General features: G+C 64.5%; 102 protein-coding genes (1 of these 102 running past the window's edge). 44 read left to right on the forward strand and 58 right to left on the reverse strand.

Annotation, left to right across the window (positions count from 1 at the left end; all coding sequences use genetic code 11):
* The first annotated feature begins 153 nt into the window (after positions 1-153).
* Complete coding sequence (locus KF886_13985; GenBank protein ID MBX3178466.1) at positions 154-402, forward strand: type II toxin-antitoxin system Phd/YefM family antitoxin; 249 nt, start codon at positions 154-156, stop codon at positions 400-402.
* Positions 403-415: 13 nt separating this feature from the next.
* Here KF886_13985 and KF886_13990 read toward each other — a convergent pair whose 3' ends face one another.
* The 4 genes from KF886_13990 to KF886_14005 all read right to left on the reverse strand — a co-directional run bounded on the left by KF886_13990 (position 416) and on the right by KF886_14005 (position 6,297).
* Positions 416-1,234, reverse strand: coding sequence for a hypothetical protein (locus KF886_13990; GenBank protein ID MBX3178467.1), 819 nt, complete (start codon positions 1,232-1,234; stop codon positions 416-418).
* A 13-nt stretch (positions 1,235-1,247) separates the two neighbouring features.
* A complete protein-coding gene (locus tag KF886_13995) occupies positions 1,248-2,672 on the reverse strand; it encodes a sulfatase-like hydrolase/transferase (protein ID MBX3178468.1) in 1,425 nt (474 codons plus the stop codon).
* Between the two features lie 395 nt (positions 2,673-3,067).
* Positions 3,068-5,506, reverse strand: coding sequence for a CehA/McbA family metallohydrolase (locus KF886_14000; protein MBX3178469.1), 2,439 nt, complete (start codon positions 5,504-5,506; stop codon positions 3,068-3,070).
* Positions 5,507-5,835: 329 nt separating this feature from the next.
* The gene (locus tag KF886_14005; GenBank protein MBX3178470.1) at positions 5,836-6,297 is read right to left on the reverse strand and encodes a YbaK/EbsC family protein; all 462 of its coding nucleotides are present in this window, start codon (positions 6,295-6,297) and stop codon (positions 5,836-5,838) included.
* Between the two features lie 250 nt (positions 6,298-6,547).
* On the opposite strand from KF886_14005, the gene KF886_14010 reads away from it, so the two are divergent.
* From KF886_14010 to KF886_14075, 14 genes are all read left to right on the forward strand, one after another.
* Positions 6,548-7,798, forward strand: a complete 1,251-nt coding sequence (locus KF886_14010; GenBank protein ID MBX3178471.1) for a Gfo/Idh/MocA family oxidoreductase — start codon at positions 6,548-6,550, stop codon at positions 7,796-7,798.
* A 118-nt stretch (positions 7,799-7,916) separates the two neighbouring features.
* The gene (locus KF886_14015) at positions 7,917-8,798 is read left to right on the forward strand and encodes a sugar phosphate isomerase/epimerase (protein ID MBX3178472.1); all 882 of its coding nucleotides are present in this window, start codon (positions 7,917-7,919) and stop codon (positions 8,796-8,798) included.
* Positions 8,799-8,898: 100 nt separating this feature from the next.
* Complete coding sequence (locus KF886_14020) at positions 8,899-10,233, forward strand: DegT/DnrJ/EryC1/StrS family aminotransferase (GenBank protein MBX3178473.1); 1,335 nt, start codon at positions 8,899-8,901, stop codon at positions 10,231-10,233.
* A gap of 183 nt (positions 10,234-10,416) precedes the next feature.
* Entirely contained in the window at positions 10,417-11,670 is a 1,254-nt protein-coding gene (locus tag KF886_14025) for a hypothetical protein (GenBank protein MBX3178474.1), read from the forward strand.
* Between the two features lie 82 nt (positions 11,671-11,752).
* The gene (locus KF886_14030) at positions 11,753-12,937 is read left to right on the forward strand and encodes an NAD(P)/FAD-dependent oxidoreductase (protein MBX3178475.1); all 1,185 of its coding nucleotides are present in this window, start codon (positions 11,753-11,755) and stop codon (positions 12,935-12,937) included.
* Positions 12,938-13,044: 107 nt separating this feature from the next.
* Entirely contained in the window at positions 13,045-14,442 is a 1,398-nt protein-coding gene (locus KF886_14035; GenBank protein ID MBX3178476.1) for an AAA family ATPase, read from the forward strand.
* Positions 14,443-14,455: 13 nt separating this feature from the next.
* Positions 14,456-14,998 carry a hypothetical protein gene (locus KF886_14040; protein ID MBX3178477.1) on the forward strand — a complete coding sequence of 181 codons (543 nt, stop codon included), beginning with the start codon at positions 14,456-14,458 and terminating at the stop codon, positions 14,996-14,998.
* 46 nt (positions 14,999-15,044) lie between these two features.
* Positions 15,045-16,820 (forward strand): vanadium-dependent haloperoxidase, encoded by a 1,776-nt coding sequence (locus tag KF886_14045; protein MBX3178478.1) that lies wholly within the window; start codon positions 15,045-15,047, stop codon positions 16,818-16,820.
* A gap of 362 nt (positions 16,821-17,182) precedes the next feature.
* Entirely contained in the window at positions 17,183-18,517 is a 1,335-nt protein-coding gene (locus tag KF886_14050; GenBank protein ID MBX3178479.1) for a Gfo/Idh/MocA family oxidoreductase, read from the forward strand.
* A gap of 164 nt (positions 18,518-18,681) precedes the next feature.
* A complete protein-coding gene (locus tag KF886_14055; GenBank protein ID MBX3178480.1) occupies positions 18,682-22,095 on the forward strand; it encodes a PQQ-like beta-propeller repeat protein in 3,414 nt (1,137 codons plus the stop codon).
* Positions 22,096-22,192: 97 nt separating this feature from the next.
* Complete coding sequence (locus tag KF886_14060) at positions 22,193-23,464, forward strand: Gfo/Idh/MocA family oxidoreductase (protein MBX3178481.1); 1,272 nt, start codon at positions 22,193-22,195, stop codon at positions 23,462-23,464.
* Positions 23,465-23,567: 103 nt separating this feature from the next.
* Positions 23,568-24,605 carry an NAD(P)-dependent oxidoreductase gene (locus KF886_14065; GenBank protein MBX3178482.1) on the forward strand — a complete coding sequence of 346 codons (1,038 nt, stop codon included), beginning with the start codon at positions 23,568-23,570 and terminating at the stop codon, positions 24,603-24,605.
* 5 nt (positions 24,606-24,610) lie between these two features.
* Positions 24,611-25,669, forward strand: coding sequence for a dihydrodipicolinate synthase family protein (locus KF886_14070; protein ID MBX3178483.1), 1,059 nt, complete (start codon positions 24,611-24,613; stop codon positions 25,667-25,669).
* A 14-nt stretch (positions 25,670-25,683) separates the two neighbouring features.
* Positions 25,684-26,931, forward strand: coding sequence for a divalent metal cation transporter (locus KF886_14075; GenBank protein ID MBX3178484.1), 1,248 nt, complete (start codon positions 25,684-25,686; stop codon positions 26,929-26,931).
* A gap of 556 nt (positions 26,932-27,487) precedes the next feature.
* On the opposite strand, the gene KF886_14080 is transcribed toward KF886_14075, so the two are convergent.
* Positions 27,488-28,885, reverse strand: coding sequence for an aldehyde dehydrogenase family protein (locus tag KF886_14080; protein ID MBX3178485.1), 1,398 nt, complete (start codon positions 28,883-28,885; stop codon positions 27,488-27,490).
* A gap of 996 nt (positions 28,886-29,881) precedes the next feature.
* On the opposite strand from KF886_14080, the gene KF886_14085 reads away from it, so the two are divergent.
* Complete coding sequence (locus KF886_14085) at positions 29,882-30,583, forward strand: methyltransferase domain-containing protein (protein MBX3178486.1); 702 nt, start codon at positions 29,882-29,884, stop codon at positions 30,581-30,583.
* A gap of 124 nt (positions 30,584-30,707) precedes the next feature.
* Here the strand turns inward: KF886_14085 and KF886_14090 are convergent, their stop codons facing one another.
* The gene (locus KF886_14090; protein ID MBX3178487.1) at positions 30,708-32,462 is read right to left on the reverse strand and encodes a gamma-glutamyltransferase; all 1,755 of its coding nucleotides are present in this window, start codon (positions 32,460-32,462) and stop codon (positions 30,708-30,710) included.
* Between the two features lie 373 nt (positions 32,463-32,835).
* Here KF886_14090 and KF886_14095 point away from each other — a divergent pair, with 373 nt between their 5' ends.
* A complete protein-coding gene (locus KF886_14095) occupies positions 32,836-35,328 on the forward strand; it encodes a LysM peptidoglycan-binding domain-containing protein (GenBank protein MBX3178488.1) in 2,493 nt (830 codons plus the stop codon).
* 24 nt (positions 35,329-35,352) lie between these two features.
* Here the strand turns inward: KF886_14095 and KF886_14100 are convergent, their stop codons facing one another.
* On the reverse strand, positions 35,353-36,243 hold the full coding sequence (locus KF886_14100; GenBank protein MBX3178489.1) for a hypothetical protein: 891 nt from the start codon (positions 36,241-36,243) through the stop codon (positions 35,353-35,355).
* A 168-nt stretch (positions 36,244-36,411) separates the two neighbouring features.
* Here KF886_14100 and KF886_14105 point away from each other — a divergent pair, with 168 nt between their 5' ends.
* Positions 36,412-37,404 (forward strand): aldo/keto reductase, encoded by a 993-nt coding sequence (locus tag KF886_14105; GenBank protein MBX3178490.1) that lies wholly within the window; start codon positions 36,412-36,414, stop codon positions 37,402-37,404.
* 592 nt (positions 37,405-37,996) lie between these two features.
* The gene (locus KF886_14110) at positions 37,997-38,656 is read left to right on the forward strand and encodes a transposase (protein ID MBX3178491.1); all 660 of its coding nucleotides are present in this window, start codon (positions 37,997-37,999) and stop codon (positions 38,654-38,656) included.
* Positions 38,657-38,823: 167 nt separating this feature from the next.
* Here the strand turns inward: KF886_14110 and KF886_14115 are convergent, their stop codons facing one another.
* Complete coding sequence (locus KF886_14115; protein ID MBX3178492.1) at positions 38,824-38,991, reverse strand: hypothetical protein; 168 nt, start codon at positions 38,989-38,991, stop codon at positions 38,824-38,826.
* A 329-nt stretch (positions 38,992-39,320) separates the two neighbouring features.
* Here KF886_14115 and KF886_14120 point away from each other — a divergent pair, with 329 nt between their 5' ends.
* Positions 39,321-39,665 carry a PH domain-containing protein gene (locus KF886_14120; GenBank protein MBX3178493.1) on the forward strand — a complete coding sequence of 115 codons (345 nt, stop codon included), beginning with the start codon at positions 39,321-39,323 and terminating at the stop codon, positions 39,663-39,665.
* A 618-nt stretch (positions 39,666-40,283) separates the two neighbouring features.
* Here the strand turns inward: KF886_14120 and KF886_14125 are convergent.
* The 5 genes from KF886_14125 to KF886_14145 form a co-directional block, all read right to left on the reverse strand.
* Positions 40,284-41,138 carry a hypothetical protein gene (locus KF886_14125; GenBank protein ID MBX3178494.1) on the reverse strand — a complete coding sequence of 285 codons (855 nt, stop codon included), beginning with the start codon at positions 41,136-41,138 and terminating at the stop codon, positions 40,284-40,286.
* A gap of 146 nt (positions 41,139-41,284) precedes the next feature.
* Complete coding sequence (locus tag KF886_14130) at positions 41,285-41,629, reverse strand: flagellar protein FlaG (protein ID MBX3178495.1); 345 nt, start codon at positions 41,627-41,629, stop codon at positions 41,285-41,287.
* 140 nt (positions 41,630-41,769) lie between these two features.
* The gene (locus KF886_14135; protein MBX3178496.1) at positions 41,770-42,588 is read right to left on the reverse strand and encodes a flagellin FliC; all 819 of its coding nucleotides are present in this window, start codon (positions 42,586-42,588) and stop codon (positions 41,770-41,772) included.
* 173 nt (positions 42,589-42,761) lie between these two features.
* Positions 42,762-43,577 (reverse strand): flagellin FliC, encoded by an 816-nt coding sequence (locus tag KF886_14140; protein ID MBX3178497.1) that lies wholly within the window; start codon positions 43,575-43,577, stop codon positions 42,762-42,764.
* A gap of 214 nt (positions 43,578-43,791) precedes the next feature.
* Positions 43,792-44,607, reverse strand: coding sequence for a flagellin FliC (locus tag KF886_14145; GenBank protein ID MBX3178498.1), 816 nt, complete (start codon positions 44,605-44,607; stop codon positions 43,792-43,794).
* Between the two features lie 357 nt (positions 44,608-44,964).
* Here KF886_14145 and KF886_14150 point away from each other — a divergent pair, with 357 nt between their 5' ends.
* Complete coding sequence (locus KF886_14150) at positions 44,965-45,249, forward strand: hypothetical protein (GenBank protein ID MBX3178499.1); 285 nt, start codon at positions 44,965-44,967, stop codon at positions 45,247-45,249.
* A gap of 580 nt (positions 45,250-45,829) precedes the next feature.
* On the opposite strand, the gene KF886_14155 is transcribed toward KF886_14150, so the two are convergent.
* The 3 genes from KF886_14155 to KF886_14165 form a co-directional block, all read right to left on the reverse strand.
* Positions 45,830-46,657, reverse strand: coding sequence for a sulfite exporter TauE/SafE family protein (locus KF886_14155; protein MBX3178500.1), 828 nt, complete (start codon positions 46,655-46,657; stop codon positions 45,830-45,832).
* A gap of 94 nt (positions 46,658-46,751) precedes the next feature.
* The gene (locus tag KF886_14160) at positions 46,752-47,732 is read right to left on the reverse strand and encodes a type II secretion system protein (GenBank protein ID MBX3178501.1); all 981 of its coding nucleotides are present in this window, start codon (positions 47,730-47,732) and stop codon (positions 46,752-46,754) included.
* Positions 47,733-47,882: 150 nt separating this feature from the next.
* Positions 47,883-48,947, reverse strand: a complete 1,065-nt coding sequence (locus tag KF886_14165; protein ID MBX3178502.1) for an NAD-dependent epimerase/dehydratase family protein — start codon at positions 48,945-48,947, stop codon at positions 47,883-47,885.
* 171 nt (positions 48,948-49,118) lie between these two features.
* Here KF886_14165 and KF886_14170 point away from each other — a divergent pair, with 171 nt between their 5' ends.
* A complete protein-coding gene (locus KF886_14170; GenBank protein ID MBX3178503.1) occupies positions 49,119-49,940 on the forward strand; it encodes a glycosyltransferase family 2 protein in 822 nt (273 codons plus the stop codon).
* Between the two features lie 417 nt (positions 49,941-50,357).
* On the opposite strand, the gene KF886_14175 is transcribed toward KF886_14170, so the two are convergent.
* The 3 genes from KF886_14175 to KF886_14185 are packed head-to-tail and all read right to left on the reverse strand — an operon-like array spanning position 50,358 to position 52,829.
* Positions 50,358-51,212: a hypothetical protein gene (locus KF886_14175; protein ID MBX3178504.1), complete on the reverse strand. Its 855-nt coding sequence runs from the start codon at positions 51,210-51,212 to the stop codon at positions 50,358-50,360.
* Between the two features lie 40 nt (positions 51,213-51,252).
* Positions 51,253-52,014, reverse strand: coding sequence for a hypothetical protein (locus tag KF886_14180; GenBank protein MBX3178505.1), 762 nt, complete (start codon positions 52,012-52,014; stop codon positions 51,253-51,255).
* A 20-nt stretch (positions 52,015-52,034) separates the two neighbouring features.
* Positions 52,035-52,829 carry a hypothetical protein gene (locus tag KF886_14185; protein ID MBX3178506.1) on the reverse strand — a complete coding sequence of 265 codons (795 nt, stop codon included), beginning with the start codon at positions 52,827-52,829 and terminating at the stop codon, positions 52,035-52,037.
* Between the two features lie 609 nt (positions 52,830-53,438).
* On the opposite strand from KF886_14185, the gene KF886_14190 reads away from it, so the two are divergent.
* Together KF886_14190 and KF886_14195 are read left to right on the forward strand one after the other, a co-directional pair.
* The gene (locus KF886_14190) at positions 53,439-54,017 is read left to right on the forward strand and encodes a hypothetical protein (GenBank protein ID MBX3178507.1); all 579 of its coding nucleotides are present in this window, start codon (positions 53,439-53,441) and stop codon (positions 54,015-54,017) included.
* The gene (locus KF886_14195; GenBank protein MBX3178508.1) at positions 54,014-54,922 is read left to right on the forward strand and encodes a hypothetical protein; all 909 of its coding nucleotides are present in this window, start codon (positions 54,014-54,016) and stop codon (positions 54,920-54,922) included. Before KF886_14190 ends, KF886_14195 begins: the two co-directional genes overlap by 4 nt.
* Positions 54,923-55,264: 342 nt before the next feature.
* Here the strand turns inward: KF886_14195 and KF886_14200 are convergent, their stop codons facing one another.
* Positions 55,265-56,947 (reverse strand): divalent metal cation transporter, encoded by a 1,683-nt coding sequence (locus KF886_14200; GenBank protein MBX3178509.1) that lies wholly within the window; start codon positions 56,945-56,947, stop codon positions 55,265-55,267.
* 436 nt (positions 56,948-57,383) lie between these two features.
* Between KF886_14200 and KF886_14205 the strand changes: the two genes are divergently transcribed.
* Together KF886_14205 and KF886_14210 are read left to right on the forward strand one after the other, a co-directional pair.
* Positions 57,384-58,529: an AAA family ATPase gene (locus KF886_14205; protein ID MBX3178510.1), complete on the forward strand. Its 1,146-nt coding sequence runs from the start codon at positions 57,384-57,386 to the stop codon at positions 58,527-58,529.
* 459 nt (positions 58,530-58,988) lie between these two features.
* Positions 58,989-59,252, forward strand: coding sequence for a hypothetical protein (locus KF886_14210; protein ID MBX3178511.1), 264 nt, complete (start codon positions 58,989-58,991; stop codon positions 59,250-59,252).
* Positions 59,253-59,263: 11 nt separating this feature from the next.
* Here KF886_14210 and trpS read toward each other — a convergent pair whose 3' ends face one another.
* A complete protein-coding gene (gene trpS / locus KF886_14215) occupies positions 59,264-60,325 on the reverse strand; it encodes a tryptophan--tRNA ligase (GenBank protein ID MBX3178512.1) in 1,062 nt (353 codons plus the stop codon).
* Between the two features lie 197 nt (positions 60,326-60,522).
* Entirely contained in the window at positions 60,523-60,834 is a 312-nt protein-coding gene (locus KF886_14220) for a YhbY family RNA-binding protein (protein ID MBX3178513.1), read from the reverse strand.
* A gap of 135 nt (positions 60,835-60,969) precedes the next feature.
* Here KF886_14220 and KF886_14225 point away from each other — a divergent pair, with 135 nt between their 5' ends.
* A complete protein-coding gene (locus KF886_14225; protein ID MBX3178514.1) occupies positions 60,970-62,598 on the forward strand; it encodes a hypothetical protein in 1,629 nt (542 codons plus the stop codon).
* Positions 62,599-62,651: 53 nt separating this feature from the next.
* Here the strand turns inward: KF886_14225 and KF886_14230 are convergent, their stop codons facing one another.
* Positions 62,652-63,056: a type II toxin-antitoxin system VapC family toxin gene (locus KF886_14230; GenBank protein ID MBX3178515.1), complete on the reverse strand. Its 405-nt coding sequence runs from the start codon at positions 63,054-63,056 to the stop codon at positions 62,652-62,654.
* A complete protein-coding gene (locus KF886_14235) occupies positions 63,053-63,274 on the reverse strand; it encodes an AbrB/MazE/SpoVT family DNA-binding domain-containing protein (GenBank protein ID MBX3178516.1) in 222 nt (73 codons plus the stop codon). The genes KF886_14230 and KF886_14235 overlap by 4 nt, the downstream gene beginning before the upstream one ends.
* Positions 63,275-63,559: 285 nt before the next feature.
* On the opposite strand from KF886_14235, the gene KF886_14240 reads away from it, so the two are divergent.
* Positions 63,560-64,966 carry a DUF839 domain-containing protein gene (locus KF886_14240; protein MBX3178517.1) on the forward strand — a complete coding sequence of 469 codons (1,407 nt, stop codon included), beginning with the start codon at positions 63,560-63,562 and terminating at the stop codon, positions 64,964-64,966.
* Positions 64,967-65,381: 415 nt separating this feature from the next.
* Here KF886_14240 and KF886_14245 read toward each other — a convergent pair whose 3' ends face one another.
* The gene (locus tag KF886_14245; GenBank protein ID MBX3178518.1) at positions 65,382-66,005 is read right to left on the reverse strand and encodes a hypothetical protein; all 624 of its coding nucleotides are present in this window, start codon (positions 66,003-66,005) and stop codon (positions 65,382-65,384) included.
* Positions 66,006-66,201: 196 nt separating this feature from the next.
* Positions 66,202-67,110, reverse strand: a complete 909-nt coding sequence (locus KF886_14250; GenBank protein ID MBX3178519.1) for a prolyl oligopeptidase family serine peptidase — start codon at positions 67,108-67,110, stop codon at positions 66,202-66,204.
* Between the two features lie 147 nt (positions 67,111-67,257).
* Here KF886_14250 and KF886_14255 point away from each other — a divergent pair, with 147 nt between their 5' ends.
* Together KF886_14255 and KF886_14260 are read left to right on the forward strand one after the other, a co-directional pair.
* A complete protein-coding gene (locus KF886_14255; GenBank protein MBX3178520.1) occupies positions 67,258-69,573 on the forward strand; it encodes a hypothetical protein in 2,316 nt (771 codons plus the stop codon).
* An 83-nt stretch (positions 69,574-69,656) separates the two neighbouring features.
* A complete protein-coding gene (locus tag KF886_14260) occupies positions 69,657-70,259 on the forward strand; it encodes a hypothetical protein (protein ID MBX3178521.1) in 603 nt (200 codons plus the stop codon).
* Between the two features lie 8 nt (positions 70,260-70,267).
* On the opposite strand, the gene KF886_14265 is transcribed toward KF886_14260, so the two are convergent.
* The 12 genes from KF886_14265 to KF886_14320 form a co-directional block, all read right to left on the reverse strand.
* Positions 70,268-71,215, reverse strand: coding sequence for a DMT family transporter (locus KF886_14265; GenBank protein MBX3178522.1), 948 nt, complete (start codon positions 71,213-71,215; stop codon positions 70,268-70,270).
* 94 nt (positions 71,216-71,309) lie between these two features.
* Positions 71,310-71,789, reverse strand: a complete 480-nt coding sequence (locus tag KF886_14270; GenBank protein MBX3178523.1) for an AAC(3)-I family aminoglycoside N-acetyltransferase — start codon at positions 71,787-71,789, stop codon at positions 71,310-71,312.
* Positions 71,790-72,578: 789 nt separating this feature from the next.
* Positions 72,579-73,070: a DUF3592 domain-containing protein gene (locus KF886_14275; protein MBX3178524.1), complete on the reverse strand. Its 492-nt coding sequence runs from the start codon at positions 73,068-73,070 to the stop codon at positions 72,579-72,581.
* Positions 73,071-73,286: 216 nt separating this feature from the next.
* Entirely contained in the window at positions 73,287-74,987 is a 1,701-nt protein-coding gene (locus tag KF886_14280; GenBank protein MBX3178525.1) for a tetratricopeptide repeat protein, read from the reverse strand.
* A 36-nt stretch (positions 74,988-75,023) separates the two neighbouring features.
* Complete coding sequence (locus tag KF886_14285; protein MBX3178526.1) at positions 75,024-75,632, reverse strand: ribonuclease HII; 609 nt, start codon at positions 75,630-75,632, stop codon at positions 75,024-75,026.
* 103 nt (positions 75,633-75,735) lie between these two features.
* A complete protein-coding gene (gene rplS / locus KF886_14290; protein MBX3178527.1) occupies positions 75,736-76,107 on the reverse strand; it encodes a 50S ribosomal protein L19 in 372 nt (123 codons plus the stop codon).
* Positions 76,043-76,855 (reverse strand): tRNA (guanosine(37)-N1)-methyltransferase TrmD, encoded by an 813-nt coding sequence (gene trmD / locus KF886_14295; protein MBX3178528.1) that lies wholly within the window; start codon positions 76,853-76,855, stop codon positions 76,043-76,045. Before trmD ends, rplS begins: the two co-directional genes overlap by 65 nt.
* 21 nt (positions 76,856-76,876) lie before the next feature.
* On the reverse strand, positions 76,877-77,398 hold the full coding sequence (locus tag KF886_14300) for a PRC-barrel domain-containing protein (GenBank protein ID MBX3178529.1): 522 nt from the start codon (positions 77,396-77,398) through the stop codon (positions 76,877-76,879).
* A 17-nt stretch (positions 77,399-77,415) separates the two neighbouring features.
* The gene (locus KF886_14305) at positions 77,416-77,646 is read right to left on the reverse strand and encodes a KH domain-containing protein (GenBank protein ID MBX3178530.1); all 231 of its coding nucleotides are present in this window, start codon (positions 77,644-77,646) and stop codon (positions 77,416-77,418) included.
* 6 nt (positions 77,647-77,652) lie between these two features.
* The gene (gene rpsP, locus KF886_14310) at positions 77,653-78,093 is read right to left on the reverse strand and encodes a 30S ribosomal protein S16 (protein MBX3178531.1); all 441 of its coding nucleotides are present in this window, start codon (positions 78,091-78,093) and stop codon (positions 77,653-77,655) included.
* Between the two features lie 119 nt (positions 78,094-78,212).
* Entirely contained in the window at positions 78,213-79,553 is a 1,341-nt protein-coding gene (gene ffh / locus KF886_14315) for a signal recognition particle protein (GenBank protein MBX3178532.1), read from the reverse strand.
* Between the two features lie 31 nt (positions 79,554-79,584).
* The gene (locus KF886_14320) at positions 79,585-80,175 is read right to left on the reverse strand and encodes a hypothetical protein (protein ID MBX3178533.1); all 591 of its coding nucleotides are present in this window, start codon (positions 80,173-80,175) and stop codon (positions 79,585-79,587) included.
* Between the two features lie 276 nt (positions 80,176-80,451).
* Between KF886_14320 and KF886_14325 the strand changes: the two genes are divergently transcribed.
* The 3 genes from KF886_14325 to KF886_14335 all read left to right on the forward strand — a co-directional run bounded on the left by KF886_14325 (position 80,452) and on the right by KF886_14335 (position 81,858).
* Entirely contained in the window at positions 80,452-81,036 is a 585-nt protein-coding gene (locus tag KF886_14325) for a sigma-70 family RNA polymerase sigma factor (GenBank protein MBX3178534.1), read from the forward strand.
* A gap of 64 nt (positions 81,037-81,100) precedes the next feature.
* Positions 81,101-81,547, forward strand: coding sequence for a zf-HC2 domain-containing protein (locus tag KF886_14330; protein MBX3178535.1), 447 nt, complete (start codon positions 81,101-81,103; stop codon positions 81,545-81,547).
* A complete protein-coding gene (locus KF886_14335; protein MBX3178536.1) occupies positions 81,544-81,858 on the forward strand; it encodes a YbjQ family protein in 315 nt (104 codons plus the stop codon). The genes KF886_14330 and KF886_14335 overlap by 4 nt, the downstream gene beginning before the upstream one ends.
* A gap of 13 nt (positions 81,859-81,871) precedes the next feature.
* Here KF886_14335 and KF886_14340 read toward each other — a convergent pair whose 3' ends face one another.
* Positions 81,872-84,337, reverse strand: coding sequence for a hypothetical protein (locus KF886_14340; GenBank protein MBX3178537.1), 2,466 nt, complete (start codon positions 84,335-84,337; stop codon positions 81,872-81,874).
* A gap of 343 nt (positions 84,338-84,680) precedes the next feature.
* Here KF886_14340 and KF886_14345 point away from each other — a divergent pair, with 343 nt between their 5' ends.
* From KF886_14345 to KF886_14360, 4 genes are all read left to right on the forward strand, one after another.
* The gene (locus KF886_14345; protein MBX3178538.1) at positions 84,681-86,204 is read left to right on the forward strand and encodes a glycine hydroxymethyltransferase; all 1,524 of its coding nucleotides are present in this window, start codon (positions 84,681-84,683) and stop codon (positions 86,202-86,204) included.
* Between the two features lie 657 nt (positions 86,205-86,861).
* Positions 86,862-87,326, forward strand: a complete 465-nt coding sequence (locus tag KF886_14350; protein MBX3178539.1) for a hypothetical protein — start codon at positions 86,862-86,864, stop codon at positions 87,324-87,326.
* Entirely contained in the window at positions 87,323-88,111 is a 789-nt protein-coding gene (locus tag KF886_14355) for a hypothetical protein (protein MBX3178540.1), read from the forward strand. Before KF886_14350 ends, KF886_14355 begins: the two co-directional genes overlap by 4 nt.
* Positions 88,112-88,232: 121 nt before the next feature.
* Entirely contained in the window at positions 88,233-89,696 is a 1,464-nt protein-coding gene (locus tag KF886_14360) for a sulfatase (protein MBX3178541.1), read from the forward strand.
* A gap of 74 nt (positions 89,697-89,770) precedes the next feature.
* Here the strand turns inward: KF886_14360 and KF886_14365 are convergent, their stop codons facing one another.
* Positions 89,771-91,540, reverse strand: a complete 1,770-nt coding sequence (locus KF886_14365; GenBank protein ID MBX3178542.1) for a hypothetical protein — start codon at positions 91,538-91,540, stop codon at positions 89,771-89,773.
* 162 nt (positions 91,541-91,702) lie between these two features.
* On the opposite strand from KF886_14365, the gene KF886_14370 reads away from it, so the two are divergent.
* Entirely contained in the window at positions 91,703-92,518 is an 816-nt protein-coding gene (locus KF886_14370; protein ID MBX3178543.1) for a dienelactone hydrolase family protein, read from the forward strand.
* Positions 92,519-92,923: 405 nt separating this feature from the next.
* Here KF886_14370 and KF886_14375 read toward each other — a convergent pair whose 3' ends face one another.
* Positions 92,924-94,441, reverse strand: coding sequence for a sodium/solute symporter (locus tag KF886_14375; GenBank protein ID MBX3178544.1), 1,518 nt, complete (start codon positions 94,439-94,441; stop codon positions 92,924-92,926).
* Between the two features lie 235 nt (positions 94,442-94,676).
* On the opposite strand from KF886_14375, the gene KF886_14380 reads away from it, so the two are divergent.
* Positions 94,677-95,801, forward strand: coding sequence for an exo-alpha-sialidase (locus tag KF886_14380; protein MBX3178545.1), 1,125 nt, complete (start codon positions 94,677-94,679; stop codon positions 95,799-95,801).
* Between the two features lie 94 nt (positions 95,802-95,895).
* On the opposite strand, the gene KF886_14385 is transcribed toward KF886_14380, so the two are convergent.
* The 10 genes from KF886_14385 to moaA all read right to left on the reverse strand — a co-directional run bounded on the left by KF886_14385 (position 95,896) and on the right by moaA (position 105,306).
* Positions 95,896-96,966, reverse strand: a complete 1,071-nt coding sequence (locus KF886_14385; protein MBX3178546.1) for an acetylxylan esterase — start codon at positions 96,964-96,966, stop codon at positions 95,896-95,898.
* Positions 96,967-97,165: 199 nt separating this feature from the next.
* Positions 97,166-98,410, reverse strand: a complete 1,245-nt coding sequence (locus KF886_14390; GenBank protein MBX3178547.1) for a hypothetical protein — start codon at positions 98,408-98,410, stop codon at positions 97,166-97,168.
* Between the two features lie 34 nt (positions 98,411-98,444).
* Entirely contained in the window at positions 98,445-99,383 is a 939-nt protein-coding gene (locus KF886_14395) for a hypothetical protein (GenBank protein MBX3178548.1), read from the reverse strand.
* Between the two features lie 24 nt (positions 99,384-99,407).
* Positions 99,408-100,589: a molybdopterin molybdotransferase MoeA gene (locus tag KF886_14400; GenBank protein MBX3178549.1), complete on the reverse strand. Its 1,182-nt coding sequence runs from the start codon at positions 100,587-100,589 to the stop codon at positions 99,408-99,410.
* Between the two features lie 142 nt (positions 100,590-100,731).
* Positions 100,732-101,007 carry an RNA-binding protein gene (locus KF886_14405; GenBank protein ID MBX3178550.1) on the reverse strand — a complete coding sequence of 92 codons (276 nt, stop codon included), beginning with the start codon at positions 101,005-101,007 and terminating at the stop codon, positions 100,732-100,734.
* A gap of 378 nt (positions 101,008-101,385) precedes the next feature.
* A complete protein-coding gene (locus tag KF886_14410; protein ID MBX3178551.1) occupies positions 101,386-101,910 on the reverse strand; it encodes a molybdenum cofactor guanylyltransferase in 525 nt (174 codons plus the stop codon).
* Between the two features lie 40 nt (positions 101,911-101,950).
* Positions 101,951-103,501: a ThiF family adenylyltransferase gene (locus KF886_14415; GenBank protein MBX3178552.1), complete on the reverse strand. Its 1,551-nt coding sequence runs from the start codon at positions 103,499-103,501 to the stop codon at positions 101,951-101,953.
* Positions 103,502-103,505: 4 nt separating this feature from the next.
* The gene (locus KF886_14420; GenBank protein ID MBX3178553.1) at positions 103,506-103,769 is read right to left on the reverse strand and encodes a MoaD/ThiS family protein; all 264 of its coding nucleotides are present in this window, start codon (positions 103,767-103,769) and stop codon (positions 103,506-103,508) included.
* Positions 103,770-103,791: 22 nt separating this feature from the next.
* Positions 103,792-104,265, reverse strand: a complete 474-nt coding sequence (gene moaC / locus KF886_14425) for a cyclic pyranopterin monophosphate synthase MoaC (GenBank protein MBX3178554.1) — start codon at positions 104,263-104,265, stop codon at positions 103,792-103,794.
* The gene (gene moaA / locus KF886_14430) at positions 104,266-105,306 is read right to left on the reverse strand and encodes a GTP 3',8-cyclase MoaA (GenBank protein MBX3178555.1); all 1,041 of its coding nucleotides are present in this window, start codon (positions 105,304-105,306) and stop codon (positions 104,266-104,268) included.
* A gap of 496 nt (positions 105,307-105,802) precedes the next feature.
* Here moaA and KF886_14435 point away from each other — a divergent pair, with 496 nt between their 5' ends.
* A complete protein-coding gene (locus KF886_14435; protein ID MBX3178556.1) occupies positions 105,803-107,341 on the forward strand; it encodes a hypothetical protein in 1,539 nt (512 codons plus the stop codon).
* 16 nt (positions 107,342-107,357) lie between these two features.
* On the opposite strand, the gene KF886_14440 is transcribed toward KF886_14435, so the two are convergent.
* On the reverse strand, positions 107,358-108,518 hold the full coding sequence (locus KF886_14440) for an exo-alpha-sialidase (protein ID MBX3178557.1): 1,161 nt from the start codon (positions 108,516-108,518) through the stop codon (positions 107,358-107,360).
* A gap of 502 nt (positions 108,519-109,020) precedes the next feature.
* On the opposite strand from KF886_14440, the gene KF886_14445 reads away from it, so the two are divergent.
* From KF886_14445 to KF886_14455, 3 genes are all read left to right on the forward strand, one after another.
* A complete protein-coding gene (locus KF886_14445; GenBank protein ID MBX3178558.1) occupies positions 109,021-109,725 on the forward strand; it encodes a hypothetical protein in 705 nt (234 codons plus the stop codon).
* Positions 109,726-109,849: 124 nt separating this feature from the next.
* Positions 109,850-110,056, forward strand: coding sequence for an AbrB/MazE/SpoVT family DNA-binding domain-containing protein (locus KF886_14450; protein MBX3178559.1), 207 nt, complete (start codon positions 109,850-109,852; stop codon positions 110,054-110,056).
* Positions 110,053-110,436, forward strand: coding sequence for a type II toxin-antitoxin system VapC family toxin (locus KF886_14455; GenBank protein MBX3178560.1), 384 nt, complete (start codon positions 110,053-110,055; stop codon positions 110,434-110,436). Before KF886_14450 ends, KF886_14455 begins: the two co-directional genes overlap by 4 nt.
* Positions 110,437-110,529: 93 nt before the next feature.
* Here KF886_14455 and KF886_14460 read toward each other — a convergent pair whose 3' ends face one another.
* From KF886_14460 to KF886_14475, 4 genes are all read right to left on the reverse strand, one after another.
* Entirely contained in the window at positions 110,530-111,561 is a 1,032-nt protein-coding gene (locus tag KF886_14460) for an iron ABC transporter permease (GenBank protein ID MBX3178561.1), read from the reverse strand.
* Positions 111,558-112,355 (reverse strand): ABC transporter ATP-binding protein, encoded by a 798-nt coding sequence (locus KF886_14465; protein MBX3178562.1) that lies wholly within the window; start codon positions 112,353-112,355, stop codon positions 111,558-111,560. The genes KF886_14460 and KF886_14465 overlap by 4 nt, the downstream gene beginning before the upstream one ends.
* A complete protein-coding gene (locus KF886_14470; protein ID MBX3178563.1) occupies positions 112,352-113,134 on the reverse strand; it encodes an ABC transporter substrate-binding protein in 783 nt (260 codons plus the stop codon). The genes KF886_14465 and KF886_14470 overlap by 4 nt, the downstream gene beginning before the upstream one ends.
* Before the next feature lie 209 nt (positions 113,135-113,343).
* On the reverse strand, positions 113,344-113,874 hold the full coding sequence (locus KF886_14475; GenBank protein ID MBX3178564.1) for an NUDIX hydrolase: 531 nt from the start codon (positions 113,872-113,874) through the stop codon (positions 113,344-113,346).
* A gap of 148 nt (positions 113,875-114,022) precedes the next feature.
* On the opposite strand from KF886_14475, the gene KF886_14480 reads away from it, so the two are divergent.
* The gene (locus KF886_14480; GenBank protein ID MBX3178565.1) at positions 114,023-114,922 is read left to right on the forward strand and encodes a prolyl oligopeptidase family serine peptidase; all 900 of its coding nucleotides are present in this window, start codon (positions 114,023-114,025) and stop codon (positions 114,920-114,922) included.
* 124 nt (positions 114,923-115,046) lie between these two features.
* Here KF886_14480 and KF886_14485 read toward each other — a convergent pair whose 3' ends face one another.
* Positions 115,047-115,310 (reverse strand): hypothetical protein, encoded by a 264-nt coding sequence (locus tag KF886_14485; protein ID MBX3178566.1) that lies wholly within the window; start codon positions 115,308-115,310, stop codon positions 115,047-115,049.
* On the reverse strand, positions 115,307-115,343 hold the end of the coding sequence (locus KF886_14490) for a hypothetical protein (protein MBX3178567.1). 524 nt of this gene lie beyond the right edge of the window; 37 of the gene's 561 nt are visible here — the last part of the coding sequence; the start codon falls outside the window, past its right edge — the gene reads right to left on this strand; it ends in the stop codon at positions 115,307-115,309. The genes KF886_14485 and KF886_14490 overlap by 4 nt, the downstream gene beginning before the upstream one ends.

Genomic DNA, 115,343 nt, shown 5'->3' on the forward strand with positions numbered 1-115,343 from the left:
CATTCGTCCGCACTTCCGTTGCGGCGCGGGATTGTATCGTCGAGGAATCAAGCCAGCTTCATTCCGCTAAAGAATTACGAAATTTCTTGCTTGCGCCGTGGCGGTTCTTCGATTACAGTCTGGCCAGAATCATCCACTTGGGAGGCACAGGCCGTGGAAAAAACCTGGCAACTACAGGAAGCCAGAAACCACTTCAGCGAGGTCGTCGAACGCGCGATGACTGCGGGGCCCCAGATCGTTTCCCGTCATGGGAAGCCCGCCGTGGTTGTACCTTCCTGCGAGGCGTATGACCGCCTGACAGACCGCTCGGAAAGCCTCGTGGCGTTCCTGCGTGCGTCCCCGCTCCGCGGGCACGATTTGGAGCGCCAGCGTGACCTCCCGGCGGGCAGCCGCCCCGCGTAAGCGGCCCCCCAATTCACCCCAGCCGGTCGGCCAGGTCCATCGCCGCCTTGCGCGGGCTGGTGTTGTGCAGAAGGCTGCTCAGGTGCACCGCGTCCTGCACGTGGCCCCACTCCCACAGCGTGTCGATGTAGGTTTCCCGGGCCGCCTGGCTCAGGTCTTGCCAGCCCGGCGCGTTCACCTTCTCCAGCGGTTTCGACGGGTAGCGCGCCTCGAACCATTGCGCCGCCGCAAGCTCGCGCGGCGCCATCCAGTCCCACACGAGCCGGATCGTGTGCCGATCATGCAGCCGGACCGCGCCGACGATGTCCCGGCGGATCCCGATGCCGCTGCGGAGCCGCGGATTGCGCCGGATCTGCGCCAACCCGACCAGCAGTTGATCGGGCGCCGCGTTGCGCAGCGCGACGTCGAAGTAGGTGTAGTGGTTCTTGTAGCGGCCGTGCCGGTCCGGCAGCGTGCGTAGCTCGCGCACGCGCGAAATGGACGCAATGGCCTCGCGCGGCACGAAAAACACCTCCGGGGCGCCCTCGGCAAGCGGCGCGCCGGTATTCGATTGCAGGTTGATGTAAAGCCCGTTGTCCGCCGCCTTAATCAGCCAGTTCCGGCGGCCCAGCGCCTGGCGCAACCGCCACAGCAGCAGCAGGCCGGCGAGCAGCGTGACCGTCCCCGGCACCGCAATCAGCACGGGGTTGGTCGGCTCGCCCTTGGGGATGGCCGTGTACGCCGTGATGACCGCCATGATGACCGTCACCCAGAGCAGGCCGCGCCAGGCCGCGTTCTTGAAGACCTGGCCGATGCCCGTCTCGGGGACTTCGCTGTACGCCAGAAACTGCATGGCGCCCCGCTGCCTATTCGCCCGCGCCGGGCAACCGGGTGGCCCGCAGCGCCGCGTGGTGGTCGTTGATCTTCTCGCTCAATTCCGACCGGATCGCCGCATACGCGGGATCGTTGATCAGATTCCGCGTTTCACCCGGGTCGTTCTTCAGGTCGTAGAGCTCGTCCTGCCCGGGTCGGCGAAAGTCCCGCACGAGCTTCCACTCGGGCGTGCGGTACGCGCGCATATCGCAATCCGCGTAGTGGTGCATACCGTACTCCGCGTAGAAGCCGTTGTCCCACGCCATCGTCTTGCCCTTCAGCAGGGGCAGGAAATTACGCCCGTGGATCAGCGCCGCCGGGTCGGGTTCCATGCCGGCCATCGCCAGGAGCGTCGGGAACCAGTCGAGATTCGTGATCACCTCGTCCACCATCGCGCCGGGCGTCACCACCCCCGGCCACCGCACGATCGTCGGGAGTTGCATGGACGTGTCGAACATATTCGGACGCCGCCCGCTCGGGTGCGTGCCCTCCAGCGTCATCCACGATCCATTCCCCTTGTGGATCAGCCCGTGGTGGCCCACGTTGTACCCGTGATCGCTCGTAAAAATGACGGCCGTATTCGCCGCCAGCCCGGTCTCGTCCAGCAGCGCGAGGACGCGGCGCAGATTCCGGTCCACCCCCGCCACGCTCGCCAGGTACTCGCGCATCGTGCTGTCCAGCCGCGCGTGATCGAGGTTCGGCAGTCCGGGATCCGGCAGCGTAAGCGCGCGATCCTTCACATGCGCCTCGTCCGCTTCCGCCACGGGCTTCCACGGCGCGTGCGGCGCGCGGTAGTGCAGCGAGAGCACAAACGGCTGCCCGCTTCCGGCCGATTCCTTCAGGAAATCCAGCGCCTTGTCCGTCAGCAGGTCCGTGGTCAGTCCCTCCTCCTCGCGGATGACCCCGTTGTGCTCCAACTCCGGATTCACCACCTTCGCCCCGCCTTCGCGGAAACCGTAGAAGAAGTCATAGCCGAAATGCGCCGGCAGGTAGCGATCCTGCGTGCCCAGGTGCCACTTGCCCACCAGGCCCGTCCGGTAGCCGGCGTCCCGAAGCGCCCGTACCCAAGTCGGCAGCGACGGATCCAGCCCCAGCTGCGACTCGTCGCGGGTTCCCGGCCGCGGCCGCGGCATGATCCAGTCCGTAATGCCGACCTCCGACCCGTAGCGGCTCGCCAGAAACCCCACGCGCGACGGCGAACACACGGGCGTCGTCGTGAAGAAGTTGACGAACTTCGCGCCCTCCGCCGCCAGCCGGTCCATTGCCGGCGTATCCGCGTCGGGATTGCCCGCGTTCGTCATGGCCCACGGACCCTGGTCGTCGGTCATCACAAAGAGAATATTCGGCCGCGTCTTGGCCAGGGCGCCCGCCGCCACGGCGATCGCCACCGCAAGAAGCGTTGGTGGAAATAAGCGCATCGAAAAACATCCTTCATCCGGGTAGCCCACGGGAACATCGCTGCACGCGCCATTCTAAGCCCCTGGCCAATGATTCTACAAAGAGCGGAACCCCGCCCGAGCCGCGCCAGGAAAGTGGCGCCGAAACCCGGTTCGTACCGCGTCAATTCCTGGAAAAGCCAGGACGATATTCCAACGGGCGCCAACGTGGGTTAAGCTTCCAGCTTGACGCAACGCCCACTCCGGAACATGAAGGTCGCTTCACACTGGGACCAGCCGCCCTGATCAACCAAGAATTCCCTCCGGGTAGTGGCAAATCGCGATCCGCCTCATCAAGGCTCCGCAGGTTGCCCCAACCGGGACGGGCACGCGCCCTGTGGCGTTCGTGAGCCACGCGCCAGTCGCCCCCACCCCCATCACTCCGTATTGTCCACCGATTCCCGGATGGCCGCGTCGTACGCCCGCCGCGCATGCTCATACGCCGCTTGCGCCGCCGCCTTCTCTTCCGGCCGGATCTGCGGCTCCTTCATCTTCCAGCACCGGTCCACCGCCGCCCGGCACCACTCCGCGCTCCGCCGCGACGCGCGGATGGGTTTGTCGTCCACGATCACGTAGATCGGGTTCGTATGCGCGCTCGCCGTGATGCGCAGCGCGATCCAACTCGAATACGGGACCTCATGCGTGAACGACACCGGCCGCTCCACGCCATCCGCCGCAATCGCCTGCTCCCGCACGGGGTAGCCGTTCACGATCAGCTCCACCGCCACGTCGCGCGTGCCCGGGATGCGGCTCTTCTCCACATGCCAGTAGGGCCGCCCCTCGAAGCCGCCCTCCGCAATGCGCCGCCCGGCCTCGTCCCGCACCTCATTCAGATATGCCGCGACATCCGCCGTCACCGTGACCGCGCGCGGGCCATCGAGGCGCACCTCGTTCTTGTTCTGGCCCAGCTCCGTCTCGTCGACCCGGAAGTTGTAGATGTGCGCGCGCCCGTCCGAAACGTAGTTCGCGCCGTCCCGCAACTTGCCCGCAAACGCGTCGAAGTCCAGCGCGCCGTCGAGGCGGCTGTAGCTCCGCGCCATGCCGATCCGGTCGTCAAAGATGCACGGGAAGTCCGTCTCCCCGCTGATCGCCGTGCGGTACCCGCTGTTGAGCACGTGGTACCAGATATTGAGCTCCCAGTGCAGCGGCGTGTCGCCCGCCGAAATGAAATCCACCGCGCCATGCGTGACCGTCACGATGTACTCGTTCGCGCCGATCCCGTCAAACTTCGCCATCACGTAGTTCGGCAGTTCCTGCGTCGGCGTTTCCGGGTTCAGGCCCCAGCCGCTGTGCGAATAGCCCACGATGCCGCCCTGCTCCTGGCCCCACTGCAGCACCGGGAGCGTCCAGCTCGGCCACTGCTCGATGTACTCCGCGCCGGGGTAGTCGTCCTCCTTCAGGCGCAGCAGGCACAGGTGGCCGGCGTGGCTCGAGGGGAAGCCCGACACCTCCACGTCGTACCGGATCAGGTTTTCCGCCGTGGAGAGCGCGTTGACCTGGCCCTCGAAGAACGTCTTCTGGTGATACCAGCACGGGCCCCACGAGAGCACGCTCGCCACGTTCAGATCCTCGCCCATCGCCTGCCGGAGCATCGCCTCCGGGCGCACGCCGGCCTCCGGGCTCTCGTAGTGGCTGCACCCGCCGCCGTGCACGTGGTGGTCCAGGCTGTAGAAGCCCTTTTCCTTCATGTGGATCCAGCGCTCAAGCTGGAACGTCTCTGTATGCTCCGAAACACCGTCGGGCACTGTAATCGTCCGCGTGTGCGACAGGTACTCCGGCCCCCGCGTCCACGTAACGTCATAGGCGCCCGGCGGCAGGTACACGTGCTCGCCATCCGCCCGGTATACCTGCGGGTGGAAAAAGAAATCGGGAAACTCCGATTCCGTGGCCACGCGGCGCGAGGGCAGCGGATACACCCCCACCAGCGGCGGGCCCGTCAGCCCCTGCCGCGCCCAAGGCTCGTTCAGCGCCTTCCGGTTCCGGTAATCGGCGGGCAGATCGCCGCCGCCCGCATCGGCCAGGCGCTCGATGTTGTCGCGGATAATGAACGACGCCATCGCCGGCCCGCCGTCGTGATCCTTCACGCGCAGCGTGACCTTCACCGACGGATCGCAGTCGAACAGCACCGTCACCGCATTCCGGTAGCCGATGTCCTGCGATCCCTGGCCCACGTGAAAGCCGATCTTCGCCTCGCGCGGCCCCACCTGGTCCGTGTAAACCTGGAGCACCTTGTACTCCACCAGTATCCCGGAAAGATCCGCCGTGAGCGGGCGGTTCTCGTAAAACGCCATCTCCAGGTAGCGGTTCGCCACCTCGCCCGGGGTCAGCAGGTTTTCCTCGCGCGGGTTCGGCGCGCCCGTCGACTGGTGCAGCACCGGCGCCGCATTGGGCGACTCCCATTGCAGGGGCGCCCGCGTGCCCGCCTCGTTGTGCACCTTGATCAGGAAGCTCTTCCAGCCCCCCTGCTGCAGGCGCGCCGCCGCCGGCCCCCGCATCACCTTCACCCGCGCCTCGGGATTAATGTTCACCCCCGCCAGGCAGTAGGGGTCCAGCACCTCCTGAATCGCTTCCGCAAGCTCCGGGGTATGCGCCCGTTGCGACAATTCCGCAAGCCGCGCGGAGTCCGCCGGCGCCAGCGCGCTGCCCAGGTAGCGCAGCGCCTCCTCCAGCCGCACGCTCGACGCGACCAGTGGCTGCACCGGCGCATTCGGAATGACATCCAGCGGCGCGGCCACGGCCTGGTAACCGAGCAAAACCGCCAGCGCCGCCAGGGCCAGAAACCCGCGGCCCAGAAAAACAAAAAGGGAAGCGCGCATGAAACCGTCTCTCCAGTAAGTGCCACACACCAGGGTCCACTGCGACCAGACGTTAAGTATGCGTCACGCGCCAACGGGTTGCAAGCGCTTCCACCGACCGCGCAACAGGAGGCCGGACATTGTGCCCGGCACAGCGGACGCCCCCGAAGCCACCCCGCGAGCGGCCCCCGGGGACGCTGGCATCCCCGACCCGCAACAACCCCGACATCCCAAAGCACCCCGGGCCCGGCCCGAACGCCCACCAATGAAACCAAGCGGGGCGGTTTGCGGACGCGACCACACCGCGCCCGCAAGCCGCCCGACTTGCTATCACACCGATTCCCGCGGGCCTACGCCAGCATGCCGAAGGGGCGCGGGTGCGCGAGCCGCTCGAAATCCCGGTAGGACATGCTCATGACCTCGTCATGGCCGCCGGCATTGAACGCAATCGTGTCGTTTTGCGCGAGGTCCCGCTCGACGAAGACTTCCATGCCGTAGAGGTTGCCAAAGGGCGGCATGGCCCCCAGCTCGCATTCGGGGAAGGCTTCCTTGAAGTCGTCTTCGTGGGCGAGTTCGACGCGGTGGGCGCCGGTCAGCCGCTTGATGGCGTCCATACGCACGCGGTGGGTGGCCGGCACGACAATAAGCGCCAGGGAACCATCAATCTTCGCAACCACCGTCTTGGCGAGGCGGTGGCCCGAAATGTGCGTAGTGGCCGCGACCTCCTGCGCGGTGAACGCCGGATTGTGCCGCACGGTGAAGTACTTGATTCCGTTCTCGTCGAGCATTTTCTGGAGGGAGGAGGCGAGCATGAGAAATCTCCTTTCGTCCGGCGCCGGCCGGGCGGCCCGCACCGCTGGGCGGATACTGTGCGCCGCCGCGGCATTCTCGCTTCCGCATCCAGTATAGCACCGCCAGCCGCCTGCCGGGAGCCATTTTTACTCGGTTGGATTTCAGTTGCGCCAGCCGGAATAACGGCGTATACTTCCTTTAGTGACGCATGCTTCGCGGGGGAAGCATGTTGCTGTAACGAAGGCATGCGCCCAAACGGGGAGTATTGCCATGTCTTCGTTGTCTACCCGCCGCACCTTCCTCAAGTCCACGGCCCTGGCGGGCGCCGCCGTATCGATGACCGCGCGAAGCTATGCCCGCGTGCCCGGAGCAAACGACCGGATTTCCATCGGGATTATTGGATGTGGGCAGCGTGGGGCCCACGCGCACATGCCGGGGATTCACACGCACGCCAAGGCGGAAAACGTGGAAATCACCGCCGTGTGCGACCCCTGGCGCCAGAAGCGCGAGGCCGCGGCCGCAAAATGCAAGGAATGGTATGGCGCCGAGGCGCGCCAGTTCGTCTCGTACCAGGATCTGCTCGCGCTCAACGATGTGGACGCGGTGACGATTGGCTCGTGCGACCACCAGCACACGGCGCACCTGGCCGCCGCCGCCGAATCGAAAAAGGATGTGTACATCGAAAAGCCGCTGGGCAAGGATCTGGCCGGCGTCATCAAGGCCTGCGACGCCGCCGTTTCGAACGGGATCGTGGTGCAAGTCGGCACCCAGCTGCGGAGCATGGGGAGCATGGCCGGCGCGCGCGAGCGCTACCAGACCGGCGTGCTGGGGAAGGTAAGCCGGATCGAACAGTGCCGCAATGCCTGGCGCCCCTACTGGTACAGCCATATTGCGCCCGTGGAGGAGGCGGACGTGGACTGGAACGAGTTCCTGATGGATCTCCCGCCGCAACCGTTCAACGCGGACCGCTACAGCGCCTGGTACGGCTACCGGGAAACCTCCGACGGGCCGATACCGGGCTTCGCAAGCCACTTCCTCGATCTGGTGCACTACATCACGGGGGCGCGCTTCCCGGTGAGTTGCGTCTGCCAGGGCGGGACCTTCACCTGGAACGATGAACACGGTTTTACCGCCCCGGATCACGTGCAGGCCACGTGGATCTATCCCGAGGGCTTTCTGGTGAGCTACAGCACCAATTTCGGCAATGGAAGCGGGAATTCCTTCAAGATTTTCGGGGACCGGGGGGTCCTCGACCTGGTGGACTGGAACGATCCAATGCTGACGGGGGAGGGCGCGGGCCCGCAACAGGCCTGCGTGAGCGAGCCGGAGCGGGTGGCCTATATCGAGCGCCCCGATCACATGCTGGACTGGCTCCGGTGCATCCGGTCGCGCGAGACCACGCACGCGCCCATCACGGCGGGCTACCAGCACGCGGTGGCGGTGCTCATGGCCGTGCAGTCGTACGACACCGGCCGGCGCACCCTCTACGATCCCGAGTCGCGTACGATCCGGGAAGGCTGATTCCTCCCCAACACGGGGAGTCCAAACGAAACGTGGGGAAACTGGCGCATGCGGGCGCCGCACAGGCGGCTCCTGAACCGGCGCGCCGTAACACCGGTCATCCACGGGGAGAATGACCATGGCGTTTTTCTATTCGTCCCGCCCCTCCGGCCTTACCCGAAGACACTTCCTCGGCTGCGCGTCCGCGGCCGCCCTGGCGTTGCCCGCGCAGCTGGCCGCAGCGGGTGATTCGCCCCCCCGGCGCGCGCTGGCGTGCCGCCTGGCGAGTTATGGCGCCTATGAGGAGGCGGCGTGGACCCACCTGCCCGCCATCGGCGTTCGCCATATGTTTATGAACGTCCCCGAGCCCGATCAGATTGATGCGGTCGCGGCGCGCCTCGAGGCGCACAAGCTCGCGCCCGTAGTCATGCGGGGCGCGGCGGATCTCTCCACCCCGGAAAGTATCGGGATTCTTGCCGGGCAACTGGCGATCTGCCGCCGCTTCGGCGTTCGCTACATGTTTCTCTCGCCGAAGCACGCCGAGGCCCCCAGGGAGGTCGCCTGGGAGCACCTGCGCCGGGCGGGCGACGCGGCGGCGGAGCAGGACGTGATCATCGCGCTGGAAACGCACCCCGATCTCGGGACCAACGGCGCCGTCCACCTCGAAACGATGCAAGCCGTCGATCACCCCTATGTGCGGGTCAATTTCGACACCGGCAACATCACCTACTACAACCGCGACACGGACGCGGTGTCGGAGTTGAAAAAGATCGTGGACTACGTCGCCACGGTGGAGTTCAAGGATCACAACGGCGGCTTCGAGACGTGGACTTTCCCGCCCCTGGGGCAGGGCGTGGTGGATTTTCCGGGGGTGCTGGACGTCCTGAACGCTCACGGATACGCCGGCCCGATCACCCTCGAGTTCGAGGGGACCAAGGGCGTGGAGCTCGATGAAGCCCAGACCCGGCAAGCCATCGAAACCTCGGTCGCCTATGTGCGCAGCCTTGGAGAATTCGACTGACGCGACGCGCGGCCGCCCGCCCGCGCGGCGCCGGGCCGCCGGATCAACACGGACCGGAGCACCAGCCCCCAGAGGCCCTCCGGCCAGAAGGAACAGAACCATGCATACCAGCCAGAAACCCGGAACCATCCCCCATGTCACGCGCCGCGGCTTCATGAAAGCGGGCGGCGCGGCTATTGCCGGACTCACCCTCACCGGCGGCGCCTCCGCGGCCCCGCTCGAAAAGCTCGCCTTGGAAGGCGGCCCGAAGAGCGTGACCGTGGCCGAGGAAATCACCGCCGCGCTGACGCGGTGGCCCCGCTACGGCGACGCCGAGAAACAGGCGTTGCACGCGCTGATCGACAACAACAAATTCTATGACGAGCTTCCACTTTTCGAGGACGAGTGGAAAGCGTATACGGGTTCGCCCTTTGTGAAGGCGCACATGAACGGGTCAAGTGCGCTGACGAGCATGTATTTCGCGCTGGACCTGCCGCCCGGGAGCGAAGTGATGGTCCCGTCCTACACGTTCTTCTCGGCGTGCCTCGCGATGCGCTTCTCGGGGCTGGTCCCGATCTTCGTGGATATCGACCCGAAAACCGCCTGCTTTGACCTGGAAGATGCGAAGCGCAAGCTGACACCGCGCACCAAAGCGGTGGAGGTCATGCATTCGTGGGGCCTGCCCTGCGATATGGACCGCATCTGGGAATGGTGCAACGAGAAGGGCCTGATCACGCTCGAAGACGCCGCGCACGCGCACGGCGCCGCAATGCAGGGCAAGAAGATCGGCACGTGGGGCGACATGGCCATCTTCAGTTTCCAGACCACCAAAGTGATGCCTTGCGTGGAGGGCGGCATGGGCATGTACAAGACGCGGGAATTCTTCGAGCGCGCGGCCGCATTCGGCCACTACGAGGACCCGGTGAAATTCGCGGAGGACAGTCCCGTGCGCGCCTACGAGGGCACGGGCTTCGGCCAGAAGTACCGGATGCACCCCTTCGCGGCCGCCGTGTGCCGCCAGCAGCTCCAGGCGCTCGACACCACCAACGCCATGGTCGATAAGAACATCCGTGCGTTGAACGATGAGCTCGTGCAGCTCCGCGGGATTACCGAGCCGCATTGCCGCGAGGACCAGGAGCGCGTCTACTACTACAAGAACATGCTGCTCGTCGATTTCGCGGGCCTCGGCGTGGCGCGCGACAAGGTGCTGGCCGCGCTCAAGGCCGAGGGCGTGCAGGCGGATGTCTGGGACTACCCCGAACAGCACAAGCTGAAGATCTACAGCGAACCGCAGTGGTGGCATCACCCGCCCACCATCCCGGAATCCATGCCCGGCAACGCCTACGTCAACGGAAACCACATCTTTGTGCCCATCTTCTACGGCGAGGCGCCGGAACTGATCGCGCAGTATGTCAATGCCTTCCAGAAAGTCTGGAGCCAGTTGGACCGGCTGTAGGCTTTAGGCTTTAGGCTTTAGGCTTTAGGCTTTAGGCTGTAGGCTGTAGGCTTTAGGCTGTAGGGTAACTATAGTAAGGATGCTATTATGAAGTTCTTTCACAAAGGTGTTGTGATCTGTCTGGGGGTGGCCGCTTCATGTGTCTTCGCGGCAGCGGCGGACCCGTTTCAACCGGCGAACCGCATTACGGCGAAAACGTGGAACTCCGGGTTTGCCGATGCGCACGACTCCTACAACAGCATGGGCGCCGCGAGTGACGGCAACGTGTACTACGCGCTGAGTTCGACGCGCCATGACGTCGGCGCCCAGCTGTACCGCTTTGAGCCGGGCTCCGGAGTCATCACGCATCTCGGCGACCTCACCGAGGCCTGCGGGGAGAAGGATACAAAGACCCTGGTGCAGGGCAAGAGCCACAACGTGTTCGTGGAGGCGAACGGGAAACTGTACTTCGCGACGCACGCCGGCTATTACAGCATCATCGACGGCAAGGAGCAGATGGGCATCCCGCCGGAAGGCTGGAAGCCGTATCCGGGCGGCCACGTGCTCTCCTACGATCTGGCGACGGGCGCATTCGAGGATCTGGGCATCCCCCTGGCCAACGAAGGCATCCTCACCATGGCGATGGACACGGCCCGCGGCCGCATCTTCGGCATTACCTGGCCGGCGGGCCATTTCGTCCGCTATGACCTGGCCCAGGGCGCCTGGAAGGACTTCGGCCCCATCTCGGCAAAGGGCGAATCGGGCCAGGGCGCCGAGTACCGGACGCTGTGCCGCTCTATCGCCGTCGATCCGCGCGACGGTTCCGCCTATTACACCGTCTCCGAGGGCGATATCTTCCGCTACGACCACGCGAAAGACGCCATCGAGCCCGTAACCGGTGAAAACCTGCGCAAGGACTATTTCGGCCTTTACGACCCCACCTCCCCGGGGCATATGGCCTACAACTGGCGGCAGACCATCTGGAACCCGGTCGATTCGCAATTCTACGGCGTGCACGGCAACTCGGGCTACCTCTTCCGCTACGATCCAACAGCGAACCGCGTGGTCGTGCTGGATCGCATCACCTCCGAGGTTTCAAAGCGCAGCGGCATGTTCGATCAGTTCAGCTATGGCTATCTCGGCTTCGAACTCGCGCCGGACGGGCGCACCCTTGTCTACCTGACCGGCGGCCCGATCTACCAGGACGGGCGGCGCGTGGCCGGGAAGGAATCGACCGCCATGGGCGAGGCGAAGGGACTGGAGAACCTCCACCTGATAACGTGGGACATTCCCACGGGCCAGTACCTCGATCACGGCGCGATCTTCTATGAGAACGGCGATCGCCCGCTTTACGTGAACTCGCTCGCCATCGCGAAGGACGGCGCCATCTGCTTCCTGGCGCGGATCACCGAGAATGGCCACCTGCGATCGGATCTGGTGACGGTCCGGATACCGTAGCAAAACGCTTTGCAGCGGGGATGGGACGCCGCGTATGATCGGCGTTCCATCCTTTTCCTTTTGAGCCGATTCGCGTAATCCCATGACCCAATCCCACATCTACGAAGCCATCATTCTCGGCGCCGGCGCCGCAGGGCTCTTCTGCGCCATCGAGGCCTGCCGCCGCGGCCGCCGCGTGCTCCTGATCGAGCACAACGCGACGCCGGGCCGGAAGATCCGCATTTCCGGTGGCGGGCGCTGCAATTTCACCAACCTCAACACCGAACCCCCCCGCTTTTTCTCGGAAAACCCGCGCTTCTGCTACTCCGCGCTCGCGCGCTATACCCCGCGGGACTTTATCGCCTACGTGGAAGGCCACGGTATCGCGTGGCACGAGAAGAAACTCGGGCAGTTGTTCTGCGATGACTCGGCGCAGCAGATCATCGACGCACTGGTGGGCGACTGCGCCGCCGCGGGCGTGGACCTGCGGACGAATTGCGCAGTGTCGGGCGTGGAGAAGCCCGACGGCTTTTTCGTGCACACGGCCCACGGGACCTTTCAGGCGCCCGCGCTCGTCGTGGCTACCGGCGGGCTGTCCATCCCGAAGATCGGCGCCACGGGCTTCGGCTACCAGCTTGCGGAACAATTCGGCGTGCCGCTGATTCCGCCCGCGCCCGCGCTCGTGCCGTTGACGCTCCCCGAAACGGAGCTTGGGAGCCTGTCGGATCTGTCGGGCAACGCATTTGAAGCGGCGGTGACCTGCGGCGGGGCGCGCTTTGAGGAAAGTGTGCTGATTACGCACCGGGGCCTCAGCGGGCCCGCCATCCTCCAGATTTCGTCGTATTGGCGCGAAGGCGATCCGGTGCATATCGACTTGTTTCCGGGGGTCCGGCTCGAAGAGACCCTGCTGGACCAGAAGCGCGCACAGCCCCGGACCCAGCCCGCCGCGATCCTGCGGGAACGCCTCATGGCGCGTCTCGCGAAACGCCTCTGCGAACAACACGGCTGGCAGCGGCCCCTCGGCGAGACCCCGGATCGCGACCTGCGCGCCATGGCGTCCGCGTGCCAGGACTGGACCCTGCCCATCCGGGGCACGGAGGGCTTCGCCAAGGCCGAAGTGACGCGGGGCGGTGTGGACACGCGCGCGCTCTCGCCCAAGACGATGGAGGCCCGCGACGTGCCGGGTCTGTACTTCATTGGCGAGGTGATGGATGTGACCGGCTGGCTCGGCGGCTATAATTTCCAATGGGCCTGGGCCTCCGCCGCGGCCGCGGGACGGGCGCTTTGACGCTACCGATGTATTGAAGCACAAGCTACTATCACGTAGAATCAACGAAGCGCTCAAGAACACCTTCTGGAAACACTCCTGTCACGACGGCAGCGCCTGGATGCGACATGAACGTAAAGCTACGAAAACTGGGACCAATCGAGCAGGCGGAATTCGAGCTCGGTGACCTGACGGTAATCTGCGGCTCGAACAATACGGGAAAGACCTACGCCACATACGCCTTGTACGGTTTCCTCGACTTCTGGGAAGAAGCCTATGTCCCGCCGGTGCAAGAGAAAGTACTTGAGGCGCTTTATGCCAATGGAAAGGCCCGTATATCGCTTGCTCATTACGTGGAGCGCGCCCGGAAGGAATTGGACAGGGCGTCTACCGAGTATTCGCAGCTGTTGAGCGAGGTTTTTGCATCGCGGGAGAAGCTTTTCAAGGACTCATCCTTTGAAGCCCGGCTTGCGTCGAAGCCAGCGCCCGATTCTTCCTACGAAAAATCCACGTTGCGGTCGCGCGAGAAGGATGTCTTTTATATTGACCACGTTGAACCGGAATGGCTCGAAGTAGCCCTTTTGGTCGAAAAGGACAGCTCCGAGCTGATCCCCCCGAAGTACGTACTGGAACACCGGATCGGAGCGGCCATCAAGCGTATCTTGTATGGCCAGTTGATCCCGAGACCGTTTATCGCCAGCGCGGAACGAACGGGCGCCGCGATTTTTCGGAAGGAACTCGACCTGGCCCGGAATCGCGCATTGGACATGTTGAGTGACAAGACAGCGAAATTCGACCCGTTTCGCTTGTTGCGTGAGTACTCCACCGACTATGCGCTCCCCGTCAAGCGCAATGTCGATTTTACGCGCCAGATCGGCGAACTGGACAAGCAGGAGAGCGCACTTTCAAGTCGCCACCCGGACCTGTTGCGCAAATTCTCCGACATCATTGGCGGGACCTACAAGGTTGTGAAGGACGAACCGTACTTCATTCCCTCCGACAAGCGAAATGTCCAGTTAACGATGGACGAAAGCTCCAGTTCGGTCAGGTCCCTGCTGGACGTGGGCTTCTATCTACGGCATATCGCCCGCCCCGGCGAGCTGTTGATGATCGATGAGCCGGAATTGAACCTTCACCCCGAAAACCAGCGGCGGGTTGCGCGCCTCCTCGCAACCTTGGTCAACCACGGGCTGAAGGTGTTTATAACCACGCACAGCGACTACATTGTGAAAGAGTTTAATACGCTCATCATGCTGAACCATCATAAGGACGGGGTCCACAGTCTCATGCGGCAAGAGGGATATGCGGAGGACGAACTGCTCGACCCGGCCAGGGTTCGGCTCTACATTTCCGGAAAGCATACGCGGGCCGTGGATGGGAACCAGCGCAAGAGAAACGTTTTTACGCTCACCCAGGCGCACATTGATCCCGAGTTGGGCATTGAAGCGGAGAGCTTCGACAAGACGATTGATGATATGAACCGGATTCAGGACGCGATTCTTTACGGGGTGGAATCGACCGTGTGACAGGGGCAATACATTGCTCGAAGACCTTTTCAATGACGACTATTGCGTTTATCCCAAGGGCGGCGTGCTGGAGTTGACCGAGAAGGATCCGGGGTCGAAACTGCGCCAGGTTACGGTCAGGGGTGTTCCGGAAGGAGCCCTGGCCCTCCGTCTGGATACCGGTGATCTCGGCTATTTTCTGCGGCACGGCGCTGGAGAGCGCCGTTGCTGCGACTATATTCTCATCGTATACGAGGGAGAGCGCCAGCACCTGATATTCCTCGAAATGAAGTCCGAACATTTCGAAATGCGCCGTGTCCGGGAACAGTTTTTGGGGGCGGAGTGCGCCGTGGCATACTGCGAAGCGGTTCTCGAACGATTTCACGAAGCGCCAGAGTTTTTCGGCGCATTCGAGCGGAGGTACTTCGTCGTGCACCGGTCCCGATCCATACAAAAGCGAACCACACGACCCAGAAAAAATCCATATCTAGAAAATTGCCCGCACGACGCGCACAGGTATCCCTTCGCCCGCAGCGACAATCCGCAAATTCCCTTGCGCGCGCTCGTGGGCCCGTAACTCATCCTGTATAACCTCAGTCCGTAATCCTTGTAGAGAGCCTCCTTTGCGAAGCGTATATTGCCCGATCCGTCACGCCATCATCGCCGCCTGCGCGGTGCTGTTCCTTTCCCTGTCCGGTTGTCCGCTGCCCGGAGATCGCGCCGCAGATCTGAATGATATCGCCCAGACGTGGATGCGGCTGGCGCTGGATGCGACGCGCGCGAAGGATCAGGGGCCGACGGTGCAGGCGCGGAAGCTCTGGCACGTGAGCGCGACGATGTATGAGGCGTGGGCCGCCTACGACCCAACCGCTTCCGGCTATTTCACGGGTACGCGACTCAAACCGCGCGTGGGCGACCCGGCGATCGAGAACGTGGCGGAGACGCTGAGCCACGCGCTGTACCCGGTGCTGCGCGAGGGCTTCATCGCGCTGGCGGACGAGCCGCGCGGGTCGGCGGGCCACGCGGCCTATGCGGCCTTCAAACAGCAGATGATCGCCCTGGGCTACTTCACGCCTGCGGGCTTTCCCGTGAACTCGCCCGCGCAGGCGCTGGGCGTGGAAATCGCCGAAGCAGCGCTGGACTTTTGCGCGGCGGACGGCGCGAACGAGCCGGACGGCTACGTGGACACAACGGGCTACGTGCCGGCGAATCCACCGCTCGAAATGGACGGCCCCATGCCCGCCGCGCTCGACGTGAACTACTGGCAGCCCATTCGCCTGCCGTCGGGCGATGTACAGTCCTTCCTGACGCCGCACTGGTGTTTCGTGACGCCCTTCGCGCTGCCCCCGTACCGGGAGGACGCGCTCCGCATCGATCCCGGCCCGCCCTACCGTTACGGAAGCGATACGGAGGCGAAATTCATCGCGGACTTCATGGAGGTGGTGCGCTATGGCGCGGCGCTCGACCCGGAGACGGGCGCGGGGCGGGATTGGGTCAACATTTCACCCGGCGCGCGCGGGAACAACCCCTTTCCCGAGGACAGCGGCACGGGCCACGCGGAGAATCCGCATACCGGCGCGCCGTATGCGGACAATTATGTCCGGCGGGGCGACTACTACCGCGCGCAGGCGGCCTTCCTCGACGGCAACCGCTTCAACATGCCGGGGCCGTGGTGGTTTCAGATCGCGACCGATGTGCTTTCCGGATCGGGGCTGGTGGACCGTCCGCCCGCGAACAAGCCTGCGCGCCACGACCTGGCCTATGACGTAAAGCTCTATTTCGCGCTGGGCGGCGCGATGCACGACACGGCGATCGCGGTGTGGGATGTAAAGCGCCACTACGACTGGGTTCGCCCGATTACGGCAATCCGCTGGCTGGGCGAACGCAATCTGCTGCCGTTGGAGCCGGGCGTGGTCGAGATCATCGCGCCGGGCGACCCGCTGGCGGGCCCGGACCGCGAGAACGTGGGCCGCCAGAAGGTGATGGGCTGGCGCGGGCCACACGCCGGGGTGGGTTGGATCCTGCCTGAGCGCTGGATCCCCTACCAGCATCCGGACTTTGTGACGCCTCCCTTTTCGGCCTACACCTCCGGCCACGCCGCTTTCGGCTGGGCCTTCAAGGAAGTGATGGAAGCCATGACCGGGGACCGTTTTGCGCCCGGCGGGCTGATGGCGTGGGAGGTGTCCGAACTACCCTTCGACGCGCCGCTGGAGGCCCCGATCCGCCTGCAGTGGGCGACCTACCAGGACATCGCGGACGACAGCGGGCTCGGCCGCCTGATGTGCGGCGTGCATCCGGCGATCGACACGGCGGGGAGCCGCCCGATCGGCCGCACGTGCGGCGAGGCGGCGGTGGAAGAAGCCCGAGCGTACTTCGCGGGCGCGCGCGGCGGTGTGTAGGGGTGGGTGCAGTCTTTTACGACGCCTTGCGCCATCCGTTATGGGTGAAGACGGACGGCGGCTTCGCCGCCTGGCAGGCGAGGACGCCTGCGCTCCCAGCCTTTGACACTTCCTTATGTGGGTATGCGGTAATCTGGTTCGCGTGAGGCCGTTGTGGTGGCGCCGCATCGTAGATTTTCGAAGCAGGCGCCCGTGATACGGGGTGGTTGGGCGCTTTCGCGGCTGGTGTGTAATTTCGCCGTTGTCAGTCCGCGATGCGGGGGTTGAAATCTCCGCGCAGCATCCCCGAAGGCCCTTGCGTTATCCGGGATTCTTTGATTTAATGGGCTTTCCGCTTCTGGTAGCGCCGAAAGGAACATCCCATGCAGCCCACCCGACGAAGTTTCCTCCGATCCACCGCCTCCGCCGTCCTGGTGGGCGGCATGATGGCCACCGGCCGTGTCTTCGGCGCGAATGACCGGATCCCGGTGGCGGTGATCGGGCTACGCGGTCGCGGTCGCCGGCACCTGAGCGTCGAGGAATCCGATCCGGCGAACCGCGCGGGCTTCAATGGCCGGGGGACCAACGATGTGGGGTCGGACGTGGTGGCGGTGTGCGACGTGGACGAGCGCGTACTGGAGGCGCGCCTCGCCCAGTGCAAGGCGGACTTCGGGAAAGCGCCGAAGGTCTACCGCGACATGCGGGACCTCTTCGCGGACGGCGGCGTGGCGGCGGTGTCGGTGGCGACGCCGAACCACTGGCACGCGCTGGCGGCGGTGTGGGCGTGCCAGGCGGGGAAGGATGTCTTCGTGGAGAAGCCCCTCTCCCATACCTTCTGGGAAGGCGAGCAGGTCGTGGCGGCGGCGAAGCAGTACAACCGCATTGTCCAACACGGTACGCAGAGCCGCGCGCACGTGAACTGGGTGCGGCTGATGCAGCGGGTGCGCGCCGGGGCGATTGGCGAGGTGTACCTGGCGCGGGGCCTGTGCTTCAAGGGGCGTGGGCCGATCGGCTTCGCGGAAAATACGGAACCGCCGAAGCAACTGAACTGGGACCTGTGGCAGGGCCCGGCGGACGCGCGTCCCTATTGCGACAACTACGTGCCCTACAACTGGCACTGGTTCTGGAATTACGGCAACGGCGACATCGGCAACCAGGGGGTGCACCAGATGGACCTGGCGGTGTGGGGGCTGGGCGTGACGGAATTGCCGGTGCGCGTGTCGAGCCACGGCGGCCGCTACGGCTACGAGGACCAGGGCGAGACCCCGAACACGCAGGGCGCGGCGTTTACGTATGCCGACGGGCGCACGCTGGAGTTCGCGGTGCGCGGGCTCTACACCAACGACGAAGGCGGCCAGACCGTGGGCAACCTGCTCTACGGCTCCAGGGGCTTCGCGGCGGGCGACAGACTCTACCGCATGCCCGGAAATGAAATCCCGGACGAAGGCGAGGCCGAAGAGGAAATTCTCGTCGACGGCAACCAGTACCGCGCCTTCCTGAAGGCGGTGCGCTCGCGCGACGAGAAGTACATCGCGGGGACGGCGGCACAGGGCCACCTCTCGTGCGCGCATATCCACCTGGCCAACATCGCCTACCGGCTCCAGCGCTCGCTCAACATCGACCCGAAGTCAGGCGCCATCCTTGGCGACGACGAGGCGAACGCCCTGCTGACCCGACCGTATCGTGACGCCTTCACCATGCCGGATCTGGCGGTATGAGGGCCCAACGATTCTTGGACGCGATACCCGAATGCGTCCGCGCACGAAATCTCCCGGCGGGGCGGCGCCGGCCTTGTTCCGCGGGAGCGGCACGGTCCGCTTTACCACGGGGGACCGTGGTAACGAGTGCCTATCGGAACGTCACCCTCAGGGAGGCGCCATTCATGCCGTCAACGAAAACAATTATTGGCTGCGCCGCAAGCTGCTTGGCGGTCGCCGCCCTCGCGGCGCAGGCCCCCGCCCTACCCGACCCCACGGTCGAGTGGACGGTGGAGACGCCGGGCATCTCGGGATCGCCGGTGGCCTATCCAGCGGAGAACCCCGACAGCGTGGTAAGTTCCTCGGGCGGGCGGGCCGTTCGCATCAGCGGCGCGGGCGAAGTGATCTTCGCGGTCGAGTTCGGCCCCGAAGCCTCTCGGGGCGGCGTGATGGAGCCGAGCGTGGCGGATCTGGACGGCGACGGAGTGGACGAGATCATCACCGGCCACAACGACGGGCTCATTGTGGCCTTGCGGGGCGCGGATGGCCGCGTCTTGTGGGAATACGACCTGGGCACGTCGCTGGACGTATGGCGGATGCCGATCACCGCGGATCTCGATGGCGACGGGGCGGCCGAGGTGATCGCAGCGAACATGGACGGCTGGATCGCGTGTCTCAATGGCGACGGCAGCCTCCGCTGGCGCAGCAAGATCGAGGAATACCGGCTGTCGACGCCCGCCGTGGGCGACATCAACAACGACGGGCGCCCGGAAATCGTGTATGGCACGGCCACCCGCCACGTGATCGCGCTCGACGCGGACGGCCGCCTGCTCTGGGACCGCTTTCACCCGCCGCTGCACATGGGCCGGACGAAACCCGTGATCGCGGACCTGGACGGGGATGGCGCGGCCGAGGTATACACGATGTCGTCGATGATCGGCGAGGGCATCGGGCTGTTGTGTTTGAACGGCGCGGACGGCGCGGTGAAATGGGAAGGGGCCACGTGGCACAAGGCCTACCACGGCCTCAGCGTCGCGCGACTGGCGGACGGAAGCCTGGGCGTGCTCGCCTGCGACAAGGGCGGCAATCTGGGGGCCTACGGCGCGGATGGCGTGCTGCGCTGGCGCACGCAGGTGCTCGGGCAGGGTATCTGGACGCCGCCGGTGCAGGCGGACGTGGATGGCGACGGCCGTCTGGAGATCCTGTTCACGCAGCGGAATACCTCGCTGGACGGCGAGGGGCACTCCTGGTATGTGCTGGACGACGGCGGGGCGGTGATCGGCGCCTATGGCGGCGGCAACGGCTTCCATTCGCCCCTGGTGGCGGATATCGACGGCGATGGGGTCCTGGAAGTGGTGATCGCGTTCGGAGAAGGCCGGATCGTGTGCCACAGCTTCGGCGGCGCGGCGAAGGAGGGCGCGGTGGTCGCCGCGGACTGGCGGGGGCCCGCGTACAGAGCCCGTGCGGGCGCGCAGGATCGGAAAACCGAGACATATGGAGAGGCGCTGGAACTGGCGACACTGAAATCCGATCCCCATCTCGGCTTGAATCCGATTGAAGTAACGATTCCCGACGGCATCGCGGCAAACGCCGTGGAAATCAGTGCGCAACCGGCGGATGGCCCTGTCTGGCGGCGCGTATACCGGGCGGAGCACGGCGAAAAGGCGATTCAAGGCCGGTGGCCGGTCGTCTCGAAAGGACCCCAGACGCTGACGCTGACGCTGCTCGATACCCGGACGGGCGCGGCGTTGGGAAGCCAGGAGATTGCGATCAACCTGGAGCGCCCCGAAGAGCCCATTTCTGTCGCGCGCGCCGAAGCCATGAAAGTCCTGGAGCCGGGGAACGGCGAGACCATTACAGCCAGTCAGATGGGTACCCTGGCCATGCTTTCGGGACAGCGGGAGAAGCTTCGCTACGAATTTGACCATCTCCGGCTAAAGACGCTCGGTCTAAATCGCAAATCGGCGGGCGTACAGGACGAGGCGTTTCGAGAAATCGATGCCTATCTGCAAGAAGTTGACAATAGCGTCCGGCTTGCATCGCTGGTTCGCAAGGTGTGGTCTTCCGGCCGCGGCGCATCGTTGATTATGTGGCAAGACGACAATCCCTGGGACAACATACCGCCCAAAAACGCGCTACCCGATTCGGGCGGGCCGCTCACCGCGCGGACGTGGGCCTTCGGGCGGGAAATCGAATCTGTCGCCATAAACGCCCTCAACCTCACCAGCAAAGGCATGACCCTGCGCTTTGAGCCGGGGCAGATCTACCGCGCCGGCGAGGAGCAAGCCCTGGGACCGGCGGGGGATGTGGCGACGTTGATGCGCGCGGTTTGGCTCCCGAGCCGCTTCGGCGAAGTCGTGCCGGATATGCTCCCGGAGCTCGGCGCCGGTTCCCTGCTCGACATCGCGCCGGGCGAGGTGAGCCAGCTCTGGATTAATCTCAACACCCACGATCTGGAGCCGGGTTCCTATGAACTCCGCTGGCCGGTCCACACGCTCGATCAGCCCCCCGCGGAGCAAACACTGACTGTGGCGCTGGAGGTATCGTCCGTGCGGCTGCCGGAAAAGAGCCGCTTCCTCACGGGCTACTGGTCGAAGAACCGCATCGGTGATTTCAGCACGGTGGCGAACCTGAACGAACACCTGCAAACGCTGTGGTACCAGCTGCCGCTGCCCGCCGCGGAGGCGGATGCGTCCGGGAATCTGTCTGGCGCGCTGGACTGGAGCGCGCACGACGCGATTTTGTCGGAGGCGCGGCAGGTGGACATGATTCTATACAGCGGCCCGCCGGTTCCCCGTTTTCCGGAGGGGGTCGAGGTGACCACGGAATTACGCCGCGCGGGTCAGCGCGCCTATTTTCAGGCGATGGTGGATCACCTGGCGGAATTCGGGCTCGGGCCCGAGCATTTTTGCTTCTACGTGGAGGACGAGCCGGGCCTGCGCGGAACGATAGAACACTACATGGAGCGCGCGCGGGAGAACCGGGAGATCGACCCGCGCATCCAGAACTACGCCAATCCCTGGGGCGGCATCACCATCGAGAATATCCGGGAGATGGCCCCGGTGACGGATGTGTGGCAGCCGGGCATGGAGACGATCGAGTTTCTCGGGCCGGAATATGTGGAGGCGATGCGCGCGCCGGGCGAGCGCATCGCGATGTACACGCCGCCGGGGAACTGCCGCGTCCTGCGCCCGCTGGGCTTCTACCGCGCGCAGCCGTGGCAGGCCTTTCACTGGGGCATCGAGGGCGGAGGCTGGTGGGTGTACTACCAGGGTGACGACCTCTTCGCGACGGACCCGAACAAGGAGCCCGCCTATGCCGCCGTTCACTTCGACGGTCGCGCGCTGGTGAACAGCCGCCGCTGGGAAGCGCAGCGCGACGGCATCGAGGATTTCAACGCGATCACCATGCTCTCCGAACTGGCCGAGGTGAGGAACGACGCCGCGGCGAAGGCGGTGCTGAAGGAGGCGGTGGACTACGTCGCGGGAGAGACCATCACCGGCATGCCGCGCGAAGCGGCGGATTACGATATGGACTTCGCGCGGTTCAGCGAATTGCGCTCAAAGATCCGGCTCGAGCTGGAGCGGTTATGGCCGTGAAGGCATACCTGAGAGGATGGCCCTGCCGGCTCGGGTGGTCGCTGGCTGTGCCGGCGTGCGCGGCCCCGCGGTATACTGGCGTCAGGAGGAACAACCCATGGCAAATTACCTTTCCCGCCGCACATTTCTGAAGGCAACCGCGGCCGCCCCGCTGATCCTGGCGGGCCGGGCGGGAAGCCAGCCCGCGCCGAGCGAGCAGATCACGCTCGGGTTCATCGGCACGGGCGGGCATGGCGTCGGCTGGAACCTGAAGTATTTCAGCCAGATTCCCGAGGTGCGCGTGCTGGCGGTGTGCGATGTATTCCAGGATCGTCGGGAATCCGCGAAGGCGCGGGTCGACGCGCACCACGGCAATGCGGACTGCGCGATGTACAACGATTTCCGCGAGTTGCTGGCGCGCGACGATGTTGACGCGGTGGTGATTTCGACGCCGGATCACTGGCACGTGCTCATGTCGGTGATGGCGGCGCGCGCGGGGAAGGATGTCTTCTGCGAAAAGCCGACACTGACCATCGAGGAGGGGCAGGCGCTGGTGCGTGTGTTTCGCGAGACGGGCCGCATCTTCCAGGGCGGCATCGAGGACCGTTCCGTGGCGGTGTACCACCGCATGGCGGAGCTCGTGCGCAATGGCGCGCTGGGCAAGCTGGAGCGCATTCGCGTGGCGCTGCCGCCGGGCGACGCCTTCCCGAAGGAGGAGTCCGCGCCCGTGCCGGAGGGGCTCGACTACGACCTGTGGCTCGGGCCCGCGCCGTACGCGCCCTACTCGCCCACGCGCCTCGAACCGCAGCAGTGGCGGAACATCTTTGACTACTCCGGCGGCAAGTTCACCGATTGGGGCGCGCACCTGATGGACACGGCGCAAGTTGCTCTCTTCGAGGAGCACGGCGGCCCGGTGGAGGTCGAGGGCGTCGGCGACTTCCCGGTGGATTGCATGGCGGACGCGGCGACGACCTACGAATTGAACTACCGCTACGCGAACGGCGTGACAATGGAGGTGAAGTCGGACGGCGCGGGCATCGGCTTCTACGGCAGCGAGGGCTGGATCCGGAGCAACGGGTGGCGCGCGGCGATGGAGTCGAGCAGCGAGGAAATCGCGCAACACGTTTTCCCTCCGGACGCCAACAAGATGTACCCCCTGCCCCCTGGCGAGCACCAGGCCTTTATTGACGGCGTGAAATCGCGGGCGATGCCGTATTACAGCCCGGCGGACATCCACCGGCTGAGTTCGGCGATGCACATCGGCAATATCGCGATGCGCCTGGGCCGAAAGCTTCAGTGGGATCCCGCCGCGGAGGAATTCCCGGGGGACGCGGAAGCCAATGCGATGCGCGGGCGCCCCATGCGCGCGCCGTGGACGCTGGACGCCTGATCCGAGGCGCGGTCGCACCCGGCCGCCCGGATGTGGCATCATGGGCGGCTCCAGTTTTCAGGCAGCCAACCCGCGACACGGTCCAATTTCAGGAATTTCCCGCATGCTTTCGTTCCCCGCCACCATCGACACCGTAGAAACCCTGGAGGAGCTCTTGAGCCGCCCGACGCCGGCGGTGATCGAGATGATGGGCCGGCTGGAGGGGGATATTCTCTTTCTGGGCGCGGGCGGGAAGATGGGGCCGACGATGGCGCGGATGGCGCGGCGGGCGGCGGACGAAGCGGGTGGCACGCGTCGAATCCTGGCGGCGTCCCGCTTCAGCGACGCGGCCGCGGAGGCGTCGCTCCAGGCGGTGGGCGTGGAGACGATCCACTGCGACCTGCTGGATCCCGCGCAGGTGGCGGAATTGCCCACGGCGCCGAATGTCGTGTTCATGACCGGCATGAAGTTCGGATCCACGGGCCAGGCCGCCATGACCTGGGCGATGAACACGTGGCTGCCTTCGCTGGTGTGCCAGCAATTTCCCGAGAGCCGGATCGCGGCCTTTTCCACGGGCAATGTATACGGCCTGACGCCGCTTTCGCTCGGCGGATCGCTGGAGACGGATGAATTGCATCCGGCGGGCGAATACGCCATGAGCGCGGTGGGCCGCGAGCGCATTTTCGAGTACTTCGCGGCGGAGAAGGGCATTCCCACGAGCCTGATCCGGCTGAACTACGCCTGCGAGCTGCGCTACGGCGTGCTCGTGGACGTGGCGCGACGGGTATGGGATGGCGAGCCGGTGGACGTGTCCATGGGCGCGTTGAACACGATCTGGCAGGGCGACGCGAACGCGATGTCACTGCTGGCGATCGAGCACGCGGCGAGCCCGGCGTGGGCCGTGAACGTGGCCGGCCCGGAACTGGTGAGTGTACGGCGCGCGGCGGAGACCTTCGGCCGCCTGATGGATCGCGAACCGGCCATCGTCGGGGAGGAGGCGCCGGACGCGCTCCTGAGCAATGGCCAGCGCGGCCACCTGCTCTTCGGCTACCCCTCGGTTCCGCTGAGCCAGATGTTGAGCTGGATTGCGGACTGGATCATGCGCGGCGGCGCGAGCCTGAACAAGCCGACGCATTTCGAGAACCGGAAAGGGAATTTCTGATGCCCATGCCGGAGCGGTTGCGCGCCGTACTCGATCAGGGTGTTGTCATTCCGGCGCACCCGCTGGCCTTGACGGCGGAGCGCAAGATCGACGAGCGACGCCAGCGCGCGCTGACGCGGTATTACATCGACGCGGGCGCGGGCGGCGTGGCCGTGGGCGTGCATACGACGCAATTCGCGATCCGCGATCCGAAGGTTGGCCTTTTTGAACCCGTGCTCTACCTGGCGGCGGAGGAATTGAACCGCGCGGAGGACCAGGGAAAGCCGCACCTGATCCGGATCGGCGGGATCTGCGGGAACACCATGCAGGCGCTGAAAGAAGCCCGGCTGCTGCGCGACCTGGGCTACGACGCGGGCCTGCTGAGCCTGGCGGCGCTGGAGGATGCGGACGTAAGGGGGCTGCTGGCGCATTGCCGCGAGGTGGCGGAGGTGCTCCCCGTGATCGGGTTTTACCTGCAGCCGTCGGTGGGCGGGCGGGCGCTCCCCTACGCCTTCTGGCGCGGCTTCGCGGAGATCCCCGGCGTGGTGGCGATCAAGATTGCGCCCTTCAACCGCTACCAGACGCTCGATGTCGTGCGCGCGGTGGTGGACGCGGGCCGCGACGACATCGCGCTGTACACCGGCAACGACGACAATATCGTGGCGGATCTGGTTACCCCGTTCCGCCTGAAGCGGCGCGGCGAAACGGTGGAGCGCCGGATCGTCGGGGGCCTCCTGGGGCACTGGTCGGTGTGGACGCGCCGCGCTGTGGAACTGCTGAAGCAATGCCATGAGGAGATCGCCAACGGCGAGGGCATTCCCGCGTCGCTGCTGGCCCGGGGCGTCGCGGTCACCGATTCGAACGCGGCTTTTTTTGACGCCGCGAATGGCTTTGCGGGCTGCATCGCCGGCCTGCACGAGGTATTGCGGCGGCAGGGGCTGCTGGAAGGGATCTGGTGCCTGGATCCCGAAGAGGGCCTGAGCCCGGGGCAGATGGAAGAAATTGATCGGGTCTACGCGCAGTACCCCGATCTGAACGATGACGAGTTTGTACATGCGCACCGCGACGAATGGCTGCGCGGATGAGAGGAGCCTGATCTATGAGCGAGGAACGCCGGTGGTATCACCGCGTGGGACCGGGGCTGATTACGGCGGCGGTGGTGCTGGGCCCGGGAAGCATTGTATCGTCGAGCACGGCCGGCGCGAAGGCGGGGTACGGCCTGGTCTGGATGCTCGTGCTTTCCGGAATTGTGATGGCCACGTTCACCTCCATGGGCGCCCGGATCGGCTGCGCGCTGGACGAATCGTTCCTGCAGCACCTGGCGAAGCGCTGGGGCCGCCCCATCGCGGCGATCACGGGGTTCTCCGCGTTTTTCGTCGCGGCGGGCTTCCAGTTCGGGAACAATCTCGGCGTGGCCGTGGCGATGCAGGGGCTGGCGCCCGGCATTCCCGGGTGGATCTGGCCGGTCGTGTTCACGGGCCTTTCCATCGTGTTCATGATGATGGCCCACAACCTCTACCACCTCCTCGAACTGATCATGCGCTTCTTCGTGGGCATGATGCTCGCCGCGTTCGCCGGGAACCTTTTTTTCACCGGCATCAGCCCGGTTGGCCTCGCGAAAGGGCTCGTCCCCGGCTCCTTCGGCGCCGGTGAACTCCTGATCGCCACCAGCCTCCTGGGAACCACCTTCTCCGCCGTGGCCGCGTTCTACCAGTCCTACCTCGTGCAGGCGAAGGGCTGGAAGAAGCACAACCTGTTCAACGCCATCCAGGACGCGTGGATCGGGATCGCGCTCCTCGGCCTGATGGGCCTGGTCATCATGATCGGCGCCGCACAGTCGCTCTACGGGCAGGAAGGCGACTTCAACAACATCGGCGAGCTGGCGAGCCAGCTCCGCAACGTGCTCGGCAACAGCGCCGTGCTCGTATTCAGCTTTGGGCTGGGCGCGGCGGCCTTCTCCTCCTTCATCGCCAACTCGCTCATCGGCGGCACCCTGCTGGCCGATGGACTCGGCCTCGACCCGCGCATGGAAAAGCGCCCCGTGCGCATCTGCACGATCGCCGCGCTGCTGATCGGGTGCGGCGTGGCCATCGCCACCCTCCAGACCGGCGCGGGCGGCGCACAGAGCGTGCTCATCGCCCAAACCTCGACCATCATCGCGTCGCCGCTGTGCGCGCTGCTCCTCTTCTACTTCGCAAACAACGCCGCGCTCATGGGCGACCTGCGCAACCGCCTCTGGAGCAACGTGATCGGCGCCGTCGGCCTGGCGATCCTGCTGGGACTCGCCGGGCGCACGCTCTTCAGCGTGATACCCAGAATTGCCGCCCTCTTTGGAGCGGCGGCCTAAAGTTCCCCGCCGATCTGCCGATACCTTAAGCACAGGGCCGAGACACGGAGGTCAAGGCGACGAAGGACACGGACGTCACCGCGAAAGCGCGGAAAAGGCTGGATGATCCGCCGGGTGTCATTCCCAACACCAACGCGATCGGCGAATCGATCCCATAGTCTTTCCATCCATGAGAGGCGCCATAACGCTACGTTGTGGCGTTTTTCTCTTTTCGGGCGGATATCCCCGCGAATGCTTGCCCCGCCCGAAAATATTCGCACTAAAGTTCTCCCGCGCGGCGCCGATACAAGAAGTACAAGGCCAACACACGGAGGTCGAGGCCAGCACGACACGGATGTCACTTGCTACAAATCCTGGAATTACTCACAGGGTGGAAAATCCCGCCACCTGCCAATGGGAGTCGGCCCAGGGTCTTACCTCAGAAACGCGCCTCGGCAACCCCGCGGCGCGTTTCCAATTTACAGAGAAATCCCCGGTCACCGAGACCATTCACCGCGGCAAATCCACGCCATCCACTCTGTCCACGCCGCCCGCGCGGGTGCGGCCTCGGATCTCGTCAGCTCGGTATCGTCGTTCGCAGGTGCATGCTCTTGAGGCGGGTGAGGCCGAGCAGGCCGTATTTGGAGAGGGTGGCGCCGCGGCCGGTGTCCTTCACGCCGCACCAGGGGAGCGCGGGGTCGAGATAATCGCAACGGTTCATGTAGAAGGTGCCGGTTTCGATTTGCTCGCCGATGCGAATGGCGCGGGCGACATCGGCGGTCCAGATGGACGCCGTGAGGCCGTAGGCGCTGTCGTTCATGTGGCGGATGGCCTCTTCGTCGCCGGAAACCTTGAGGATGCCGATGACGGGGCCGAAACTCTCTTCCTGCATGAGCCCGGAGTCCTGCGGGGCGTCCGCGACGACGGCGGGGGCGGCGAAATAGCCGGTTTCGGGCAGCCTGAACTCGGCGGGGTCGACCACGAGACGTCCGCCCGCGGCGACGGCCTCGGTCACCTGCTGTGTGAGGAAGGCCGGAGCGCCCTTCGAGGCGAGGGGGCCGATGGTCGTGCCCTCGGCCATGGGATCGCCCACGACGTAGGCGCGGACGGCGGCGGCGTAGGATTCGACGAAGCGATCGTAAACGGGGGCTTCGACGTAAATGCGTTCAATGGCGCAGCAGGACTGGCCGGCATTGTAAAAGGCGCCGTCGACGCAGTTGGCGACCGCCCAGTCGAAATTGGCGTCGGCGCAGACGTAGGCGGGGTCCTTGCCGCCGAGTTCGAGGCCCACGCCGATAAACCGGTCGGCGGCGCTGCGGTTGACTTCGCGCCCGCCCGAAACGGAGCCGGTGAAGGAGACGTGGTCCACGCCGGGGTGCTGGATGAGGCGCTCGGTCACCGCGTGGTCGGCGGCGACGGCCTGAACGAGGCCCTCGGGGGCGCCGGCGGTGCGGAAGGCCTCGGCGAAGGCCTCGCCGCATTTCGGGGTCTTGCTGGAGTGCTTGATGATGACGGCGTTGCCGGCGAGGATGCCGGGTACGACGACGTTGACCGCAATAAGGAGGGGGTAGTTCCAGGCGGCGATATCGAGGACGACGCCGAGGGGCTCGTGGCGGATGTAGCGCTGGAAGCCTTCCTTTTCGGGGAGGAGATCGTCGGCGAGGGTCTCCTCGGCGATGCTCATCATGTGGCGGGCGCGCTCGATGGTGCCATTGACTTCGCCGCGGGCCTGGCCGAGGGGCTTGCCCATCTGGACGGTGATATCGCGCGCGACGGCATCGGCGTTGGCTTCGAACCAGTCGATCATACCCTGGCAGAGGGCCACGCGATCGGCCACCGCGGTGTGGCGCCAGGCGGAGAACGCGGCGCGCGCGCGGGATACGACAGCGTCGATTTCGCCGGCGGAAAGCGCCGGGATACGGAAGGCTTCGGCGCCGGTGTACGGATTGGTGACGATGATTTCAGCGGTGCTCATGGGCGTCCTCAATGGGGTCGAAGGTTCGGACGGCGCGGGGCGCGCGGGGCGCCGGGGTCCGGGGGTGGCCCGCACGGCGAGCGCGGCGGGCGGAGCGCTGTGGAGAGTATATGTAAGGGGCGGGCGGGCGCTCAAGTTGGGTGCGTGGCGGGCGAGGAATCGCGGGCGAGCGGGGGACTGAAATTGGAGCCACAAAGAGATCAGGGCAGCCTCAGGCCGTAACCAAGGAATTGATCACCACGAAGCGTACGAAGAGCACGAAGAAAAGAAGAAACGGAGAAGGGATTTAACCGCAGAGAACGCATAGAGCGCGAAGGGTGATTTTCTGTGTGCGGATGGTGTGGGTGGCTGGGTGGCGGCGTGAATTATGAACCACTTGAACCGCGAATAAACACGAATAAACGCGAATTGTATGGTGGTTCAAGGCAGTCGATATTGAATGTAGTGGACTTGGGTTTCCCGCTCTTTCGGCCCGAAGGGCCAGTGCAGCTTCGAGCCTCTTCGGGACGGGCGTGAATAGCAGGATCGCGGACATTCGTGTCCGCGGCAAAGTGAGCCCGGGAAATAAAGTGACGTACGTGGTTTGGAATAGAATTCTGGCGTCCACGGGAGCGGAAAGCATTGTGAACCCGCGCCTCTTCACATACACTTCGAGCACGATATGTCTTGCGCTCGTCCTGCCGCGGACAGGAATGTCCGCGATCCTTTGCGGCGCTTCCTCGTTATTAACGGTCCGTTCGTGCTGTTTACGCGCGTTGCTGCTTCAGGCGGCTAAAATGTTACAAAACAAGAAAATGGCGGATAGTAGGACAGAGAAATTGAGTGAAGAGCTATGGCCTGAGGGGGGCAGCGCGGGAGAATGGCTCGCAAAGGATACGCCCTGAAAGGATCGAGGATGCGCCGAAGGCGGACAGGTCCAGTGCGGATGTCCCGGCGTGCGCGTGGTGGTTTGTGTGTGGCGGCGGGTCTGGTATGATGCGGCGGAGCGAGGAACCCATGGCTGAAGATGCGATTCTGGATACCATTTGTCACGCGCCCGACCGGGCGCACCGGCTTTCGCTGGATTACCTGCTTTCGTGTGTGCCGCGATCGGCGCGGCGGGTGCTGGATTGCGCGGTGGCTCCGGGCGCGCGCGCGGCGGCCTTGCGGGAGCACGGGGCGCGGACGGTGGTGGGGCTGTTTGCGGAGGCGCCGGATCCCGGGGATCCTTCGGGCTATGATGTGGTGATTCCGGGACCGATGGATTTTGCGACATTTCCGCCTGCGAGTGAGCCGTTTGATTGTATTCTGTGCACGGGGGTGTTGGAGCGGCTGCGGAATCCGGACGCGTTTATTCCGGCGCTGCTGGAACGGCTGGCGCCGGGCGGGCTGTTCCTGGCGACGGTTCCGAACATGCAGTATCACAAGATTGTGTGCGCGCTGGCGGAGGGGCGGTGGGCGTATGGGGATTCGGGGGTGTGGGATCGGAATAACCTGCGTTTTTACACGGCGCGGGAGATCCGCCAGCATTTGCAGATCGCGGGTTTGTCGAGCATCCGGATTGCGGGGCTGGTGGGGGATTCGCCGTCGGATTTTCCACGTGATGAGGCGGGCTATGCGCGATGCGGGCGCCTGCGGATCGGTCCGATGGACGATGCGGCATATCCGGCGTGGCTGGCGGAGTATTATCTGGTTTTGGCGGCGCGGGAGGGGGGGTAGGATGCACGGGCCGGGACATGCCCGCGCCTTGGTGCATTTGTTTTGGTGGTTGGGGTGTGGTGGATGGACGCGGTGTTGGCTGGGGTGGGTTTGGGTGTGTTGCGCGGGTACGTCCCTTGTCTCCTCAGTAGCCGATGGCGCAGCCGTCTTTTCTGGGGTCGGTTCCGCCGAAGTAGCGCCGGGGGTTTTCTTCGCGCCAAATGCCCTGGTAGCCGCCGAAGGCGCCGATGTCTTCGGTGACGTCGTGGCCGCGCCGGCGGAGCGCGGCGAGGGTCTTCTCGGGGATGTGGCGCTCGGCCTTCACCGTGCCGCTTTTTTCGATGCGGGTTCCGTCGGGGTCGGAGCTGCCGTTGTGCTCGATGCGGGGCTGTTCGCCGGCCTGCTGAGGCGACATGCGGAAGTCGATGAGGTTCATGAGCAGCTGGGTGTGTCCCTGGGGCTGGAAGGCGCCGCCCATGACGCCGAAGGAGAACACCGGGGCGCCTTGGCGCGTGACGAAGGCGGGAATGATCGTGTGGAAGGGGCGCTTGTGGCTTTCGAGGCGGTTGCGGTGGTTGGGATCGAGGGCGAAGGCGCATCCGCGGTTCTGGAGGGGGAATCCGAGGCCGTCGGGCACGAGGTGGCTTCCCCATCCGTAGTAGGTGCTCTGGATAAGCGAGACCATGTTGCCGCTGGCGTCGGCGGTGGTGAGGTAGATGGTGTCGGAGGCGTCGAACTCTCCGGGGGCGACGCGTTTGGAGGCGCGGCGGGGGTGAATAAGCTGGGCGCGTTGGGCGCCGTATTCCTTCGATATGAGCCATTCAAGCGGGACGTCGGCGCGGTCCATGTCGGCGTAGTAGACGGCGCGATCTTCGAAGGCGAGTTTCTTGGCTTCCAGGAAGAGGTGGAGGTGGGCCGGGCTGTTCGGTTCCAGGGCGGCGACGTCGAAGTGCTCCAGCATGTTGAGCATCTGGAGTACGCTGATGCCCTGTCCGTTCGGCGGAATCTCCCAGACATCGTAGCCGCGGTAGCTGGTGGAGACGGGCTCGACCCAGGTAGCCTGGTGATCCGCGAAGTCGCGTCGGGCGAAGTAGCCGCCCTGCGCTTCGGAGAAACGGACGATGCGCTCCGCGATTTCGCCCTGGTAGAAGGCGGCGAGGCCGTCGCGGAGGAGGATTTCGTAGAAATTGGCGAGATCGGGGCTGGCGTAGATGTTGCCGAAGGCCGGCGGCTTTCCGCCGGGGGCGAAGGCCGTCGCGAGCGAGGGGAACTCGTCGGGTTTCATGCGTCCCCAGTCGCGCGCGATGATCGGGCTGACGGGGAATCCGTTTCGGGCGTACTCGATGGTGGGCGCGAAAAGGCGCGCGGGCGGCCGCGAGCCGAAGCGTTCGTGGAGGGCTTGCCATCCGCTGACGCACCCGGGGACAGTCCAGGAGAGCGGAGAATAGGGGGGAATGCGGGTCAGGTCGTGTTTCCGGGCTTCGTCGAGATTCCAGGCATGGGGGGAGCGCCCGCTGGCGTTCAAGGCGTAGAGTTTGCGGTCGGCCTCGATCCATACGATGGCGAAGAGGTCGCCGCCGGGCCCGCAGTTCATGGGCTCGACCAGGCTCAGAAGGGCGTTTGCGGCGATGGCGGCGTCCACGGCGTTGCCGCCTTCGCGGAGCACATCGGCGGCGGCCAGGGAAGCGAGGGGCTGGCTCGTGCAGGCGATGCCGCCGGTGCAGGCGACGGTGGATCGGTTTTGATTGCGGTGCGCGAGCCGGGTGGGGTCAACCCGCATTCCGGCGCCAAGATCGGGGGCGGCGCCGGTCGGGGTGGTTGGGATGGTGGCGCATCCGGCGAGCCCGATGCCGGCCGAAGCCGCCGCGCCAACGCCCTGCAAAAAGGTTCTACGGTTCATGGTGCTCTCCTGGCGGGATCTTGCGCGGCTCGTGACAGGAGCGCGCCTGCCTCCCTGGCGTTGACTGTAGCAGAGGTGGTGGCGGTAGTAAAGGATCACGAAGCGGCGGCGTGTCTCGCCCTGCGGTTTCCGAGCGGTTTCCGGGCCCCATCAGCGAATGCAGTCAATGTGTGAGTGCGCCGCGCATGCGATCTCCGTCTGGAAGCCCGGGCCGCGGGCCGTTACACCCCGGCAATGGGGATAGGCCGAGACCGCCGTTGCCTGGAGCACGGGAGATCCCCCGGGAGTATGAACGCGTCCCGCCTTGAATGCTATAGTCTGCGGCAGGGAATCGCGCCGGTCCGTAACAGGGCCGCAACATTGGAGGCTGGTTGTGACCGAAGGCTACTCGCCGCAGGCGACAATGGTGAGCAAAACGCTCCTGATGACCTTTGCCGCGGGCGTGGTTATCGGATTCCTGATCGGCTGGGGCGCGGCAACATCCCGCACCAGCCCGCCGGAGACGCCCGACGCCCCCCTGGCCGATCACGCGCCGCAAGAGCTGGATCCCGCGCCCGTGGAACCGGATCCCGCCCCCGCGGAACTGCCCGCCGCCCCGGTGGCGGCGGATGCGCGGCCGCTGCCTCGCTTCGAACCCGATGTCGATGGCCTCTGGCCGCTGGAGCATGTCTTCGCCGGCGTGAGCGGTGTGAAGGCGGACGTGGCCACCCTCGAATGGCTCAACGAATTCAAGCCCGGCGGCGTGGTGTTGCGCCCCGAAAATATGCGTGATCCGTTGCAGGTCGCTTCGCTCGTGCTCCAGATCAAGCAGGCCGTCGGCCTGGGCACAACCCTGTCCGATCCCCCCGTAATCCTGTTCGCCGACAGCGAAAGCGATCTCCCGCGCCTGCTGGAGGGCGACGCGGCGGCGGTTTCGCTCGCGTCGATCTCCACCGAGACCGCCGAGGCCGCCGCCGCGCGCGCGCTCGCCGGACGGCAGGCCGGTGTCGCGGGGATTCTAGGGCCCGCCCTCGAGGCCGGGATTGAAGCCGGCGCGTTGGACGGCGCCGGCATCGCCGCAATGCAGGCGCGCGCCGCCGCCATCTCCCGGGACGGCGTCGCGTACGCCAGCCGCTTGCGCGCGGGCGGCATGCTCCCCGTGGCGCGCCTGCTGCCGGGCGCCAGGATCGCGCGCGAGGAGGACGGTGTATGGCGGATACCGGCGGAGCCAATGGACGCGCTCGCGGCGTCCCTGCAGCCTTTCAAGGCCGCCGTCGACGCGGGCGTACCGGGCCTCCTCGTCGGCCATGTCGCCGTGCCCGGTATCGATGCCGATCGCCCCAACCGCCCGGCCTCCCTCTCCCCGAAGCTGATCCAGTTGCTCGTGCGCGACGACTGGGGCTACGACGGGGTCATCCTCGCCGACGATATCAATCGCCACCCGATGACGCGCGACCTGCCGCCGGAGGAAGTGGTTCTCAAGGCGCTCGTCAGCGGCTGCGACGCCGTGATTCTGCTGGACCCGGCCCCCGATCAGCTACGCGCCATCGGCGAGACCTTCGCGCAGCTCGCGCAGCGCTCCGATTTTCCGATCAGCGCGATCCAGGCGAGTAAGCGCCGCCTCGCCGCGTGGCGCGAATTCCTGAAGCAGCCCGTATCCGCCGCCGGGCCGGCCCGCATCGCGGCCGCACCCGAGGCGAAGCCGGTGGACACCCCACCGGATTCGAGCGAGACCGGCGAGACCAAAGCCGAGGACGAGTCCCCTCCAACCGCAACCGGCGCGGACGCCCAACCCGAGCTGGCGCCGGAGTCGCCGGAACCGGAGTCGCCGGAAAGCGAGCAGACGGAAAGCGAGCAGACGGAAAGCGAACAAACGGAAAGCGAACAAACGGAAAGCGATCAGACGGAAAGCGCCCCCGGCGAGACGCAGGCCCCCAGCGCGCCAACGGTGGCCGCTCCCGGCGCACCGGCGCCGGTGAGCGTCCCCGAGCCGTTCATTGAGCATACGATCGCGCAGGGCGAGACACTGACCGCCATTGCGCGGCGTTACGGCGTGTCGTTGAACGATCTCATGGCCTGGAACGGCCTGGCGGACGGCAATATCAAGTACGGCCGTAAGCTGAAGGTCCACGTAAAGGACCAGGCAACCGCCCCGGAGGCCCCAGAGCCGGAAGCAAGTCCGGAGCCAGAGCCAACACCCGCGCCGGAGAAATCACCCCAGGCGGAACCAGAATCCGTGCCGTCCCCCACGCCGGAGGCGGGTGCGGATGCCGCCGCGGAACCCGATCCGTCCGCCACGGCCGATGAACCAGCCGCGCCCGAGATGGAGCCCGAAGCCGCCGCGCCCTCTGGCGAAGAAAGTGCGGCCGCCGCACCGCGGACCGTGGAGTCCGTGGTCACGCTGGACGCCGTCGAAGCGGGCGCGCCGGACGATGCGCCCCGCGCGCCGGGACTTCCCCCGCAGCCGCCCGATACGACACGGCGGGAGCACGCCGTCCAGCCGGGCGAATCCCTGGCGTCCATCGCGGATGAATATGGCGTTACCGAAGCCGATATCCGCGCCTGGAACGCCCTCGCGGATGGCGCCATTGCGCCGGATACGCTCCCGGCGCTCGTCCTCTACCTGCCGGTTGCGGCCCCCGACGCGGAAGACGCGGAACCGGCGCCGCCGGCCACGCCGGAACCGGTCGAAGCGACTCCGGCGCCCGCCGCAACGGAGTTCACCGTGTATGAAGTCGTCGCGGGTGACAACCTGCGGCGTATCGCCATGCGCTTCGGGGTTACCCAGAAGGCCATCATGGAACTGAACAACCTCAAAATCGCCGACCATGTCGTGATCGGCTGGAAACTCAAGATCCCGAAACCGGAGGGCGCGGCGCCGCCCTGAACCGCCGAAATCGGGCCCGCGCCCTTACCGGCCCCGGCCACCGCCCGGCCCGCCGCCAAAACCGCCGCCGAAACCGCCGCGCCCTTCGCCGAAACCGCCGCCGCCCGAGTTCCAAAGCAGCGCCCCGGGATTGGTGCTGAACAGCGGGCTCGATATGGCCGATCGCACCGCCTGCTCAAACGCCGCCTGGTCGCCCGGGCGGGATATCCCGAACTGCGTTGCGATCGCGCCCAGCATGTCCTGCTGCTGCTCGATCATCAGTTGGCGCGCGTCATCCATCACCTGGCCGAACGCCCGGCCCAGCGCCTCCCGTTCCTCGTCCGTCTCCGCAAGCCGCATCTGGCTGCGCAGGTCGAACATCTCAAACGATTTCTGTTCCAGCGCGATCAGGCGCTGCTGCATCTCCGGCGTGCTCGAGTGCTCCAGCTCGCCCGTGAAGAAATTGGACATGTTCTCCTGAAGCCGCGCCGTGAATTCCTGGCGCCGGGCCTCCCGCTCCTCGGGCGTGCCGCCCCAGCGGCCTTCACCCGGACCGCGCCGCCCGCCTTCGGGGCGGGAGCCGTCCTCCCGCGCCGGCGCGCCTTCCACCGCCGGCTCTGGAGCCAGCTCCAGGGCCGCGTCCGCGATCGGAGCCGATTCCGCCGCAAAGTCCGGGGCCGCCGGCCGCTGGGTGGACTCCAGCATCGCGTACGCGGCGTCCAGCCGATCGTTGAACTGGTCGCGCTCACGCTCCAGCCGCGCCAGCTTGTCCTGGGACTCGCTGTTCGCGGTCTTAAGCGCGGCAAGCTCCCGCTCCGTCTGCGCCAGCGCCGCCGACGTCTCCATCCACTGCGGCATCAGCCATTGGTGCATGCCCCCCGCACCCGCAATAACCCCCAATACAAGCGCCAGTGCCCCAATTACGATCGCTTTCATCTATCCAGCCTTTCTTGTTGAACTGCCACCGGCCGCGTCCGGGGCGGGCCACCGGGACCGCCCGGACATCGTTTGAGCGAACACCCCTATTGTAAACCAAAACGCCCCCTTGCGGCGCGATTGTTTCTCCGCGCATAATTGTCCCGGAATGACAGAAGGAGTACAGCCATGCGTCACAGCACCCTCGGGCAAACCGATATCGACCTCCCCGTTATCAGCTTCGGCGCCTGGGCAATAGGCGGCTGGATGTGGGGCGGGCCCGACGACGCCAGCGCCATACGCGCGCTCCATGCCGCCGTCGACGCCGGCATCACGTGCATCGACACCGCCCCGACCTACGGCATGGGCCACAGCGAACATCTCGTCGGCCAGGCCCTCCACGGCTGCCGGGATCGGGTCATCCTGGCCACCAAATGCGGGATGCGGTGGGATCGCGCCGAAGGCCACCGCCAGTTGGACACGGCCATGAACGACGGCACGCCCTGCACCGTATACCGAAACGGGCGCCCGGAGTCCATCCGCGAGGAATGCGAGCTCAGCCTCAAACGCCTCCGCACCGACGTCATCGATCTATACCAGGTCCACTGGCCCGACAGCACCTGGCCGCTCGACGATACCATGGACACGCTGCTCCGCCTCAAGGAAGCCGGAAAGATCCGCGCCATCGGCGTCAGCAACTTCGATACGGACATGATCCGCCTTTGCCAGACGAAGGGGCGGGTCGACAGCGTGCAGCCCCGATACAACGCGCTCCAGCGCGAGCCGGAAGCGGATCTTCTCCCCTTCTGCGTGGAGCGGCAAATCGGCGTCCTCGCCTACAGCCCCATCGCCCAGGGCCTCCTCACGGGCAAGGTCACCATGGAACGGACCTTCCCGGACGGCGACGTGCGCAACCGCAACGCCCTCTTCGAACCGGAGAACCGCCGCAAGATCCTCGACATGCTGCAACGCGTCGAACCCGTCGCCCGCGACCACCACCTCACCCTCGGCCAGCTCTTTACCGCCTGGCTCGTACACCAGCCCGGCGTCACCACGGCGCTCGTCGGCGCGCGAAATCCGGAGCAGGTCCTCGAAAACGCCAAAGCCGGAGAAGCAACGCTGAGCGACGAAACGTTGGCGCTAATCCGGAGCGAGCTCGAAAGCCTCGGCGCACTCAAGTAGTTTGCTCCTGCATCCGCAACGCGCGATTCGACGGCATTCAATTTCTCCGTTGACGTAGGGCCTCCATGCTGCTATTGTTACTCTCAGACACGCATTCGGGAGTACTGTAGATAGTTTTATGTCTACCGATAGCCATGATAGAGGAATAAAGAATGATTGCCTTGGAATGTCCTCGTTGTGGGAAAACTTTACGAATCGATGAGGCCTTTAAAGGGGCCCAGGGAAAGTGCAAGGCTTGTGGTGGGATAGTACAAGTGCCTGACTTGCAGCCTGAAATCGACGCTGGCCGCTCTGATCAAACCGCCAATCCACAAAGCATGCGTTCGCTTCAGTCTACTCATCCAGGACCCTCCCCCGCTTATTTGCACGCATCAACGAATGAGCCCCTCACCCTGTACTCGAGGCCGGTACCGGCATATCTGGTTAATTCCCTTTCGAAGAATGAGTGCATTGTAGCTATATTTAAAGTTCACTGGTGTGCGTGGATGATGGAGTATAAAACTTTCTGTAAAAGGGGCTAGACAAAGATGGCCGTCATTTGCTCCAGTCTAGGTGTTTTTGGAAGAAGCCAAGACGAGGAGTAATGACAGCCATGAAGGATTTTGCGGATTATCTGAGCCAGATTCAAGAAGGAGGGGAGGTAGACATCATGAAGTTGATGCTGGAGACCATGGCGAAGGCGGTGATGGAGGCTGGTGTGGCCGAGCACGTGGGGGCGGACCGTCACGAGCGCTCGGAAGGCCGGAAAGGCCATCGGAACGGGTACAAGCCGCGCAAGCTCAAGACCCCGGGTTGGCGAGCTTTCCTGGATGTCCCCCAGGTGCGCGGCACGGAGCCGTATTCGCGCTGTTCTTCGCCAAATGGGGCAGGCGAGCGAGCGCTGACGGCCTGCGCGGAGATGTATTTCATGGGCGTATCCACCCGGAAAGTGAAGCACGTGGAGAAGATGGGCGGTTTTGGCCTGTCGGCGAAGCACGGTTTCCTGCGTGGCCCAGGAGCTGGACGAGGAGCTCGCGGAGTTTCGGGAGCGCCGTCTGGACGAGCGGGAATGGCGCGGCGACGGTGGACGCGTGCTACGTCAAAGCCCGCTCTCACGGTAGGGTGCGCAAGCAGGCCGCTCTCGTGGTTTGCGGGCATCAACGATGACGGGCGCCGAAATTCTCACCTGGCGTCTGGCGCGGATTTGGAAAGCAAGGCCACTGGACCGAGGTGTTCCGCGAATTTGGACCCAGCGTGGCGTCACAGGCGTTGAAGCTGGTCGTCTCGGACGGGCACCTGGGCATACAGCGGCGGTGGGCACGCGGGTCCCAGGCCACCAGCGTTGCTGGACCCACTTCCAGCGCAACGCGCTGGCAAGTGGGTCACAAGGATAAGCCGCTGGCGCAGAGGCACCCGAGGCCGCCCGGAAGATTGAAGACGTCAAAGACAAGCCTGGCCGAAGCGGGCGCGTCGCGGAAACGCTGGGAAAATCAACCACCACCAGTCGCCACGCAAATACGGGAACAGTTCGAGGAGACCCTTGCCACGCACGACGCGGCCCGTGCCCAGGCGGCGGGTGTACACGACGAACATGATCGAGCGGGTCATGGCTGAGATCAAGCGGCGAACGATGTCGTGGGCATCTTCCCCAATGTGGCGTCCGCGGACAGGCGATTGGCGCGCTGCTCGAACGCCATGAAAGCTGGGTCTGTGAGCGGGCGCGCTACCTTACGATGAACTGGGTGGACGAACGCAGGGCGAATACGAAGAAGCAGAAGCAGAACGCGGCATAACCAATACTAGTACAGTTTCCCCCTCCCCCCGGGGGGAGGGGGAAACTGAAAAACAACCCGAGGTCAAAACCTAAACCCAGGCTTCAACCAAGACACCAAGACAAATTACAGAAAGTTCTTGACACCAACGCGTGGATTCCCTTTGTGTTCTTGCTTATCATCAGTCTGCCCTTTATGTTACTCCCACTGCCTTTTATGTTACTCCCACTTCCGTTGGCGATCTATACGTTCTTGCGGGTGAATAGCAGGGGCTATGCGTTGACGAGCAAGCGTGTAATCGCCAAGCAGGGTATTATCTCCCTGAACACCGAAGAAATGCGGATTGACCGCATTGAGAACATCCGGATCTCGAGAGGGATTATGGAATCAATACTTGGTGGCGGGTCTTTGGTTGTCACAGGGATAGGCGGCAGCAAGGTGGTGTTGAAGTGTATCTGCGCACCCGAATTAGCAAAGAAGATGATTGAAGTGTTAACTGAGGATTCGTAGCGGTTTTTCCGACCGACAGGTTAATTGAATGAAACGTGAAACTGAGAACCAGCTACGAAAATTGCTTATTGCCCAGAACGCCGAGATGAGACGGCAAAGGCAATTTGCGGTCGTCTTTGCGATCGCCGTTTTTTCACCGCTTTTCCTTATGTCAATGGTGTTTCTTGCCCCCGCCATACTTCTCCCAAGTCAGAATTCGGCTGCCGGCGGCCAATCGAATCCAGACCGATCCGATGAAGTTGCTCGCCCTGCGTTGCAGGCGCCCCGATCCAATGCGTACTCAGTAAGCCCGGCGCCTCACCTGACTCTCGAGAACGAAATGCCAGATAAAGTATACACGTCCGATGGCTACTATCACCTTCGTAAGGACTGCTTTGAAATAACGGGAACCCCCGGAATGTCGAGTGGCGCCAGCGCCGTAAAACGTGAGCTGGAACCATGCCGCCAATGTACTTGATTTGGCGGTAGCTGACCAGAAAAGGTTGGTCCGGGGAGATAGGGCGCTGCGTGAAGATTCGCCATTCGGCATATCCGCCCCACCTGTTCCAAACGTGGGTGAGCATGCACATATGAAATCAGGCTTCGACGGCGAGAGCGAACCACCGCATAAGTCTCGCGCTATTCCATCGTCCAGTCTTCCCCCTTCTTGCGCAGCGTGGTCGACGTTTTTCCGCCTTCCTCCTTGAAAACGATCGTCGCGACTTCACCGCGTACGAAAACCCCCTGCAAGTTCTGGGCGCGCATCGCGGGATCGGGCGCCATCTGCTTCACCATTTCGAGGAACGCTTCCTTGCCGACCTCGGCGATATACGCCTCCAGTTGCTGGACCCGTTCGGGCGTGGTCATCTTGCGCACCGTGTCGAGGTCGCCGCTCGCCAGCGCCTCCTCAAAGCGGATGTACGCCTTCATCGGCGCGCTGTCCATCCCTTCCTGGCCCTGAAGCACGGTGGCGGGCGTCGCCTTGGTTACGGGGGCGCGAAACGTGGCCGTGAAGGAATAGGCGGGGATACCAAAGTCGGGATCGCCCTCCGCCCCGTGCGCAACCGACCCCGTCAGCACCCCCTCGGCCAGCGCAAGCGAGTCCACCCCGCCCGCGCTGCCGCCCAGCGTGAAAAAGGGCATGGAGGACTGGGGATTGCCCATCGCCGCGTAGACCGTCCCGTACACCTCGCGGGACTCGCCTTTCGGATCGAAGCGCAAGAGAACGCCCCGGAGCGCCCCCTCGCGCGCGCGGGCGTCGAGACCGAAAAGTATCGGCGCCTCCAAACCGGTCGGGTCGACCTTCCGATCGCTCAGGAGAATACGGAGCTCCGGGCCATCGCCCATGCCCTCCGCATCGTCAAAATCCAGCACCAGAATGTGGCCCAACGGGACCGCCTCGCCGCCGGCGTTGAGCTCGCCCTTCAATTCGGGCTCTGCGGCGGCGGCGAAAAGCGGGAAGCAAGCGGCGAAAAGCAAGACGAAACGGCCCATGGAAGTTCTCCTGACTCACGAGGAACGCAACACGGGGGCTCCGGCCAGCGGCGCTGGGGAGCCCGGCGAAAGAATACGCCAACCTTAACGCCGGATCCAAGCCGTGCGGCCCAGCCGCCCCGCGGGGCCGATGCGCGCCGTTCGGGTCAGGTTTCGCGGTTAAACAGCAAGCCTTCGAGGCGGTTGAAGCGGACCGAGAGTTCCAGCAGCGCCTCCGGCGGAATCTGGCGGATCACCTGATTGTTCTCGTCCAGCACCTGCGCCACGATTTGCTTGCTCTCTTCATCCACCCGCAGCCGCGTGTTCGGCGGCAGCGGTTGTTGGACGCCCAGGCGCCGAGGCACCCCGCTCGGGCGCGCGGCGGCTTCCCGCGCCGCCGCGGAGGCCGCGCGGGCGTCGTTCTCCGGCGCCGGCGGGGCGGGTCTCGTGCTCTGGGCGCGTTCCGGCACGGCCTGCGTCCGGGCGCTGCTTTCTATAGCATTTAGTTCCATGCGTGCGACTCCTTTCTCGCGCGGCTGCGTGGAGCGCCACCCGGGCTGTCCATGCCCGGGGGCCGGGTAGGCTCCGGCCGCCTATCGTCCCCGGCCATTCGCGCTGGCCGGTGTGGATTCGTTTGTTATTGGGCTATTTGTTAACCGTTCAACAGGTTCAGCGCGCTCTGCGGCGTAACATTCGCCTGCGCAAGCACGCTCACGCCCGCATTCACGAGGATCTGGTTGCGCGTGAACAGGATCGTCTCCCGCGCGATGTCCGCGTCCCGGATCGCGCTCTCCGCCGCCGCCGCGTTCTCTTCCTGGATCGCCAGGGTGTTCACCGTGAATTCCAGGCGGTTCTGGAAGGCCCCAAGCGTGCTGCGAAGTGAATTGACGCTCGCAAGCGCCACATCCACGAAGCTCAGCGCCGAGACGGCCCCCGCCGCGGTCGACACGGTGATCCCGCTGATGCGCAGATCCGATGTGCGCGCCCCCGCAACGCCAACCGTCAGCGTCTGGCTTACATTCGCGCCCGACTGAAGCGTGATCGACTGGTTCGCGCTCAATACCGCGATCCCGTTGAACTGCGTGTCCAGCGCGATATCCTCAATCTGGTTGAGAAGCTCGCGCACCTCCGTGTTCAACGCCGTGCGGTTGTCCGTGCTCTGCGTGCCGTTCGCCGCCTGGATCGCAAGCTCCCGGATGCGCTGGAGAATATTCGTCGTCTCGCTCAGCGCGCCCTCCGCCGTCTGCACGAGACTGATGCCATCCTGGGCGTTCCGCTGCGCGGCCTGCGATCCCCGAACCTGCGACCGGAAACCCTCGGCAATCGCAAGGCCCGCGGCATCATCGCTGGCGCGGTTGATGCGCAGGCCGCTGCTCAAGCGCTCCAGGCTCTTCGTGAGCGCGCGCGTGGAACGATCCAGCGCCCGGCCCGTATTCAGGGCCGGCACGTTCGTATTGATACGAAGTCCCATGGTCTTACCTCCTGAGTCTCCCGGACGGGTATCCCTAACCGGCCGGGCGGGGCATTAATCTAACGTCGCGCACTCCTTTCCCTGCAATTCACCCAGCCCCGGCGCCGCGCGGGCGCCGGGGCGATGACATCATCCGATTTCGCGGGGGCGGCTCGCCGGCTCGCCCCCCGCGCCTACCCCAGCAGCTGGAGCGCCGTCTGCGGCACAACGTTGGACTGCGCCAACACCGACGTGCCCGCGCTCACCAGGATCTGGTTACGCGTAAACAGGATCGTTTCGCGCGCAATATCCGCATCCCGGATTGCGCTCTCCGAAGCCGCCGAGTTCTCCTCCTGGATCGCCAGCGTGTTGATCGTGAACTCGAGACGGTTCTGGAACGCGCCCAGCGTGCTCCGGAGCGAGTTCACGCTCCGGATCGCGTTGTCCACCGTGCTGATTGCCGCAACCGCCAGCGACGCAACCGAAAGCGTCACCGCGCTCACGCCGATATCCGCCGCGCGCGCGCCGCTCACCGACACCGTCAGCGTCTGGCTCACATACGCGCCCGCCTGCAACGTCACCGTCTGCGCGCTGCTCAGCACGCTGATGCCGTTGAATTGCGTGTCCGTGGCGATGTTGTTGATCTGGCCGATCAGCTCGTTGACTTCCCGCGTGAGCGCAAGCCGGTTGTCCGTGCTCTGCGTGCCGTTGGCCGCCTGAACCGCCAACTCCCGGATGCGCTGGAGAATGTTGGTCGTCTGGCTCAGCGCGCCTTCCGCCGTCTGCACAAGGCTGACGCCGTCCTGCGCGTTCCGCTGTGCAACCTGCGATCCGCGCACCACCGAACGGAAGGTCTCCGCAATCGCGAGGCCCGCCGCATCATCCGCCGCGCGGTTGATCCGGAGGCCGCTCGAAAGCCGTTCCAGGCTGCGGTTCAGGTCCAGGGTCGAGCGCTGCAATGTCCGCGCCGCGTTCAGCGACGACACGTTGGTATTAATTCGAAGTCCCATAGTCAATTTCCTCCATGAGTGGCCAGAGGGATTCCCTTACCCTCCGTATTTGATGAGGTGTTTCCAGTGCGATACTACCTGGGCGGACGCGACGCGACTCGCGTTTCGCCCCGAACCGGGGTTGCCGTCCTCCTTTCCGTTCTTTAAGAGCCCTGCGGGGCGGCCGGCGGGAAATCCCTTTCCGGGTCCGGCCGCCCCGGCGTTATTGCGTCCTTTATCCGAGCAACTGCAGCGCCGTCTGCGGCACCACATTCGCCTGCGCAAGCACCGAGGTGCCCGCATTCACCAGAATTTGATTCCGGGTGAATCGAATCGTTTCCTGCGCGATATCCGCATCCCGGATCGCGCTCTCCGAAGAAGCCGAATTCTCCTCCTGGATCGCCAGCGTGCTGATCGTGAACTCGAGCCGGTTCTGGAACGCGCCAAGCGTGCTCCGGAGCGTGTTCACGCTGCGGATCGCGTTATCAATCGTGCTGATCGCCGCCACCGCCAGCGACGCCACCGAAAGCGTCACCGCGCTCACGCCGATGTCCGCCGCGCGCGCGCCGCTCACCGACACCGTCAGCGTCTGGCTCACATACGCCCCAGACTGCAGCGTAACCGTCTGCGCGCTGCTCAACACGCTGATGCCGTTGAACTGCGTGTCCTTCGCAATATCGTTGATCTGGCCGATCAGTTCATTCACCTCGCGCGTAAGCGCCAGGCGGTTGTCCGTGCTCTGCGTGCCGTTCGCGGCCTGTACCGCAAGCTCCCGGATGCGCTGCAAGATATTCGTCGTTTCGCTCAGCGCGCCCTCCGCCGTCTGCACCAGGCTGATGCCATCCTGCGAGTTCCGCTGCGCGACCTGCGCACCGCGAACGACCGAACGAAAGCTCTCGGCAATCGCCAGGCCCGCCGCGTCATCGGCCGCCCGGTTGATCCGGAGGCCGCTCGAAAGCCGCTCCAGGCTGCGGTTCAAATCCAGCGTCGACCGGCGAAGTACCCGCGCCGTGTTCAACGCCGAAACATTGGTGTTGATGCGAAGTCCCATCGTAATTTCCTCCTTGAGTGGTTAGTGCGGCGCGTCCATGCGCCGCAACGGAAACCCGACGCCGTGGAGCACCGCGCTCCGTCCCATGGCGGCGTGTTCCCAAGACCGGCTCCTACGCGGATGCCGGCCAGGTCCCATTGATTCACTTCGCGGCCCCGCCCGGATTTCCCAAACATGTCCCGTGCCGGGATTTCCGCCAAAAGGGGCCGTATCAAACGTTTCCGGATGGCCGGGCTTCCTGCCCGGCGGCCAGATTATTTCGAAGTCATTCGATCAAACGTCGTAAAGATTCAACTGTTGTAACCGGACCGCATGGTCCATCGCGGGCGCCTGCCCCGCCAGATGGCGTTATCCTCCATGATGTGGCTCGAACGCGTCCCTGCGTTCTCGTTCCGTTTTCAACGTGGCGTCGGCCGGGTCTTTTTCGGCTTACCTGACGTTTTTATCGGCAACTTTAGCGAAAACTTTAGAAAAAAATTTAGTCCCCCACAAAGCAAAAACCACTATCAGCCGACCAAAACCGCCGATTACGCCCGAAATCCAGGCCGCCGCCCGCTTTTCCAGTTCGACAAGCCCGAAAATTCAGGAAAAAAATTGGCTCATCCGGTTGGAAGGCACATCGGCAACGATGACGGCAAATAGGAGTCGATTGCTCGGTTCTCCTTTCCGGGCGGCGACGCCAAGAGCGGATACGAGATTCCTTGGACCATCTCTGTAGTGCAGACTGAATATTCGGCTGAGGGACTGGATGCCAACGCACTCTTTCGGCCCGAAGGGCCAACGCAGTTTTCAGCCTTGGGAAACGCCCAGGGATTGAGCGGTGGGTTTCTTATACGCCCTGAAAGGGTCGAAGATACGCCGAAGGCGGACAGGCAGTTGAACTTCAGATACGCTGGACTGACTCACTGCGCTGCCCTTTCAGGGCGGGGAAGCCGGTGTCCCCGTGTTCCCCGGGCGTTGCCCGGGGCTGGGAGCTGCACTGGCCCTTCGGGCCGAAAGAGCAGTCGATACGATCTCACCAACAGAGGCCGCAACCGGCATACATTGGCGGTTCCGGATAATTGGGACACGGAGAAACGGCTATGAAAAATCCCGTACGCTCCAACCGGATGAGCCAAAAAATTCGCCGAGCTCACCCCAAGCCCCGCGCCACCCGATCACGCCCCGATCTGGGCTGATAGTTCGCCGCAGGCGAGTTTGGGTATCCCGCCACGCCGCGCCCCTACCGCACCATCCACCCAATCGCCCCCTGGATCACCTGTACATCGAATAGCAGCTGCACCCCCGCCAGCAGCGTCAACACCATGATGATCCGGCTGAACCACCATTCCGACACCCGGTGGTGCATCCAGTGCCCCAGCCACGACCCGAGCGGGATCAGCGCGACCAGGCACAGATCGAACAGCAACACATCCGTCTTAATCAGCCCGGCCCACGCGTAGAACGGCAGCTTGGTGATGTTGATCAGCGTGAAGGTCCACGCCACCGTCCCCACGAACAGCGTCTTGCCGAAACCCTGCGAATATACATACAGGCTCACGATCGGGCCCGCCGCGTGCGCGATGGTCGATGTGAATCCCGCGAGCACCCCGGCGATCACCGCCGTTCTCGGCCCCGCGCGATGCCGCGCCACCCACGCCATGGAACGGTCCTTCGCCAGGATGTACAGCCCGAAAACTATCGCAATGACCCCGACCATCCGCTTGATCAGCAGGCTGTAAAACGCCACCCCGTCCTGCCCGATCTTCCACCACACCGCGGCTCCAACCAGAATCCCAGCGCACGCCGGAACAAAGATCGCCAGGATCACCCGCCAGTCCTTATTGCGCCGGTGGTGGTAGATCGCGTTCAGGTCGCACAGGATCAGCAGCGGCAGCAGTGTCGCCGCGACCTTGTCCACCGGCATCACCAGCATCATCAGCGGGAGCGACAGGATCCCCGCGCCCCCCGCGAACCCGGACTTGCTGATGCCCTGGATGACGATTGCGACCGCCGCAAACAGCCAGAACAGGATCGGCGGCACGCCGGGCTCGATAAAGGCGTCAAACATATGCGGGGATCTCGCGCGAAGAATGCAGAGGGCGTAAAAGAAGCGGCAGGTCCGAAGACCTGCCGCGCGGAATGGAATCAATTTAGGCTGAACGCTACTGGACCACCTTGATGAAGGGACCCTGCCCATTCGTACCGTCGGGCAGAATGTGGATGTTGCCCGCCTGCTTGCGGTCCTCATAGCTGAAATCCAGCAGCCGATCATCATCCTTGTCACGCGTCGCCAGATACGCGATGCGCAGGCCAATCACGTGGTACCTGTGCTCGGGCTCATAGTCGACGCCTTCTGTGCCCGGCGCGCCCACCGAAAGGATGCCGCCGTCGTTGCCGCCCGGTCCGTTGCCAATCAGCACAAACCCGTCGTAGTTCGGCGGCGGAAAGAAAATGCGACCGTTCAGATCCGGATGCGACGTGTCGAACACGCGACCGTAGTCGCCGTCATCATTGCCGAGGCGAACCCAATACCGGCGTGCCGCCGTGAGCTGCCGGGAGTTGAAGGGAATATACGCATACGGCCGCACATTCGACGCGAGTTGGGCGGTTCGTTCATTCACAGCGCCCGACATCGGCGAGTTGCCGCCCGTGTACAATTCGTCCGAGAAGATATAGCCGTCCGTGCCCGGGTTCCGCACGCCCACCGGCAGGTACTCGAACAGGCTCAGCGAACCGTCCCGGTTGCTGTCGAACGAGTTCGTATAGCGGGCCACTTCGTACACATCCGTCGCGTTGTGCAAACCGATGGTGTACGTATACGGCTCCGTGACAAAGTACGGCGCGCCGAAAGGAGAAGGGAAAGGAAGGGCCTGGTCCCGCGATTCGTTCTTGATATACCCGTAGGCCGGCGGGTAACCAAACTTGTTCTCGACGCGCGCGGCGTACTCCGAAAGCGATTGCGTGATCTGTTGCATGTTCGCCTTTGTCTTGGTTTCCTGCGCCTTGTTCAGATACTGCGGCACCGCGACCGCCGTCATGCCCGCAAGCACGGCAATAATCGCGATAACTGTCAACAGTTCAATCAACGTGAAGCCTGCATTGGATGCCCAATGCGCCATCCGGCCACGATTCGTGTTCTTCATGCTTGTATCTCCCGGGAAAATATAGGGTTTGAGCTACCTTCATGATACCATCGACGGGGGAAGCGGTCAATGGTCTTGATGCATAACTATCCGCACGAAAAGAGGATAGGGCGCAAACTGCGTATTCTGGCGCATAGCCGCCCCCCGCTGTCAACCCAATACCGGCGCCAGCAGGTCCCGGTGGTCCCGGATCCAGCGGCAAACCGACGCCACCGTCGCCTCCGCCGTGAGCTCCGGACGCCAGCCCGTTGCCTCGGTCACCCGCGCGTGGTCCGTCAGGTAAAGCGGCACGTCGGCCGGCCGATCGGCAAGCTCGCTGCCAATTTCCATTGATCGGCCCGTTTCCGCCGCGCACAGCGCCGTCAGCTCGCGCAGGGATACGCTCACCGGACGCCCGCCGCCCACGTTAAACGTGCGCCCGCTCAGCGCGTCCAACTGGTCAATCTGGCGGTAGATCAGGTCGGTCAGGTCGTCAATATGCAGGATATCCCGCACCTGTTTGCCCTGGCCGCCGAAACCGATGTACGACAGCGGGCCGCCGTAGAGGTGCCGCGCCGCCCACAAGACCACCACGCCCTGATCCGCCTTGCCCATCTGCCAGGGGCCCGTGAGCACGCCGCAGCGGTTGACGATCCCGCGCAGGCCATACATCGCCAGGTACTCCAGCATCATCAGTTCCGAGGCGAGCTTCGTGGCGCCATAGAGCGACCGGCTGCCCTCCAGCGGGAAGTCCTCCGCGACGCCGCGCGCGCTCGCGCCGGCCAGGGACTGATCGGGCGCCAGCTCCAGACGCGTCTCCGCCTCCACACACGCCAGCCCGCGCAGCGCCGCAAGCGGGTACACCCGGCTGGTGGACAGGAAGATCAGCGCCGCCCCGTGCCGCCGCGCGGCCTCCAGGCAATTCAGCGTCCCCGTCAGGTTCGTATCGATCACGTACCTCGGCGACCCCTGAAAGCCCGCCAGTACCGAGGGCTCCGCGCTGCATTCGATCAGCAAATCGAAGCCGCCCGCCTCCTCCAGATCCGCCGCCACGCGGATATCACCATGCAGGAAGTCCACACCGCCCGCCCGCAGGCGCGAGAGATTCAACTCGGAACCCCGGCGCCGCAGGTTGTCGAGGGCCACGACGCGCGGCGCCCCGAAACGCGCCTTGAGGCCGAGGGCCAGGCTCGAACCCACAAACCCCGCCCCGCCCGTCACCAGAATCGATTGCATGCGCGCGCGTGTTCCCTTCCCTTGATCGCTCTGCGGTGGCGTGCCTAGAATGGACGCTGGCCCGAACATTTCCCAGCGGGATCGCGGGCCCGCCGCCCCGCCGCACGCAGGGTACACCGCCGCCGCCCGAAACAACAACCCCGGGCCGGTAAACTATCACCCCAATGGAGAATGCGCATGCCCGCTCCCGCCGCCCCGCTTCGCCCGGCGGAAAAGAATTCCCTCGTGTACTCCATCCTCATCCCGGCGTACAACGAGGAGGAAAACATCGCGCCCACCCTGGAGGCGCTCGGGGCCGCCCTGCGCGCCGAGAATATCCCCTTTGAACTCCTCGTCGTCAACGACAACAGCACCGACGGCACTGCCGCCGTCGTCGAGGGCCTGGCCAACTCGCTCCCCGAGATCCGCCTCGTCCACAACCGGCCTCCCGGCGGCCTCGGCCGCGCCATCCGCTGCGGCCTGCGCCATTTCAGCGGCGACGCCATCGCCGTCGTCATGGCCGACAGCTCCGACAGCCCCCGCGACGTCGTGCGCTGTTACCGCAAAATCGAAGAGGGCTACGACTGCGTCTACGGCTCCCGCTTCATCCGCGGCAGCCGCGTCACCCACTACCCGCCCGTGAAGCTGCTGGTCAACCGCATCGTGAACAAGGCGATGCAGGCGCTCTTCCTCACCCACCACAACGACCTCACCAACGCCTTCAAGGTCTACCGGCGCCACGTCATCGAGAGCGTGCAGCCACTCCAGGCCGCCCACTTCAACATCACCATCGAGCTCTCCCTCTCCAGCCTCATCCGCGGTTACCGCATCGCCCAGATCCCCATCGACTGGTCCGGCCGCACCTGGGGCGTCAGCAACCTCCGACTCCGAAAAATGGGACGCCGCTACCTCTGCACCCTCCTCATGATATGGTGCGAACGCCTCCTCATCCTCGACGACCTGCTGACCGAAAACAAGGCCCCGGAACCCGAACCGCGGGATTCCACGGAATAGCCCGGCTGTCCAACGCCACGCGATCAGGCGACGCGCAATGGATCGCGGACATTCCTGTCCGCGGCAGGAGGAGCGCCAGACTTCATGTGATCGTGGCGCTTGTGAAATGGCCCCGGTCCCCATTCCATTCCGGTTTTGGGGACGCGGGGATCCTATTCCAGGCCAGCCATGCCCGTCGAATGCCGAAGCGGGCGTTGCCGCAGGCAGGCCGAAGGTGCGCCGTGGCGGGAATGCCCGAGATCCTTTTACCGTGCCTCCTCTGAAATTGCCGGAGTGCCTGGGACTATACATGCTCGCTACTTCAGGCCGCTAAAGTGTTACAGACATCTCGGAGCGTACGTAGTAGCGCTTGTGTGTGGGACCAGACATCCCGGTACCGCACGTACAGCGGCGGAGCCCTCTCCGCTCTTCATCGGTTTACGGCGCCACTTCCTCGGCCAACTGCCGTTCAATCTGCTCAAGCGCTGACGCGATATTCTTTTCCATTCGCGCCAGGTCCTTCTCTTTCATTGCAATTGGCTTACTTCGGATCAGGTCGTTGCGCATGAATTGTGCGGCTTTCGCGGCCTTACGATAGTACTTTTCCCGCCGCAGGAGATCGTCCATTCTCTCCGCCCGAAGGAGGGCCTTCGAGGAATCCGGCATCCCTTCACCGGTGGAGAGTTCCTTATAGAGGTCATGGTGGCATTTTGCCGCTAGATTACTTAGCCCTTGAGCGATATGGACCGCAGCGGGAATATAGTCAGGATGCCTGTAATCGACGTTCCGCAGGATCGGTGCGGCGAATCTTTCCAGCAGCGCGATGCGCTCCTGATGGGGAATGGGCAGCGTCTCCAGCGGCGAAACGGGAAGATATGCGAAGGGAATGAGCATCACCCGATAGAAATAGTCGGACTCGGGGTTTTCAAGCAACCAGGCGTCCACCACCTGGAAAAGGAACTGAAGATCCCCTTGCTCCCTCAGAATGAGAAGCGGGCGCAGTTGAGCCCATTCCCTGATCTCCGGCGGGACGGTGGGATCGTCCCGAAGTCTTGCGCACGCTTCCAGTCGCGTATTCAGATCGCGTTCCGAGTCCTCTGCAATGTTGCGCGTGACATAGATATCTTCCCGAAGGCGCACCCCGGCATCATCGGCCTGCTGTGCCGCATACATCCAAAGCTTGCCAACATCCGATGCGCTTAGCGAGCGAACATGCTGTGCCCTGCTATCTCCCATAGGAAGCAGGACTGCAAGAACCAATGCAAGTACTACAGCTTTACTTTTGCCGGTCATGGTAACCAACTCCTTCAATTCGTGGCACATCTTCTTAGAACTACTCGACAAGCCGCGTATCGTATGGTTCTGTTATCCCGGCGGCCAGATTCTGCGCCTTTCGCATATAGGAACTGATTGCCGTCAGCACGGGGGAGTCTTTCGGGTAGGCATCCAGTACCTCTTCCATGAAATCCAGCACTTCGGGTGACGCCGGCGCAGCGCCAAGGTAAGCGGAAACCGCCATCCGAGCCGCGAATTCCAAGTCGTGCGCTGATATCGGCGTACCCTCGGAAGTACGGAGGTAGGGGCACTTTTCCGGGAGCGCTGCCGCCGTGGCGCATTTCTTTAAGATTGCGATTTCGCGCTCGGTGGCGTCAAATGCGAGCTGTCTAAATACTCCCCAGATGATGGTACGTTCTACCTGGGTGAGATTTTCCGAGTACGGCAGTGAGAGAATCTGCTCACGCAGATCAGTCAGTTTCTGATTGTGCGGTTCGACCTTAAGTGCGCTTATGCCCGCCAGAACAAGCTGCCAATTGGGTTCGCCGTCCTTGAGATAAGGCTGAAGTATGGAAACTATTCCTTCCACTTCCCCCTCGGATCGTGGCACGGGTTCGAGCGTTCTTGGCGCGCCAAGCAGGCCCCCGCGACCGGCTACGGTCTGTTTAACAAGATTCTCTCGTTCTTCCGCCATTACCTGCAGTCTTTCGATGGCGGCCGCTTCTCCCTGAGTAGCGTAGGCGCTCGAGCTGAGTAGGACGGCGACCGTGATACACGGCAGAAGCGCGAAATACCTGGAGTCGAAGAATTGTAATAGCATACCTATACCTCCGTCTTAACTTACAGACTATTCACTCCGATTTCCTCTGGAATAGAACAGTCAGGCGGCGAATCGTATGGCTCTGTTATGCCGGCCGCCAGATCGTGCGCCTTTCGCATATTGCGATTAAGCATATCTAGTATGGGGGAGCCTTCCGGGTAGGCGTCCAGTACCTCTTCCATGAAATCCAGCACATTGGGTGACGCCGGGGCAACGCGAAGGTAATCTGAAACCGCCATGCGGGCCGTGAATTCCAGGTCGTGCGTTGATATCGGCGTATCCTCGGAAGTCCGGAGGTAGGGGCACTTCTCCGGGCTTGCCGCAGCCTTGGCGCAAGTCTTTAGGATTTCGATTTCGCGCTCGGTGGCGTCAAATGCAAGCTGTCTAAATACTCCCGGGATGATGATACGTTCTACCTGGGTGAGATTTTCCGAGTACGGCAGTAACAGAATCTGCTCGCGCAGATCGGTCAGTTCCTCGTTGTGCGGTTCAAGCTTAAGCGCTCTTATGCCCTCCAGAACAAGCTGCCAATTGGGTTCGCCGCCCTTCAGATAAGGCTGAAGAATGGATATTATTTCTTCTACTTCCCCCTCAGCGCGTGGCACGGGTTCAAGCGTTCTTAGCGCGCTTAGCAGGCCCCCGCGAGTGGCTACGGTCCGTTCAACAACACTCGCGCGCGCTTCCGCCATTACCTGCAGTCTTTCGATGGCGGCCGCTTCTCCCTGAGTAGCGTCGGCGCTCCAGCTGAGTAGGACGGCGACCGTGATACACGGCAGAAACATGAGATGTCTGGAGTCGAAGATTTGGAAGAACATACCTATACCTCCATCTTTTGTTTGGCTTAGGGATTTGCCATGGCCCCGTACGCGGAGGGCTGATTAGTTCCGGTGCAACCAGTGTTCGGATCAAGCGTGAGCGCTTTCTCCGAAACGTACGTGCGGCTCGCCCCATAGCTCATGAGATTTTTACGTATTCGTCGTCGGTATTGCTCAAATCAACGTAGCCCGGGCTCTGATTGTGCCCGAACTCATGGACAAGCGTATCGCCGCCCGTGTGTTCATAATGAACTAGCTTTGGTAAATCTGTCAAGGAAAGTATCCAGACGATTGAGGCATTTGCCGGGCTGTTCACCCTTCCCGCGCTCCGGCGCCATCCCTCCCGAGCGCCAGCCGCCTGCGGAGGACATGCGGAAAAGCGAACGTCGATTGGCATCGGAATGGGGCCGACCGCCCCGGAACGGAATCATGGACTCGCCCCCAGCGGAATCGGTGGCCGGCTCGACCGGAATACGCAGGAGCGCCTCCACAGCGGCGCCTCAAGGCCCTTCATGGAGCCGAAATCTGGTAGGATAGCGGTGAAGGTGATTTGTCGCCTTGGTGACGAGGTGCTGAAGGTGTTTCGGGTATGACGCAGAGGATTGAGACATGACCCAGATTCCCGCGTGGGATGCGGCGGGTATCATTCCGCCTGTTAGGCCCGGCGCAGTTGGACACAGCCTGGATCGTTCCCCCTACATCGCGGGCGCGCTGGACCTGGTCGCGCGCTTCGGAACGAGCCAGGAGCGCTGCGCGATCCTCGACGGCTGGTTGCGGTACCGGGAAGAGTTGTATAGCGCCGGGTTGGTGACAGGTTTTCAATGGCTGGACGGAAGTTTTGTGGAGGATAGTGAACAGTATGAAGACAGGGCGCCCGGCGATATTGATGTGGTGACCTTTTTTGAATTGCCGGCAGGAGTGGATCAGATTCAGTTCGACGGGCAGTATCCCGAGTTGTTTGACCCGGATGCGACCAAGGCGAAGTATTTGGTGGACGCTTATGGTATGGAACTCGGACTGCCGCTGGACACTGAACTCATTGCCGACGTTACGTATTGGTACAGCCTGTGGTCTCACAGGCGGCAGGATTGTCGCTGGAAAGGTTTTGTGCAAGTAGACCTCAATGCCCGGGCCGATGAGGTTGCCGCGGCAAATCTTGCCATAATTGCCAAGGAGTTGCAGCAATGAACCTGCAAGAACGAGCGCACCTCACCTCCGAAATCGCGATGCTGAATGATTTGCTAAGCAAAACGCCCAAGGAGCGTGTCATACATCGAAAGGGATTTGAAGCCCGGCTCCGCGCTGTACGTGAACTGTTGGATAGTGCCCCCGAGCAGACGGAGGCCCATTCGGGCAAAGTGCTCTTTCGCGGCGAACCAATCGTCGGAACGCACGGGATGTTTGCATCATTTGCGGGCAGGGCCGCGCATGCATTTTCCGAAGCCGTAGCGACGGTGACCGAAGGACTCGCGGGGACGCTGGGGAACATGGGGCCAATTGCGGGTGGCGACCGGAGCCGTCTCTTGATTACAGGGACTGCAACGGGTTCCTTCGGGTTCGCATTTGAAGTACCCGTTGAACCCACGTTGCCTGGGTACGATGGCCCCGGCAGCGTAGCCCTTGCTATACCGAAGATTCAGGATCTGTTTTCAGAGGCGTCTCAGGGAGAAGTCGAAAGCCTCGCCGACATAGTTGCCGATATTCACCCGCGTGCGGTGAGGAAAGTGAGAGAATTTCTGGATGTACTTGTCGAATATGGCGCCTGGTGCAGCCTGGAGTATCAAGATCGCCCCTTCGCATTTAAAGACGTTTCGGAGGTGCAGGAGACGTGTTTTCTGCTACGCGACGAGAATATGGCGGAGTCGGATACAACCGTTGTAGGCGTGATGGAGGGCATATTGCCCACCGCGCGGCAAATCGAGTTACGCGTGCCCGAAGAAGAAATCCTCCGGCTGCGAATTCGCCGGGAAATCAAGGATGTGGAAGCCCTTAAGGCTTTAATGGATAAGCGGATCAAGGTACAGCTTCATGTAACGCGATTGGCGAATCGAAAGCCACGATACGAGCTAACGGCTGTCCCTGAACTTGCATAGCAGAATGCGCGAAATCGCTGGCTATTCGAACTCTTGAATTTCCGCATCGCCTGACACCTTCAAAACCAGCCTCGCCCGCCTCACGAACGCCGCGCAGAAGGCGGTAAAGACCACAGCCTTTTATCTGCAATCGAACCCGGCGAATCCGGGCATGAAGCTGCATGAGCTGGAGAAGGCCAAGGACAAGCACTTCTGGTCGGTGCAGGCGGCCGGGGCAAGTCTCAGGCAAGAAACACCTGAGTCCCTGGGTCGCCGGTTTGATCGGAATGATCCAAGCTCCGTTTCGACGCCGGAAGCATCTCACGCCGCGTGCATCTTCCTCAATCGCGACTTTCCCTCTTCCTATGCGCCGGCCAGTCCCTTCTGCCTTTTCCGGAGTACGACGCCGAGGATGACCAGGCCGATCACGAGCGCGATGGCGATATGGCGCACGTAGATGCCGGTGCCGGGGATTTGCGCGTTGTCGTTCAGGATGGAAATGGCGGCGCCGGAAATTGCGAGCCCGATGGCGACGATCATGAGGAGATTCCACACGAGGCGCGCCGAGCCGGTGGGCATGTTTTCGCCGAGGAGGCGCCGGCTGTTCATCATGTAGAAGAAGGCGATGTAGGCGATGGGCAGGAGGGCCATACCAAACTTGCTCGTGGGTACGGCGAGGTAAAACTGGGCCTCTCCGGACCACAGGAACAGCGCGCCGAATGCGCCGGTGAGCCCGGGCAGCAGGCAGGCGAACCGGTAGAGCCGTCCCGTGAGGGGCTTGCCGGCCATTTCGCATACGGCGAAGCCGTTGATCAGCATGAGGATCACGATGGTGGAGATCGCCATGCCCGCGACGCCGATGCCGAAGAGGGCCTGCGCGTAGCGTTCGCCGGCGAGCCGTTCGAGGGCGTTGGCGAGATCGAATGCGTCTCGCCGGATGAGCGTGGCCGCGAGAATGCGGTCGGCCTCGGGCGCCTCTTCCAGCGCGAGCCCGCCGCCGCTGGCCGCGAGCATGTCGTTCAGGTTGCCCTCGTACGCCTCGACCAGCTTGGCGGGCAGATCGGGCCGGGATTCAACGGGGGTCTGGTGGTATTCGGCGAGGCCGGATTCGGGGACCGCGTGAAATTGGGAGGCGGCCGCGATCACCACGCAGCTGGTGGCCAGGAGGAAGGGGATGAAGAGGCTCGTGGCGAGATCGAACTTCACGAGCCCGCAGAATTCCTTGTCCCAGCCGCGTTTCATCATGGAATAGGGCAAGAGGAAGGTCATGTTGATGCCCACGGCGGTGGCGGCGGCGGCGACCATGCGATCCCGCTGCGCCGAGACGATCATTTCGTGCCAGTAGGCCGGGGCGAACGAGGCGTTCACCAGGGGCATCAGGGAATCCGCCGGCGCGAAGATGAGGCCGGGATTGGGGATGAATCCGGCGAAAATGCGCCCCCAGGGCAATCCGTCGGCGCTCAGCGTCAGCAGGAGGACCACCAGGAAGAAGCTGACGACCACCATGCCCACCATGAGTTTCAAGACGATGTCGAAGGCCTTGTAGGCCGTGCCGCTCTTGTCGTACAGCCAGACAATAACCGCCGCCGCGACCAACAACAGCACGGTGGCCACATAGTTGCCGCCGTTGAAGGTGAACAGCCCGAGATTCTGGCGCATCGCCGCGACGCCGAGCGAAAACTGGGGCATGGCCCAGACCAGGTTGGCCAGGAGCGTCGCGATGACCCAGCCCCACCCCAGCACCGGGCTGACGTGCGTATTCAGCGCGCGAAACGGCCGCTCGCCGGAACAAAGCGCGACCTGCGCGATGGCGCTGAGCATCACGATGCCAAAGAGCATCATCAGCGGTTGCAGCCACATCATTTCGTAGCCGCCGATGATGCCGAGATAGAGGCTGCCCGCGAGCGATCCGCCGCCCAGCGTGATGGCGCTCTGCAGCCAGCCGGGGCCCGAAAGCCTGAAATACAGCCCAAGCGTCGCGCGCGGGCCCGCCTTTCTTGCGGCAATAATCTTCTCGCGTGTTTCGGTGGCGTTATCCGTCGTCATGGGTAGTCATCCCGTGGAGATTAGGGGTTGGCGGCTTATACTCATAATAAATGCGTTGGGAGTTTAACAAATGCGGCGGCGTATGTCTAAGGCGGCGGGGTTTTGGACGGGGGCAATCGCGTTTAAACGTCCAACTCGAGCCGAGCGCCACATGAACCACCTTCAATGCTATAAAGGGCGCGTGTTGGAGCGCTGGCATTTCGCCTGCGGCGAATCTGGGACCTTGCCGGCACAGATGCCGGCGCTCCAAAACGCTCACTATCGTTGATTCAAGGTTCCAAATCGACTCAAGTTTACGCCCATATACCGAGATCGAGTTTAAATGCGATTGCCCTGGGTTTTGGGCGGGGGTGGGAACTCCGGGGGTTCGCTGGCGGCTTGATGGGGCCGCGATATGTGGCATAATAGGGGTCGGCCATGTGGGAAAGGTTCACCGATGCAAGTAACGAGGGTTCAAGTCAGCGGCTTCAAGTCTCTGGCGAATTTTGAACTGGAACTCGCGCCGTTTACGTGTCTAATCGGCATGAACGGCTGCGGAAAATCCACGGTGCTACAGTTTTTTGACTTTATTTCGCATGTACTTGCGGGCGACGTGGAGAAGTGGTTTGAAGCGCGGGAATGGGAGCCGGGAGACGTGGCAGGCCCGGGTTGTTCGGAAATTCAGTTCGAAATTCATTTTTCGGATGGCGCCAGTTGGTCTGGTGTTTACGCCGTTGAGCAACAGCGTTGCGTGGAAGAAAACATTGGAGCGGGTGCAATTTCCGGATCGTCGAAGAATTCATTCGCAACCCTGCCGCTCATAGAGGAAGGTGGAAAACTAGAGAATATTTCAGTGAGTACAAGACGCTTGGCCTACCGGGGTTCGGTGACGAATGCTTTTAAGGACGAGGGACTTGCGGAGGATATTCGCGTCCTGAAGCACTTCCTGAGAGCGACGAGGGTCTTTGATGCCCTCTCGCCTCAGAACCTGCGCCGCCGCGACCGACAGTCGCGGGACTCCATCGGACATGGTGGCGAACACCTGGCTACCTACCTGGATTCTCTTCCCAGAGGCGCATTGGAGGACATGGTTGCCGAGCTCAAGAATCTCTACCCACACCTGGAGAAACTGACAGTACAAAACCTTCCGGGCGGGTGGAAGGAACTACTGCTCCTGGAAGCCTATGACCCCGCATCGCATCTGCACACGCGTTCGCGCCACATTAATGATGGACTCTTGCGCTTCATTGCTATCCTTGCGGAGCTTCGTAGCCAGCACCGTTTCCTGTTATTCGACGAAATAGAGAATGGCATTAACGCCGAGTTCGTTGAAGGCCTGATCGGGCAACTTGTTTCCGCTCAACCGCAAGTCATGGTCACCACCCACAGCCCCATGATTCTGAACTATCTGGAGGACGAGATCGCCCGCAAGAGCGTTGTGTTCCTCTACAAGGGGCCCGACGGCGGCACCCGCGCCAAACGCTTCTTCGACATTCCATCCATCGGCCAGAAGCTCGAGGTCATGGGGCCGGGCGAGGCATTTGTTGATACCAATCTCGTGTCACTTGCAGAGGAACTGAACGCGGCGGTGGCGGGGGCGTAGATGCATTTTCTGTTCAGCGGTGAGGGGAGCACGGATTGCGGGGCATGTAGCGATATCGACCGGATTTGTACCGGAGATCGCTTCCAGCCCGGGCCGATGATGCTCCTCGCGAGCCAGATTGTTGAGCACTTGCATGCGTACTCCCCGCTTGATTCCGGGTGTTGCGGGCTCGTTTCGAGAACCGCCCTGAAAGCCGCCATCGGTGACCTCAAGGCGAGGCGAAGGAGCCCAAGTCTTCCGGGCCCGCACCGAACGAAGGGGACGCTTTACTTCCGGCGTTCGGCGCGGGCCCTGGCGCGGTTGTCGCGTGCGTGGGCGGGGGAGACGAATGAGGAGGTCGTGGCGATTCTCTTTCGCGACAATGATGATCATCAAGCCACCTCGGCAACCCTCTGGAGGGCAAGGAGAGACGCCACGAGGGCGGGGTTCGAAGAAGAGGGCTTCGCGCGCGGAGTCGCCATGATACCGCGGCCCACCTCCGAGGCCTGGCTCCTCTGCGCGCTCAAGGAGCAGCCCTACGAACGGTGTGAAGCGCTGGAGGAACGTTCCGGTAGCCCGAACGCACAACGCCCCTTGAAGAAGGAATTGGCAGACCGACTGGGAGCAACGCCCACACGCGAACTGCTGTGTATGCTTGTGATGGACGGAAGAGTCGACGCTGGCCGGATAGAAATGCCGTCTTTCACGGCGTTTCGAGAAGATCTGAAGACCGCGATTGCGTAAGATGTCCGCCCCTACGCCCGGTACAGGCTCCGCCCGATCCCCATGGCTTCGCGGCAGGCTTCGACCGTTTCCAGGGCGACTGGCGTCACCTTCTTTGCGTTTTCGCGGAGGAAATCCTCGATGAACGCGTCATTGTTGGCGGGGTCGTTGAACTTCTCGACGATGGGGGCGTTGAAGTTGTTGACGTGCTCGACGACGGCTTTCTTGAGGTTGCCGTAGAACTTGCCGCCCTGGCGGTACTGGTCGAGGAAGTCGAGGTAGACTTCCTCGGGGGCGACGAGGTTGAGGAGGCGGTAGAGGATGCTGAGGCCGCCGGGGAGCTTGTGGATGACCTGCTCGGGGTCGTTGCTCTCCGTGTCGAGGGGGAGGGGGTCGGTCGAGGTGACGACGGACATGATCTTCTTCTTCACCGCCGCGGGGTCGTCGAGGAGGTCGAGGGTGTTGTTGTCGCTCTTGCCCATTTTGGCGGAGCCGTCGAGGCCGGGCAGGCGCAGGGCGTCGCGCCCGACGGCCCGGGGGCGCTTGAGGGCTTCGCAGCCGAAGCGGGCGTTGAATTTCTCGGCGATGTCGCAGGCCATCTCCACGTGCTGGCGCTGGTCGTCGCCCACGGGGACCACGTCGGCCTTGACGATGAGGATGTCCGCCGCCATGAGGACGGGGTAGCCCAGGAGGCCGTAGGAAAGCGGGTTGCCGTCGATCTTCGGGTCGTCCTGGAGCTTGCTGAACTTGTCCTTGTAGGTGGTGCCGCGCTCGAGGTGGCCGATGTTGGTGATCATGCCCAGCAGCAGGGCGAGCTCGGCGGTGCAGGGGAGGTCGCTCTGGCGGTAGACCACGGATTTGGCCGGGTCGAGCCCGCAGGCAACGTAGGTGCGCAACATGTCGAGGGTGTTGCGGTAGATGGCGGTCTTCTCGGTGACCGTGGTGAGGGCGTGGTAGTCCGCAATGAAGTAGTAGCAGGTGGCGTCGGTCTGCTGGAGGCGCAGAAAGTGGTGGATGGCGCCGAAGTAATTGCCGTAGTGGAGGCGCCCGGTGGGGCGGATGCCGGAGAGGATGACTTCTTGCGGTGCGGACATGGAACGGCCTTATTCATGCTGGGGTTACGGGGGTATTGAGACCCCCTTAGGATACCGTATCGGGCGGGGCCGATTCCATGAATTGTGGCGGGTACAGGCACCCGCGAGAATTGGCTGGTCTCGGCGCTTTCGCGGCCGAGGTGGCATTTGTCGCGGGAGCCAGTCCCCTGGAAGTGTCCGCGCCCCTGAGGCGATTCTCAGGCCTTGCCCCGGGGGAGTTCGATTTTTCGCTTTTCTTCGTCGGGGTTCTGTTTGTAGAAGAGCGCAACGTGGCCGATCATGCCGGCGATGTGGCTGCCGGTCCGGCGTTCGATTTCCTCGGCGAGGGCGCGCTTTTCGTCCTTGAACTCGTTGAAGCGCACCTTGACGAGGTCGTGGGCTTCGAGGGCCTGGGTGACGGCGCGCACGAGCATGTCGGTGACGCCCTGCTTGCCGATAATGACAATGGGGTCGAGGTGGTGGCCGATCTGGCGGAGGTACTTGCGCTGGGTGCTGTTAAGCTGGGTCATGGTGCGTCTCGGGGATGTCATGTGGGGGTGGAAGGAAGTATAGCAGAAGGATGGGCGGACGGGCATCCCCAGCGCTCCCGGCGGCCGGCGGCGCCGTGCTACACTCCGGGACGTGCTCAACCCGGTGGAGGTCCCATGCGTTTCCTCGTATCCCTGCTTCTTGCCCTGGCGGCGGTGTTCCCCTGCGGCGCCGGAGCGTTGCCCGATTTCGGCGTGATCCTCAATGACGATGGCGACCTCTCTTTCACGAGCCTCGACCCGGCGGAGTCCGTGCGGAATCTGCTCGCGCAGGTGGACTCCCTGGCAGGGTCGCCGGTGAAGACCCTGGCGTGGAGCGTGGGCGCGGGATCGGAGATTCTGTACTACCCGACGGCGGTGGCGAATACGTGGGGCTGGCGGCCGATCCCGGAGAAGTACGAGGCGGAGTTCGGGTCCTGGGCGCACAAGGTCCAGGCGGGGATGGCGGCGGGCGTCGACCCCATTCGCATCGCGGGCGAGCGGGCGAAGGAACTGGGGATGTATTTTGTGCCCTCCTACCGGATGAACGACGATCACTTCATCTTTGACCCGGTGGACTACCCGCTCACGGGCAAATTCTGGCTGGATCACCACGAGACGATGAAAATCGGTGAATCGCCGCAGCCCGCCGACCCGCACTACGGGAATCTGCTCGATTTCACGCATCCGGAAGTGCGGCAATATCGGCTGGACGTTATTTTTGAAGTCATCGCGCGTTATGAGGACATCCTCGACGGTATCGAGCTCGATTTCAACCGGTTCCAGATGATTTTTCCGAAGGATAAGGGCTACGAGCGCGGGCATCTGGTCACCGAGCTGATCGCGAAGGTTCGCGCGCGGCTCGACGCGGCCGAGGCGCGCCAGGGGCGGGCATTGTATGTGTTCGTGCGCGTGCCGCCGAGCCTGGCCGATTGCCACCGGATGGGCTACCGCATCGAGGACTGGCTGGACCCGCGCATCGTGGATGTGGTGCTGCCGTCGCAATTGATGACCCTGGCGCACGACATGCCGGTGCGGGAACTGGTCGAGCTTTGTGCGCCGTCCGGCGCGCAGGTGTACCCGAGCCTCTACCCGCGCACGTCGTACATGTGGCCCTTCCTGGAAGCGCCCGAAGCGCAGGACTACGCCGGGCGCCCGTCCCGGCAGGTCACCCCGGCGCTGTGGCGCGGTGCGATGGCGAATTACCGGGACCAGGGCGCGGCGGGCGTTCAGCTGTTCAACTTCAATTTGCCCGCCGATGCCTGGACGCACGAGATACTGCGCGACAGCATGATCCTGCCGCCACTGCACTACGCTCCGCGCGCGGACGCGATCTATGCGATTACCCCGGGGTACTACCTGGACTACACCAACACGTACCAGTACAAAAAGCAGATTCCGGCGGTCATCCGGGAGGGGGAAGCCGCCGCCTTCACGCTCTACGTCGGGGAGGACTACGCCGATCCCGCGCGGCGCGCGGCGGTGGCGTGGGCGGCGCTGCGCCTGGGCTTCAAGAAACCGCTGCCCGCAAACGGCTGGCGCGTGGAAGTGCAAATGAACGGGATGCGGCTGCACGAGGGCGAGCCCGGCGCGCGCCTCGTGGAGACTTCCGGCGCGCTGGCGTATTTACAGCTCCAGATTCACGACATGGCGGTCATCTACCACCGGGAGAACACCGTGCGGGTGCTGCTGCACGGCATTCCCGAGACAAGCCTGGAGGAGGCGCTGGTCGGCGTGTTTTTTCGCGCGCATGATTTGAGTTTGTGACCGTTCCGCCTTGAAAGATCCGGTGCGTCAACTGGAAAAGCCACCCTGGCCGTTCATGATGGGGACACCACGGTAAGTTCCGCGAAATAGTCTCGATAGAATCCGTAATCCCGGGTAATGAGCCGGTCGCATTGTACCGCGGCGTGGCCCGCAACGAGAAAATCCGTGATAAGCCGTTGCCTTGAACCGCCCCGATCAATATAGCGTTTCCAATGCTGGCCGGCGACATGGGCGGCATCTCGATTCACGGGCGAGTAACCGATTCCGAGAATGCCCATGTTCTCGTCGAGCACTTCCCGGGAAGGGAACAGGGCCCCGAGTTCGGCCCAAACGACTTCGCAGGCGACAACCGGGCCATCATTGATGCACTCGCGAAGCAATCTCGCCGACGCTTCGCCATATACGGGGTCGATCTTGAAGACATCGACCAGTACATTTGTATCAACGGCGGAAATCATTTGGCGCCGCGAACATATGCCATGAGTTCGTCGGTAGAATGATCAGACTGAAGGCATCCCATCACGCGGCTCACGGGATCTTCGCAGACCGCCTTGATGGCCACCAGCTTGCCGTCCTCCTCGTGAAATTCGAGGACGGTCCGGGGAGTAATGCCGAGCTTCCGGCGCAATTCCTCCGGTATCCGCACGTCGCCAGATTCCGTTACGATCGCTTCCATGGGGGGCTCCTCTGTTTAAGGCCACGGTAACGCCATTATACACCACGTTACAGCGCGGGCGCGTGGCGGGCGCAATGTGGCGCGCCCTGTCCGCCGCCGGCAAGTTTCCGCCTCTTTGCCCGCGACCCAGCCATTATTCGAGCGCATCAAGGGGCCGGGTTGACCGGGCGCTTACGGAGCGTTAACATCGGCCTGACGCCAACGAAACGCAGCAGTGATAGCATAGGCGAGTCGCTCTGCCCGGTCGCGCCTCCGAGCCGGCCACAACAACAAGGAGTACCGCACGTGAAGTCACTACAAACGGGTTCCCGCCGGAGCTTTCTCAAACAGGCGGCCGCCGTCTCCCTGGGCTTTCAGGGCCTGGAAGCGCTCTTCCTCCGTACGGCCTTCGCGGGCGTTTCCGCCGCCGAGATCCCCGCGGGTTTCGGGCCGCTCGCCCGCGATCCGCACCGCATCATTGACCTGCCCGAAGGGTTCACCTACCGCGTGGTTTCTTGGGCGGGCGATCCCATGGACGACGGCCTCGTGGTTCCCGGCGCGCCGGACGGCATGGCGGCGTTCAGCGGACCCGATGGGCTTACCGTGCTGATCCGCAACCACGAGCTCTCGCCAGGGTCCGACGCCAGCGGCTTCGGCCGCCAGAATGAGCGTCTGCAGAAGATCGACGCCTCGCGGCTGTTCGATCCCGGATTCGGGGCGTCCCCGTCGGCCGGCGGCACGACTACCTTGCACTTCGATACCCGGACCGGCGAAGTGAAGCGGCAGTTCATGAGCCTGGCGGGCACCAGCCGCAACTGCGCCGGCGGCCCGACGCCGTGGGACAGCTGGCTGACCTGCGAGGAGACGGTGCAGCGCGCGGGCGATATCTGCGAGCAGGATCACGGGTGGGTCTTCGAGGTGCCCGCGGCCGCCGATGGCCTGGTGGAACCCGTGGCCCTGAAGGACATGGGCCGCTTCAACCACGAGGCCGTGGCGGTGGATCCGGAGAGCGGCTGCGTGTATCTGACGGAGGATCGCCACGACGGGTTATTCTATCGGTTTATTCCCAACGTCCCCGGCGAGTTGGCGCGTGGCGGGCGGCTACAGGCGCTGATTTTCCGGGATCGCCCCGGCGCGGACACCCGCAACTGGGACGAGGACGTTCAGGTGAAGACCGGCGAGCGGATTGCGGTTGCGTGGATGGATATCGAAGACACGTTTTCCGCCGAGGACGACATGCGCCTCAAGGGCTTTGAGGCCGGCGCGGCTCGGTTCGCGCGCGGCGAGGGCATGTGGTACGGCAACGGCTCAGTCTATTTCGCGTGCACCAATGGCGGCCCCATCAAGAAGGGCCAGATCTGGCGCTACTACCCAAGCCGCTTCGAGGGGACGCCCGAGGAAAAGGGGAAGCCCGGCGAACTCGAGCTGAGCGTCGAATCCCGCGATGCCGGGCTGATCGACAACGCCGACAACATCACCGTGAGCCCCTGGGGCGACCTGATCATCTGCGAGGACGGATCCGGCGAGCAGTTCCTGGTGGGCGTCACGCCGGAAGGCGGCATCTACAAGTTCGGGCGAAACGCCACCGCGCGCAATTCAGAGTTCGCGGGCGCGACCTTCAGCCCGGACGGAAGCACGCTCTTCGTGAATATCCAGGCCGATGGCATCACCCTGGCCATCACCGGCCCCTGGGGAAACCGGCGTAGCGCCTGAGCATTCGGCCATTCTTGAGACGGGAAAAAATAGAGGGTGCTGTTCTGGTATTACCGCGCCTCGATAGTGGGGAAGGTAGAAAAGCCTCGATTTTAGCAGTTCGCCGGAAATCCGTTATGATACGGGCTTTCAGCCCTGGCCGAAATCGTCGTCGTTTTTCCTGGGCCTCCGGCCCAGGCTGATATGATCGGGCGCCTTCGGCGCAGAAGAAATGGTATTCCGAAATTCAGGGCCGAAGGCCAGCTTCAAACCAGCCTGGGCCATCGGCCCAGGCAAAGGGATCCCAGCTGGTGATGAGGGCTGAAGGCCCGCTCCATAGCGCTCGTAATTCATCGGTAATATCAAAATGCACCAGAAATGAATCGGGCCGGTTCCGAAGCTGGAACCGGCCCGTTACCATTCGTTTGCGCGTGGCCTACTGCGCGTCCACCTTGCCAAGCAGGCCGATCGGATCCTTGTCCACGCCCTTCTTGCAGCCGTTGCAGCAGAGCTTCACCAGGCGGTTCGCCACGACGACCTCGGCCGGGCTGTCTCCCAGCGCTTCGCCGGAGACCGGGCAGGCGGTGAGCTTGTAATCCGCTTTCTGGGCCTCGATCACCTGCTGGTCGAGCTTCGCCATGAACGAGGCCGGATCCGCTTCCACCTTCGCCTGGCAGTTCTTGCAGCAGGTCTTGAAAAGGCGGTTGCCGGCGATGAACGAAACGCCGCCGTTCTTCAGCTCCGCGCCGGAATTGATGCAGGTCGTCGCGGGATAGTGCGCGTCCTGATCGGCGATGAGCTTCTCGTCGATCTTGGCATTCATTTCCTCCGCGTTCTCGCGGTACTTCTTCTCGCAGCCCGCGCAGCAAAGCCGCACTTCCCGGCCATCCTGAATGATCACCGGGGCTTCGCCCATGCTGCCGAGCTTCTCGCCCGACACCGGGCAGGTGTTCAGGGTGTAGGGATCGCCCACCCGCTCGGTCTTCTCTTCCTTGGCCGTCGCCACCATCGACAAGGCAATCGCGAGTCCACACACACCCAACGCCAATAGCTTTTTCATGGTCCTATATCCTCTCGGGGTTCATGGCAGGAGCGCCCGGCGAGACCCATCCCGCCTCCGGCTCACTGCTGCCTGCAAATCTACCAGTACGTATTACCATAGCAAGCCGCCGCGAAAAATGCACGCCTTTTTCAGCCGGCCCCACCCACTGTATTCGCCGGACCGGCTGGCTTGTGTAGGGAGCTGCGGGCGGCGGCTACCCCGCGAGCCGATCCGCGAACCACGCCGCCATCGCCCCGCATTCCTTCGCGATTCCGCGCCAGGGGTGCCCTTCGCCCCTGTGCGTGATCAGGGCCGCGTCCGCCCCGGCCTCCTTCAGCGACTTCACGAAGCGTTCCGACTGGCTGTAGGGGACCACGGCATCGTCCGTGGCGTGCGCGAGGAGAAAGGGGGGCGGGTCCTTGGGGATCTGATGCAGCGGAGAAATGGCGCGGGCCGCCTCCCGGATCTCCTTCTTCGTGTGCCCGTGTATCCCATCCTCAAAGAGCATGCGGGTGATTGGCAGCGCGGAGTCCCGCCCGAAATCGAAAGGCTGCCCGCCGTAATCCAGCAGATCCGTCGGGGGAAAGAAAAGCCCCACCGCGGCAACCCCCGTGCCATGCCGGTACCAGGGCAGCCGGGATTTTGGCTCCGGCGGCTGGGGGCTCAGGGCGGTGAGCGCGGCGATGTGCCCGCCGGCGGAGACGCCGAAGATGCCGAGGCGCGCCGGATCAATATTCCAGGCCCCGGCGTTCTCCCTGATATGCCGGATCGCCGCGTGCACGTGCGCGGCCATGCGCGCGGCCGTGAAGAGATGCGCGGATCCGGGCGCGACCGCGAATACCGTGAAGCCGGCGTCGCAAAACGCGTCGATGGCCCCAAGCCCGATGTGTTCGTTCAGGCGCGCGCGGTCCGCGTGCCAGGCGCCGGCGATCACGTCGACAATCGCCCGGCCATTGGCGTTCTCGGCGGGCTCAAACACGTCCATCACGAGGCCCGCGCCATCGGCCTCGGCATACACCACGTTGCAGTGCTGGACATAGTGGCCCTTCGAGCGCGGGCGCGCGCGGAAGGCGCCCCGCGGCCGGTGGACCTGTTCAAGGGGCTCTGGAATGGGATATTTCACGCGGCAATCCTCGCGGGAACGGGCGTCGGGCGGCCCCGCGGGGGAAACCCGCGGAAGGCGCGAGGGATAGCATTCAGAGGCCCTGGCCACCGCCCCGCCGCCGTAACAGTTTGTCCCGTGTGAAGCAGCTATCATACAATTTCAGCCATGCATTCCCAAACCCCACTGGCCCGCCGCGGATTTCTCGCCCTGATCGCCGTACTTGCCGCGGCCGCCGGGGCCGCCCTGCCCGCGCGCGCCGCCGACTATCCGCCGCTGCCGGTGGAGATCAGCCCGGACCACCCGCTCCTGCTCTTTCAGGCGCTGCCGGCCTTCCGCGGCGACCCAGCCGCGCAGCGCGACCACGTGCTTGGCGCGTGGGCGCAGATTCCGGCGTCGCTCGCCTCGAACGCGATGCTCAAAATCGACGCGCCGGGCGGCGGGAATGCGCTGAAGGCCCACTTCGAAACCGTCCTGGCGGCGCTCCAGGAGCAGCAGATCCCGGCGGTGATTCGCATCGCGGACAACCCGCAACTGGATCGCCTCGATCCCGCGCTTCTGGAGAGTATCCTGGCCGCGCATACGATGGTGAAGGGCGTGGAAGTGGCCGGGCTGGATTTCCGCTTCTACAGCTCGCCGAGAATGCAGGATGGGCAGACACCCGCCGTAATCGCATGGCTGGCCGAAGTCATCGAGACCGCCGCCCGCTACGGGCGCTTCGTGTACCTGCCCATGAACGAGGTACAGTGGGCGCGCCTGATGAGCAACACCGCCTGCGAGCCGCTTTACCGAAAGATCGCCGCGTGCAGCGACTATGTCATCCCCGCGTGCCTCACGCGCGGCGATCACCTGCTGAGCAACCAGGCCGCGGCGCTCGGGCTCTGGCTCGAAGGCGCGGTTTCCAACTGGGGCATCGCCGCCGACGCCCGGTGGTATACGGACGCGAACTACCTGGCGCCCGGCGAGTTTGGCGCCGCGCCGGGGCCCGAGCGGATTCCGCCGTCCGTCTATCGCGCGATGCTGCTGAACGGCGCGATGACCGGCGCCACGGTCTACTCCTTCGAACATGCGGAGGCCCTGTGGTACGGGCCCGCGCGACACCATTGGGACGAGAGTATCTTTCCGACCCTGCGCGAGATCATGGCGAAATCCGCGATCGCGCGGCGCAGGTCGGTGTCGGCACGCGCGCGCATCGCCCTCCAGCTGGCGCCCGCGCGCAACCCGGAGGATTTTCACCTGAATCTGAAGGATATCGACGCGGTGCTGAACGAAGGCAACCTGCTCCGGGGCTCCTACGGCCTGGAACGCCCGGGCCAGATAGCCGAACTTGTACCCAACCGGGGCGATTATTTCTGGATTCCCTTCCTTTCGCCCCACGCGCCCTCCGCCGCGCGGGAGACCTTCGCGAAAATTATTCCCGCGGGGAGCATTCCCACGGCCCCGGCGTGGATCGCCGCGCTGGAGCCCTTCCGCGAGCCGATCGGGCGCGGCTCGGCCTTCATGGCGCAATCCGGCTTCGGCATCTTCGTGATGAACACGCGCGAGAACGCCCGCGAGCCGCAGGACTACAGCGTCGCGCGCGTCCCCCGGCCCGTCCGCGGATTCAAGGCGGGCCGCGAAGGCGAATCGGTCGTGCTCACGTGGAATTTCCGGGAAAACGACCTCGGCTACCGGATCTACAAGCGCGTGCTGCCGGAAACACGCTTCACCCTGCTCGATACGCTGCCCTCGGATACCTACCGCTACACGGACACCGGCGTGGGCGCGGACCAGACGATCGCCTACGCGGTGACCGCGCAGACCATGGAGATGGAGGAGATTTCGGGCACGGTGGGTTATGGAGAGTACCGGCTCTACAGCACCACCGAAAGCCGCATTGCGGAGGAGGCGGTGCTGACGCCGCTGCTCGCCAACGCCGATAGCACGCCGGTCCGCGAATCAACGGCGGACGCGGCATCCGGAGCGCCCTGGTGGCCGCCCCCGCTCGATGGCGTTCCCGGGGACCACGTCGAGGCGGCGCGGGCCATCATCGCGCAGATCGAAAACTGGGATCGCGCCCTCCTCGAGCGCGACCTGAACGGCGTCATGGGCGCGTACGCCACCAGCTACGAGGATCCCCAGCGCTGGGATTTCGCCTATGTGCGCCGCGCCTACCAGCAGATGCTCGAGCGCTGGCGCCACATGCGCATGCACCGGCAGGTTCGGCGCTGGGATTTCTCCAACTACCTCGCCACGGGGCAGATCAACGTCCTGCTGTATGTCCGCCTGTCGGGCAACCTCCTGACCGACAGCTCCGGCCTCGTCGCCGATGTCCCCGTCAGCATACCCCGCACCGAGGACGCCGAGGTCTGGACGACCTGGAGCGACACCGAGGGCGTCTGGCGCATGATCCGCACGAACCCCGCGCTCCCGAACTTTCGCGAAGTGCTCAGCTTTGACGCCGGCCCCTACGACAACTTTCCGCTGGGACCCGACCAGTATTGAGCGGCAAGCGCGCGGGATTCCGGGGCCATCTCCCTGATACGATAGTCGTGCGGGCGCAAACAGGCCCGGATTCGAGGAGTGTTATGGACGAAAAGCGGGGTTCCGGCATCTGGCGCGCCGCCGCAATCGCGGTGGCCGTGTTTGTGGCCTGGCGCGTGTTCAGCCCATCGGCGACGCGCGACGAACAGCCCCGGGGCGATGTGCCGGGGAGCGGACCGGCGGCAGATCAACGGCCGGGCCTCCTGCGGATGCCGGCGGGGATGCGCGAATACGGCGCCCTGGACAAACACGGCGCGGAGGACCACCACTGGTACCTGCCGTACGCGGTGGTGAACGAGGACCAGGCGCTGGCCATGGCGGAGGCGCTGAAATCGGCCGCGGTCGCCGGCAATCCGCTGCCCGATAAGCTGCCCGTGCCCGAGGGCAGGGGCGCGGCGGAACGGGACATGCTCTTCCGCACGGAGCCCGGCGTCTGGCGCTTCTACACGACCGACATTAACAATCCCGAATCGGGCCTCAACGATTCGGACATCCCCTTGGTGATTACGCCGCCCGCGCCCGGCGCGCGGTCGTCCGAGGTCCTCTACCTGGACGGCCACCTGGAATCCGTGCCCTTGGGGCGCTTTCCCTTGAGCCAGCCCTTCCTCGACGCCCTCGCCGAGCTTGATCCGCCGCCGGCGCCGTAACCACGCGCCTACACCCGGCTGCCCGGGGGGGGGATGGCTTCGCGGGCGGCGGCCCCGGCGCGCCGCTGCGCCTGAATGACGAACCAGGCGCCGAGCGTGAGCACGCCCGCGCCCGCCCACTGGATCGCGTTCATCGATTCATCCGCCCAGAGCAGCACCGCCAGAAAATTGGTCACCGCGGGATTGATCAGCATCACGCTGATGCAGAACGCCGCGCCGAGATGCCGCTGCGCGTAGTGGTAGGCCGCGTGCGCGATAGCGATCGGCAGGATGGAGGAGAACGCCGCAATGCCCAGCATGCGCGGGCCCGCCGTAGCCACCGTCTCCGGGTCGCCGAACGCGAACATGTTGAACGCGAAAATGGCCGAGGTGTAGACCGCGACAGCCGTGAACATCGGGATCGGGTGCAGGTCGCGCACGATGTGCTTGCCCCAGACGGCGTACACCGACCAGCAGACGGAGGTGAAGAGGAGCAGCCAGACGGCCAGGTCGATCGCCGGAATGAGGCTCGCCGACGGGTCCTTCAGCAGCACGCCGCCGACCCCCAGAAAGCCGAGCAGGGTCCCGATGATGTAGCGCGGGCTTGTGATGACCGCGCGCTCCTCGTGGTAGAGCACGTAGCTCATGGCGATGATCATGAGCACCTGCGTCTTCGTGATGAGCTGGGCCGTGGTCGCCGTCGTGTGGTAGAGCGAGAAGGTCCACGTGGTCTGCATCGTCGCGTTGAGCAGGGCGAGGCCCAGTGTCGCACGCGGGCGGAGGAACGCGGCCAGCAGCTCGTCGCGAAACCAGATCAGCGAGAACGCGAGCAGCAGGATCGTCGCAAATCCATAGCGCAGGAAGGCCTGGGTCCACGGATCGTAGGCGTCCGCGATATACCGCATGAATATCGGGGATATGGCCCAGCCCGCTGTCGCGGCGGCAAGGGCGATATAGGCCGAGGCGGGGGACTTCATGCGCGGATCGTTCCGGAGGGGGTTGAAAGCGGGGGCCAGCAATGCGGGGAAGGCCCCTATTATGCCGGGACGGCCCCCCGCGGCACAAGGCGCGTCAGCCCGCCTCCCCCGGTTTCGGGACGCTGATATCGAAGTGGAGCACGTCCTCGCGCGCGCCGAGCTTCGTATACAGCGCGATCGCGGGGTCGTCGCCGCGGTCCGCCTGCACGAAGATGACCCAGGCCCCCCGCGCGGCGGCGATGTCCCGCAGCGCGTTGATCAGGGCCGTGGCGATGCCCCGGCGGCGGTGCGTTGCGGCCACCGCGAGGTCGTAGATATAGATCTCGCTCCGCGCCTGCTCAAACTTCGGAAGCTCATAGGCCGCCAGCGCGCCGACCACCCGATCGCCATCCAGCGCGGCGAGCGCGATGAAAAACTCACTGCCGAGGAGGCGCGCCATATACGCCGGGCCGGGGCGCGCGTCGCCGTAGGTGTCGGGCTCGTCGAAGGCCTCGCCAAACAGGTCGAGGGACGCGTTCATCAGGTTCAGGTCGTCGGGGGTGAGCTGGCGGATTTCGATGGGCTGGGCGGACATGGGGCGTTCTATCTCTCCTGGTTTTATGGCGCGTTGTGTTCAAGAAATCCGGTATCCACCAAGCTGGGGGAGAACGCGCCGGCCTGTTTAGATTCAAGAGGGTAGATTGTACGGTACCGTTTACCGATTGCGGGCAAAGGGTTGTGCCGTGAGAGCGGCACGGTACGCATTACCACGGAGGACCGTGGTAACGAGGGAATTTCGTGGTCGGAATTCTTTTCTTGCCCACGGATTACACCGATGAAACGGATTGACGCGATGCTCGAACCAGATGAGACCGAACAAGTCACCTTGGAAACAGCACGCAGCCGCCTGCAGGCCTCAACGACCGAAATCATTTTCTATCCGTGTCATCCGTGTCATCCGTGGTCAAAAACCCTGATCGCAGCCAGCCACTGCTCCCGGGTGCATTCGTGTCCATTGGTGTTCATTCGTGGTTAAGAATGCGCTCTCGATCATCCACCCGATCCATCCGCGTACCAGGAATCACCCTTTGCGCTCTCTGCGCTCTCTGCGTTCTCTGCGGTCAAGACTTCGTCTCTCTTTCTCTTCGTGACCTTCCTCTTCGTGATCTTCGCGCCCTTCGTGGTGAGCATTTCTTTGGTTGCGGCGAGAGGCTGCCCTGTGTAATCCGTGGTCAAAAATCCCGATCGCGCCCAGCGGCTGCGCCCGGTGCGTTCGTGTGCGTTGGTGGTCATTCGTGGTCAAGAACGCGCCCCCGTTCAACCGCCCCAATCCATCTGCGTGCAAGAAATCACCCTATGCGCTCTCCGCGTCATTTCGCGGCAATCAGGTAATGGCCTTCCAGCGCGGATACACGGCGTACGCGTACCACACGACGGCGGCGGACAGCGCTATCGAGAGCCGCAGCCACCAGGCCGGGGCGATGTTGCCCGGCGTGTGCAGCGTGCTGCGGTCGGGCTTCATGGGATCATAGAACACCGACACGCGGTACCCCGGCTGCACGCGGTGCACCTCCGCGGGCGGCAGCGCGTTGGCGCTGTGCGCCAGGGGCCACTCCCCGTCCCACGTGCCGGCCAGATCGCGGCCCTGCGCGCTGTAGCGGTAGCTCACCTGCATCCGGAACGGGCGCCCGTCCGCGGTGCTCGCATTCTGGTAGGTGTAGACGTGGGTCACGTCCCCGATGGTTCGCTGCCAGTCCGTTCCCGGTTCGGCCAGCGGCCCCGCCAGCATCGCGCCTGCCGCCGCCAGCGCCAGCAGGAACAACACCCCATCGGCCGGCCCCAAACGCCGCCGGATCTTGTGCCGGTGAAAGCCCATAGCAGTATCCTCTTGCGCCGTATCGGGTAGTGTAGCACGAAAAGCGGCGTTTGAGAATACCCCCTTTCACGTTGCGGGACGGAATCAACGGATTTCGAACAAGAGCGACCGCTTCACGCGAGCATACTGCGCAAAAGGCAAAAAATGCCGCGCGAACCCCGCCGGTTTCGCGGCCAGGGAAGTCGCCGGCACCGTTCCCCCGCGCCGCCCCCCGGCTCAGGGCTGGTGCCGGTCCAATTTCTCCTGAAGCCCCGGCATTTTCGGGTCCAGGCGAAGCGCGCGCCGCCACTCGCCGAGCGCGGCCTCGACATCGCCCCGCAGCAGGTAGGCGTCCCCCAAGTGATCGCGGAGGATCGCGTCATCCTTGTCCATGCCATAGATCGCCCGCTGGATGTGATCGACAGCCTCCTCGGCGCGCCCCTGCTTGTAGAAGGCCCAGCCGAGACTGTCCAGGTAGTAGGGGTTTTCCGGATCCGCGGCCAGCGCGCGGTTCAGCAGGTCGATGGCCTGGTCCAGCTTCACGCCCTCCTCGGCATACAGATAGGCCAGGAAATTCAGGATGTCGGGCTCGTCGGGGCTGAATTCGAGGTACGCCTTCAGGTGGCGCTCGGTTTCCTCGAAGTGATCCAGTTCCTCGTGGCAGATGGCCAGGTAGTAGTGCACCCACTTGTCGGGCGTGAAGTTCGCCAGCACATGGTCCAGCACCGGCACGGCGTCCGCGTGGTTTTCCATCGCCATCAGCGTCCGCGCGCGGATTATGTGCAGCACCCGCGAATTCGCCCTCTCCGCCAGCTTCGAGACCGCGTCATAGATCCATTGCCCCGTGTCCTGCTGTCCGAAAAGGTAAATCAGATTGTTCAGGTAGACGCCGCATTCCGTGTCCAGATCCCCTTCCGTGCTCTCGATGGACTTTTCCAGCAGTTCCGGAAATTCGCCGCGCTCGGCCTGGGCGATAGCCCGGAAGAGCATCTCGAAATAGGGCGCGCCCTCCGGCGGCGAAAGGGCCGCCACCTCGTCGAAGCGTTTCGCGCGCAAATGCAGGTACATGGAGGCGATGTGGTGTTGCGGCTGCACCTGGTTGGAGCTCAGTATCCGCTGGAAGAGCGCAATGGCCTGCTCGAAGCGCCCCGCCCGCGCCTGCGCCCCGGCGAGATTGTCCACCGCGTCCATGTCGTTCGGGCGTTCCTGCATGTACGCGCGCAACTGCGCGATGCACTCCTCGATCTGGTTCGCCTCCAGATGGACCACGCCGAGCAGATAACGCGCCCGCACAAGGCGCGGATTCAACTCGATGGTCTTGCGGAGCGCCTCAATGGCGCCCTCTTTGTCGTTGATCCGGATCAGGACGAGCGCCAGCTGGTAGTAGAGCCCCGCCGACTCCGGGCTCAGTTCGATCAGCCGCTCGTAGACACCCACGGCCGCCGTAAGGTCGTTTCGCGACTCCTGCAAGTCCACCAGGGCGCCGTAGCCCATGACATTGTCCGGCTCCAGGCGAATGGCGGTGTTGAAGGCCTCCATCGCGTCGTCGAGCCGTCCGAGCTGGTGGTAGATCTGGCCCAGCACGATATGGAGCACCGCCTGATCCGGACGCTGCGCCACCGCCTTCTCGCATACTTTCAGCGCTTCGTCGTACTTCTCTTCCCGGAGGTAGCCGCGGATCAGCTGCTCCATCGGCGTGACCGCGCCCGGATCCAACTCGGGAACCCGGGCCATCTCCTCAATGGATTCCGCCTCCTTGCCCTGGCCCGCGTAGATAATGGCCGACAGGTAGTGCGCTATGGCCCGCGCCTTTTCGTTCGGCGCTTCGGATTGACGCCAGTGCGGCGCGGTTTCGAAGCCCGCGGCCGGGGTCGCCGAGCAACCGCATAACGCCAGGACCAGCAGGGCCCAGGTGGTGGATTGAAACGTATTGCGCATCGTCATCTGCTTCCTTGGCAGGGCCGGAAATTCTCGTTAGAACAGCGCTCCGGTCTCCGGCGGATTCCGGAACGGGGCAAAGCTCAGCCGGTGTATCGGGCAGGGCCCGTGCGCCGCGATCGCCGCCAGGTGCTCGCGGGTGCCGTAGCCCTTGTGCCGGGCGAACCCATACTCCGGATACGCCTCGTCATACGCCAGCATCAGCCGGTCGCGCGTCACCTTCGCGATCACGCTCGCGGCCGCTATGGACTGGGAGCGGCTGTCCCCTTTGATGATCCGGCGCTGCGGAACCGCCACGCCGGGCACGGAATAGCCGTCGATCAGCAGGAAATCCGGTGGGGGTTCAAGCTGCCGCACGGCCTGCGCCATGGCCGCATAGTTCGCCCGCTGGATGCCGAGCCGGTCGATCTCCGGGGCGGAGATGATCGCCGTCCCTATACTGTGTTCACCGTCCGCGAGACATTCATAAAACGCCTCGCGCTGCAAGTATGTTAGCTTCTTCGAGTCATTAATTCCAGTCACGGGCGCCGCCAGCACCACCGCCGCCGCGACAATAGGCCCCGCGAGCGGCCCGCGGCCGGCCTCGTCAACCCCGGCCACCCGAACAAATCCCAGCGCCGCCGCCTCGCCCTCGAATTCTAGCATGATCTCGGCGGCCACATCCGCGCCTCCCCGCCCCGGCGATAAACGGAAAAAGCGGGCGGGCCAATCGGGGCCCGCCCGCAAGTCTCATCAACTGGGGACGCTATCACGCCTGCGGCGCGGTGCTGCGCTGCTTCGCCTTCACGCGGGCCGCCTTGCCCACGCGCTCGCGCAGGTAGTAGAGCTTCGCGCGCCGGACCTCGCCCTCGCGGGTAACTTCCACCTTCTCCACGCGGGGGGAGTGCAGCGGGAACACGCGCTCGACGCCCTCGCTGAAGGCGACGCGGCGCACGGTGAAGGTCGCCGTGGGGCCTTCGCCGTTCTTCCGGCAAATCACCACGCCCTCAAACACCTGGATGCGCTCTTTTTCGCCTTCCACAATCCGGAAGTGGACACGAACGGTGTCGCCCACGTTAAACTTCGGGATGTCCGCCGCGGCTTTCATCTGCTTCTGGCCGATCTGATCCAACAGGCTCATGGTATTTCTCCCTCTCCGAAATCGGAGTCTCGTGCTCGATTTCGGCGAGCAGTTCTTTATCTTCAGCGGTCAACTCTATCAATAAATCCGGGCGCCGGTCCCGGGTCGCCCGGAGGGCTTCCCGCCTGCGCCAGCGGCGTATCGCGGCATGATTGCCCTCCCGCAGCACCGGGGGGACCGCCATGTCGCGAAACACCGGCGGCCGCGTGTACTGCGGCGGGCCCAGAATGCCCTGGTAAAACGAATCCGTCTCCACCGACTCCCAGTCGCCGATCACGCCCGGAATCATCCGGCTGATCGCCTCCACCAGCACCAGCGCCGGCAGCTCGCCGCCGCTGAGCACATAGTCGCCGATCGAGATTTCCTCGGTCACCAGGTCCTGGGAAACGCGCTCGTCCACGCCCTCGTAGCGCGCGCACAGCAGCACCAGGTCGGGTTCCCGCGCCAGTTCGCGCACCCGCGCCTGGGTCAGCGGCGCGCCGCGCGGCGACAGCAGGATCACGCGCTCCAGCGAATTCTTCAGCCTTAAACTTTCCACCGCCGCATAAATCGGCTCACACTTCATCACCATGCCGGCGCCGCCCCCGTAGGGGCTGTCGTCGACCGTGTTGTGACGGTCGGCCGCAAAGTCGCGGATATTCGTAAGCGCGACGTCCAGCAGACCCTCCGCCACCGCCTTGCCCAGAAGGCTCGTCTGCAACGGGCCCGCGAGCATCTCCGGGAAGAGCGTAAGGATATCAATCCGCATCCTGGTTCAGCTCCCGGAGCCTCAGGCATCCACCATAAACGGCGTCACATCGCCAACCTCTATCCGGCGGGCCTCGCGGTCCACGCCGAGAATCACCTCGCCGATCGCGGGCAGCAGGCAACGTGTTCCATCGGGCCGCGCCACCGCAAAGGCGTCGTTCGCCGGCCCTTCATACACCTCGCAGACGGCGCCGATTACCGACCCGTCCGCCGCCACCACCGCCATGCCCAGCAGATCCTGGATCCGCCAGGCGCCCGCCGATCGCACCGGTATGTCGTCCGGCGCCAGCAGCGCCTCCGCGCCGCGCAACCCGGCGACCGCGTCGCGCGGGAGACCGGCGCCGAGCACCACCACCATCACCGCGCCCTCGCCGCGCACGCGCTCCACCTTGCAGCGCAACACCGGCGCGGGATCGCGCGCGAAGCCGATCCACGACGGCGAACCCAGCGCGCCCGAGTAGGGCGCGCGCACCTCGACGCGCACTTCGCGCGCCCGGGGGTTGACCGACCGGACCCGGCCTATGCCTATCCACGCGCCAGCCATACCGCCCTCGCGCGCCGTTACTCGACGATCTCCAGATTGGCGTACACGTTGGACTTGGCCGCCGCCGAGCTCACCAGCGTGCGGATAGCCTTGGCGGTCCGGCCATTACGGCCGATAATGCGGCCCATGTCCTCCGGGTTCACCTGGAGCTCGTAGTTCTGGCCTTCTTCGCCTTCGATGAGGCGCACCTGGACATCCTCCGGGTGGTCCACCATCTTTCTCGCGATGAATTCGATGAGTTCTTTCACGGAGCCTTATTCCGTCGCTTCTTCGGCCGGAGCCGCTTCCGCTTCCGCGGACGCCTCTTCCGCCGGCGCTTCCGTTTCCGCGGCCGGGGCTTCCTGCTTCGCCGGCTTCGGCGGCGGCGGCGCGTTGAAGCCCTTGTCCTCGACCACGCCGCCCTTCACGACCGCAACCGACTCCTCGGGAGCCGTGCCGTCGGCGAAGTGCTTGAGCACGCCCAGCTTGCGCAGGACGCTCTTCGCCGTGTCGGAGGGCTGGGCGCCCTTGCGGAGCCAGTCCAGCGCCTTGAGGACGTCCACTTCCGCGACGGGTTCCGGGCGCGCACAGGGGTGGTACACCCCCAGGTTGTCGATCTCGGGGCCGCGATCCCGGTTGCGGGAGTCGATCACCACAATACGGTAGTACGGTTTGTGGGTGCGGCCGCCCCGGCGCAGTCGAATTGCTGTTGCCATGATATTCCTCGTTGTTCGGGCGTCTCGCGCCCGGGCCCGAAAGCCTTCAGGGGTCTAAAGAACGTAGTTTGCAGTTACAGTATGCGCGGGATGGTGGCCCCGCGCCGTGTTTTCGTCACTCAGCGGAAGCCGCGCCGGCCGCTTCGGCCACCCCGGCCGCCGCCGCCCACGATCCGCTTCATCATCTTCTTCATTTTCTCGAAGTCCTTCAGCAGCCGGTTCACTTCCTGGATCGAAGTGCCGCTGCCCAGCGCGATCCGGCGCCGCCGGCTCCCGTTGATGACCTTCGGGCGCTGGCGCTCCTTCGGCGTCATCGAAAGGATGATCGCCTCAATATACTTCATCTCCTCCTCCGCGCCCTCCATCGCGCCCGGGTCCGATCCCATCACCTTGCTCATGCCGGGGATCTTCTGCATGATATCGCCGATGGATCCCATCTTACGCACCTGCCGCATCTGCGCCAGGTAATCTTCGAGGTCCATCGTGCCTTTTTTGATTTTCTTCTGGAACTTGACCGCTTCTTCCTTGTCCACCACCTCCTGCGCCTTCTCCACCAGCGACACCACGTCCCCCATCCCGAGGATCTGGTCCGCCATGCGCCGCGGATGAAACGTATCCAGCGCGTCGAGCTTTTCGCCCGTGCCCACGAACTTGATCGGGCAGCCGGTCACTTCGATCAGGCTGATCGCCGCGCCGCCGCGCGCGTCGCCGTCCATCTGGGTCAGGATAACGCCGGTCAGCGGAAGCGCGTCGTTAAACTGCTTCGCCGAATTAACCGCGTCCTGGCCCGTCATCGCGTTCGCAACAAACAGGATCTCGTGGGGCGATACCTGCGCGTGGATCCGCCGCACCTCCTCCATCATCTCGTTGTCCACGTGCAGGCGGCCCGCCGTGTCCAGAATGATGATGTCGCAGCCGCGCATCTGCGCCTCGCCGCGCGCCATCACGCACGTGTCCACCGGGTTCGCGTGCTCGCCCAGGCTGAAGAATTCCGCGCCGGACTGCTCCGCCACCACCTCCAGCTGCCGGATGGCCGCCGGGCGGTATACGTCCGCGCCCACCAGCAGCGGCTTGCGCCCGCGCTTTTTCAGCTGGAGCGCCAGCTTGCCCGCCGTCGTCGTCTTGCCCTGGCCCTGAAGGCCCACCAGCATGATGATCGTCGGCGGCTTGTCGGCCAGCGTCAGGGGCACGCCCTTCTCGCCCATGATCTTGACCAGCTCGTCGTGGACAATCTTGACGATCTGCTGCCCGGGAGAAATGCTGTCGAGCACTTTCTCGCCAATGGCCGCTTCCTGCACATCCTCGATAAACTTCTTGACGACCTTGTAATTGACGTCGGCCTCAAGCAGCGCCAGGCGGATCTCTTGCAACGCTTCCTTCATATTCGCTTCGGTCAGGCGGCCCTGCCCGCGAATATTCTTGAAAGCGGTCTCTAATCTCTTCGAAAGACTCTCAAACATAGCGCCAAGTCAAACCAGGTTACTGCCCGCGTTACCCAAGCACCGCCGGACGCCCGCCGTTCGGGCCGAAGCCGCCCCGGCCATGGCCCAGGTACTGGATCAGCCGATTAATCTGCTCGCCGTCGATTCCCGCGTCGTGACGATCGCCCATCTTCATGCCGCACGACGCCTCAAAACAGCGCCGGCGCCGCAAGTCGACCGCGCCCGTGAGGCGGCGCTCCGAGGCCACGCCCAGAAGCCGCCGCAACCGGTCAAGCGAGGCACGATTCGGCCCCGCGATCCGGTTGTCCAGCTCCTTCATATCCCAGCGCGAACCCGCCGCGCGGGAGCCGGTGGGAATCCCGTCAAAATCGCTCGCGCGCCCATCCAGTCCGGGAATGTCGCGCAGCAGTTCGCGCAGCGCGCGCCCAAGACACGCGCCCGGCATCGCGGGATCCGCGGCAAAATGATCGATCGCGCCATCGAGAAATGCCCGGGCCGCTCTATCATCCACTTCCGCGTCCTCCAGGCAGCGCGCCAGGCCCGCCAGACAGCGCCCGAAGGCGGCGCGCGAAACCTCGTCCGCGCCGCTGATGGCGGCTATCGTCTGGTCGACGTTCTTATAAAAGGCCTGACTAAACATTTTATTACACAATTCTTCCGCGCTGGAAAGCCGTGGGGACGTTTGTACCTGGACAGATCACACCCGTGACAGGTCGGGAAGTATACCACGCGTCCAAACCCCGGTTCAACAATGGGTTGCGCAGGTTTTGGCGCGCGCGCGCCGCCCCGCCGCCCACCGCAACGCGCGCCGCCGGCCCGAGGCTAAGTCCATGCCGCAAAAACAGTTGCACCCACGCCCGAAAACGGGTAGCATGAAGCCGCGAATAAACGGCGCGGCCGGGGGTATTCAGTGCACATGATGGAGCAATCGATACATAACGAGCAGGAGCTGCTGGCAGCCGCCGTCCACGGAGACCGCAAGGCCTTCGGGCAGCTGGTGCGCCTGTACCAGCGCCGGGCCTACGCCGCCGCCTACAGCCTTGTGGGCAACCGGGACGACGCGCTTGAGTTGTCGCAGGACGCCTTCGTGAAGGCCTTCAAGGCCATGAAGCGCTTCGACCTGTCGATGCCCTTTTACCCGTGGTTGCACCGGATTATACGCAACACGAGCCTGAATTACCTCAAGAAAAAGAAGCGCCGGGGCGAATCCTCGCTCGACCACATGATGGAAAGCGGCTTCGACGCCCACGATCCCGGCCATTCTCCGGCCGACTCGGCGACGCGCGGGGAGCTCCTCGACCGTATCAAGGACGCCATGGAAGAATTGAGCCCCGAGCAGCAGGAGATTCTCCGCCTGCGCCATTTCATGGAGCTGTCCTACGGAGAGATCGCCACGGCCCTGAACATCCCCCAGGGTACCGTGATGTCGCGCCTGCACGGCGCGCGCAAGAAACTTCGGGCTGTCATGGAAGCCCGCAATCAGGAGGCCACCGCGGTTTGACTATGTCGCAATTTTCCCCAACCGGCCCCGCCGGGCCACGCCGCACGCCGGGAGACCCGTTGCCATGAAGCGGTGTGAAGAAGAATACAAAGTCCTGATTTCGGGTTACCTCGACGGTGAACTGGCCCCCGAGGAAAAGCGCGACCTCGAAGACCACCTGGCCGGCTGCCCGGCCTGCCAGCGGGAACTCGACGCCATGCGCCGGCTTTTCTGGGGCACCTCCGCCGCCTTTGAGGGGGGCGACATCTCCGAGGAAACCTGGGATCGGTACCTGGAGAATGTGTACAACCGCCTGGAGCGCAGAACCGGCTGGGCCCTGTTCATTTTCGGGGTGTGCTGCCTCGCCCTCTACGGGTTCTACGCATTCATCATGGAGCCCTGGACCTCGGCCGCGGTCAAGGTCCTCCTCGCCATCCCGATGGCGGGGCTCGCCGTGCTTTTCGTTTCCGTGCTTCGCCAGCGGCTCGAAAGCATCAAGACCGATCGCTACACGAGGGAGATTCACCGTTGATCGTCGCGACCACACCCAATGTGCCCGGCCACACGGTCGTGGAAACCTTCGGCCTCGTGCGCGGAAGCACCGTCCGGGGAAAGCACCTGGGCAAGGACCTGATCGCCTTTTTTCGCAATCTGGTCGGCGGCGAGATCCCCGAATACTCCAAGATGCTCGCCGAGTCGCGCGAACAGGCCCTCGACCGCATGATGGAGGACGCCGCAAAGCTGGGCGCGAACGCCGTCATCTCGGTCCGCTACAGCACGTCCAACATCACCAAGGGTGCGGCGGAAATACTCATCTACGGAACCGCCGTCCGCATCGAATAGGCTTAAAGCCCGGTCACGGCAGGTTCTCGGCCTGGCCCCGCTCAAGGATGATGATCCGTTCCCCGTCCGTCACCGTAACCGTGTTGTGGGACGGATTGAATTCGCTGATCTTCCAGTCGCCCGCCAGCGTATCCCCGAGGCCGAACTGCGCGCGCCGCTCGCTGCCGTCCGGCAATGTCACGATCATGGAAAACTGCGGCGCGCTGTCCGGCGCATCCATCACGCCGCGCAATTCCACCGTCGCCGTCACGCTGGCCTGAGCGGCGCCGGACCCGGTCGCCGATCCGGGGCGATTGAAAAACGACTCCAGATCGATCTGGAAGGCTTCGAGTTCGAGGGACCGCTCGTGCGCGACCGCCCCCGGCCAGGAACCCTCGAGCCGCACGCGATACGACCCCGGAGCGAGCGCGTAGTGAAGGGTCGCCACCGCGCCCGCCGGCACCTGGAGCCCCGCGCCTAGCACCGCCGGAACCGTGGCGCCGTCGACAATCGCCGACGCGGGCGCGTCGGCCGATTCCCAGGCGTCACCGGCCAGCCGCCGCTCGACCGTAAGGCGCGCAAGAGCCGGCACGCGGCCCCCGTCGCCCCAGATCCAGTACGGCCGCCGCCCGGCGTTCATCACACGAATCACGGCGTCGTAGGTTCCGGTGTCCGGGTTCGCCTCCGCCGTAAACGTCGAAATCACGGGGTCCGGGCGCACAAGTCCGCCGTAGTCCGCCAGAATCGCCCCGCCGCCCAGCGCGCCCGCGGCCGCCACAACAAGCCCAATCCAGCGGAATCCCGGCAGCGGCAGCGTCGATGCGATGACGGACGCGCCGGCAAGCGCCCATCCACAAATCAGCAACAGGCCGCCCGGCGTCGACCACCAGGGACCGCCGGCGCGCAGCGCGACCGAGGCGGCGGATGTGCCGTTAAGTTCGCCCTGCATGTAGGCGGCGCCCGCCACAGTCAGCCCCAGCCAAAGCGCGCACAACAACACCGCCCGCGCCGCGCGATTTCCCACCGTCGCGCAGAGCCCGATGGTGGAGGCGCCGGCAAACAGCGCCAGCGTGAATGCCGGAAACATCGCGGCGTTCCCGCCAGAAAGATTCCGGACAATCGGCACGAATATCACCGTGAGCAACAGCGCGCTTCCCGCCCAGGCCAGCCAGGAATCCAGCCCGATGCCCCGAAGGTCGCCCGGTCTCCCCAGCCGCTCCAGAAAGGTCCCGCGCGGGTTCGGCACATCGGATACCGTATTGGCGTTCAGCGCACGCGTCGCCAGGTTCCGCGCGCGCTTGATATCGACTTGCGCCCGAAACACGGCCGCTTCGATCTCTTCGTAGGCATTTCGCGCTATCGCCAGCGTCTCCACCTCCCGCCGCTTCACCTCCTGGTAGGCCTTCAGCGCCTCCGAATCCGCTTCGCAGTCCCGCACCACCTGCTGCAGGCGGCTGCGGTAGTACGCAACCTCAGCCCGCGCCCGCTCGCGCGCCGCGTCGGCCTCCGCGCGCTGCCGCCGCATCTCCGCCGCGCCCAGCGCCCCGTCCAGGTGTTGGCGGTGCAGTTCGTTCAGCCGCCGGTCCGCCTTCTCGCGATTGCGGAGCGACTGATCGAGCCGGAGGATGGCATGTTCAATAGGCAGGCCCTCGACCGCGCTGTCCACGGGAAAGGGCGCCCCGAGTTGCTCCAGGGGAACGTCGGACAGGGCCACGTCAAGCGCGCCGCCGGCCACATGGGGATCTTCCGCCGCCAGCCAGCCCCGCAGGTTGTGCGCGCGGATCGCCAGCGCCTCCTGGCGTTGCCGGAGCGGCAAAACGCGCTTGCTGTACTCGACAAACGGGATTTCCCCGGTGCGCAGCCCCACCAGCGCCACGGATAGCGCGTCCCGCACGTCGCGTTCCTGCGATGATACCGCGGAAAGCTCATCGTGGATCTGCTTTTCCAGGGCCTGGCGCGCCTTACGGGCAAGCCCCCGGTAGCTCATCAGCGTCGCCTTGTCGTGATCGGCCTTCCGGCCCTCGCGTAGCGCCTGGAGTTGCTCGTCCACCGCGTGTTCATAGCTGCACAGAAAGCGCAGCGGCTCGTAGACGGCGAAGGCCACGGCGGGAAGCGCCGCCTCCGCTTCGGGAGATTCCCCCTCCGCCTCAACTTCGATCTCGACCTCCGGACCGGGCTCCACCACGTCGAACACGGGGACGTCCTCCCCGGCCGCGGGAGCGGCCAAAACCGCCTCGTCCGCAGCGGCGCCCTCCGGCGATTCCGAAGCGCGAGAAGGCACGGCGGCCTCTCCGGACCGCTTCGGGCCGCGGAGATACTCCGGGTGATCCTTAAGATAAATCGGGGCCCCATCCGCCGGCGCCTCGGACGCGTCCGGAATGCGGATCTTCTGGCGGCACGACACGCACTTGCCCGGCTTCCCGAACATACTGCGCGTCACCTTCATCTTCTGCCCGCAAAGACAGTAAATCCGGAATTCCCGGGGAGTGTCGTCCGACATGCGTCTCATCCTTCGCTGATGCGCATACACTAGCCGGTATCCCAATTAATTTCAAGTAGTTGAGACACCCCGATCCACCCCGGTTCAGGCGCCGCGGCGAATCCACTCGGTCCACTCGGTCCACTCGGTCCACTCGGTCCACTCGGTCCACTCGGTCCACTCGGTCCACGCTGTCAACTGTCAACTGTCAACTGTCAACTGTCAACTGTCAACTGTCAACTGTCAACTGTCAACTGTCAACTGTCAACTGACCCCCGTATCCCGCGCGCCAAACACCGGGACTTTAAATAAACCGGTCCAACGCGGTACCATACCGCCTCCGAATCCCCCCAAATCAGAAGGAATGCCCCCCGTGTCCAACGCCCTGCAGGCCTATCTCGCCAAGACCGCACCCGAAGCCATCGACAGCGGGTTCCTCGCCTACATCGCCAGCCTGACCGAAACCGCGCGCGTCGCGCCGGAGATCGCCCGGGCCATCGTCCAGGAACTCGCCGACCAGCGCGCTTACCTCAAACTCATCGCCAGCGAAAACTACTGCTCCCTGAGCACGCAACTGGCCATGGGCAACCTGCTGACCGACAAGTACGCCGAGGGCTTCGCGGGCCAGCGCTTTTACGAGGGCTGCGACAACGTGGACGACGTGGAGGCTTATGCCTGCGAGCAGGCCTGTAAGCTCTTCGGGGCCGAGCACGCCTACGTCCAGCCGCACTCCGGCGCGGACGCCAACATGATCGCGTTCTGGGCCATCCTCACCGCCCGGGTGGAAGTCCCCGCGCTGGAATCCGCCTCCTCCAAGGACCCCTCCAAGCTCTCCCAGGAAGAGTGGGAAACCATCCGCAAGGCGCTGGGTAATCAACGGCTCCTGGGCATGGATTACTACTCCGGCGGCCACCTCACGCACGGCTACCGCCGCAACCTGTCCGCCAAGATGTTTGACGCCTACAGCTACGCCGTGGACGAGAAGACGGGCCTGCTGGATTACGACGCCATCGAGGCGCAGGCCAAAGAAATCCAGCCGCTCATCCTCCTCGCGGGCTACAGCGCCTACCCCCGGCTCATCGATTTCAAGCGCATGCGCGCCATTGCCGACAGCGTCGGCGCCGTGTTCATGGTGGACATGGCCCACTTCGCCGGTCTAGTGGCGGGCGGCGTCTTCCAGGGCGACTACAACCCCGTCGCGCACGCGCACATCGTCACCTCCACCACCCACAAGACCCTCCGCGGACCGCGCGGCGGCATCGTGCTGTGCAAGAAGGAATTCGCCGAATACGTGGACAAAGGCTGCCCGCTCGTCATCGGCGGCCCCCTCCCCCACGTGATGGCGTCGAAGGCCGTCGCCTTCACCGAGGCCAACAAGCCCGCGTTCAAGGACTACGCCGCGAAAATCGCGTCGAACGCCAAGGCGCTCGCCCAGGCCCTCACCGACGAGGGCCTCACCCTCGCCACCGGCGGCACCGACAACCACCTCATGCTCATCGACGTCCGCACGAGCTGCGGCCTCACCGGGCGCCAGGCGGCCGGCGCCCTCCGCGAATGCGGCATCACCCTCAACTACAACTCCCTCCCCAACGACCCCAACGGCCCCCTCATCACCAGCGGCCTGCGCATCGGCGCCCCCGCCATCACCACCCTCGGCATGGGCCCGGAAGAAATGAAGCAGATCGCAAAGATCATCAAGCTCGTGGTAAGCAACACCCAGGCGGGCATCCTCACCAGCGGCCCCAACGCCGGCCAGCCCAGCAAACGCCTCCACACCCTCGACGAAAAGGTCCGCGACGAAGCCCGCGCCATGGTGAAAGAGCTCCTCGATCACTTCCCGGTGTATCCGCAGTTGGACCTGGCCTTTTTGCAGGAGCATTTTGGATAGGAGGATAGGCATCCTGCCTGTCACAACGCTCACGCCAGCCTACGAGAGGCTGTTGGTATGCGCGCGGGTCCCGCTTCAGTAAGACTGGGAATTGGCTTCCCCCGCCGTCCAACTTGGTCGTCGAGCTATTCCATGCTACGGCGTGCTTGACCACAGACCCGAATGTCCGAGGACCGCGAGGCGCTGAATCCAAAGCATCGCGAACGAAAACATATGCTTGAAACGTACGGGCAAGCGTAGCATTTTCAGTTTGTCCCCCGACCTCCAGCGCCGCTTCGCGACCATTATGTATTCGGTGGAGGTGAAGAAAGCGTGTCTGCGTGCGCAGCAAGTCTAGTGCGGCGCCTTGAGTTGAGTCATACCCTGTCCTCCAGACTCGCCTGCCGTGCGAGCTACAAAGATCGCAACACAAGCCAACCCAAGACATATACCACGTCTTTCGTTTTGTCGTGTTGTGTTTTTGTTTTTTATGTGTTGAGGAATTCGCTTGATTGTGTATCTGTGCTTTTTCCCACTAACTGAGCAAAATGTGATACGTTGCTCTCTTAGCCTTCGTGAACTATCGAGACGCAAGAGGTACTTCTACGGGCGCAATTGGCGGAAGTGGACGAGTTGTTCGCGCCGTTGCAGACCCGAGCATTTATTGGGAAGTTGTGAATGGTACGTTTCCCCTACAGCGGCGAGCAGATCCGGGCCATGGTGGCGACCGAAAAGCATCCCCGTGACTGGGAGACTTTAGCGTTCAAGAAAAGTGGCGAGAGATCACGCCGTTGCGAATCGCTCTTGGTTCGGGCGGATGGGAAATACGACCGAATCCGTTTAATCGTCTGCGCCGGGCGGGTGGACGATCCTCACTCCTTCAAGGCTTCCCTTCTGCTGGAGGACACGCGCGTCCGGGGCATCGATTATCATGCAGTGGCACGCAGACGCTACTATAAAGAAGTCATCCCGAAGGGCTGGCATGAGGATATCGAAGATCCTAATCGCAGTCCTGGCGAGAAGGGCCATCATGATCCTGTGGCGCTGCCAGATTTCGAACCGCTGGATCTGTTGGACTTTCTGCGAAAAGTCTGCAAACACTGGAATATAGAATTGCCCCTCGAATCGGAGATGCTGATATGACGAACACACACAACGATATGAAACAGCTGCTTCGCGATGGATTGACGTCCTTCTGGGGTGAACAACTGCAGATTGAACCCGAAGGTCAGGGCCTGGCGGTGGCCATGCCGCTGATGGATTCGTCCGGGTGGCAGGTGGTGGTGCACCTTGCGCCGCTCACACCGACCCAGTGGCTTCTGAGTGACCAGGGCGCGACGTTGGGCATGCTCGATGACGCCGGGAAGCACCCGGAGGGCAAGGGGCTGCGGGAGGTGGTGGCGTCCCAGGGGCGGGTTTATGGCTTCGAGCGCGACGGGCTGGTTCTCCAGCGTACCGTGCGCTTTCCCTTTGACCCGGCGGAGATCCAGATTTTTGCGGAGGGTCTGGCGGCCCTGAGCCATTTGTGCCCAAAGCGGAAGGGCGTGGTGACCACCCATGCTGCGCAGCGAATAGCGGATCGTATCAGCCGGTATTTTTATGACAAGCAGTGGACCCCGAAGCGCCACCACAAGCTGGCCGGTGTGGTGGAGACGGCGATCGAAGTGGACTTCTATTGGGAGGGGGCACGGCCCCTGGCGCTCCAACCCGTAGGGCGGACCCGGCACCTGCGCAGCTATATGGAGCAATGGGGCTGGCGCTGGACCGATTTGAAGAACGCCCACCCCGATCTGGTCAAGGCGATGGTCTTTGACCCCGACGCGCAGCAATGGGACACGGACTCCATGCGGATAGGCGAAGAGGTCTGCGATATCTTCGTGCCCGTGTACGAGACGGAAGAAGCGCTGGACGGGATGCTGGCTGCCTGAGCACGGCAAATGCGACGAAATCGCAACCGCGAGCGGGGCCGGCTGGGGCTGCTCGATTGCTTCCGGGTCTATCCTCCGTTAGACTGCACCTTTTCCAGGCATTGTCTGACGGGAGTCCGCCATGAGTCATCGAACGACGCTTTTCGCGTTTGCGTTTCTTTTCATTGGGGGCTTTCTCGACCAGCCGTCCGCTCGCGCGTCCGAATCAGATCACCAATCGAAACTAAACGTCCTTTTCATCATTTCAGACGACCTCACGGCCAACGCGCTCTCCTGCTACGGCAACACCGTCTCCAAGACCCCCAACATCGATCACCTGGCCGACGAGGGCGTCCGCTTCACCCGCGCCTATTGCCAGGCCACCTACTGCGGGCCTTCGCGCGCCTCATTCCTCTCCGGCTACTATCCGCATGCCACGGGCGTCCTTGACTATAAGAGCCCGCGCCCCCAAATCGGCGATCGCGCGACGTGGCCGCAGCATTTCAAGAACAACGGCTACTACACGGCGCGGGTCAGCAAGATCTATCACATGGGCGTGCCCATCGGCATTGAGGAGGGCAGCGATGGCGCGGACGATCCGGCGTCCTGGACGGAGCGCTTCAACAGTCCCGGCCCGGAGTGGAAAGCCCCTGGCGTGGGCGAAACGCTGGAGGGCAATCCGGACGGCGCGAAGCCCGTGGTGGGCGGCAATACCTTCGTGGTCGTGGAGGCCGAAGGGGATGACATGGTGCACTCGGACGGAAAGACCGCGGCCAAGGCGGTGGAACTGCTCAAGGCGCACAAGGACGAGCGCTTTTTCCTTGCCGTGGGCTTTGTGCGTCCGCACGTTCCCTTCGTGGCGCCGAGCTCCTATTACCCGCCCTTTCTGCCCTATGACTCGATGGAACTACCCGAGAAGATTCCCGGCGACTGGGACGATATTCCGGAGGCCGGGATCAACTACAAGACCAGCGAAAACATGCAGATGGATATCCGCCGGCAGAAGAAGGCGGTGGGCGGCTACTATGCCTCGGTCGCCTTCCTGGATGCGCAGGTGGGCAAGGTCCTGGATGCCCTGCGGGACGAGGGCCTGGAGGATAATACCATCGTGATCTTCACCAGCGACCACGGCTACCACCTTGGCGAGCACGATTTCTGGGCCAAGGTCAGCCTGCGCGATGAGTCCTCCGGCGTGCCGCTGATTATCCGCGTACCCGGCAAGGAACCGGCGGTCTGCAATTCCTTCGCGGAGCTCATCGACCTCTACCCCACCGTCGCCAGCCTCTGCGGCCTGGAAGTCCCGGAGCGCCTCCAAGGGGAAGACATCTCCCCCATGCTCGACGACCCGAGCTACGAGGTGCGCGACGCGGCCTTCAGCGTGGCGCCCGCGCGCAAGGGCTTTCTCCTGCGGGAGAAGGATTGGGCCTACATCCAATACGAAGAGGACGCCTCCGCCGGAATCGAGCTCTTCGACGCTGTCAATGACCCGGAGCAATTCACCAATCTGGCGGACGACCCGGCCTATGCGCCGGTGGTGGCGCGATTCAAGGAGAAGATGGCGGCGAAATTACGCGCGATTCGGGAGAACGATCTCGGGTTGAATTAACCGCCTTCATCGCGTACCAAGGCGCGTTGGGATCGGGCGGCGCCAAGCCCTTCATGGTGTCTGCCGTTTCGCGCTTACGGCATCGCCTCCCCCGTGTTCGCGTTGTAGCAGGGCGCGCCTTCCTGGCCCTCCTGAACCAACGTGATCCGGTGCACCGACACGCCCAGATCGCGCACATCCCCCGATCCCGGCTCGTGGTCCATCGGGCGCCACGTCGCCGTGCGCAGGGTCAGCGTGACCGTATCCGATTCCGCCTCGAAGCTCCCCGACAGCGGGCCGGGCGAGTCCGCCAGCGCCGCGATGCGTTCGCCGCCAAGGTACAGGCCGTTGTCCGGCGCGGCGGCGTGCCCGGGCTGGTGCAGTTCCACGCTGACGCGGTACGTTTTCCCGGGAACAACCGGCAGCACGAATTGAGACGCCCCCCGTGACCAGCGGCGCGTGCCGCCCTCGCCGAATTCCGGAGCCTTTTCGCGCCCATACCACTGCCGCAGGAACGGGCTGTCGCCCGGCGCGCCCACGGTAACCGTGTAGTGCGCCTTCATGGCCGCCGTCCATTCAAAGCCCCCCTGCTCGTTCCCGATCAGCTGCGTACGGGCGCCCGCGCGGTTCTCGGCGCGGAATCCGCCCTCGCCGAGGTTCCCCATCAGGATCGCGGTCCCCATACCCTCGTTCACCAGCACGTGAAGCTGGCCGTCGTCGAAGATATTCCCCTGCAAGACCGCCTTGCCCGCGTCCAGGCGGACCGCCGGCGCGCCGGTGCCGTTGATGTCCCACTGGCAGAAGTTGGACGTGGAGACCGCGAGCTGCGCCTGCGCGCCGCGCGCCCACAGGGCCATGTCGAGCGGCCCCCAGAACGCGCAGTTCGACAGGTTCACCTTCCCCGGCCCGCAGTCCTCCGCAATTTCTACGCCCACGCTGTCCTGGCTGCTCCACCGCCCCACGAACTCGCCGTTTGTGATCAGCAGCCCGGCGATCTGCGCGTCCTCCACGTACACCGCGCGGCGGCAGGAATCCGCGCCGATCCCGACGAAGCTGCCGTTGGCGGATCCGTTCTTCGACCGCGAAAACCGGTAGCCGATGCCATAGCCGAAGCAGAAGGTGTGCGTGACGTATTGCCAGTCCGTCCGCGCGAACTCGAAGGCCACGCCGTTCACATTAACCCACTTGCAGTAGGGATCGTCCGGCTTGTAATGCACGCCAAAAGGCCAGAAATGGCAGTTCTCCACCCGGGAGATGTCGTAGCAGGCGTCGATGTAGAGCCCGCGCCAGCTCGGGTACCCGAAAACGTTCCGAATGATCATCCGCGCGGAATTCTGGAAGCGCATCGCCTCGTAAGCATTGAGGATCAGGCAATCCAGCACCGCCACATCCTCCACGCCGTGGCCCAGCACCGCCGGGGGATACGCAACGGGCGGCACATCGGACTGCCGCCACTCGGGATACCGGATAATCAGCCCCGAAAGCGTCGCCGTGTGGCCCGCAAGCCGGATAAACGGCTCCCCCTCCGGTTCGCCACGCCCGGCCCAGGCCTCCAGCACCGACCCCGCCAGCGATTCCGCTGGACCCTGGAACGGCAGCGGCGGCGTCCGGAATACCCCCTGAAGCGTCACCGCGCCGGGAATGCGCAGATTCCCCCGGATGCAATACGCGCCCGCCGGGACCTGCACGACCCCGCCCCCCGCCGCGCCCGCCTCGTCGAGCGCCTTCTGAAACGCCGCCGTGTCATCCGTCGCCCCATCCCCGACCGCCCCCGCGTCGCGCACATTCCAGTCCGCATACGCGGGATTCGCCCCGAGGGCGCAACCCACAATCAATCCAATCCAAACCCAGGCGCGCATTGGCATGCTCCTTCCAATCCGCCCAACCTCCGCACAGCGTAAACGCCCGGGCCGCCCGCCGGCAAGTTCCCGCTGGCCCGTAGCCGCTCCTTGCCCGTCGAGGGGTTGCTCCCGTTCCCGGGCTGCGCTATAGTGATCGCCGTGAGTCAAAACGCAAAGGAGTCCCCCATGAAAATCGCCGCAATGGTTCCCTGCCTGCTCGCCCTGACCCTGATCGCCGCATCCACCGCCCTCGCGCAGGAGGTCACCCTGCCGCCGGATGCGGACGCCGCCGCCGACACGCTCAAGAACTCCCCGCGCCACGGCGAATTCGTCCACATCCCGCTGGAGGGCAGCGATACGAAGCTGCGCCTCTTCGTCGCCTATCCGGAACGCGCCGACAACGCGCCCGTGGTGATTGTCATCCACGAGATCTTCGGCATGACCGACTGGACCAATTCCGTGGCGGACGCCTTCGCGCGCGAGGGCTTCATCGCGGTCGCGCCCGACCTCATTTCCGGCATGGAAGGCGCCGAGGAGAACCCGCGCGAGGCCATCGGCGAGCTCACGCCGGAGGAGACCGTCAAGCGCCTGAACGCCGCCAGGGAATATGGCCTCGCGCTCCCCGCCGCCAACGGGAAAATCGGCTGCGTCGGCTATTGCTACGGCGGGCGCACGACCTTCTATTACGCCACCCAACAATCCGAACTCGACGCCGCGGTCGTCTTCTACGGCGATTCGCCGGACACCGCGCTCCTCTCAAAGATCGCCGCCCCGGTACAGGGCCATTACGGCGGCAACGACAACCGCGTCAATGCCACCATCCCGGACGCCGAGGCCGAGATGAAGAAACTCGGCAAGACCTACGATGTCCACATCTACGAAGGCGCGGGCCACGGCTTCCTCCGCCAGCAGAGCGGCCAGGACGGCGCCAACCTCAAGGCAAGCCAGCAGGCCTGGAAAAACACCGTCGCCTTCTTCAAGGAACACCTCGAGGGCGATTAGCAAACCCCAGGGACTGACACGCCCACAAACACTCCGAACGCGTCACACCCGCGCCGCGTCCAGCACCAGTGCGCCGCGTACCCACGCCCCCCAACCGGGCGGGTCTGTCCCGTCCCCAACCACGCCCTACTTGAACCTTCACCCGCTCTCTGTGCAAAGTAAACCCAGCGCGCGCATGCCCGGCGCGAACCGGGAGCCCATTCGGAGCGATCGCTTCCCACGCCGGCGCGCGCCCCACGCGATCAACCGAAGAAGATCGACCATGATCGTGGAAGACCATGAATTGAATCGCAATTTCATGAACGAATTCATCACCAAGCCGGTCCGTATTGCGCGCATTCTGGAAGTCCTTGCGGCGTACCGCGCGTGAAAGCCCGTGCTTGAAGCGGGCGGAGGGCTGCGCAATCAGCCCGGATGGCCCAGGCGCCGGGCCACGGCGCTTCCGAGTACGCCGGCGGCAAAGGCGCCCGCCGCGGAGAGGGGCATGATAAAGGTGATGGAGACATCGCTTTCGCTTCCGGTCAGGGCGTGATAGAGCGGTTGCCAGAAGGTCAGCACGATCCCGAGGAAGGCGCCGGCGAGGATCCCGGTCCAAGCGCCCGCGGGTCCCGTTCGGGGCGCGAAGAACACGAGGGTAAAAGCGACGAAGAGCGGTGCGGCGAGTACGGAACTTACGCGCACGGTGATTTCGAGGAGGTTGTTTCCGGGCATATAGGTCACGGCAAAGCTCATGACAATCGCCACGGCGCCGACCAGTACGCCGATTAACCTTGCTCGCCGGACTTGATCCTGGTCGGTGAGACATCCCCGCGTGGTGACGGCGCGAAAGTCGGTTACCAGCACGGTACTGATCGAGCTGATGCCGCTATCGAGACTGGACATGGCCGCGGCAAAGAGGGCGGAGACGACGAGTCCGGTAAGTCCGGCGGGCAGGACGGCGGCGATGAAATGGGGAAAGAGCTTGTCGGCCTGCGCGGCGAGTCCAAGGCCCGGATCGGGAAGTTCGCCTGGGAAGCGCAGGTAGAAACTGGTCAGCGCCATGCCCGTCAGGAATAAGATTGCGCCGGTAACGGCATCGCCAATGATTGACAGCCCGAAGCTCTGCCGCGCGGCGCGGATATTCCGGGTACTGAGAAAGCGCTGGACCACGACCTGATCGCCGGTGGCGGTCATGATCCAGTAGGAGCAGCCGTAGATCATCACGCTGATGACGGACAGGCGCACGGCGGGGTCGAGGCTGAAGAGTTCCGGGGTTGGCCAATCCAGATCGGCGAGGGCGGGGTTGTGCCAGTCCGGCCACCAGGCGAGCGGCCCGCCGCACTTGACGGCGATAATGACGATGGAGATCGCCGCGCCGCCAACGAGCACGATGTACTGGATGACGTCGGTAATCATGACCGCGCGTATACCGCCGAGCACGGTGTAGCTGGTTCCGATAGCGCCGACAGCGACGAGTACGGTGCGCGTGGGGAGTCCGGTCACGGTGGCGACCGCGAAGCTGCACGTGTAGATGACGAGCCCCATCCAGAAGATGCGGGAGAGGATGAACATGGCGGAGGTGGCCATGCGAACCCCATTTCCGAATCGGGCTTCCAGCAATTCGTAGGCGGAGGTGGCCCGGTGCTGCATGATGCGGGGGATAATGAGATAGGCGATGACCGCGTAGGAGATGGGGGCGTGCAGCATCTGCCACATCCAGCCGGGGCCGTTCTTGATCATCTCGCCGGGCGAGGCGAGGTAGGAGATTGAACTGACGAGGGACGCAAGAATCGAGATTCCCGCCACGATGGGGTTAATGCCGCGGCCGCCGAGAAAGAACTCCTCGGTGGAGTGCTGGCGGCGCGAGGTCCACCAGCCGATGAAGAGCACGATCATGGCGTAGGCCGTGATAACGACCATGTCAAGAGCTTGCAAATGACCCACGGCTGCCTTTCTAATGGTTCCATAGCACGTGTGCTGCGCGGATTCGGTGTTGCCCGAAAGGGTAGCACAAGAGCACAAGCCAGTTTAGACACGGAACCTGGCCTGGCAAGCGCTGGGGAAAGCCTGGCCCGACCGGGAGGAGCGGGCCGATCGCGAGTGCCGCGGACACGGGCAGAGCATTTCGCTGACGGATCGGGTCCCTGGCGGCCCGCGTCCATACCGAAGGAGAGCCATCATGATAGTTGAAGACAGCGGAGAAATATTTACCGGGCGGGCCGGCGGGCCCTTTTCCAGCGCAACGTTCCCCATGGCCTGTGTGAGCCGAAGCGGGCGCTGGTTGTGCGCATTCCGCGCCGCGCCCGCCAAGGCGCCCCTCGCCGGCCAGCACGTGCTGCTCACCTGGTCCGACGACTGCGGAAAAACCTGGCGCCAGCCCTTTGCTCCTTTCTCCCCGCCCGAACTGAACGGGCGGCCCGGCCTCTTCCGCTTTGCCGGCCTGACGCGCCTCCACGGCGGGCGCCTCATGGCCGCGCTGAGCTGGGTCGACCACAGCGAGCCCGACGCGCCCTACTTCAACGAGGCCACCGAAGGCCTCCTCGACACCCGCGTGTTCCTCAGCGTCTCCGCGGACGACGGAGTGACCTGGACAAAGCCGACCCCCGCGGAAACCGCGCCGTTCAATGGCGTGCCGACGCCGCTTACCGGCCCCATCGTGCGATTCGAAGACGACGAACTCTGTTGCCCCATCGAGATCAACAAGCCCTACAACGACACCGCGCCGTGGGAGCACCGGTCCGTCCTCTTCTTCTCCACCGATGGCGGCGGAAGCTGGCCGCGCCACTGCGTCGTCACCGAAGACCCCGAAAACCGCGTTTTCTATTGGGATCAGCGCATCTCCCTCCTCCCCGACGGCCGCCTCTTCAACGCCTTCTGGACCTACGACCGCGCCGACAACCGCTACCTCAACATCCACACCTGCTTCTCCGACGACCGCGGGCGCTCCTGGACCGCCCTGCGTGATTCCGGCGTCGCCGGACAGCCCGGTCCCGTCTTCGCCCTGGAAGACGGCGAGCTCGTCATGCCCGTGGTGGATCGCAACGGCCCCACCCGGATCACGGTGCGCCGCAGCGAAGACAACGGCACGACCTGGCCCGACGCAAACACCCTCACGATCTACGAGGCCGCGGGCGACGCGCAATCACGCGACAAGGCATCCATGCAGGACGCCTGGGCCGAAATGAGCGCGTTCTCCACCGGTCTGCCGCACGTGGCCTCCCTGCCCGGCGGCGGCGGCGTCCTCGTCTACTACGCCGGCGACTCCACCGACCACACCGGCATCCGCTGGGCGAAGATCGAGTAGAACCGTCTCGGCTTTTCAATCGCCAATCGGCCATCCACGCGAGCCAACGAGGACTTTCCAGGCTCGGGTCATTGGCCCGCGCGAATCCGCCGGCCTATTCCCCCAGGTGCGCCTTCAGGAACGGCAGTGTCTTGCGGTTACTCCACTCGTGGACGCCCTCGAAGAAATCGCTTTCCAGGTTGCCCGGCGCGCCGAGCAGGCCATACACCGGCTCCAGGGCCGCGTAGGCCGCGCGCGTCGCCGCAATGGGAAAGATGCGGTCTTCCGTCCCGCTGATCACAAGCATCGGCCGCGGCGCGATCAATGCCGCGACGTCTCGCATTTCGCCCTGGCTCATCAGGCCGGGCACCGTGTTACAGATGCAGTGGTGAATGCTGTAGATGGAGTCGCGAAAGGTGCAGTAATACCCCGCCACGACGGCCGCGCGAACCCGATCCTCCAGCGCGGCGAAAAACAGCGCCGTCGTGCCCCCGCCCGACAACCCCGCGCACGCAATGCGCTCCGGATCCACTTCCTCCCGCGTCTCCAGGAAGTCCAGCAGCCGCATCGCGTCCCAAACCCGCATCCCGATCGGCGTGCGGTTCACCAGGAAGCCCGCCCGGCTCAGCCGCTCGCAACTGTGCGGCTTGTCGTTCGCCGTTTCGTTCCAGCCCCGCTGAACCACGGCCAGCACGGCGTAGCCCTGTTCCGCGAAGTACGGCGCGTAGTCGAGCTGGTGATTCGCGCCCTTTTCCTTCTCCGCGTCGCTGCCCTCGCGGATATATGGGTTGATCCCGCTGTGACCGTGGAAACACATAATCGCCGGACGCCGCCCCGGCGCGTTCTTCGGCGCGTAGTAATACGCGGGCGCCCAGTAGTCCGGCTCCGTGCGCACGTACACCTTGCGGCGGGTGAAGGACTCCGTCTCGATGACGTCGCTCTCGTCCCAGCGCGTCTCCAGGGGCAGCCGCTCGGGCCAGTCGCCCAGCAGCGCTTCAAGCTTCTCCCGGAACGCCTCCCGCCAGGCCACGTGGGCCTCGGGCGAATCCGCATCCCACGCCAGCGCGGGCGCGACGGTCTCCGCATACGCGTCCAGATAGGGGATCACCTGGCTGTTCCCCGGCTCGCCCGACGCCGGCGCCGCCGCGGCGGCGGCCAGCAGCGCCGCAATCACCAATCGTTTCATGGCAGCTGTCCTCCCGGCGCGCGCCCAGCGGCGCGCCCGTTACCCGTGCGCTTCCGGCCCCTTGGGCAGAAGCAGCATGTGTTCCATCGTCTTGAAAATCTCCTCCAGGTACTCGGGGATCGCTTTCGCACTCCCGGGCAGCGTATAAACCAACCCGCTTCCGGGCACCGCGGGCGCGTATCGCTTTCCCGAACGCCCGCTACTCCCATGGGCGCTCGGTGATGGCGCCCTTCAGCACGAATTCGGGGTGGTGTCCGAAGTATTCTCCTTCCCAGACAAAGCCTGCGGTTTCCCCGGGGAACAGGTACATCGTATCGCCCCGTACGACGGTAATGCTTGCCACATCGTCGAAGGGCAGCGGCGTCGCGGTTCCGAAGGTGTCGGTCTTCGTATCGTAGACATAAAAGTGATTATAGTAGTGGGTGGATTCGAAAGTCGGGTGCTGTTTCCACGTCCGTTCAATCCGCTGGGGTGTGCCATAGGCGGGTAATTCCCTGCCCTCGGGATCGAGCACGACGCCGTATTGGTAGCCGGCGGGCAGCAGAATATAGCGGTTCTGGAAGACCAGCGAACCGGCGCTGGTGCCAGATCCCGAGAACGGCAGGTCGCGCAGGCGGGTCCACGTGTCCGTTGCGGGGTCGTAGCGCCAGTTATCCACCACGTTCGCGTAGCCGCCATTGGCGAGCATGGTGATACCGCCCAGTATATAGATCTGGCCGTCTATTACCGCGGTTCCTGCGAGACAGCGCGGCGTGCCCGGGCACGGGGACGCAGGAACCCAGCCCGCTGCGGGGTTGTCCGTGTCAAAGGACATCATCCGTGCACCCAGCCGCGGCACGGTTCCGGTGCGGTCCTGCAGGCAGTAGAAGCGCTGCGCATCGTAGTCGGCGCCACCCAGGGCGTAGATCCGGGATCCGATCGCCGCCATTCCGGTCCAGCAGGTGGGTGATGGCAGGGGCGGCAGCGGGGACCATTGCCACGCGTCGCCCTCGTGAGCCAGGCGGTAGCCGTCGGTGTAGGTGTAGGGTTCGTCATAGCTGAACCCTCCCCAGAGGTAGAGTGCATCCCGCACGACAACACCCTGGCCGGCCTGCCGGGGCGCGCCGGGGAAGTCGGGTATGGGCGTCCACCCGGCCCCTTCGTCCCGCAGATTGAGCGCCCAGGCCTTATTCAGGAAGCCGCGCGGATACCGGCCGGGCTTCCAGTCATCGTCGGATCCGCTGCAGAAGCCGAGGACATTGACGAGCCAGCCACCGATTTCGGCCACGTGGTTGTCCTGCATGCCCTGAGGCAGGTGTGGTCCCGCGCTCCATTGCATTTCCAGCATCTGGGGAAGGGTCGCCTGGTCCTGCGGCGCGTGCGACGGGGGTTCCGCGAGCGCTCCCGGGTGCGGAAAGCTCAGCAGCAGCGCGACGAGTTGGGTAAGAATCGGTAAACGACGCATTTCTTCACTTCTCCCGGTTGTCGGTCGCCCAGAATTATCCATGGGCGTCGAGGCCCTTCAGCAAGAGCAGCATATGCTCCATCGTCTTAAAGATTTCCCCGAGATATTCGGGAATGGCTCTGGTGCTCCCGGGCAGCGTGTAGATGAGCCCCTGGCCCAGCACCGCCGCCACACTGCGGCTCGCCAGGGCCATGGGCATGGATTCCCCGTACTTCAGGCGGATGAAATCCATGATTCCCGGTATCAGCTTGTCAGCAAATTCGGTCACAACGTCCGGGGTAATATCGCGCGGGCCGACCCCCGTCCCGCCGGTCGTGATGACCACGTCGGCGCCGCTCTGCCGCGCATTGGAAAGCACCGTCGCGATGGCCTCGCGCTCGTCCGGGATCACCTGGGATTCCCCCCAAAGGCCCCAGTGGTGATCCGCGCACCACTGCTCCAGCAGCGCGCGGACCGCCGGCCCGCTCGTATCCGCATATTCGCCCGCGCTCGCGCGATCGCTCACGGTGATCACGTGCGCGCGCAGGATCCGCTGCTGGTGGCGCACCGGTTCGCCCCGCCGGATCTCGCCGCCAAGCGCCACCCGCCCGAAGACGCCGAAGTCGGAGAGCGGGCAGTGCGATCCCGGCTCACACAACGGTTGCCCCGCCTCGCTGACGCGCTTTCCGATCCGCGTGACTTCGATGATCGCGTCGCCCATCTCCAGCGTATCCAGCAACCGCACCGCGGCAAGCCCGTCGCCGCGCAACAGGATGTTCTCCCGGCCCATCCCCGGCAGCGCGTGCTCCTCGACGTCCGGGGCGCCCGCGCGCGCCGCCGATTCGTGCATCATGCTCACCTGCCGGAGCCCCGGGCCCGCGTGGTGATCGCCCGCAATGCCCGCCGCCGTGGCGATCAGCGCCTCGGCCACCGTGTGGGGCGCGCCGGGCGCCGCCGCGTAACTCAATCCGGCAACAGTCAAACGTTGGTGCATTCAGGGAAGACTCCTGGGAGGGGTTCAGGTGCGAAGCAATACGGCCAGCGCGATTTCACCCTCGCGCAGCGTATCCGCCCCGGGCGGATACGCGATCAGGGCGTCGGCGCGGGTCAGCGCGTGGATGTGCGCCGATCCGTGGAACTCCAGCGCGCGCGCGCGGCCCGCGTCATCCAGCCGGACGGGTACCCAGCCCATGCGCGCCGCGTTCCGCCGCGTGAATGTCTCTCCGAGCAGCAACGGGAAGCGCGCAAGATCGCCGCTCTCCCCCTGAAGCCGCCAGAGAAAGGGCGCCGCGAACAGCGTGAACTGGAGAAAACTCGAAACGGGGTTGCCCGAAAGCCCGAAGCAGGCCTGCTCCCCCTTCGTGGCGAACAGCACCGGTTTCCCGGGCTGGATCGCCACCCGATCAAAGTGCACGGTAAAGCCGAGGTCCGCCAGGATGCCGGGAACCAGATCGTAGTCTCCCATGGACACGCCGCCCGTGCTGATAACGACATCGTGCGCCGCCAGCGCGCCCTCCCACGCGGCCCGGAGCGCTTCGGGTGTATCCGGCGCCGCGCCCAACGCCGTCACCGCCGCCCCCGCCTCCCGCGCCAGCGCGGCGATTTGCGTCGAGTTGCTGTCCCGTATCTGCCCCGGCCCCGGCGCGCACTCCGGCGGGACCAGTTCGCTGCCGGTCGCCAGCACCGCCACACGGGGGCGGCGGTACACTTCGGGCCGGGCGCAGCCCGCGGACGCCAGCACGGGCAGCCGCTGCGGGCGAAGGCGCATGCCCGCCGACAGGACGCGATCTCCCGCGCGCACGTCTTCCCCCGCCGGGCAGATGTTGCGCGTGACCTGGCCGCCGGTGAATCGCACGAGCCCCTCCCCGCAGGGTTCAACCTCTTCCACCACCAGCACGCAATCCGCGCCCTCGGGCACGGGCGCGCCGGTCATGATTTTGCTGCACGTCCCCGGCGTGATGGCGCGGGCGGGCATATGGCCGGCGGGTATGTGCTCGATCACGCGCAACGGCGCAAACGCATCCGCCGCGCGGCACGCATAGCCGTCCATGGAGGACTTGTTGAAGGGGGGAACGTCGGCGTCCGCATGCACGTCCGACGCCAAGACGCGATCCAAGGCTTCCGCCAGCGATACGCGTTCCGCGCCGAGCCGCCACGCGGCGCGCTCGAGGCGTTGGCAGGCGTCCTCAAAGGAGATCATAGGCCCTTCCGGTCAGGTCAAAAACACAACCCGGGCATTATGCCGGAAAGGGCGACGGAATCAAAGCGGGAGCTTCTGGCTTCCCGCCGGTCCATTTCGGACCGGCGGGAAACCGTTGTCACTCACATGTTGTCTGTGCCGTTTAGTAGCGGCGCGGCGGGCGCTGCGGGCGATCCGGGCGCGGGCGCGCCTCGTTCACGTTCATCGTGCGCCCTTTAACGTCCTTGCCATTCAGGGCGTCAATCGCCTGTTTGGCCTCGTCGTCCACGGGCATTTCCACAAAGCCGAACCCCTTGGAACGCCCGGTCTCGCGATCGCTGATCACGCTGGCGCGGGACACCTCCCCGTAGGCCCCGAAGATCTCTTTCAAATCCTCATCCGTCACGTTATACGATAAGTTCCCTGCGTAAATGTTCATTCCGTCGAATCTCGTCCATCCTGTGCGTTACCTCTGTTCCATCATCGAGTAACAAACGCACAAGTTACTCGATAATTCCACGCCCACACCTGGCCACGCCAGACATGGGCCATACGGGTCCTCGCCAGGAAGCGTCCACGCACGGAGAACGCCTGATGGCGCGCAAGCCTTTCGGCGGGTGCGCCCCCCGGATTGACCTCCGGTACGGGCGCCCGCTTGATTCTACCGCAAACCGGCCCGAATCCTGTTAGCAACCGGTTAAATTTTTACGCGCGCGAAAATTCGCCGCTCAATCGCGTGGACTGACATAGGAAAACATTATAGCCGAACCGAATCCAAAGCGCCAGCAACAAATTACCATCGCTTTTTAGGCAGGGCCTAAGCATCCTCCCCGCCCGGACGGATCCGCGCGACTTCCTCCCATGTATTCACATTGCGCACCAATTCCATCGCAATTGGAACGGTCCGAGGATGAATTTCTTCAATCACCGCGCGCACGCGGCGCTCGCCCGACGCCAGCCGCACAAGAATTACCTCCGCCAGGCACCGGTGATAGAAGCCAAACAGCGGTTGCAGGCGCCCTCCTTCCTCTCGGGGAACAACACAGCGCGCACCCGCTGTTTGCGCCCAAAGTCGGCGAATCAGCGCGATCGGAATCTCGGGAATGTCCGTGGCGACGACGAAATTCCACGGGCAGCGCGCGCGTTGCAATGCCGAGGCGATCCCCATGAGGGGCCCCTGATCCGGCTGCGCGTCGGGCACGGTGGGCAGACCGAGCGCGGCGATCGGCGCCGGATCGTTCGTACTTACCAGGATTTCGTGAAAAAAAGGCCGGATTTGCGTGGCAATGTGCCCGATCAGCGGACGTCCACACCAAGGGATCAGCCGCTTGTCCCGTCCCATCCGGCGGCTCTGGCCCCCCGCCAGGATAATCGCGCCCGCGTCAAACGTCACGGCCCGGCCGGCGGGCGCCGGCGGCGCAAAGTGCGGCGGCCCCCCCTTTCAGGGAGTACACTCCCGTATGGCCGGCCTGGCGCAATGCCATGGCGAGATACCGGCTCCGCACGCCCCGGGTGCAGCACAGGACCCACGGCGCGGCGGGATCGGGGCGCAGCGCGCCAATCTGAATTGTGCTGGCCGGTAGATGGAGCGCGCCGTTGGGCAGCGAGTCCGCCGCTTCGTCCTCCTCCCGGATATCCACCAGGGTGTACACCCGCAACGCCTCGCCCAGTTCGGCGGCGTCAATCTCGACCGGAGCCTCCGACGCCAGGGTGCGTATCGACGGCGCGCCGCCACAGACGGGACAGGCCGGGTTGCGCGCGCCGCGCACCCGGTGGGCGCCGAGGGTCAGCAAATCGAAGAACAGCGTGTCGCCCGCCGGATTGCGGGGCAGATCGAGCAGATGCTTGAGGGTTTCCATGGCCTGCAGCGCGCCGAACACACCCGGAACGGCCCCGATCACCCCCGCCTCGGCGCAATTGCCGATACAGCCCGGCGACGGCATCTCCGGCCAGAGGCAACGCAGGCACGGCCCGCCGGGGTCTGGATCGTACACGAACAACTGCCCCTCGAACTGGTAGATGCTCGCCTGCACGAGCACTTTCCGGTGGATCACGGCGGCGTCGTTCAGTAGAAACTTGGTCTCAAAGTTGTCCGACCCGTCCACAATAACATCGTAGTCGCGCACGATGGATTCGACGTTGTCCGCGGCCAGCCGCACCGGATGCGCGCGCACCTGAATAAAGGGATTCAGCGCGCGCAGCCGCCGCGCGGCGAGCTCCGCCTTCTCCCGGCCCACGCCATCCGCGTCAAAGAGGATCTGCCGGTGCAAATTCGATGCGTCCAGGGTATCGTTCTCCGCGATGCCCAGCGCGCCCACGCCGGCCGCCGCCAGGTACTGCAACGCCGGGGATCCCAGGCCGCCTGCGCCGACCACCAGCACCCGCGCGTCGCGCAGTTTCTGCTGCCCCGCCGCGCCCACCTCGCGCAGTTGCAGCTGCCGCGCGTAGTAGGCGGCCTCCGCCAGCGCGGGCGGGTGATCATGCGCGTGTTCATGCGCGTGGCCGCGTCCCGCCCCGGCGCAGCGCTCGCAATTCACCCAACCGGAGTCGCCGTCGGTGTAGTACTCCTTCTTCCAGATCGGCAGCCGGTGCTTCACCGCGTCGATGATGTAGCGGCAGGCGTCAAAGGCTTCCCCGCGGTGCGCGGAGCACACCCCCACCCACACCGCCATATCTTCGAGCCCGAGGTTCCCGGTCCGGTGCACGCAACGCGCCTCCAGCAGGCCGAAACGCCGCGCCGCTTCCGCGAGGATCGCGTTGCCCTCGCTCAGGCACACCGCCGGATAGGCCTCGTACTCCAGGCGCTCGACCGTACGGCCTTCGTTGTGGTTGCGCACCCAGCCCTCAAACGACACGAAGCCGCCCGCTTCCACATTCCGCACACTGGCGCGTAGCGCGGCGGGATCCAGCGGCGTGTCCGACAGCGTGAACATGGCCTCAGCCTCCCGCGACCGGCGGAATGAACACGACGTGGTCCCGGGCCTGGAGCGGTGTGTCCCACGGACAAAACGCGTCGTTGATCGCCACCTTGAGCTGGCTGGACGCCAGGCTGAACCCGTGGGCCGCGCGCAGCGCCGCATACAGTTCCGCCGGCGTTGCGGCGTCGCTTTCCAGCCACTCTTCCGACAGGCCGCGCTGCTCCCGCAGCAGGGCGTAATACCCGATCCGGATTGCTTTCGTCGTATCGCTCACGCTGTTCATTCCCAGGTGGCGCGCCCGCCGCTCATGGCGCGCGCTCCACATCCCGTTTGCCGCCGTGTTTCTCGATCAGGCGCGTCTCCCGGATGACCATGTCGTGGGAAAAGGCCTTGCACATGTCGTAAACCGTCAGCGCGGCCACCGTCGCGCCCGTCAGCGCCTCCATTTCAACGCCCGTCTTGTGGTGCGTCTTCACGCGGCACTCAATCACAATATCGTTCGCCCCGGAAACCGATATCTCCACCTTGCACCCTTCCAGCGGCAGCGGGTGGCACAGCGGGATCAGCGCGCTCGTCTGTTTCGCCGCCATCGTCCCCGCGATGATCGCCGTCTGGAACACCGGGCCCTTCTTCGTCTGGATCTCCCCGTCCGAAAGCGCCGCAATGACCTCGCCGGGCACGGTGATAATGCTGCGCGCCGCCGCGGTCCGCAGGGTCACCGCCTTCTCGCTCACATCCACGATGCCGGGGCGGTTCTGCTCGTCTACATGGGTAAACATTCAACCTCCTATGTGGTGCATTTCGACCTTGTCCCGCCCCGCGGTCTCTTCCGTTCGCTCCTCGGAATAGCGGTCGTCCCGGATCCGCCACACGCCCCGGAGCCAGTCCGCGATGTCCCGCTCGCCCGCGCCCGCGCGCAGCAGCGGCTTCAGCGGGTGGCCATGCCGCGCAAACAGGCACGTGTAGACGCTGCCGTCCGGGGCCAGCCGCAGCCGGGTGCAATCGCCGCAGAAGGGCTGCGTGACGGACGTGATAAAACCCACCTCCCCCTGCCCGTCCGCGTACCGGTAGCGGCGCGCCACCTCCCCGCGGATCGCCGGGGCCACCGGGACCAGCGGGTAGCGGGCGTGGATGGCGTCGCGCAACTCCGATGACGGAACGACCGTGTCCAGCCGCCATCCGTTGCGCGTGCCGGTGTCCATGAACTCGATAAACCGAATGGTGACGCCGGTCCCCCGGAAGTACGACGCCAGCGGCAACACCTGTTCTTCGTTCTCGCCGCGCTGGACCACGCAATTGACCTTGATCGTTTTGAAGCCCGCCGCGCGCGCCGCGCCAATCCCCGCAAGCACCTCTGCCGCCGCGATCGGGCGCCCGCTCATCCGGGCCAGCGTCGCGTCGTCGAGGCTGTCCAGGCTCACCGTCACCCGGTCCAGCCCCGCCGCGTGAAGCGGCGCCGCCAGCCGCGGCAGAAGCAACCCGTTTGTGGTCAGCGCCAGGTCCTCGACGCCCGGAATCGCGGACAGCATCCCCACCAGCACCGGAAGATCCTTGCGCAATAGCGGCTCGCCGCCCGTCACCCGGATCTTGCGCACCCCCAGCGAAACCGCCGCGCGCGCCACCCGCGCAATCTCTTCAAAAGTCAGCAGGTCGGCTCGCGTCAGAAACGCGTAGTCGCTGCCGAAACACTCCTCCGGCATGCAGTACGCACAGCGCAGGTTACACCGGTCCGTTACCGATATCCGCAAATCCCGCGCGGGACGGCCCAGCCGATCACGGGTTGCGGGCGCCTCGGGAGACGTGGCGTTCGGAAAGTTCATGACTAAACCTTGTCGTTCGCGGCGGGACGGTCAAAAAGCGCGCCGGCCCGGGGCAATAAAGATGTATTTCAAATACACTATATCACCCTGAACCTCGATATTGCCAGCCGCCTGCGCCGCTATTTCAAATGGAGCCACGGGCGCCACCCTCAAGCTCCGCGGCTCCGCCGCGAAGGCTTGTGGGTGCGGGACTTCCGTGGAGCGCCAACGGTCCGTGGCGGCATTTCATTCCCAATGGGTGACGTAACGCGTCATGACTCCTGCTTCTCCCAATTATGACAGCCGCGCCCGGACTTGACAAGCGCCCGGCCCGTGCATAGGGTGAAGGGGTCTAATGGAATGCGAGGGCCCCGATATGTGCTGTTTGACGCGGAATCCGGGAAACCCGCCCGCCCCCGCCCGTGCGGGGCGCGCGGCGATGGGGCGCCTCGTGTGGACCGGTATGTTGACCCTGGCGGGCCTGTTCGCGCCCGCGGCCCGAAGTGGGGATATGGAAATGGACGCACAGACGGCATTCGCGCCGGTAATCGCCGACCTGGAACACGCGCTGCAAGGCCTCGCGGACGTCCCGGGCATGACCCGGCGCGTTCTCGACGGCGCCCCGCCGCACCTGCTGCTCTTCGTCGAAGGAACGCCCGGCCCGGCGCCGGATCACGCCGCGCTACAGACCCTCCGCGCGGTCGCGGGCAACCATGGCTTCGCCCTGGAACACCAGGCGGCGGTGCTGGACGACGGCGCGCCGCTCTTTGGCTGCATCCTCTTCCGCCCGGAACCGGATCTGACCCTGCACTGGGAAACCCATCCCTTTGAACAGGTTCCGTCCGAGGAGGGCCTGTGGATCGCGCCCATCGCCTGCCTGGCGGATGTCCAGTCCATCGAGGGCGACGGCAATCGCGCGGCCCTTATCCTCGCCCCGGACGCCGCGCACCAAATCGACCGCCTCTCGGAGGCCCATGGCCACCGCCGGTACCGCATCCGGATCAACGGTGAAATCGCGGGGGCCGCGCGCACGTGGATCCCCGGACTCCGCCGCATTCCCGATATCCCAGGAACCGCCGCGACCCTGGCGCCGCTGCACGAACGCGCCCAGGCCCGCGCCCGGGCGCGCGCGCAACTCATCGCGGAAATGGGATTGGACGCCGCCGCCGCATGGAACGCCCCCGAAACAGCCCCACATTATCGCGAACCAATCTTCGCGTGGGCCCTGGGCACGCCGGCAAGCGAAATTGTGGCCCCGGAGTTGCCGTGGCGATCCGCAACGCCGGGCGCGCCCCCGCGCTGGGCGCGTCTCCAGCCGGGCGAGGCCGCCGCGCCCGTCCCCGGCCATTGGCGCTTCGACCCGGGCCCGCCCGCGTCGCTCATTGCCGTGTCCGCCGCCGCGCCCGCCGAGGAAGCATCCGAGGCGCAATTCCACACGCTGCTGCGGCAGCACCTGGACCAGCGCCTCGCCCTGGTGGTGCGGGGCGCGGTCGTTGCGGAATTCCCGGTAGCCGTCGCACGCCCGGCGGCCATCCCGCTGGAAGGCCTGGACGGCGGCGGCGCGGATCAGCTCGCGGCGGTGTGGCGCCGCGCCCACGATCCCGCAGAGCCCGCCCTGGCGGATGCCGGGCAGCCCGACACCCCCGATCTCTTCCAGGTGCGCCTCATGGCGGAACCACAGGATCGCCGGCTCGTGCCGGTGACCCATTACTCCGCGCCGGGATCCCCGAGTGGCACCGTCGTGGCCGTACTGAACGACATCGTCGTCGATGGCCGTTCCGTAACCGGCGCACGCGTCGAGGAAGAGGGCGGCGCGGTATATCTTCGCGTCCTGCTCGACGCCCCGGGCCAGGACGCCTTGGACGGGGCCTGCTTCTCCAACATGGGCAAGCAACTCGCCATCGTCTTCGACGGGCGCCTCCTCTCCGCGCCGACCATCCGAGACTGGGATCGGGCCGAGCTCCGCTTCAAGGGCCTGGACGAGGACTGGCCGGCCATCGCGCGCCAGCTCGCGGCCTATCTCGGCGAAGCCCCGGCGGCCCGGCCGGGCGCGTGACCCGGCGGAATCCGGCTTACGGCTCCAGCCGCAGGATCGTGCCCGCGATGTGCTTGGTCCCGTTGTCCACGTTGAAGTAGTAGCACACCAGCACCCGCCCGTCCGCCATCAGGGTCGCCCACGGGTAGCCCAGGTCGCTTCCGCCGCCATCCTCGCGCAGCACGATCTCGGCCGACTCCTTGTAGTCCGTGCATTCCGGGTTCAGAATCCGCGCGCGGATGCCCATCGGCTTGTGCCGGTACCCGTACACCAGCAGCACGCGCCCGTCGGGCAGGCGCAGCGGGTAGTGCGGGTGCCCCTGGAACCCCGCATCCTCCCACGTGAAAGACTGTCCCCCATCCGTCGATCGCGCGACGACCGTGTGGTCGTTGAACTTCGCCGTGCGGATAAAGGTCACCAGATCGCCCTTCGGCGTCTCGTAGATCGACGCCTCGTTGAACACCACCTCCGGATCCTGCGCGATCGGCGCGCGGTAGTCCCATGTGAGCCCGCCATCGTCCGACGTCAGCAGGTGGTTCTCCGTACGCGGTCCCGCCTCCTCGAACACATGCCGCGCCACGGCCCAGAAAACGCGCCCGCTCTTCCCCTGGTACATGCCGCCCCGGTTGTACGCCGTCTCCGGTTGGTTGAACGCAATCCGGGTGTCGTTGTCCGGCAATACGGGCGGAATGATCAGGTCCGACCACGCGTGCCCGCCGTCGGTCGATCGCACGAGGTAGCCGCCCATGAACAAAAAGCCCGCCGCGTTGGGAACGTTCCCCCACGCCTTCCAGGAATCGTCACGCGGCAGCGCCCATCCGTAACTCGCGCAGAGAATGCTGTTGTCCGCAAGCTGGATCAGACACGGGTCCTGCGATCCGCCGAACGGGTGCGCCAGGATCAGCGCCGGATCCGCCGTCCACGTCTCCGCGTTGTCCGTGGACCGCACTTGCACCAGGTAACTGTTCGGATCGACGTGGTTCGTGCTCTTCTCCCCGAACAGCGCCCGGTTCGGCGCGCGCCGGAACGCCACGATCAGCTCACCGTCCGGTCGCCGCACCACGGACGGAAACGCGCTGTGGAAGCGGTCATCGCTGTAGATGATGATGTCCTTTTCCTTAACCAGCTTCGCGGCCCCGGCATGGGCCATCGGGCTGAGGGCGGCGACAAGCGAAAGGGCGGCAATCACGATCTTCATGGGCGGACTCCTTGGCGGGGCAAAAGGTTGTTATGACCAATCGTTGTTGTTATAACCAATTATAGGACGCGCCCGCCCCGATTGCAACCGCACCTTGAACGCAAAGCGTGTATCCGCAATACTCCGTTTATCGTGACATTTTGGCCGTCTGAAGTAGCGCCAGATATTTTTTGTCATGCCGCGATATTACGACGAGAGTGCGCAAGGCTGGGAGCGCAGGCGTCCCCGCCTGCTATGCACCGGAGGTGCATGGGGAGTTTGCAATACCAGCACGTTTGATCGGGGAAATGATCGGACCCGGCCTACGGTCGCTTATCAGATTCGCGCCTTCGGTCCGGTCCGGTGCGGGCGGGCCGCCCGCGCTCCCATTGGTCCGCACCTCCGTCGCGGCGCGGATATGTGTCGTCGAGATCTCAAGCTAACTTCACTCGGCCAAAGTGTTACTCTTTATCAAATGAATCTCGCGATAGTAAGCGCATGCCGGGAGGAATGCCCCATTCCCATGAACGAAAACCCCGAAATACCCACCTGGATCATGACCCTTATCGCCCTGGGCTTCTTCGGCGGGCTGGCCGCGTTCGCGTTCTGGCTGAAAGAGCGCCGGCGCACCGGGTTTGAGGCGCTGGCGAGGCGCTTCGACCTGGAATACCACGAAGACGGCGCGCATGCCGTGCCGCTGCCGCCGGAATTCATCGCGGAAATCACCCGCGGATTCGTGGTGGATGCGCGCGCCGGCGAGGCCCTTGCGGGCGAAATCGATGGTGTGCCAATTGCCGTCTGCGAACTGCGCCGCCTCCGGGCAAGTTCGGGCGGAAGCGAACGCGCCCACTACAGCGCCTCCATGGCCTGGGCGCAACTCCCCGATCTTCTGCCGAACTTCTCGATAACCCCACGCACACGTTGGCGCCGCCTGCTCGGCCCGCGCGACGCGGCGGAAATCGGATTTGACGGGCCGGTCGCCTTCACCCGGCGCTACGCGGTGTCGGGACCCGACCCCGACGCGATCCGCGCGCTGTTCACGGCGCCCGTACGCGAATTCCTCGCGAACCATCCCGGCCGCCGCATCCATTCCTACGGTTCCGAAATCATCGGCTATCGCCCGCCGCGCATGCTGCGCTGGTCCGCCTTCCGCCCCGCAACCGCCGAACAGATGCTTCACGAGTGGACCGCGTTCCTCCGGCGCCTCCGCGGGAGCGGAACGCCATGACCCACGATAGGTGGTGGCCAGTACCGGACCCGGCGAAATACCGGGACGCTGCAATCCCCCACTGTGATTCCTGGGGAAACTCTGATAGTATGCGTGCGAATCCTGTTATCGGAGACGAACGCATATGAATACCGTCACAGTTTCCCAAGAATTCCAGATCGTGATCCCCAGCGAGATCTGTCTGCAAGCCGGGATCCAACCGGGCCAGAAGCTCGAAGTCTTTCGCGTTGGCGACGTCATCGAGCTCGCCCCGGTCAAGTCCCTGAAATCGTTGCGTGGCAGCTTGCCTGGCCTGGACACCAACGTTGAACGGGAAGATGATACGGTATAAATCTCGTTGACTCCTGTGGCTGGCTGGAGTACTTCGCGGATGGGCCCAATGCCGGTTTTTTCGCACCGGCTCTGGAAGCGGAAGAATCATCGCTACTTGTGCCTACCCTGTGTATGTATGAGGTTTTCAAGAATATCCTGATTCAATTCGGACGGGAACAGGCTGTAGAGAAAGTAGCTGCCATGCGACAAGGCATAATTGTACCTCTGGATGACAAGCTTGCGTTGGACGCCGCGCTATTGAGTCACGAATTGAGACTACCGATGGCGGATAGTGTCATGCTGGCGACGGCACGGGCCTATCGGGCGCTGGTTTGGACGCAAGATTCCCACTTTGAAGGCCTGGACGGAGTTCGCTATCAGGCGAAAACAACATCCTGAATGGTTCGTCCATGTCGAGAAGCATCCTCAAGCTTTCAGGACCCATTCTCGCCGCCCTCATGCGCCCCAATCCCCCTTCCTGACCCCGCCCCGCTATAGCTGCCAGCCCGAGAACTGGCGGCGCACCAGCAAATACAGGAACACCGGCCCGCCAATCAGCGTGGTAATGATCCCGATCGGCGTCTCGCCCGGGAGAATGCGCCGCGCAATGATGTCGCAGGCGCAGAGGAAGGCCCCGCCGGCCACGATGCTCAGCGGCATTACGTAGCGGTGGCTCGGACCCGCGATCAGGCGCACGCCGTGGGGGATGATCAGCCCGACAAAGCCAATCGGCCCGACTTCGGACACGATCACCGCCGTGATCAGCGATCCCACCACGAAGGTGGTGATCTGCAGCCGCGAAACGTTAACCCCGCGACCGGCGGCGAGCGCGGTGCCGAACGCGAACTGGTCGTAGCGCGCCGCCTGCAACAGGAGAACGACGGCGCACGGGATCACCCCGGCGGCCAACAGGATCACGGGCTGATACCCCAGCACATCCACGCCGCCCATCAGCCAGCGGTCCATGTTCACGAGCCGATCGGGCCGCGCGATGAATCGGCTGAACAGAATACCAGCGTTTGCCAGCATGCCCAGCGTGACGCCCGCCAGCAAGAGCACCGCCGGCGAGGTGCGGATGTGCCGCGCGGCGAGCAGGTACACGAGAAACACATCCAGCCCCGCAAAAAGGAACGCCATGACCTGCTTGCTGGCGAGCACATTGATCACCGGCAGGTCCGCCGTAACATCGGCGAGTAGAAACGCGATCCACGCGCCCAGGGCCCCCGCGCTGGCGACCCCGAGCGTGTAGGGCGTGGCCAGGGGATTTCGCAAGAGCGCCTGAAACGCGCACCCGGCCAGGGCGAGCCCCGCCCCCGCGATAAACGCGGCCAGCGTGCGGGGGACACGGTGCCGCAGCAGCACGGAAAGCGTCGGGGCCTCGTTCAGCGGTGTGCCCGCCCGCAACTCCGCCCACGCCTGGCCCAGGTCAAGGGTCTCTGTGCCCACGAAAACGCTCGACGCAAAGATCACCGCGCACGCGGCGAACGCCAGGGCGGCAGCTGCAAGAATGCGCGGGCGCTTCACCGTCCCACCTCCAACAACGGCACGGTCACGAACGGCCCCCCCGATTCGGGGTGCGACCCCACCGCCAGCGGGCTGCCGTAGGCCTGGGTCAGCAGCTCCGCCGTCAGCACGTCCTGCGGAGCCCCCGCGGCGGCCAGCGTGTGATCCTGGCCGATGAGCAGTAGCCGATCACAGAACTGCGCCGCCAGGTTAATGTCATGCGTCACCACGACCACACCCAGCCCGCCCGCCGCGAGATCGCGCAGCTGCCGGAAAAACGCCACCTCGTGCGGGAGATCCAGCGCGGACATCGGCTCGTCCAGCAGCAGCAGGCGCGGCTCCTGCGCGAGCACGCTCGCCAGCACCGCCCGTTGCCGTTCCCCGCCGGAAAGCGACAGAAAATCGCGGTCCGCGAGCGCGACCGTCTCGGTCTGTTCGAGGCACGCCTCCACCACGGCGTGATCGGGCGGCCCCAGAATGCCGAAGGGCCCCAGGTGCGGATAGCGCCCGAGGGCCACCACCTCGCGCACGGACAGGCTGAACGCGGGTTGCACGCTCTGCGGCATGTAGCCCACCAGCCGGGCGCGCGCCCGCGCGCTGAATTCGGAAAGCGGACGCCCGTCCAGCAGCACGGCGCCCTCGTCCGGATTGAGCAGCCCGCACAACAATTGCAGCAACGTGCTCTTCCCCGCGCCGTTGGGGCCGATGATTCCAGCGACTTCGCCGCCGCGTAATTCCACGCTGACATCCATCAGCACCGGGGAACCCGGAGCGTAGCCGAAGGACACGCGATCTGCCGCCAGAACATGGCTCATTCGGGCAGTTCCGCTTTGAAGTGCAGCCGGCGCGCGACGATCCGGGCCACTTCGGCGATCCGCGGGCCGGGGCGCATCGCATGGGAATCCGTGACGTAGTAAATCGATCCATTGCGCACCGCCGGCACCGTATCCAGAAATCGCCAGTCGTTGTAAAGCGCCTGCTGCTGGTTCCGCGTCAGCGTCTTGCCCGCCTGTATCTCCAGGATCGCGTCGGGCGCCTTCATGACCACCGTTTCCTTCGACGCCTCCAGGTACGCCTGCGGCGCATCGCCGTAGATGTTGTCGCCGCCCGCCACCGCCACTATCTCGGAAATGAAGGACGCGCTGCCCACGGTTTGCAGGTTGGATAGATCGCCCCGCTCGCGTCCGAGCACAATCAACACGCTGCGGCGTTCAAACGGCGAAACCGCCTGCTGAATAGCGTCCAGATCCGATTCGATGCGCGCCCGCAATGCCGTCGCCTCCCGTTCGCGCCCCAGCGCCGCGCCTATGGTCTCGATCCCCCCGAATATCGTCTCGAAGCTGTCCATGTGGACGTTGACCACCGTGATCCCCTGCATTTCGGCGAATCGCGTCACCTGTTCATGACGACCCGGAACAAAAATCATCGCGGGAGAGCGCATGGCGATGCGCTCGAGATCGGGATCGATATAGCCCCCGAGCGCGGGAAGCGCCCGGACCTCGGGCGGGTAATCGTCAAACTCGCTCCGGCCGATCAGTTGCCGTCCCTCGCCCAACGCGTAGATCGTCTCGGTGAGGTTGGGCGCGAGCGACACGATTCCCGATCCGCCCTGACCCCCGTCACAGCCGCATACGGCGCAAACGGCCACCAGGGGAAGGAGACGGCGGACGCAACGGCAAAGGAACGGCATAAATCCAATCTTTCGGCTCAACAAATCTGTTAAAAGGGCGTTTTTGATGGATTCTGCGCGGCCTTGATCCCGTGTTGCAAGTTTTCCGAGCCCGCTCCACACAAATACCGCCCCTATGGCCCCGGCTCCAGGTATTGCAGCAGGGCATACAGCCCCACGACCGTCTTCCCGTCCTCGAAGCCATTCGCGCGCAGTGTGTCGCGCACCTCCTCCAGCGGCATCTCCACGATCTCGATGCGCTCCTCGTAGTCGAGATTCTGCCCGACGTGCGCCAGGTCCACGGCCAGGTAGATGTGAATAAGCTCCGAACAGTAGCCCACCGACGCATACACCGCACCCGCCGGTATCAAACGTCCCGCGCGATAGCCGGTTTCCTCCTCCAGTTCACGCATGCCGCAAAGCGCGGGATCCTCGCCACCTTCGCGCTTGCCCGCCGGCATTTCGAGGACATATTTCCCGATTGCGATGCGAAACTGCCGCACGAACAGCACCGAATGCCCCGTGAACGGAATGATCCCCACCCCCCCGGGATGCTCGATGACCTCGCGCCGCGCCACCGTGCCGTCGTCGAGCACGACCTCGCCCGCGCGCACGCGAAACACGTCGCCGTCGTAGATAACCTCATTTCGGGTCCATTCTTCCATGAAGAGAGCTTTCTGAAGGTTGCTTGCCGCAGCGCGACGGCATTATACGCGCGCGCCGGACGGCCTATCCAGCCGGATGTGGCGCGGGGGGCGCGGTCTGGACTACCATAACGCCGTTTCGAGCCCATACCAACCGTGAGGATACGCCATGATACGCCGGATCGCCCTGATTGCCGCCCTTTGCCTGTTGCCGCACCTCACAACCGCGCGCGCGGACGAGACTCCGTACGTCCAGCACGAAAACCTGGTCTTCGCGGAAGTCCACGGGACCGGCCTGCTCGCCGATGTGTTCACGCCGCTCCCCTCGGAAACGCCGCGGCCCGGCGACGGCCTGGCCATCGTCGACGTGGCGAGCGGCGCCTTCCATTCCGATCGCGGCAAGATCAACGACCACAAGCGGGCGCGCATGTTCGACATCTATTGCGGAGCCGGCTACACGGTCTTCGCGATCCGCCCCGGCTCCATCACGAAGTACTCCGGCGAGGAGATGAACGCCCACGTGAAAATCGGCATCCGCTGGGTCAAGAGCCAGGCCGAAAAATACGGCGTCAACCCCGACCGGCTCGGCATTACCGGCGCGTCGGCCGGTGGCTATCTCGCCACCATGGCCGCCGTGACGCCAGAGGACGCGACCGGCAACGGGCCGCTGGGACAGTACGACACCCGCGTCCGCGCGGCCGCGGTCTTTTTCCCGCCCACGGACTTCACCCGGGTGGAGTGGGCCAGCGGGCGCGGCGGGCGCCTGGAACGCTTCTTCTTCAGCGATGGATTCGGCGATCGCTCGAAGGAAGAAATTGCCGAAAAGGTGAAGGAACTCTCCCCGGCGCACCGCGTCGGCGACAGCGTCCCGCCGATGCTCTTCATCCACGGCGACGCGGACGAGGTGGTCAAGCTGGAGCAATCGGAAATCATGGTGGACGCGCTGACGGCGAAAGGCCACGAAGTGGAATTGATCGTGAAGGAAGGCGGCGCGCACCCCTGGCCGACAATCTACGAGGAAGTCGCCGTTATGTGCGCCTGGTTCAACCAATCCCTGCGCCGGGACTGACCCGCCCCCAGGAACGCAGATATTCCTGAGAATGCGCCGAAGGCGCAAATGTAGGATAGCCGTCCCGGCTGTCCACCGCGCCGGAAGGCGCGACAAGATCGCGCAACGCCAGGGCTGCGCCGTGTCAGTCCTTCGTGTCTTCAATGCCCCGCAGGCGCTTGTACCAGTCGGGCGCGGCCTTCATGAAGATGCGCTGCTGCTCCACCAGCCCGCTGGTGAGCCGGGGCGGGCCGTCGTAGTGATCGGCGAGCGAAAGCAGTGCGTCGACCTCCTTCCAATCGTAGGGCTTCCCCCGAAGCTCCTCCCGCCGGATCTGTTCCAGAAGCCGTCCCGTCTCCGCCCACTGGCGCACCAGCTGCCGCTGCTCTTCCTCGCTGGGACGTTTCATGATTCGGCTCCAAGCAACGCCTTGACGCGAAGG

This window comes from Candidatus Hydrogenedentota bacterium (assembly GCA_019637335.1).
GTDB lineage: Bacteria > Hydrogenedentota > Hydrogenedentia > Hydrogenedentales > JAEUWI01 > JAEUWI01.

Coding starts and splice junctions, on each gene's coding strand:
- KF886_13990 (MBX3178467.1), bottom strand. CDS start 1,234: ATGCAGTTTCTGGCGTACAGCGAAGTCCCCGAGACGGGCATCGGCCAG.
- KF886_13995 (MBX3178468.1), bottom strand. CDS start 2,672: ATGCGCTTATTTCCACCAACGCTTCTTGCGGTGGCGATCGCCGTGGCG.
- KF886_14000 (MBX3178469.1), bottom strand. CDS start 5,506: ATGCGCGCTTCCCTTTTTGTTTTTCTGGGCCGCGGGTTTCTGGCCCTG.
- KF886_14005 (MBX3178470.1), bottom strand. CDS start 6,297: ATGCTCGCCTCCTCCCTCCAGAAAATGCTCGACGAGAACGGAATCAAG.
- KF886_14010 (MBX3178471.1), top strand. CDS start 6,548: ATGTCTTCGTTGTCTACCCGCCGCACCTTCCTCAAGTCCACGGCCCTG.
- KF886_14015 (MBX3178472.1), top strand. CDS start 7,917: ATGGCGTTTTTCTATTCGTCCCGCCCCTCCGGCCTTACCCGAAGACAC.
- KF886_14020 (MBX3178473.1), top strand. CDS start 8,899: ATGCATACCAGCCAGAAACCCGGAACCATCCCCCATGTCACGCGCCGC.
- KF886_14030 (MBX3178475.1), top strand. CDS start 11,753: ATGACCCAATCCCACATCTACGAAGCCATCATTCTCGGCGCCGGCGCC.
- KF886_14035 (MBX3178476.1), top strand. CDS start 13,045: ATGAACGTAAAGCTACGAAAACTGGGACCAATCGAGCAGGCGGAATTC.
- KF886_14050 (MBX3178479.1), top strand. CDS start 17,183: ATGCAGCCCACCCGACGAAGTTTCCTCCGATCCACCGCCTCCGCCGTC.
- KF886_14055 (MBX3178480.1), top strand. CDS start 18,682: ATGCCGTCAACGAAAACAATTATTGGCTGCGCCGCAAGCTGCTTGGCG.
- KF886_14060 (MBX3178481.1), top strand. CDS start 22,193: ATGGCAAATTACCTTTCCCGCCGCACATTTCTGAAGGCAACCGCGGCC.
- KF886_14065 (MBX3178482.1), top strand. CDS start 23,568: ATGCTTTCGTTCCCCGCCACCATCGACACCGTAGAAACCCTGGAGGAG.
- KF886_14070 (MBX3178483.1), top strand. CDS start 24,611: ATGCCGGAGCGGTTGCGCGCCGTACTCGATCAGGGTGTTGTCATTCCG.
- KF886_14075 (MBX3178484.1), top strand. CDS start 25,684: ATGAGCGAGGAACGCCGGTGGTATCACCGCGTGGGACCGGGGCTGATT.
- KF886_14080 (MBX3178485.1), bottom strand. CDS start 28,885: ATGAGCACCGCTGAAATCATCGTCACCAATCCGTACACCGGCGCCGAA.
- KF886_14085 (MBX3178486.1), top strand. CDS start 29,882: ATGGCTGAAGATGCGATTCTGGATACCATTTGTCACGCGCCCGACCGG.
- KF886_14090 (MBX3178487.1), bottom strand. CDS start 32,462: ATGAACCGTAGAACCTTTTTGCAGGGCGTTGGCGCGGCGGCTTCGGCC.
- KF886_14100 (MBX3178489.1), bottom strand. CDS start 36,243: ATGAAAGCGATCGTAATTGGGGCACTGGCGCTTGTATTGGGGGTTATT.
- KF886_14105 (MBX3178490.1), top strand. CDS start 36,412: ATGCGTCACAGCACCCTCGGGCAAACCGATATCGACCTCCCCGTTATC.
- KF886_14110 (MBX3178491.1), top strand. CDS start 37,997: ATGAAGGATTTTGCGGATTATCTGAGCCAGATTCAAGAAGGAGGGGAG.
- KF886_14115 (MBX3178492.1), bottom strand. CDS start 38,991: ATGACCCGCTCGATCATGTTCGTCGTGTACACCCGCCGCCTGGGCACG.
- KF886_14125 (MBX3178494.1), bottom strand. CDS start 41,138: ATGGGCCGTTTCGTCTTGCTTTTCGCCGCTTGCTTCCCGCTTTTCGCC.
- KF886_14130 (MBX3178495.1), bottom strand. CDS start 41,629: ATGGAACTAAATGCTATAGAAAGCAGCGCCCGGACGCAGGCCGTGCCG.
- KF886_14135 (MBX3178496.1), bottom strand. CDS start 42,588: ATGGGACTTCGTATCAATACGAACGTGCCGGCCCTGAATACGGGCCGG.
- KF886_14140 (MBX3178497.1), bottom strand. CDS start 43,577: ATGGGACTTCGAATTAATACCAACGTGTCGTCGCTGAACGCGGCGCGG.
- KF886_14145 (MBX3178498.1), bottom strand. CDS start 44,607: ATGGGACTTCGCATCAACACCAATGTTTCGGCGTTGAACACGGCGCGG.
- KF886_14150 (MBX3178499.1), top strand. CDS start 44,965: ATGATGTGGCTCGAACGCGTCCCTGCGTTCTCGTTCCGTTTTCAACGT.
- KF886_14155 (MBX3178500.1), bottom strand. CDS start 46,657: ATGTTTGACGCCTTTATCGAGCCCGGCGTGCCGCCGATCCTGTTCTGG.
- KF886_14160 (MBX3178501.1), bottom strand. CDS start 47,732: ATGAAGAACACGAATCGTGGCCGGATGGCGCATTGGGCATCCAATGCA.
- KF886_14165 (MBX3178502.1), bottom strand. CDS start 48,947: ATGCAATCGATTCTGGTGACGGGCGGGGCGGGGTTTGTGGGTTCGAGC.
- KF886_14170 (MBX3178503.1), top strand. CDS start 49,119: ATGCGCATGCCCGCTCCCGCCGCCCCGCTTCGCCCGGCGGAAAAGAAT.
- KF886_14175 (MBX3178504.1), bottom strand. CDS start 51,212: ATGACCGGCAAAAGTAAAGCTGTAGTACTTGCATTGGTTCTTGCAGTC.
- KF886_14180 (MBX3178505.1), bottom strand. CDS start 52,014: ATGCTATTACAATTCTTCGACTCCAGGTATTTCGCGCTTCTGCCGTGT.
- KF886_14185 (MBX3178506.1), bottom strand. CDS start 52,829: ATGTTCTTCCAAATCTTCGACTCCAGACATCTCATGTTTCTGCCGTGT.
- KF886_14190 (MBX3178507.1), top strand. CDS start 53,439: ATGACCCAGATTCCCGCGTGGGATGCGGCGGGTATCATTCCGCCTGTT.
- KF886_14195 (MBX3178508.1), top strand. CDS start 54,014: ATGAACCTGCAAGAACGAGCGCACCTCACCTCCGAAATCGCGATGCTG.
- KF886_14200 (MBX3178509.1), bottom strand. CDS start 56,947: ATGACGACGGATAACGCCACCGAAACACGCGAGAAGATTATTGCCGCA.
- KF886_14205 (MBX3178510.1), top strand. CDS start 57,384: ATGCAAGTAACGAGGGTTCAAGTCAGCGGCTTCAAGTCTCTGGCGAAT.
- KF886_14210 (MBX3178511.1), top strand. CDS start 58,989: ATGATACCGCGGCCCACCTCCGAGGCCTGGCTCCTCTGCGCGCTCAAG.
- trpS (MBX3178512.1), bottom strand. CDS start 60,325: ATGTCCGCACCGCAAGAAGTCATCCTCTCCGGCATCCGCCCCACCGGG.
- KF886_14220 (MBX3178513.1), bottom strand. CDS start 60,834: ATGACCCAGCTTAACAGCACCCAGCGCAAGTACCTCCGCCAGATCGGC.
- KF886_14225 (MBX3178514.1), top strand. CDS start 60,970: ATGCGTTTCCTCGTATCCCTGCTTCTTGCCCTGGCGGCGGTGTTCCCC.
- KF886_14230 (MBX3178515.1), bottom strand. CDS start 63,056: ATGATTTCCGCCGTTGATACAAATGTACTGGTCGATGTCTTCAAGATC.
- KF886_14235 (MBX3178516.1), bottom strand. CDS start 63,274: ATGGAAGCGATCGTAACGGAATCTGGCGACGTGCGGATACCGGAGGAA.
- KF886_14245 (MBX3178518.1), bottom strand. CDS start 66,005: ATGAAAAAGCTATTGGCGTTGGGTGTGTGTGGACTCGCGATTGCCTTG.
- KF886_14255 (MBX3178520.1), top strand. CDS start 67,258: ATGCATTCCCAAACCCCACTGGCCCGCCGCGGATTTCTCGCCCTGATC.
- KF886_14260 (MBX3178521.1), top strand. CDS start 69,657: ATGGACGAAAAGCGGGGTTCCGGCATCTGGCGCGCCGCCGCAATCGCG.
- KF886_14265 (MBX3178522.1), bottom strand. CDS start 71,215: ATGAAGTCCCCCGCCTCGGCCTATATCGCCCTTGCCGCCGCGACAGCG.
- KF886_14270 (MBX3178523.1), bottom strand. CDS start 71,789: ATGTCCGCCCAGCCCATCGAAATCCGCCAGCTCACCCCCGACGACCTG.
- KF886_14275 (MBX3178524.1), bottom strand. CDS start 73,070: ATGGGCTTTCACCGGCACAAGATCCGGCGGCGTTTGGGGCCGGCCGAT.
- KF886_14280 (MBX3178525.1), bottom strand. CDS start 74,987: ATGCGCAATACGTTTCAATCCACCACCTGGGCCCTGCTGGTCCTGGCG.
- KF886_14285 (MBX3178526.1), bottom strand. CDS start 75,632: ATGCTAGAATTCGAGGGCGAGGCGGCGGCGCTGGGATTTGTTCGGGTG.
- rplS (MBX3178527.1), bottom strand. CDS start 76,107: ATGAGCCTGTTGGATCAGATCGGCCAGAAGCAGATGAAAGCCGCGGCG.
- trmD (MBX3178528.1), bottom strand. CDS start 76,855: ATGCGGATTGATATCCTTACGCTCTTCCCGGAGATGCTCGCGGGCCCG.
- KF886_14300 (MBX3178529.1), bottom strand. CDS start 77,398: ATGGCTGGCGCGTGGATAGGCATAGGCCGGGTCCGGTCGGTCAACCCC.
- rpsP (MBX3178531.1), bottom strand. CDS start 78,093: ATGGCAACAGCAATTCGACTGCGCCGGGGCGGCCGCACCCACAAACCG.
- ffh (MBX3178532.1), bottom strand. CDS start 79,553: ATGTTTGAGAGTCTTTCGAAGAGATTAGAGACCGCTTTCAAGAATATT.
- KF886_14320 (MBX3178533.1), bottom strand. CDS start 80,175: ATGTTTAGTCAGGCCTTTTATAAGAACGTCGACCAGACGATAGCCGCC.
- KF886_14325 (MBX3178534.1), top strand. CDS start 80,452: ATGATGGAGCAATCGATACATAACGAGCAGGAGCTGCTGGCAGCCGCC.
- KF886_14330 (MBX3178535.1), top strand. CDS start 81,101: ATGAAGCGGTGTGAAGAAGAATACAAAGTCCTGATTTCGGGTTACCTC.
- KF886_14340 (MBX3178537.1), bottom strand. CDS start 84,337: ATGTCGGACGACACTCCCCGGGAATTCCGGATTTACTGTCTTTGCGGG.
- KF886_14345 (MBX3178538.1), top strand. CDS start 84,681: ATGCCCCCCGTGTCCAACGCCCTGCAGGCCTATCTCGCCAAGACCGCA.
- KF886_14350 (MBX3178539.1), top strand. CDS start 86,862: ATGGTACGTTTCCCCTACAGCGGCGAGCAGATCCGGGCCATGGTGGCG.
- KF886_14355 (MBX3178540.1), top strand. CDS start 87,323: ATGACGAACACACACAACGATATGAAACAGCTGCTTCGCGATGGATTG.
- KF886_14360 (MBX3178541.1), top strand. CDS start 88,233: ATGAGTCATCGAACGACGCTTTTCGCGTTTGCGTTTCTTTTCATTGGG.
- KF886_14365 (MBX3178542.1), bottom strand. CDS start 91,540: ATGCCAATGCGCGCCTGGGTTTGGATTGGATTGATTGTGGGTTGCGCC.
- KF886_14370 (MBX3178543.1), top strand. CDS start 91,703: ATGAAAATCGCCGCAATGGTTCCCTGCCTGCTCGCCCTGACCCTGATC.
- KF886_14380 (MBX3178545.1), top strand. CDS start 94,677: ATGATAGTTGAAGACAGCGGAGAAATATTTACCGGGCGGGCCGGCGGG.
- KF886_14385 (MBX3178546.1), bottom strand. CDS start 96,966: ATGAAACGATTGGTGATTGCGGCGCTGCTGGCCGCCGCCGCGGCGGCG.
- KF886_14390 (MBX3178547.1), bottom strand. CDS start 98,410: ATGCGTCGTTTACCGATTCTTACCCAACTCGTCGCGCTGCTGCTGAGC.
- KF886_14395 (MBX3178548.1), bottom strand. CDS start 99,383: ATGCACCAACGTTTGACTGTTGCCGGATTGAGTTACGCGGCGGCGCCC.
- KF886_14400 (MBX3178549.1), bottom strand. CDS start 100,589: ATGATCTCCTTTGAGGACGCCTGCCAACGCCTCGAGCGCGCCGCGTGG.
- KF886_14405 (MBX3178550.1), bottom strand. CDS start 101,007: ATGAACATTTACGCAGGGAACTTATCGTATAACGTGACGGATGAGGAT.
- KF886_14410 (MBX3178551.1), bottom strand. CDS start 101,910: ATGGGACGGGACAAGCGGCTGATCCCTTGGTGTGGACGTCCGCTGATC.
- KF886_14415 (MBX3178552.1), bottom strand. CDS start 103,501: ATGTTCACGCTGTCGGACACGCCGCTGGATCCCGCCGCGCTACGCGCC.
- KF886_14420 (MBX3178553.1), bottom strand. CDS start 103,769: ATGAACAGCGTGAGCGATACGACGAAAGCAATCCGGATCGGGTATTAC.
- moaC (MBX3178554.1), bottom strand. CDS start 104,265: ATGTTTACCCATGTAGACGAGCAGAACCGCCCCGGCATCGTGGATGTG.
- moaA (MBX3178555.1), bottom strand. CDS start 105,306: ATGAACTTTCCGAACGCCACGTCTCCCGAGGCGCCCGCAACCCGTGAT.
- KF886_14435 (MBX3178556.1), top strand. CDS start 105,803: ATGGACGCACAGACGGCATTCGCGCCGGTAATCGCCGACCTGGAACAC.
- KF886_14440 (MBX3178557.1), bottom strand. CDS start 108,518: ATGAAGATCGTGATTGCCGCCCTTTCGCTTGTCGCCGCCCTCAGCCCG.
- KF886_14445 (MBX3178558.1), top strand. CDS start 109,021: ATGAACGAAAACCCCGAAATACCCACCTGGATCATGACCCTTATCGCC.
- KF886_14450 (MBX3178559.1), top strand. CDS start 109,850: ATGAATACCGTCACAGTTTCCCAAGAATTCCAGATCGTGATCCCCAGC.
- KF886_14465 (MBX3178562.1), bottom strand. CDS start 112,355: ATGAGCCATGTTCTGGCGGCAGATCGCGTGTCCTTCGGCTACGCTCCG.
- KF886_14475 (MBX3178564.1), bottom strand. CDS start 113,874: ATGGAAGAATGGACCCGAAATGAGGTTATCTACGACGGCGACGTGTTT.
- KF886_14480 (MBX3178565.1), top strand. CDS start 114,023: ATGATACGCCGGATCGCCCTGATTGCCGCCCTTTGCCTGTTGCCGCAC.
- KF886_14485 (MBX3178566.1), bottom strand. CDS start 115,310: ATGAAACGTCCCAGCGAGGAAGAGCAGCGGCAGCTGGTGCGCCAGTGG.